This is a genomic window from Gimesia benthica (assembly GCF_009720525.1).
GTDB classification, from domain to species: Bacteria; Planctomycetota; Planctomycetia; order Planctomycetales; family Planctomycetaceae; genus Gimesia; species Gimesia benthica.
In genome coordinates, this window is the sequence record NZ_CP043930.1 from 807,400 (window position 1) to 922,742 (window position 115,343).

111 protein-coding genes and 1 pseudogene (2 of these 112 only partly in view) are annotated in these 115,343 nt (G+C 54.4%); 33 read left to right on the forward strand and 79 right to left on the reverse strand.

The window, feature by feature from the left end:
- The 5 genes and pseudogenes from F1728_RS03210 to F1728_RS03230 all read right to left on the reverse strand — a co-directional run.
- Window positions 1-769: pseudogene (locus tag F1728_RS03210) on the reverse strand (DNA-methyltransferase) (it extends 211 nt beyond the left edge of the window).
- 444 nt (window positions 770-1,213) lie between these two features.
- On the reverse strand, window positions 1,214-1,597 hold the full coding sequence (locus F1728_RS03215) for a hypothetical protein (RefSeq protein WP_155362870.1): 384 nt from the start codon (window positions 1,595-1,597) through the stop codon (window positions 1,214-1,216).
- A 3-nt stretch (window positions 1,598-1,600) separates the two neighbouring features.
- The gene (locus tag F1728_RS03220) at window positions 1,601-2,251 is read right to left on the reverse strand and encodes a type II secretion system protein GspG (protein WP_155362871.1); all 651 of its coding nucleotides are present in this window, start codon (window positions 2,249-2,251) and stop codon (window positions 1,601-1,603) included.
- Window positions 2,252-2,317: 66 nt separating this feature from the next.
- Window positions 2,318-2,725: a hypothetical protein gene (locus tag F1728_RS03225; protein ID WP_155362872.1), complete on the reverse strand. Its 408-nt coding sequence runs from the start codon at window positions 2,723-2,725 to the stop codon at window positions 2,318-2,320.
- Window positions 2,726-2,817: 92 nt separating this feature from the next.
- Window positions 2,818-3,510, reverse strand: coding sequence for a DarT1-associated NADAR antitoxin family protein (locus tag F1728_RS03230; protein ID WP_155362873.1), 693 nt, complete (start codon window positions 3,508-3,510; stop codon window positions 2,818-2,820).
- Window positions 3,511-4,356: 846 nt separating this feature from the next.
- Here F1728_RS03230 and F1728_RS03235 point away from each other — a divergent pair.
- Entirely contained in the window at window positions 4,357-4,830 is a 474-nt protein-coding gene (locus F1728_RS03235; protein WP_155362874.1) for a VOC family protein, read from the forward strand.
- A 114-nt stretch (window positions 4,831-4,944) separates the two neighbouring features.
- On the opposite strand, the gene F1728_RS03240 is transcribed toward F1728_RS03235, so the two are convergent.
- Window positions 4,945-5,253, reverse strand: a complete 309-nt coding sequence (locus F1728_RS03240; RefSeq protein WP_145440536.1) for a cyclic-phosphate processing receiver domain-containing protein — start codon at window positions 5,251-5,253, stop codon at window positions 4,945-4,947.
- A 450-nt stretch (window positions 5,254-5,703) separates the two neighbouring features.
- Between F1728_RS03240 and F1728_RS03245 the strand changes: the two genes are divergently transcribed.
- The 3 genes from F1728_RS03245 to F1728_RS03255 all read left to right on the forward strand — a co-directional run bounded on the left by F1728_RS03245 (window position 5,704) and on the right by F1728_RS03255 (window position 8,431).
- Entirely contained in the window at window positions 5,704-6,648 is a 945-nt protein-coding gene (locus F1728_RS03245) for a DUF1559 domain-containing protein (protein ID WP_155362875.1), read from the forward strand.
- Between the two features lie 124 nt (window positions 6,649-6,772).
- Window positions 6,773-7,228, forward strand: a complete 456-nt coding sequence (locus tag F1728_RS03250) for a transthyretin-like family protein (RefSeq protein WP_155362876.1) — start codon at window positions 6,773-6,775, stop codon at window positions 7,226-7,228.
- Window positions 7,229-7,486: 258 nt separating this feature from the next.
- Window positions 7,487-8,431, forward strand: coding sequence for a DUF1559 domain-containing protein (locus F1728_RS03255; RefSeq protein WP_155362877.1), 945 nt, complete (start codon window positions 7,487-7,489; stop codon window positions 8,429-8,431).
- A gap of 218 nt (window positions 8,432-8,649) precedes the next feature.
- Here the strand turns inward: F1728_RS03255 and F1728_RS03260 are convergent, their stop codons facing one another.
- Together F1728_RS03260 and F1728_RS03265 are read right to left on the reverse strand one after the other, a co-directional pair.
- The gene (locus tag F1728_RS03260; protein WP_155362878.1) at window positions 8,650-9,216 is read right to left on the reverse strand and encodes a type 1 glutamine amidotransferase domain-containing protein; all 567 of its coding nucleotides are present in this window, start codon (window positions 9,214-9,216) and stop codon (window positions 8,650-8,652) included.
- A 419-nt stretch (window positions 9,217-9,635) separates the two neighbouring features.
- Window positions 9,636-10,343 carry a GntR family transcriptional regulator gene (locus tag F1728_RS03265; RefSeq protein WP_155362879.1) on the reverse strand — a complete coding sequence of 236 codons (708 nt, stop codon included), beginning with the start codon at window positions 10,341-10,343 and terminating at the stop codon, window positions 9,636-9,638.
- A 181-nt stretch (window positions 10,344-10,524) separates the two neighbouring features.
- Between F1728_RS03265 and F1728_RS03270 the strand changes: the two genes are divergently transcribed.
- Entirely contained in the window at window positions 10,525-11,649 is a 1,125-nt protein-coding gene (locus F1728_RS03270) for a sialidase family protein (RefSeq protein ID WP_155362880.1), read from the forward strand.
- Between the two features lie 54 nt (window positions 11,650-11,703).
- On the opposite strand, the gene F1728_RS03275 is transcribed toward F1728_RS03270, so the two are convergent.
- The 6 genes from F1728_RS03275 to F1728_RS03300 all read right to left on the reverse strand — a co-directional run bounded on the left by F1728_RS03275 (window position 11,704) and on the right by F1728_RS03300 (window position 16,594).
- Entirely contained in the window at window positions 11,704-12,303 is a 600-nt protein-coding gene (locus F1728_RS03275; protein ID WP_155362881.1) for a hypothetical protein, read from the reverse strand.
- Between the two features lie 45 nt (window positions 12,304-12,348).
- Window positions 12,349-12,744, reverse strand: a complete 396-nt coding sequence (locus F1728_RS03280) for a hypothetical protein (protein WP_155362882.1) — start codon at window positions 12,742-12,744, stop codon at window positions 12,349-12,351.
- 320 nt (window positions 12,745-13,064) lie between these two features.
- Entirely contained in the window at window positions 13,065-13,508 is a 444-nt protein-coding gene (locus F1728_RS03285; RefSeq protein ID WP_155362883.1) for a hypothetical protein, read from the reverse strand.
- Between the two features lie 43 nt (window positions 13,509-13,551).
- Window positions 13,552-14,220: a pyroglutamyl-peptidase I gene (gene pcp / locus F1728_RS03290; RefSeq protein WP_155362884.1), complete on the reverse strand. Its 669-nt coding sequence runs from the start codon at window positions 14,218-14,220 to the stop codon at window positions 13,552-13,554.
- Window positions 14,221-14,325: 105 nt separating this feature from the next.
- Window positions 14,326-15,825 carry an SDR family oxidoreductase gene (locus F1728_RS03295; protein WP_155362885.1) on the reverse strand — a complete coding sequence of 500 codons (1,500 nt, stop codon included), beginning with the start codon at window positions 15,823-15,825 and terminating at the stop codon, window positions 14,326-14,328.
- 139 nt (window positions 15,826-15,964) lie between these two features.
- On the reverse strand, window positions 15,965-16,594 hold the full coding sequence (locus F1728_RS03300; protein WP_155362886.1) for a macro domain-containing protein: 630 nt from the start codon (window positions 16,592-16,594) through the stop codon (window positions 15,965-15,967).
- Between the two features lie 193 nt (window positions 16,595-16,787).
- Here F1728_RS03300 and F1728_RS03305 point away from each other — a divergent pair, with 193 nt between their 5' ends.
- Window positions 16,788-18,467 carry a right-handed parallel beta-helix repeat-containing protein gene (locus F1728_RS03305; RefSeq protein WP_155362887.1) on the forward strand — a complete coding sequence of 560 codons (1,680 nt, stop codon included), beginning with the start codon at window positions 16,788-16,790 and terminating at the stop codon, window positions 18,465-18,467.
- Between the two features lie 35 nt (window positions 18,468-18,502).
- Here F1728_RS03305 and F1728_RS03310 read toward each other — a convergent pair whose 3' ends face one another.
- The 13 genes from F1728_RS03310 to F1728_RS03370 form a co-directional block, all read right to left on the reverse strand.
- Complete coding sequence (locus tag F1728_RS03310; protein ID WP_155362888.1) at window positions 18,503-18,955, reverse strand: hypothetical protein; 453 nt, start codon at window positions 18,953-18,955, stop codon at window positions 18,503-18,505.
- Between the two features lie 527 nt (window positions 18,956-19,482).
- Window positions 19,483-19,989 (reverse strand): hypothetical protein, encoded by a 507-nt coding sequence (locus tag F1728_RS03315; protein ID WP_155362889.1) that lies wholly within the window; start codon window positions 19,987-19,989, stop codon window positions 19,483-19,485.
- A gap of 80 nt (window positions 19,990-20,069) precedes the next feature.
- Complete coding sequence (locus F1728_RS03320; protein ID WP_155362890.1) at window positions 20,070-20,312, reverse strand: DUF6868 family protein; 243 nt, start codon at window positions 20,310-20,312, stop codon at window positions 20,070-20,072.
- Between the two features lie 5 nt (window positions 20,313-20,317).
- Window positions 20,318-20,842, reverse strand: a complete 525-nt coding sequence (locus F1728_RS03325) for a hypothetical protein (protein WP_155362891.1) — start codon at window positions 20,840-20,842, stop codon at window positions 20,318-20,320.
- A 12-nt stretch (window positions 20,843-20,854) separates the two neighbouring features.
- Entirely contained in the window at window positions 20,855-21,322 is a 468-nt protein-coding gene (locus F1728_RS03330; RefSeq protein WP_155362892.1) for a hypothetical protein, read from the reverse strand.
- Between the two features lie 168 nt (window positions 21,323-21,490).
- Entirely contained in the window at window positions 21,491-22,216 is a 726-nt protein-coding gene (locus F1728_RS03335; protein WP_155362893.1) for a hypothetical protein, read from the reverse strand.
- Window positions 22,213-23,052, reverse strand: coding sequence for an alpha/beta fold hydrolase (locus tag F1728_RS03340; RefSeq protein ID WP_194242663.1), 840 nt, complete (start codon window positions 23,050-23,052; stop codon window positions 22,213-22,215). Before F1728_RS03340 ends, F1728_RS03335 begins: the two co-directional genes overlap by 4 nt.
- Before the next feature lie 67 nt (window positions 23,053-23,119).
- Window positions 23,120-23,713 carry a DUF4291 domain-containing protein gene (locus tag F1728_RS03345; protein WP_155362895.1) on the reverse strand — a complete coding sequence of 198 codons (594 nt, stop codon included), beginning with the start codon at window positions 23,711-23,713 and terminating at the stop codon, window positions 23,120-23,122.
- A 30-nt stretch (window positions 23,714-23,743) separates the two neighbouring features.
- A complete protein-coding gene (locus F1728_RS03350) occupies window positions 23,744-24,082 on the reverse strand; it encodes a VOC family protein (protein ID WP_155362896.1) in 339 nt (112 codons plus the stop codon).
- A 74-nt stretch (window positions 24,083-24,156) separates the two neighbouring features.
- Window positions 24,157-24,663 (reverse strand): hypothetical protein, encoded by a 507-nt coding sequence (locus F1728_RS03355; protein ID WP_155362897.1) that lies wholly within the window; start codon window positions 24,661-24,663, stop codon window positions 24,157-24,159.
- A gap of 73 nt (window positions 24,664-24,736) precedes the next feature.
- A complete protein-coding gene (locus F1728_RS03360; RefSeq protein ID WP_155362898.1) occupies window positions 24,737-25,048 on the reverse strand; it encodes a hypothetical protein in 312 nt (103 codons plus the stop codon).
- Between the two features lie 55 nt (window positions 25,049-25,103).
- Window positions 25,104-25,424 (reverse strand): hypothetical protein, encoded by a 321-nt coding sequence (locus tag F1728_RS03365; protein WP_155362899.1) that lies wholly within the window; start codon window positions 25,422-25,424, stop codon window positions 25,104-25,106.
- 35 nt (window positions 25,425-25,459) lie between these two features.
- Window positions 25,460-25,912 (reverse strand): DUF3592 domain-containing protein, encoded by a 453-nt coding sequence (locus tag F1728_RS03370; protein WP_155362900.1) that lies wholly within the window; start codon window positions 25,910-25,912, stop codon window positions 25,460-25,462.
- Window positions 25,913-26,335: 423 nt separating this feature from the next.
- On the opposite strand from F1728_RS03370, the gene F1728_RS03375 reads away from it, so the two are divergent.
- Entirely contained in the window at window positions 26,336-26,890 is a 555-nt protein-coding gene (locus F1728_RS03375; protein ID WP_155362901.1) for a hypothetical protein, read from the forward strand.
- Window positions 26,891-26,915: 25 nt separating this feature from the next.
- Here the strand turns inward: F1728_RS03375 and F1728_RS03380 are convergent, their stop codons facing one another.
- The 15 genes from F1728_RS03380 to F1728_RS31490 form a co-directional block, all read right to left on the reverse strand.
- Entirely contained in the window at window positions 26,916-27,662 is a 747-nt protein-coding gene (locus F1728_RS03380) for an MATE family efflux transporter (RefSeq protein WP_155362902.1), read from the reverse strand.
- A 72-nt stretch (window positions 27,663-27,734) separates the two neighbouring features.
- Complete coding sequence (locus F1728_RS03385; RefSeq protein WP_155362903.1) at window positions 27,735-27,980, reverse strand: hypothetical protein; 246 nt, start codon at window positions 27,978-27,980, stop codon at window positions 27,735-27,737.
- A 2-nt stretch (window positions 27,981-27,982) separates the two neighbouring features.
- Window positions 27,983-28,348: a hypothetical protein gene (locus F1728_RS03390; protein WP_155362904.1), complete on the reverse strand. Its 366-nt coding sequence runs from the start codon at window positions 28,346-28,348 to the stop codon at window positions 27,983-27,985.
- Between the two features lie 24 nt (window positions 28,349-28,372).
- A complete protein-coding gene (locus tag F1728_RS03395; protein ID WP_155362905.1) occupies window positions 28,373-28,696 on the reverse strand; it encodes a hypothetical protein in 324 nt (107 codons plus the stop codon).
- Between the two features lie 94 nt (window positions 28,697-28,790).
- A complete protein-coding gene (locus F1728_RS03400) occupies window positions 28,791-29,345 on the reverse strand; it encodes a hypothetical protein (protein WP_155362906.1) in 555 nt (184 codons plus the stop codon).
- A 2-nt stretch (window positions 29,346-29,347) separates the two neighbouring features.
- Window positions 29,348-29,923 carry a hypothetical protein gene (locus F1728_RS03405; protein ID WP_155362907.1) on the reverse strand — a complete coding sequence of 192 codons (576 nt, stop codon included), beginning with the start codon at window positions 29,921-29,923 and terminating at the stop codon, window positions 29,348-29,350.
- A gap of 11 nt (window positions 29,924-29,934) precedes the next feature.
- Window positions 29,935-30,414 (reverse strand): SRPBCC family protein, encoded by a 480-nt coding sequence (locus F1728_RS03410; protein ID WP_194242664.1) that lies wholly within the window; start codon window positions 30,412-30,414, stop codon window positions 29,935-29,937.
- A gap of 284 nt (window positions 30,415-30,698) precedes the next feature.
- Window positions 30,699-31,397 carry a class I SAM-dependent methyltransferase gene (locus F1728_RS03415; RefSeq protein ID WP_155362909.1) on the reverse strand — a complete coding sequence of 233 codons (699 nt, stop codon included), beginning with the start codon at window positions 31,395-31,397 and terminating at the stop codon, window positions 30,699-30,701.
- A 133-nt stretch (window positions 31,398-31,530) separates the two neighbouring features.
- Window positions 31,531-32,715, reverse strand: coding sequence for a serine hydrolase domain-containing protein (locus F1728_RS03420; RefSeq protein ID WP_155362910.1), 1,185 nt, complete (start codon window positions 32,713-32,715; stop codon window positions 31,531-31,533).
- A 156-nt stretch (window positions 32,716-32,871) separates the two neighbouring features.
- On the reverse strand, window positions 32,872-33,867 hold the full coding sequence (locus F1728_RS03425) for a hypothetical protein (RefSeq protein WP_155362911.1): 996 nt from the start codon (window positions 33,865-33,867) through the stop codon (window positions 32,872-32,874).
- 116 nt (window positions 33,868-33,983) lie between these two features.
- Entirely contained in the window at window positions 33,984-34,841 is an 858-nt protein-coding gene (locus F1728_RS03430; protein ID WP_155362912.1) for a hypothetical protein, read from the reverse strand.
- Between the two features lie 42 nt (window positions 34,842-34,883).
- Window positions 34,884-35,429 (reverse strand): cysteine hydrolase family protein, encoded by a 546-nt coding sequence (locus F1728_RS03435; RefSeq protein ID WP_155362913.1) that lies wholly within the window; start codon window positions 35,427-35,429, stop codon window positions 34,884-34,886.
- Window positions 35,430-35,556: 127 nt separating this feature from the next.
- Window positions 35,557-36,399 carry a tetratricopeptide repeat protein gene (locus F1728_RS03440; RefSeq protein WP_155362914.1) on the reverse strand — a complete coding sequence of 281 codons (843 nt, stop codon included), beginning with the start codon at window positions 36,397-36,399 and terminating at the stop codon, window positions 35,557-35,559.
- Between the two features lie 456 nt (window positions 36,400-36,855).
- Window positions 36,856-37,548 carry a TIGR02452 family protein gene (locus F1728_RS03445; RefSeq protein ID WP_228030901.1) on the reverse strand — a complete coding sequence of 231 codons (693 nt, stop codon included), beginning with the start codon at window positions 37,546-37,548 and terminating at the stop codon, window positions 36,856-36,858.
- On the reverse strand, window positions 37,467-37,727 hold the full coding sequence (locus F1728_RS31490) for a hypothetical protein (protein WP_228030490.1): 261 nt from the start codon (window positions 37,725-37,727) through the stop codon (window positions 37,467-37,469). Before F1728_RS31490 ends, F1728_RS03445 begins: the two co-directional genes overlap by 82 nt.
- 257 nt (window positions 37,728-37,984) lie before the next feature.
- Between F1728_RS31490 and F1728_RS03450 the strand changes: the two genes are divergently transcribed.
- Window positions 37,985-39,553, forward strand: coding sequence for a glycoside hydrolase family protein (locus F1728_RS03450; RefSeq protein WP_155362916.1), 1,569 nt, complete (start codon window positions 37,985-37,987; stop codon window positions 39,551-39,553).
- 78 nt (window positions 39,554-39,631) lie between these two features.
- A complete protein-coding gene (locus tag F1728_RS03455) occupies window positions 39,632-39,886 on the forward strand; it encodes a hypothetical protein (protein ID WP_155362917.1) in 255 nt (84 codons plus the stop codon).
- Window positions 39,887-39,991: 105 nt separating this feature from the next.
- Here the strand turns inward: F1728_RS03455 and F1728_RS03460 are convergent, their stop codons facing one another.
- From F1728_RS03460 to F1728_RS03495, 8 genes are all read right to left on the reverse strand, one after another.
- Window positions 39,992-40,984, reverse strand: coding sequence for an ABC transporter permease (locus F1728_RS03460; protein ID WP_155362918.1), 993 nt, complete (start codon window positions 40,982-40,984; stop codon window positions 39,992-39,994).
- Window positions 40,984-42,531, reverse strand: coding sequence for a sugar ABC transporter ATP-binding protein (locus F1728_RS03465; RefSeq protein ID WP_155362919.1), 1,548 nt, complete (start codon window positions 42,529-42,531; stop codon window positions 40,984-40,986). Before F1728_RS03465 ends, F1728_RS03460 begins: the two co-directional genes overlap by 1 nt.
- Window positions 42,528-43,511 carry a sugar ABC transporter substrate-binding protein gene (locus F1728_RS03470; protein ID WP_155362920.1) on the reverse strand — a complete coding sequence of 328 codons (984 nt, stop codon included), beginning with the start codon at window positions 43,509-43,511 and terminating at the stop codon, window positions 42,528-42,530. Before F1728_RS03470 ends, F1728_RS03465 begins: the two co-directional genes overlap by 4 nt.
- A 15-nt stretch (window positions 43,512-43,526) precedes the next feature.
- Window positions 43,527-44,456: a ribokinase gene (gene rbsK, locus F1728_RS03475; protein WP_155362921.1), complete on the reverse strand. Its 930-nt coding sequence runs from the start codon at window positions 44,454-44,456 to the stop codon at window positions 43,527-43,529.
- An 18-nt stretch (window positions 44,457-44,474) separates the two neighbouring features.
- A complete protein-coding gene (locus F1728_RS03480) occupies window positions 44,475-45,527 on the reverse strand; it encodes a nucleoside hydrolase (protein WP_228030491.1) in 1,053 nt (350 codons plus the stop codon).
- A 39-nt stretch (window positions 45,528-45,566) separates the two neighbouring features.
- Window positions 45,567-46,601 (reverse strand): LacI family DNA-binding transcriptional regulator, encoded by a 1,035-nt coding sequence (locus F1728_RS03485; RefSeq protein ID WP_155362922.1) that lies wholly within the window; start codon window positions 46,599-46,601, stop codon window positions 45,567-45,569.
- Between the two features lie 419 nt (window positions 46,602-47,020).
- Window positions 47,021-48,199 (reverse strand): glycoside hydrolase family 71/99-like protein, encoded by a 1,179-nt coding sequence (locus F1728_RS03490; protein WP_194242665.1) that lies wholly within the window; start codon window positions 48,197-48,199, stop codon window positions 47,021-47,023.
- Between the two features lie 71 nt (window positions 48,200-48,270).
- Window positions 48,271-49,770, reverse strand: coding sequence for an outer membrane protein assembly factor BamB family protein (locus F1728_RS03495; RefSeq protein ID WP_155362924.1), 1,500 nt, complete (start codon window positions 49,768-49,770; stop codon window positions 48,271-48,273).
- Window positions 49,771-50,071: 301 nt separating this feature from the next.
- Between F1728_RS03495 and F1728_RS03500 the strand changes: the two genes are divergently transcribed.
- The gene (locus F1728_RS03500; RefSeq protein WP_145440588.1) at window positions 50,072-51,511 is read left to right on the forward strand and encodes a DUF1501 domain-containing protein; all 1,440 of its coding nucleotides are present in this window, start codon (window positions 50,072-50,074) and stop codon (window positions 51,509-51,511) included.
- A 785-nt stretch (window positions 51,512-52,296) separates the two neighbouring features.
- Window positions 52,297-53,463 (forward strand): FG-GAP repeat domain-containing protein, encoded by a 1,167-nt coding sequence (locus F1728_RS03505; protein ID WP_155362925.1) that lies wholly within the window; start codon window positions 52,297-52,299, stop codon window positions 53,461-53,463.
- A gap of 9 nt (window positions 53,464-53,472) precedes the next feature.
- Here the strand turns inward: F1728_RS03505 and F1728_RS03510 are convergent, their stop codons facing one another.
- Together F1728_RS03510 and F1728_RS03515 are read right to left on the reverse strand one after the other, a co-directional pair.
- Window positions 53,473-54,219, reverse strand: coding sequence for an SDR family NAD(P)-dependent oxidoreductase (locus F1728_RS03510; protein WP_145039560.1), 747 nt, complete (start codon window positions 54,217-54,219; stop codon window positions 53,473-53,475).
- A gap of 53 nt (window positions 54,220-54,272) precedes the next feature.
- Window positions 54,273-55,391 (reverse strand): mandelate racemase/muconate lactonizing enzyme family protein, encoded by a 1,119-nt coding sequence (locus tag F1728_RS03515; RefSeq protein WP_155362926.1) that lies wholly within the window; start codon window positions 55,389-55,391, stop codon window positions 54,273-54,275.
- A gap of 442 nt (window positions 55,392-55,833) precedes the next feature.
- On the opposite strand from F1728_RS03515, the gene F1728_RS03520 reads away from it, so the two are divergent.
- Complete coding sequence (locus F1728_RS03520; RefSeq protein WP_155362927.1) at window positions 55,834-56,928, forward strand: serine hydrolase domain-containing protein; 1,095 nt, start codon at window positions 55,834-55,836, stop codon at window positions 56,926-56,928.
- A 234-nt stretch (window positions 56,929-57,162) separates the two neighbouring features.
- Here the strand turns inward: F1728_RS03520 and F1728_RS03525 are convergent, their stop codons facing one another.
- Window positions 57,163-60,030, reverse strand: coding sequence for a serine/threonine protein kinase (locus F1728_RS03525; protein ID WP_155362928.1), 2,868 nt, complete (start codon window positions 60,028-60,030; stop codon window positions 57,163-57,165).
- 383 nt (window positions 60,031-60,413) lie between these two features.
- Between F1728_RS03525 and F1728_RS03530 the strand changes: the two genes are divergently transcribed.
- The 8 genes from F1728_RS03530 (at window position 60,414) to F1728_RS03565 (ending at window position 69,359) form a co-directional block, all read left to right on the forward strand.
- The gene (locus F1728_RS03530) at window positions 60,414-61,076 is read left to right on the forward strand and encodes a glutaredoxin family protein (RefSeq protein ID WP_155362929.1); all 663 of its coding nucleotides are present in this window, start codon (window positions 60,414-60,416) and stop codon (window positions 61,074-61,076) included.
- A 171-nt stretch (window positions 61,077-61,247) separates the two neighbouring features.
- On the forward strand, window positions 61,248-61,721 hold the full coding sequence (locus F1728_RS03535) for a response regulator (protein ID WP_155362930.1): 474 nt from the start codon (window positions 61,248-61,250) through the stop codon (window positions 61,719-61,721).
- A 153-nt stretch (window positions 61,722-61,874) separates the two neighbouring features.
- Window positions 61,875-63,125: a class I SAM-dependent rRNA methyltransferase gene (locus F1728_RS03540; RefSeq protein WP_155362931.1), complete on the forward strand. Its 1,251-nt coding sequence runs from the start codon at window positions 61,875-61,877 to the stop codon at window positions 63,123-63,125.
- Between the two features lie 74 nt (window positions 63,126-63,199).
- Window positions 63,200-64,300, forward strand: coding sequence for a methyltransferase (locus F1728_RS03545; RefSeq protein WP_155362932.1), 1,101 nt, complete (start codon window positions 63,200-63,202; stop codon window positions 64,298-64,300).
- A gap of 268 nt (window positions 64,301-64,568) precedes the next feature.
- Window positions 64,569-65,297, forward strand: a complete 729-nt coding sequence (locus F1728_RS03550; RefSeq protein WP_155362933.1) for a YiiX/YebB-like N1pC/P60 family cysteine hydrolase — start codon at window positions 64,569-64,571, stop codon at window positions 65,295-65,297.
- Between the two features lie 114 nt (window positions 65,298-65,411).
- Window positions 65,412-66,563 carry an efflux RND transporter periplasmic adaptor subunit gene (locus tag F1728_RS03555; RefSeq protein ID WP_155362934.1) on the forward strand — a complete coding sequence of 384 codons (1,152 nt, stop codon included), beginning with the start codon at window positions 65,412-65,414 and terminating at the stop codon, window positions 66,561-66,563.
- A gap of 192 nt (window positions 66,564-66,755) precedes the next feature.
- On the forward strand, window positions 66,756-68,294 hold the full coding sequence (locus F1728_RS03560; protein WP_155362935.1) for a serine/threonine protein kinase: 1,539 nt from the start codon (window positions 66,756-66,758) through the stop codon (window positions 68,292-68,294).
- Between the two features lie 93 nt (window positions 68,295-68,387).
- A complete protein-coding gene (locus F1728_RS03565; protein WP_155362936.1) occupies window positions 68,388-69,359 on the forward strand; it encodes an acetyl-CoA carboxylase carboxyltransferase subunit alpha in 972 nt (323 codons plus the stop codon).
- A gap of 264 nt (window positions 69,360-69,623) precedes the next feature.
- On the opposite strand, the gene F1728_RS03570 is transcribed toward F1728_RS03565, so the two are convergent.
- From F1728_RS03570 to F1728_RS03585, 4 genes are all read right to left on the reverse strand, one after another.
- A complete protein-coding gene (locus tag F1728_RS03570; RefSeq protein WP_194242666.1) occupies window positions 69,624-70,823 on the reverse strand; it encodes a CvpA family protein in 1,200 nt (399 codons plus the stop codon).
- 548 nt (window positions 70,824-71,371) lie between these two features.
- Window positions 71,372-71,821, reverse strand: a complete 450-nt coding sequence (dtd, locus tag F1728_RS03575) for a D-aminoacyl-tRNA deacylase (protein WP_145039510.1) — start codon at window positions 71,819-71,821, stop codon at window positions 71,372-71,374.
- Between the two features lie 31 nt (window positions 71,822-71,852).
- The gene (gene thiO / locus F1728_RS03580) at window positions 71,853-72,959 is read right to left on the reverse strand and encodes a glycine oxidase ThiO (RefSeq protein ID WP_155362938.1); all 1,107 of its coding nucleotides are present in this window, start codon (window positions 72,957-72,959) and stop codon (window positions 71,853-71,855) included.
- A gap of 143 nt (window positions 72,960-73,102) precedes the next feature.
- Entirely contained in the window at window positions 73,103-75,004 is a 1,902-nt protein-coding gene (locus tag F1728_RS03585) for a c-type cytochrome domain-containing protein (RefSeq protein ID WP_155362939.1), read from the reverse strand.
- A 402-nt stretch (window positions 75,005-75,406) separates the two neighbouring features.
- On the opposite strand from F1728_RS03585, the gene larE reads away from it, so the two are divergent.
- The 4 genes from larE (at window position 75,407) to F1728_RS03605 (ending at window position 78,813) form a co-directional block, all read left to right on the forward strand.
- Complete coding sequence (gene larE / locus F1728_RS03590; RefSeq protein ID WP_155362940.1) at window positions 75,407-76,270, forward strand: ATP-dependent sacrificial sulfur transferase LarE; 864 nt, start codon at window positions 75,407-75,409, stop codon at window positions 76,268-76,270.
- A gap of 82 nt (window positions 76,271-76,352) precedes the next feature.
- A complete protein-coding gene (locus tag F1728_RS03595; protein WP_228030492.1) occupies window positions 76,353-77,450 on the forward strand; it encodes a threonine aldolase family protein in 1,098 nt (365 codons plus the stop codon).
- A gap of 520 nt (window positions 77,451-77,970) precedes the next feature.
- Window positions 77,971-78,267 (forward strand): flagellar biosynthesis anti-sigma factor FlgM, encoded by a 297-nt coding sequence (locus tag F1728_RS03600; RefSeq protein WP_187782242.1) that lies wholly within the window; start codon window positions 77,971-77,973, stop codon window positions 78,265-78,267.
- A gap of 48 nt (window positions 78,268-78,315) precedes the next feature.
- Window positions 78,316-78,813, forward strand: a complete 498-nt coding sequence (locus F1728_RS03605) for a Fur family transcriptional regulator (RefSeq protein WP_145039493.1) — start codon at window positions 78,316-78,318, stop codon at window positions 78,811-78,813.
- Window positions 78,814-78,864: 51 nt separating this feature from the next.
- On the opposite strand, the gene F1728_RS03610 is transcribed toward F1728_RS03605, so the two are convergent.
- Window positions 78,865-79,962, reverse strand: a complete 1,098-nt coding sequence (locus F1728_RS03610) for a prepilin peptidase (protein ID WP_228030493.1) — start codon at window positions 79,960-79,962, stop codon at window positions 78,865-78,867.
- Window positions 79,963-80,259: 297 nt separating this feature from the next.
- On the opposite strand from F1728_RS03610, the gene F1728_RS03615 reads away from it, so the two are divergent.
- The 4 genes from F1728_RS03615 to glnD all read left to right on the forward strand — a co-directional run bounded on the left by F1728_RS03615 (window position 80,260) and on the right by glnD (window position 85,467).
- Complete coding sequence (locus F1728_RS03615) at window positions 80,260-81,684, forward strand: ammonium transporter (RefSeq protein WP_228030494.1); 1,425 nt, start codon at window positions 80,260-80,262, stop codon at window positions 81,682-81,684.
- Window positions 81,685-81,915: 231 nt separating this feature from the next.
- On the forward strand, window positions 81,916-82,254 hold the full coding sequence (locus F1728_RS03620; RefSeq protein ID WP_145039491.1) for a P-II family nitrogen regulator: 339 nt from the start codon (window positions 81,916-81,918) through the stop codon (window positions 82,252-82,254).
- Window positions 82,255-82,348: 94 nt separating this feature from the next.
- A complete protein-coding gene (locus F1728_RS03625) occupies window positions 82,349-82,687 on the forward strand; it encodes a P-II family nitrogen regulator (RefSeq protein WP_155362942.1) in 339 nt (112 codons plus the stop codon).
- An 83-nt stretch (window positions 82,688-82,770) separates the two neighbouring features.
- Window positions 82,771-85,467 carry a [protein-PII] uridylyltransferase gene (gene glnD / locus F1728_RS03630; protein WP_155362943.1) on the forward strand — a complete coding sequence of 899 codons (2,697 nt, stop codon included), beginning with the start codon at window positions 82,771-82,773 and terminating at the stop codon, window positions 85,465-85,467.
- A gap of 7 nt (window positions 85,468-85,474) precedes the next feature.
- Here the strand turns inward: glnD and F1728_RS03635 are convergent, their stop codons facing one another.
- Window positions 85,475-86,416 carry a type I phosphomannose isomerase catalytic subunit gene (locus F1728_RS03635; protein ID WP_194242667.1) on the reverse strand — a complete coding sequence of 314 codons (942 nt, stop codon included), beginning with the start codon at window positions 86,414-86,416 and terminating at the stop codon, window positions 85,475-85,477.
- A gap of 388 nt (window positions 86,417-86,804) precedes the next feature.
- Between F1728_RS03635 and F1728_RS03640 the strand changes: the two genes are divergently transcribed.
- Window positions 86,805-86,987 (forward strand): hypothetical protein, encoded by a 183-nt coding sequence (locus tag F1728_RS03640; RefSeq protein WP_155362945.1) that lies wholly within the window; start codon window positions 86,805-86,807, stop codon window positions 86,985-86,987.
- 42 nt (window positions 86,988-87,029) lie between these two features.
- Here F1728_RS03640 and F1728_RS03645 read toward each other — a convergent pair whose 3' ends face one another.
- Window positions 87,030-88,652, reverse strand: a complete 1,623-nt coding sequence (locus F1728_RS03645) for a hypothetical protein (protein WP_155362946.1) — start codon at window positions 88,650-88,652, stop codon at window positions 87,030-87,032.
- Between the two features lie 136 nt (window positions 88,653-88,788).
- On the reverse strand, window positions 88,789-89,328 hold the full coding sequence (locus tag F1728_RS03650) for a hypothetical protein (protein ID WP_155362947.1): 540 nt from the start codon (window positions 89,326-89,328) through the stop codon (window positions 88,789-88,791).
- Between the two features lie 520 nt (window positions 89,329-89,848).
- Between F1728_RS03650 and F1728_RS03655 the strand changes: the two genes are divergently transcribed.
- The 3 genes from F1728_RS03655 (at window position 89,849) to F1728_RS03665 (ending at window position 93,641) form a co-directional block, all read left to right on the forward strand.
- Entirely contained in the window at window positions 89,849-91,528 is a 1,680-nt protein-coding gene (locus F1728_RS03655; RefSeq protein ID WP_155362948.1) for a type II and III secretion system protein family protein, read from the forward strand.
- A gap of 93 nt (window positions 91,529-91,621) precedes the next feature.
- Window positions 91,622-92,215 (forward strand): hypothetical protein, encoded by a 594-nt coding sequence (locus F1728_RS31185; protein WP_194242668.1) that lies wholly within the window; start codon window positions 91,622-91,624, stop codon window positions 92,213-92,215.
- A gap of 259 nt (window positions 92,216-92,474) precedes the next feature.
- Complete coding sequence (locus tag F1728_RS03665) at window positions 92,475-93,641, forward strand: tetratricopeptide repeat protein (protein WP_194242669.1); 1,167 nt, start codon at window positions 92,475-92,477, stop codon at window positions 93,639-93,641.
- Window positions 93,642-93,650: 9 nt separating this feature from the next.
- Here F1728_RS03665 and F1728_RS03670 read toward each other — a convergent pair whose 3' ends face one another.
- From F1728_RS03670 to F1728_RS03685, 4 genes are all read right to left on the reverse strand, one after another.
- The gene (locus F1728_RS03670) at window positions 93,651-95,189 is read right to left on the reverse strand and encodes a HEAT repeat domain-containing protein (RefSeq protein WP_155362950.1); all 1,539 of its coding nucleotides are present in this window, start codon (window positions 95,187-95,189) and stop codon (window positions 93,651-93,653) included.
- A 134-nt stretch (window positions 95,190-95,323) separates the two neighbouring features.
- Window positions 95,324-97,555, reverse strand: a complete 2,232-nt coding sequence (locus F1728_RS03675; protein WP_155362951.1) for an alpha/beta hydrolase family protein — start codon at window positions 97,553-97,555, stop codon at window positions 95,324-95,326.
- Between the two features lie 152 nt (window positions 97,556-97,707).
- On the reverse strand, window positions 97,708-98,553 hold the full coding sequence (locus F1728_RS03680; RefSeq protein ID WP_155362952.1) for a DUF1583 domain-containing protein: 846 nt from the start codon (window positions 98,551-98,553) through the stop codon (window positions 97,708-97,710).
- The gene (locus F1728_RS03685; protein ID WP_228030495.1) at window positions 98,550-99,578 is read right to left on the reverse strand and encodes a DUF1559 domain-containing protein; all 1,029 of its coding nucleotides are present in this window, start codon (window positions 99,576-99,578) and stop codon (window positions 98,550-98,552) included. The genes F1728_RS03680 and F1728_RS03685 overlap by 4 nt, the downstream gene beginning before the upstream one ends.
- A gap of 736 nt (window positions 99,579-100,314) precedes the next feature.
- On the opposite strand from F1728_RS03685, the gene lexA reads away from it, so the two are divergent.
- A complete protein-coding gene (gene lexA / locus F1728_RS03690; RefSeq protein ID WP_145039453.1) occupies window positions 100,315-100,917 on the forward strand; it encodes a transcriptional repressor LexA in 603 nt (200 codons plus the stop codon).
- Between the two features lie 123 nt (window positions 100,918-101,040).
- On the opposite strand, the gene F1728_RS03695 is transcribed toward lexA, so the two are convergent.
- From F1728_RS03695 to F1728_RS03760, 14 genes are all read right to left on the reverse strand, one after another.
- The gene (locus F1728_RS03695; RefSeq protein ID WP_145183171.1) at window positions 101,041-102,435 is read right to left on the reverse strand and encodes a sigma-54-dependent transcriptional regulator; all 1,395 of its coding nucleotides are present in this window, start codon (window positions 102,433-102,435) and stop codon (window positions 101,041-101,043) included.
- 390 nt (window positions 102,436-102,825) lie between these two features.
- Complete coding sequence (locus F1728_RS03700) at window positions 102,826-104,388, reverse strand: sensor histidine kinase (RefSeq protein ID WP_155362954.1); 1,563 nt, start codon at window positions 104,386-104,388, stop codon at window positions 102,826-102,828.
- A gap of 144 nt (window positions 104,389-104,532) precedes the next feature.
- Window positions 104,533-105,870 carry a PP2C family protein-serine/threonine phosphatase gene (locus F1728_RS03705; protein ID WP_155362955.1) on the reverse strand — a complete coding sequence of 446 codons (1,338 nt, stop codon included), beginning with the start codon at window positions 105,868-105,870 and terminating at the stop codon, window positions 104,533-104,535.
- A 203-nt stretch (window positions 105,871-106,073) separates the two neighbouring features.
- Window positions 106,074-107,153, reverse strand: coding sequence for a flagellar biosynthesis protein FlhB (gene flhB / locus F1728_RS03710; RefSeq protein ID WP_155362956.1), 1,080 nt, complete (start codon window positions 107,151-107,153; stop codon window positions 106,074-106,076).
- Window positions 107,154-107,175: 22 nt separating this feature from the next.
- The gene (locus F1728_RS03715) at window positions 107,176-108,165 is read right to left on the reverse strand and encodes a flagellar biosynthetic protein FliR (RefSeq protein WP_149345532.1); all 990 of its coding nucleotides are present in this window, start codon (window positions 108,163-108,165) and stop codon (window positions 107,176-107,178) included.
- Between the two features lie 37 nt (window positions 108,166-108,202).
- Window positions 108,203-108,469, reverse strand: a complete 267-nt coding sequence (gene fliQ, locus F1728_RS03720) for a flagellar biosynthesis protein FliQ (protein ID WP_145039433.1) — start codon at window positions 108,467-108,469, stop codon at window positions 108,203-108,205.
- Between the two features lie 53 nt (window positions 108,470-108,522).
- Window positions 108,523-109,464 carry a flagellar type III secretion system pore protein FliP gene (fliP, locus tag F1728_RS03725; protein ID WP_228030496.1) on the reverse strand — a complete coding sequence of 314 codons (942 nt, stop codon included), beginning with the start codon at window positions 109,462-109,464 and terminating at the stop codon, window positions 108,523-108,525.
- Window positions 109,457-110,356, reverse strand: a complete 900-nt coding sequence (locus F1728_RS03730; RefSeq protein ID WP_155362958.1) for a FliO/MopB family protein — start codon at window positions 110,354-110,356, stop codon at window positions 109,457-109,459. Before F1728_RS03730 ends, fliP begins: the two co-directional genes overlap by 8 nt.
- A 72-nt stretch (window positions 110,357-110,428) precedes the next feature.
- Entirely contained in the window at window positions 110,429-111,121 is a 693-nt protein-coding gene (gene fliN / locus F1728_RS03735; RefSeq protein ID WP_228030497.1) for a flagellar motor switch protein FliN, read from the reverse strand.
- Between the two features lie 28 nt (window positions 111,122-111,149).
- On the reverse strand, window positions 111,150-111,707 hold the full coding sequence (locus F1728_RS03740; protein WP_155362959.1) for a hypothetical protein: 558 nt from the start codon (window positions 111,705-111,707) through the stop codon (window positions 111,150-111,152).
- A gap of 156 nt (window positions 111,708-111,863) precedes the next feature.
- Window positions 111,864-112,592 (reverse strand): OmpA/MotB family protein, encoded by a 729-nt coding sequence (locus tag F1728_RS03745; protein ID WP_155362960.1) that lies wholly within the window; start codon window positions 112,590-112,592, stop codon window positions 111,864-111,866.
- Window positions 112,593-112,628: 36 nt separating this feature from the next.
- Entirely contained in the window at window positions 112,629-113,408 is a 780-nt protein-coding gene (locus F1728_RS03750; RefSeq protein ID WP_145440625.1) for a motility protein A, read from the reverse strand.
- 113 nt (window positions 113,409-113,521) lie between these two features.
- Complete coding sequence (locus F1728_RS03755) at window positions 113,522-113,716, reverse strand: flagellar FlbD family protein (RefSeq protein ID WP_145039414.1); 195 nt, start codon at window positions 113,714-113,716, stop codon at window positions 113,522-113,524.
- 66 nt (window positions 113,717-113,782) lie between these two features.
- A protein-coding gene (locus F1728_RS03760) for a flagellar hook-basal body complex protein (protein WP_155362961.1) crosses the window boundary here: on the reverse strand, window positions 113,783-115,343 show its 3' portion. 131 nt of this gene lie beyond the right edge of the window; only the last 1,561 of its 1,692 coding nucleotides appear in the window; its start codon lies off the right edge, out of view; the stop codon is at window positions 113,783-113,785.

Below are 115,343 nucleotides of genomic sequence, written 5' to 3' on the forward strand. Positions count from 1 at the left end.
TGCATTCGAGCAGGATGCGGCGTCACCTTCTTTTTTCTACATCGCTCTAAATAATATTCAGACGAATTTGTATTCGAGAAACTGAGAACATTATGTGGAAGTCGAACCTCGCGATCTTCTTCTAATGATTCCATCTCAAAAAGATTATGCGCGATACTTCCCCCATTATTCTTTGCAAAAGCGGTAGGGCTAATGTCGTGCTCTGAAGGACGCTTACCAGAATTATATTTTTTGATTTAATAAGCCTCTGCATACTTTTGGAATATGCTCGAAGTACTTTTGAATTATCAGCTTTTGGGTAGTCATCTTTTGCTATCCACCAAACGTGGGTATAACTATCGACTGTTCGCAGCCTATTAACAGTGACCCATTGTGCTGGAGATGGAAGCTTTGAAGGGTTGTAACAAATAAATTCTTGGATCAAACGTAAGCCAGCATCAGGATTATTAACTAGCTGAAAGAGAGACTCTAAATGTAATAGAGACTGAACCGGGCGACCTGGCTCCCATGCATTTCCAAGCTCGATTACTAATGATCCATCTTCTGCCAGTAGATCAGAAAATATGGGAGCCAAGTTAGCGAACCATTCAAGATACTTGTCTCCCTGAAAGTTCCCATATTTCTTTTTCTTGTTCAGCGGGAATGGAGGAGAAGTGATAATCAAATTTATTTTGTTCTTGTAATATCTTCGTAGGTAATTTTCCGATATCTCAATCGAATCGCCGATAAATAACCGACCATTTCTTGTCCTGTATAACTCAGTTTTCATTATTCATTTACTCGTCTTAGATGTTTCGCAATACGTCAAATGATTTTTTATCGTAAGCCCTGAGTCATTCTCACCTCAAATAATGCGGTATTAGTTTTCTATAAATTTCTGTTTTATATTGATCTCTTGTGAGCAATTTCTTTCATCCGATCGATCAGATCCATCATTCTCTCCATTTTCAGCGCACAAAAAGAACCGGGATAACCTGCCTGCAGAAAGGGGGGCACTCCGGCCCGAAATCGAACCGGAGTACCAGAAGAGGGGTTACTCGTGCGTGCCGGGAGTGCTCGCACCTAATCACTTACACGAACACTCCCGGGCAGGCCCGCACGTCTAAACATTATGTCATATATGATCAATACGTCAACGATATTCATGCAAACAGTCCTGCTTTTCGACTGAACAGACCACAAAACCCAGGCAAAACCGAGGGCAGGGCGTCTCTCAGGCAGGCTGACGTTGATAATAAAACCGCCACCACAGGGCGCTGATGCAGGCGCCGACACTGTACCAGAGAATATCCAGCGGATCGCCGGTGACTCCCGGTGATGTGGAGGCGAACTGCGGGAACAGGATTTCGTACTGGATCGACCAGACCAGCAGCGGCAGCAGAATCTCATACAGTTCCGGCGGCCCGTTATGCGGACGGGCTCTGCAGAAACGGGCGACCAACACCACAATCGGCACCAGCAGCGGCACGCAGAGCAGGTCATTGAAATGATTGTGCACGAACCCGCCCGTCACCAGCGGCTTGAGCAACCAGCGGTTCACCAGAAACAGCACCAGGGCCGTCAGAAATAACGGATCACGCAAATACAGAAACCGCATCCGTCAGTGCCCATTCGGAATATGTAACGGCAGCAGCATCAGTCCCATGCCGGTCGCAATCACCAGCACCACCAGGGTAAACCAGACATACCGCCACGCCGTCATCGGGTGTCCGGTTCTCGTCGTCCCCTTTATCGTCATCAGAGTGAAACAGAACACGAGAAAGGCTGCTTCCACACCAGCAACCAGGAACCCGTCCCGCGCCACCTCGTCTTTGTCGTTCGTCAGAAAGAACTGCCGGAACGTGGGGAGCGCCCGTTCCCGGTTCCGCCCGTCAACATACAGATCCGCATCGAGGCCCACGCCCCCCGGCTGCCCGTCGCGACCATAAGAGAACAGCTCGTAAGTCTCCCCCTCCCGCCGATATTGAAACGGGTTCCCCCAACTGTCCAGCAGCGGCTCACCTGGCTGCTGCAGAATGGTATGCACGTCGGGAATCTCCGCCAGAGTATCGGGCAGCACGCCGTGCTTTTCCCGATAGTCGGCAATCTGCATCCCTAAAACCCGTAGCCCATAAAAACGCGTGAAGTCCTGATTGCGACACATATTTCGCTGACCGCGCAAATTATACCAGGCAGCCACATTCAGAATCACAAAGATCAACGCGCCGCAGAGCAGGGCAATCAGCACGTGGCGTATCAGTCGTCGAATCATGGGCAGGACTCACAGCGAAGAAAAGAATCAGCGGCCCCAAAACACAAGCGCCATGACAGAAGATGATTACTCCACCGGCTTCGGCCGGGATGTTCCTTCGGCGTCAACGCGATCGGAGAAATCCGGTTTCGAACTGAGCTGGACCGGCAGGTTGTTTTCCACGACCAGTTCGATGACCCGCATCGCATTCTCGTGTGGTTCGGCAGCCGGGGCGTCTCGACCGTAGTAGACGACTCCCTGCTGCTTCTGCAGTTCGGCGAAGCGGGTGCCCACCGCTTCCAGTCCCGCGGGCTCCCCATCCATCTCGATGGTGCCATCCTCGAAGACCCAGATCTTCACAACCGGTCCCTCCGCCGCGACCGGCGCGGTCTGTTGGGGTGCACTCGCGGCTTCCTCTGTGGGTGCTGCTTCCTGCTGACAGCCGGCCAGCCCCATTCCCAGGCTGCTCACCAGCAGCAGTATGACTGATCTCATTGTTTCTCACTTTCTGATTCGAATTTCAGGCCCGCGTTCATTTCACTATCGTACCTGGCCACGCCGCTGTCCAGTCACCCGACGGCCAAGGCTCAGTCGAGCCCATGCTGCCGGGCCAGTAACTCATCCCGGGCCGTGTATTCGTCCTGTAGCGATTCCAGAAAACTCTCGGGCGAGTAGAGGATCGTGTCACTCTGACCGGATTCCAGGATCGATACATACAGTGCCGCGGAGTACGCCTGGCAGTTGATCGACTTCCTCGGGTTGAACTCGATGTCCGTAAACCCCCGGTAGCCAACCAGCGTCTCCTGTAGTCCCGACTGCTGCTCCAGGGCACTCAGGTAGAGCCAGTCATAGAAGTAAGTGCGGGGCTTCAAGGGCCAGGCAGTTCCCTGAAACTCGAAGCGGAGCAGGCGTCCCGAACTTTTCAACCGGTCGTCTTTCTTGGCCTCCCGTGAGGTTCCATTGAGCAGGTCGATAAACGGGCCGGCCCGCTCAAAGACTTTGCTCCCCTGGAAGGCAGTCTCCACGGAGCAGGACCTGCCACCCTCCGCGTCGGCCAACGAAAGGTGAAAGGCACTCAACGACACTCCCAGTTCCTCGGGGGACTTGCTGGAGATCTCCAGCACCGGTTCGATACCTGCCTCCCCGGCGGCGGCATGCAGAGACTGAATCGAGCGCTGCTTCTGTGCCGTCGAGAAGCCGGGGAACCACTCGAAGTCGAGCGAACGTACCACGACTCCCGGACGGTCATCGCGGGGAACATAGACGGGGCGGACTGCCATTCAACATGTCTCCATTCAAGAAGAGCAGGGGGCGACTTCAGGAAAGCCATCATAGACCACAGTCCCCGACACCGCCACAAACAGTCTGTTTTCAGGCACTTTTCGTACTTGTCAGCAACAAACGGGTGCCACAGTCGGCTCGTCCGACAGCGTCTGGGAACAGACCACACCAGGCAGGTGCGCTCACCTCAAGAACCGTAAAGCGCAAGCGAAAGGACACACCTCAGGCAACGCGCAAGAACGCTGCGACAACCAGTTGGCGCGGTCTTCAGAAGCGCGTCGCGACACCTTCCACGACGCGCGCGAACCATCGCCGAAAATTATTTCCTCAGAAAATTTCAAAATTGTGAACTCTGATATTTCAAATTTCCCAAAGATTGGTAATTTACGCGTCGATATGAATATCTTAGTTCATATCTGTTTCTTTAACTCCTTTTTCTGGAGATACCGAGATGGCCAAATCTACTTCTAAGATTGGGCAAACTGCCAAAAAACAAACTGGCAAAACCACAGCTGCTGCTCCTAAAACTGCCAAAGGCAAAACCAGCAAGAAGAAATAATCTTCTCGCCTGATTCTGGCAGATTGACAGCCCCCTGTTCGAAGAGTTCCTGGAACTCGAAAAACAGGGGGATTTATTTTTTGGTAGACAGAGAAGTTTCAAGTACCGCACTTTCAACCGTCATCCATTCTAAGGCCAACCCAGGTCTCTCCGGGATGACGCCAGGGCTGTCAGCCCTCCACTACCGTGCTCCCCGGGAAACGAATTTTTCCCAATACACGCGGGCCTCTGCTGAGTATACTGAGGGAAACAGGATTTCCCCCGACCGGTAACAGGAGCTCAGACGATGACCGATAAACAGCCCCACCAGATCACTGACGTCTTCCCCTACCTCCGCACCCGGGATGCCAGTGCCGCCATCGATTTCTATCAGCGGGCGTTCGGAGCCGTCGAGGACTTTCGGCTGACCGAACCCGGCGGGCGGATTGGTCACGCGGAACTCAAGCTCGGGGCAACGACGATCATGGTCTCCGACGAGTATCCCGAGTACGGCATTCACGCGCCCCGGGAATCCACGCCGACCGGATCGGCAATCCATCTGTATGTGCAGGATGTCGACGCCATGACACAACAGGCCGTCGACGCAGGTGCCACGTTGATCATGGAACCGGCTGACCAGTTCTACGGCGAACGGGCCGCGAAGGTTCAGGATCCCTTCGGTCACGAATGGCTGCTCGGCAGTCAGATCGAAGAGGTGTCTCCCGAGGAAATGCAGCGTCGTTTTAACGCGATGTTCGAGACAGGCGAAGAGGAGTGCTGAAGCGCCCGGTACTCGCGAACTCTCTCACCTGGATCAGAAAAGGAGCAGGGGCCTCCCGAGAGAATTTTTCATTTCCCGGCAGCCAGCGGGAGCCCCTGGTTTAAGAATCGTCTTTCAGTCTGCGCCGCAGCAACACTCGGTCAGACGCTGAATGGAACCGACAGCCGCAAGCATTCGATTACGGGCAGGCGGGTTCGCGGTGTGTACTTTGATCTCTGGTGGATCGAAGTCCCGCGTTGCGACGGCTTCTTCAATCCAGAGCAGCACGTCATAGCCGGTGCCGCGTTCGTCATCGCCCAGATCGTGGTCGAGACTGATCGAGCGGACTTCACCCGTTTTTAAAAATTGAATTGCTTCATCCGGCCAGCGAACCTGTCGCCAGCCCGGCGGTGCCGGTCGTTCGTCATCCAGATAGACATTCATGAATTTTCCTTGTATTCCACATTAAGAACAAATGAATTCACAGAAAAACGATGTGAGGCCTGTATCACAGACCTTCTGCGTAACGTGACACAAAAAATGCCTCACAGGTTCGCTGTTTTCGAGGATCACATCAGCAAACGTGAATAAAAAAAGGCGGATTATTCACAAAAATTTAACTTGCAAAATCCAGCCGTGATCATCTCGTGTTTTATGAAGCTAACACGTTCTTCACACACCCTTCACAAATGCGGACTAGACTGCCCGCAACTTCAGCAGAGACTATTTTCCATTCACAACACCTCTGACTGTTTCATTCAAGCTGAATTCATCAGCAGCAGATAAGTTCAATTCCGCCAGTCTGCTTCCCACAGGGAAGACGAATAAACCAGTCAGATTTAATTCATTCTCAGTTGTTACTGGTCCTGCTCTCAGACTCAAAAAGGAAAAGTGATGAAGAATCGAAAAGCGTTTACCCTCATCGAGCTACTGGTGGTGATTGCCATTATCGCAATCCTCATCGCCCTGTTACTGCCGGCGGTACAACAGGCACGCGAAGCTGCACGACGTAACAGCTGCAAAAACAATCTGAAACAGATCGGACTGGCTTTGCACAACTATCATGAAACATTCAGCGCGCTGCCCCCGGGTAGTATCGTCTACTTCAATGGTACTAAATACTACGGACACGGCTGGACCTGGCACGCCAGCATCCTGCCTTATCTGGATCAGGTTCCCTTGTACAACCAGATCCAGGGACCAGACTCCAGCGGCATGGGAGCCGAATCAGGTGGCACAACCAGTCCCAAACAGCAACTGGCCGGACAGACTGTGCTTTCCGTATTCTGGTGCCCCTCTCAGCCCGACGTAACGCAGGGTGTGCAGAAAGGGGGCTATTCGCCTTCCAACTATAACGGCAACATGGGCACGCTGATCGGTAACTCGGGCGACAACTGCTACGGCGGTTCGATTACGACTCCCGCTCAGATGGCAGCCACCGGTGGTTGCATGGGAGCCGACGGTATCTTCTTCATCAGCAGCAGCGTCCGTTTCCGGGATGTCACCGACGGCCTGTCAAACACCATCTTCGTCAGTGAAGTCATCGATTCCGGCGGAGACGCCAACATGCTGGGCGGCGGGGGCAGTGACCGCAAACACTGTTTCTCCGGGGGTGCAGACAGCAATCCCCCTACCGAAATGTCGGAATACCTGATCGCCGCCGAGAGCAATGACCCGATCAACGGTTATGCCGAAGAAGCAGCCGGCAGCTACCACACCGGCGGAGCCCAGTTCGTCTTCGGTGATGGTCGTGTCCGCTTCCTCTCGGAAAACATCGACATGACTCTATACCGTGCCATCAGTACTCGCGCCAAACGGGAAACCCTCAGCGACTTCTAAAGCACTATTACGAATTAATAACGCCCTTCCAGTCACGTCGACGGGAAGGGCGTCAGTTAAAAATGAATCAGAGGATCGTATCCTCGCTACTAAGAAATCCAACGTATCAAAGTGAGTTTCAACAATGACCAGTTTTAAACAGAACAAAACCCAAAACATCTTCAAAGCAACTCTGCTGACCCTGTCCCTGGCAATCACCGGCTGCGGTGGGGGAGCCGGCGATCAACCTGATCTCGGCCTGGTCAAAGGGACCGTCACCTTCGAAGGCTCGCCCCTGGCTGGTGCCTCAGTCACCTTCATGCCCGACAGCGGACGTCCTGCCAGCGCCACTACCGATGCCTCCGGAAACTACGAACTGGTTTACATTCGTGATACCAAAGGCTGCAAAATCGGTCACAACAAAGTCATGATCACCTCCGTTGTCGAAGGCGGAAACGAAATGGAATCCGAAGGCGACGATGCCGCTCCGGCTGAAGCCACCAAAGAAAAACTGCCCGCGAAATACAACACGGACACCCAACTGGAAGCTGACGTTAAAGCCGGCGAAAACACCTTCGACTTTGAACTGAAAAAATCCTGATTCCACAGTCCACGCTGGAGCAACCGCTCCAGCGTGACATGTTGATCCATAACCACAAGAGTTTCAAATTTGAGTTAAACCAGGGATAGATTATTTCATCTGATTACCGAGCGTTTGTATTTTTCGGAACTCGCAACAACTGATATCGCGCTGAACTCAACAGCCTCTCAGCCTGGATAATCGGCGATCCTCTTTCGCCATTGCCAGAATCCGTACTTTTTATTGTCCTTTCATCCCTCTAACCCACAAGGAAAACTCATGCAGAATCGAAAAGCCTTTACACTGATCGAACTACTTGTGGTGATCGCGATTATCGCTATCCTGATTGCCCTGTTGCTCCCTGCTGTCCAGCAGGCACGCGAAGCAGCACGCCGCTCGCAGTGCAAGAACAACATGAAACAAATTGGATTGTCTCTGCACAACTACCACGAAGCCCACAGCGTACTTCCGCCAGGCAGTGTGGTTTACTACAACGGTTCGAAATATAACGGACACGGCTGGACATGGCACGCCAGCATCCTGCCATACCTCGACCAGGCGCCCCTCTATGATCAGATCCAGGGACCTTCTTCCAGCGGACTGGGTGCTGAATCCGGTGGTGTCAACAGCCCTAAACAGCAACTCTGTGGTCAGGCCCGACTCTCTGTCTTCTGGTGTCCCTCCCAGCCGGATGTGACCAAGGGCGTTCAGAAAAACGGTTATGCCCCTTCCAACTACAACGGCAACATGGGCACCCTGATCGGCAGCTCTGGTGACAACTGCTACAGTGGTCCGATCACGACTCCTGCCCAGATGGCTGCCACCGGTGGTTGCATGGGTGCAGATGGCATCTTCTATATCAGCAGTTCCGTCGCTTTCCGTGACATCACCGACGGCCTCTCCAACACCATCATGGTCAGTGAAGTGATTGATTCCGGCGGAGACGCCGACATGCTGGGTGGGGGCGGCAGTGACCGCAAGCACTGTTTCTCCAACGGAGCAGACAGCAATCCCCCCACCGAAATGACCGAGTACCTGATCGCTGCCGAAAACAACGATCCGATCAACTCCTACGGAGAAGAAGCAGCCGGCAGTTATCACACCGGCGGTGCCCACTTTGTACTCTGTGACGGTAGCGTGCGATTCCTCTCTGAGAATATCGCAATGACGCTCTACCGGGCACTCAGCACCCGTGCAAAACGGGAAACGATTGGCGAGTTCTAAGCCTTCGCATGACATCGATACGTCGAAAAGGCGTTGCTCTCCAGCGACGCCTTTTTGCGTTGAATCGTATTTCGACTATAATGTTCTGTAGCGAATCCACTGAACGCAGAGCTTCCCGCAATCGTGCGTGAGCTACTCTACGACTGCGGGGATGCTCTGACATTCAGTTAATTAACTGAGTAGACGCAGCCGATATCAGCTGTTGCCTCTACTCAGCTTCAGACAGTTTGTCCGGAATGGATTCCTTCCGCAAACTCCTCGACCATCTTCGCGCAGAACGCGGGCAGGTCATCTGGCTTGCGACTGGTCACCAGTCCGTTGTCACATACGCACTCCTGGTTAACCCAGTTAGCGCCGGCATTGACCAGATCTGTTTTCACACTGGGCCACGACGTCACCATTCGCTCGTCGACCACATCAGCTTCTATCAGCATCCAGGGACCATGACAGATCGCCGCGACCGGAATTCCTTCCTTAAAGAAATCACGGACAAAATTAACGGCGTTCACACTGAGCCGCAGGGCATCGGGATTGAATACGCCCCCGGGCAGCACCAGTCCCTGGAAGTCGGTCGCATTCACTTCATCGACCGTCTGGTCAACGCTGAACTTATCACCTTTTTGATCGTGGTGCACACCCTGTATTTTGCCGCTCTCCAATGAGATCAGCCGGGGCTCGCCCCCCGCGGTCTGCACCGCCTGCCAGGGTTCCGTCAGTTCGACCTGCTCGAATCCATCGGTCGCCAGAAATGCAATTGTTTTTCCCTCAAGCTGTTTCCCTGACATTCCATTCTCCTTCCATTTTTCCTGTTCGACTGCACTCACTAACGGTCTCAGAACTTCAGGTTGAGTTGCTGACACGCTTGATTGATATTCGTTATTCGTTCCTGAAAACAACCACCGGGGACGACACTTAGGTCGTCCCCGGTGGAAATGGCGTTTCAGTCCGGATTCGTCCGAGGGCCTTACAGACGAATTTCTGAACTGGTTTTGCTGTCCTACGCAAGCAACATGCCAGTCGGTACAAAAATGAGAGACTCTAAAAAACAGCCTGATTTTCTGCTCCTCAGAATCGAGCTGTCAGCCTGTCATACCACAACCGCTGGTCGCTCAACAGACACCCTGATCGCTGGCAGGTCAGACCCCGGAACGCAGATCGCTCAAAACACGATCGGGCAGGGGAGAAGAATTAACGCAAAATCGAATCAGCTGCGACGTTCCTGCTGTCGAAGGAACGCCAGCACATCCCGGCAACCGCGCTGGATCTGGGCGCTCATCACTTCGCGGGCCAGGGGGCCATCGCCGGCCCGCAGCGCGGCCAGCAGTTTTTCTTTGTCGCTGCAGGTCCGCTCGGCCAGTTCCACGGTCAGCAGTCGAGAGCTGTTCCGCTGCGATTCAAACACCAGGGTGACCGCACTGTGCTCGCGAATCACTTTCGCGATCAAACGGTTGCGAGAAGCCTCGATTACAATCTGGTGAAACACCGCTTCACAATCCAGCCAGCGATGAAACTGCGCCGGGGTCGCGAAACCTTCATTCCGCTGCTGAACCAGATCGCGGATCTCATGGAACTCAACCATCAGGGCATCCAGATCATCCAGCTGATGCGGCGTAATGTAGCGGGCCGCTTCCGCAGCCGCACAACTCTCCAGCGCATCCCGCAGAACATAGAGCTCTTCCAGATCTTCCCGATTCGGGTTCCGCACAAAGGCACCCGCGCCAGGCACATGCTCTACCAGACCTTCCGAGACCAGCCGGTGAATCGCCTCACGCACGGGAATCACACTCACGCCAATCCGCTCGGCCAGCTTACGATTGACCAGCTGCGTACCGGGAGTCAGATTCCCCTCCTGCAGTTCCTGCCTGATGTAACGATAAGCACGATCGGCCAGCTTTTCGGTGGCTTCATACATAACTGGCTTTCCGGTTGACATTTTGCTCCTCGCTAACCACAATTAAACTAATGTTATAACATGTTATTACACAGTGTCAAGAATTCAAATCGCGGTCGGTAAAATGCAGAGCCTCGATCTCGACACCGTGCAGAACGGGAATGTTTCACTGACTCCAGACCTATCAGCAGAGGCGCTCACTATGAAAATCTCCTTGAAGCTCATTCCACTGATCCTGCTCATCTTAAACGTCAAACTGCACGCCGCCGATCAGTTGCCGCTCATCGATCTTTCCAAACAGACCGAGCGTCAGACCGTCATCGCCGCTGGTACTCCCGATGTCTACCAGGGACACCCGACCACACTGCTGATGCCCGATCAGAAAACCATCTACGCTGTCTGGTGCATCAATCACGGCGGTTCCGCCGGTCCCATGGCCCGCAGCGCTGATGGAGGCAAAACCTGGGAGCGAATCGATGAACGACTGCCCGCCGGTTACTCCACCCATCAGAACTGTCCCAGCATTTATCGGATGATCGGCCCCGATGGCACCGCACGCCTCTGGGTCTTCTCAGCTGCACTCGGAAAACGGGGCGGCCCGGGCATGCCCAGCATCATGAGTGAAGACGACGGGAAAACCTGGAAAGAAATGCCGCCCCTCGGTTTCCCCTGTGTCATGACCTTCAGCAGCATGGTCCGCCTCAAAGATGGCCGTTACCTCGGTCTCTACCATCGCGGTCCGGACGGTAAGGACCGGGCGCCGCTGGTCGTCCTACAGACCATCTCCGCAGACGGCGGCTTCACATGGTCCAAGCCGCAGATCGTCGCCGAAGTCGAAGGTAAAAATCCCTGTGAGCCCTGTGTCTTCCGCAGTCCCGACGGCAAACAGCTCTGCTGCCTGATGCGGGAAAATACACACAAAGGCCGCAGCCTGATGATGTTCAGCAACGATGATGGCCAGACCTGGACGCAGCCCGTCGATACCCCCTGGGGCCTGACGGGCGACCGTCATAAAGAAGTCTTCACGAAAGACGGACAGCTGGTGATCTGCTTCCGCGATCAGGCCCCCGGCAGTTCGAGTCGCGGCGACTTTGTTGCCTGGGTTGGCACTTACGACGATATCGTCAAGGGACGGGATGGAAAGTACCGCATCAAGCTGCTGCATCAGTATGGACGCAAAGGCGATTGTGGCTACCCCGGTGTCGAACTCCTGCCCGATGGCACCATCGTCGCGACGACCTACGTCAAATACCGTGACAACGCCAATCAGAACTCAGTGGTCTCCGTTCGTTTCAAATTGGATGAACTTCCTAAAGCGAAGGAATAGTTCATCTTCGTTGCGCAGTAATGGTAAAGCAGGGGGGGCTGGCTTTCAAACGCCTCAATAGCGAGGCGTCTCCACGAAACCTTCCCCCACCTTTTCCATTACGAAGCCCAGGCCCAACGCACCGGCTTCCAGTACGGCAAACAGAATAATCAGCCACAGCCGTTCTGAGAACGTGAAGGCGATCACCGCCAGGCAGTTGGGAAGCTGTTTAAACGCGTTACCGATGAAATCCATCAAGGCACGTGCCGCGGTTTTGATCATCGCACTGCGGGCAGCCGCTCGCCTGGTCGAACGGAAGTCTGACTCCAGTTCGTCGCCATGCTCCTCAGCAAAACGTTCCACTTCATTGGACCGCCAGCCCTCTTTCGCATGCGCATAAGCGGCGGCAGCACAAGCCCAGCCAAACATCGCAATGCCGATCATCACCAGCATGATCACCTGTTTGGTCGACCAGCCCTCATCGTGGTCTTTCCGTTTTTTTTTCTTCTTGCGACCCGATTTCGTCGCCTTTTTTTTCCGTACCGGCGGCGCATCCTCTTCAACACGTGCGACTTTGCGGCTGGCGGGCCGGCGTCTGGGTTTTCGACTGACAGAGTCTCCCGCACTCTCGGGAGGACGTCTGCGCTTTCGACGGGGACGGGGGTCTTCGGTCATCTTCTCAGAGTTCCTTACGTCAGCAGATATCTTATGGAAATCACATCAGTCAATTTTGCTCATCGCATAGCCCAGCCCCAATGCGCCTACTTCCAGGCAGGCAATCAGAATGACCAGCCACAACCGGTGCTGAAATGAAAACGCCAGTACTCCAAACAGATTGGGAAGCTGGCGGAATGCATTGCCGATAAAGTCCCACAGTGAAGAACCGGACTGCTGGCGAATGCCTCCCCCATCTTCAAATCGCTGATCATACTGAATTCCATCAGCATCAGGCTCCGTCAGATTGGTCGACTCCTGTCGCCAGCCCTCTTTTTCATGAGCATAAGCGGCCGCCATAAATGCCCAGCCAAATCCCGCGATCGCCAGCATCAACATCCCGACGACTTTTGTAGTGGAAGCCTCGTCTCCGTGGCTCCCGCCTCTTCTCGTTGCAGACATCCCTGTAATTACCTTTCGCTGAATTTTCTCAAGTCCACATTTACTGGACTCTCAGTTCAAATTACGTTTGTGCCTGCAATTCGATTCGTCACATTATGACAGCATGTATCCCCCTGTCAACCAGCCACAAATTTTCACAAAGCGTTTTCATCTCTGCTGCATATCACACTATCCCTAAAAAATGGGGACAGCCCACGATGGACTGCCCCCGGCGGAAAATGAGTTCTTCAATGCCAGAAGAGGCATCACTCTGTCGAACATGGTTGCAATTCAGGTGAGAGGATTGCGGCAATCTTCTTGTTTTCACGAAAGCGACAACGCTATTGAGGCGGTTCCCGAATGGCTTCCCTTTCAGCTTCGGCTTCCGATCGCAAGTCATCTTTGACCGTTACATAACCCAGCCACAACAGGCCGACTTCAATCAGAAAGAAGAAGATCACGACGACCGGGTGATTATCATAGAATTCAATCAAAAAGAACCGGACATCGGGCAGAAAGCGGATGGAGTTCACAATCACTTCTCCCACCGAGGATCGGAATCGCGGACTGTGAAACAGGTCCCCCTGTTCCCGACGGAGTTCATCCTCAATACCTCCGGAACCGCGGGGAATCATGATTCGCTCATCCCAATAGCGGTCGTGTTGAATCACCGACTCCACCGCGATTCCCCAGCCCAGCACCAGGACCGCCAGCATAATACCACCAAACACGATTTTCGTTCTGGTACTCTGTTTCATCTTCTGAGGTGGACTGGTTTCCGACACGCCAGACTCCCGTTCTTTGATCACATCGGTCAAGAAAATTACTTCAGATCTGCAGCCGGGAAGGGCTCGCTGCGTCAATATCCTCTGGATGAGTCAACGCTGCTTCAATGCCCATCCGGACTCCTGCAGTCGATGTCTCGACCGACATACTGGGTTCGCCCAGGTTCTCTACCCGTGCCGCTACCTCGGGGAGATAGGGGAGATGAATCCAGCCCGCCCGGATCGGCGAGTCACTCTGGAACAGATAATGCAGAATCCCATACATCAGATGATTACAGCAGAACGTTCCCGCGGCATCCGAAATGTCAGCCGGGATTCCCGCATCCCGCATTGCCTGGACCATCGCCCGGATCGGCAGCGTCGTATAATACGCGGCCGGACCGTCGGCAGCCGTCAGTCCTCCCTGCAGGGAACGGCCCGCATTATCCACCAGACCATAGCGTGTCCCGTCATTCAGGTTCTGTGCGATCCGCTCGACGGTAATCATCGACCGGCCTCCGTACTCGCCCATCATCACCACGAGTTCCGGCTGGATCTGCTCGATCTCTGCCTTCACGAAATCGATACACTTGAAAAACGTATTCGGCACAATCCGCGAGACAATCTCAGCCCCCCCCACGACGGCCCCGTCCAGTGCCCGCGCCACCGATTCCGCAGGATTGACCGGAGTATAACCATAGGCTTCAAAACCGGTGAGTAAGACTTTCGTCATCGCAGGCTCCCTTATTCGTTACAGACTGACGGACACAACCGTAGACAGACCTATCTTAAAACAGAACGGCCGTACAATGCCATAACGAAAATCAGAGCAGGGGGTCTACCGGGAAAGAGAAGTCGCGGAGGAAGATTCAGCCCCCTGGATCCCTTCCGCCGCCCGGGCGATATTCTTCAGCATCCCCGCAAACACGAAATAATGCAGCGGACAGACCGCATACCAGTACAGCCGCCCCCACAGCCCCACCGGATCAAACATCGCTGTCTGCGAGATCGTTGAACCCTGCGCATCTTCTTTAACTTCGAACTCCAGCCAGGCGCGGCCCGGCAGTTTCATCTCGGCCGCCAGTCGCAGGCGACGGTTCGGCTCAAATGCTTCCACCCGCCAGAAATCGATTGTATCTCCCACGCGTAACCGCACCGGATGCGCACGACCGCGCCGCACACCAATGCCGCCCACCAGCAGATCCATCCAGCCCCGCAAATGCCAGAGCCAGTTACAGGCATACCAGCCCGTCTTACCCCCGATCCGCTGAATCGGCTGAAAAGCAATCTCAGGAGGACACGCCACCGTGGTACTCCGAGCGTCGACCAGCCGGTTGCCAAATCGCACACCACTCCACGTCCGCACTTGTCCCGAAGACGAAACCGCATCTGACCAGCGTGTCTCCGCGAATTCGCGTTCCTCGTTATTCAACGCCCGCTGAATCGCGGATTCGATTCCCATCGGCTCGATCGAAAAGGTATCCCGCGCACGCTCATCCTGGACCACCGTGGAATGCACAATACTCTCAATCAGCTTGCGACCAATGCGTGCATACAGGGGTGTCACCAGTCCCAGCCACAGACTCGACAGATAAGGTGTCAGCACGGGCACCGGAATCATTCGCAACCGCATCCCCCGGCATCGGGCATACACCCGCATGATCTCCGCATAAGAAACCTGGTCGGCACCGCCAATCTCAAACGTCCGACTTTCAGGCAAGGGTATTTCCAGAGCCTCAGTCAGATAGGCGATCAAGTCTTCAATCGCGATAGGCTGTGCGGCCCGCATTACCCACTTCGGCGTCACCATCACTGGCAGCCGTTCCACCAGCGACCGAATCATTTCAAACGAAAGACTCCCCGAGCCGATCACAATCGACGCCCGGAATTCAATCACCGGCACTCCTGACGACCGTAGAATTTGCCCCACTTCCTGTCGACTCCGCAGGTGAGGGGAGAGCGTCTCCATTTCATCGCCCAGGCCTCCCAGGTAGATGATCCGCTCCACGCCCGCTTCCCGGGCAGCCCGCGCGAAATGTTCCGCAGCCCGCCGGTCGTTCTCCTCAAACGAACCGGCCTCACCCATCGAGTGAATCAGGTAATACGCCACCTTCACTCCGGTCAATGCCGGCAGCAGTGTCTCCGGTTCCAGCACATCCCCGTAAACCACCTCCGTGGTCTCTGAGACCCGCTCCCGCAGTACCTCAGGTCGCCGTGCCAGGCAACGCAGACGGGCGCCCCGCGATTCCAGCACCTGCAGCAACCGTCCCCCCACATATCCGGTGGCTCCGGTCAACAGGATCAACTCAGATGCGTCAGCAGCAGACAGTTCAGGCATGAAATCAGCATTTCTTAAGCATAGAATAGAACACGATCAGAGCTTCCAGCAGCTCCATTTAGTTTTATAGTCCTGCCCGCACTGATGTTGAGGGCCGAAAATCGATTTTTCGCTTAAAACAACTCCTGTATTGAAATTCTCAACGAACCACCTGCTGTCCCTCATCGTAGGCAATCGCCTGCTGACGGCGAATCACCGCCTGCCAGTCCATCCGATGCGGCGGATCTAGGTAATGCTGATACGCCACCGCCATCTGCCGAGCCACTTCCCGATAGGGTACGCATCCAAAGCCAGCTCCCATCGCAGGAAAGGCTACCGTTTTAATTTTGGTAGCTTCGTCTTCCTGGCTGATGTTGTGCTGATACACGGCCAGCAGGGACGCCCAGGTTGCGGCATACACTTTATCCGTCCCGGAGATCGAACCGGGGACGCGCATCGTCGGGCTGTGTGCCACATAGGGATAATCGGGATTGCCCGTCGGCTCAATAAACGACGTTCCCAGCGGCTGTTCTCCCAGATACAGATCCAGAATCCGATGCTGAATCCGTTTCATCAGGTCATAACCATGAAAATTGACCACCGCGGCATCAATGCCTGCATTCATGATGCCAAATGAATTCGCCGCCGTTACAAAACAGTCGTGCGGGGGCAGGTCTTCAAAACGGCATTCCATGACACTCACATGAGGGAGTTCCTGAAAACGATCCCGAAACGCGTCACACATTTCTGCTTCGGGATGAATCAGCCAGAGATCAAGGGGTAAAGACATAAAGAGAAGAGGTCCTTTCTTGAATAGAGTGGTATTTTACTAGAGACAGCCCTTACTGGTCAATCGACTACCTGTAACCATGTCGTGGCACAGTGTTCCTGAACGGACAGGAAACAGCTTGATCCCCCCGTTCAATCTGGTAGCTTGGAAGTTGAAAAACAAACCCCACCTGCCGCGTTGAGGAGTAACTACCATGTGCTCGCGCCATCATCTTCCCACCCCGCTCCCGCGTCTCTCTCTACTGTCCCTGGCCTGTCTGCTGACATTCTGCGCAGATCCCAGAACACTACCAGCAGACACACTGTCCGTTCCCGAAAAGTATCAGACGATTCAATCCGCCATCGCTGCCGCCCAACCGGGAGATACCGTACTGGTCGCGGCTGGAACCTATTATGAACGCCTGCGGCTGAAACCGGGCATCACACTCAAAAGCGCCGGCGATGAGAGCAGGGGAGAACGGGGCCTGAAAAGAGCCGAAATCACAATCATTGATGGCAGCAGACAGAAACAGGGTGCCGGAGTCCTGCTGGCAGAGAACGCCGTGCTGGATGGCTTCACCGTCACGGGCATCGGCGTCTACGACGAACAGAAATGGAACCACCATCACGCCACGCGGGGCGAACAACAGTCACACGAACACATCGGTGCTCCCGGCACCCCGGGCATCGCCATCATGGGCGTCACCTGCACGGTTCAGAACAACATCGTCCATCACATCGGCTATACCGGCATCGCTGCCCAGGCGACCGAGGGTAAACGCTGCACTCCTCATATTTATCGCAATGTCTGTTACCGCAACATGGGTGGCGGCATCGGCTCCATGCACGACTCACAGGCGGTCATCGAAGAGAATACCTGCTTCGAAAACTTCTACGCCGGCATCGGACACGACGACGCCAGCCCGACCGTCATCAATAATACCTGCTTTGAAAACATCCGCGCCGGAATCGGCATCAGTGAAGGTTCCTGCCCCCTCGTGCGTGGCAACAAATGCTATCGCAACCGTCGCGCCGGCATTGGCTCACGCACCGGCGCCAATACGCGTCCCCTGATTGAAGACAACGACTGCTATGACAACGGCATGGCCGGAATCGGCGCCAGCGAGTCTGCCGCACCGCTGATCCGCAATAATCGCTGCTACCAGAACCGTCTGGCGGGCATCGGCTCTCAGTCTCACGCCTCTCCTACCATCATCGGCAATGAATGCTATCAGAATGGACAGTCCGGCATCGGTCAGCAGGGCGACGCTGTCACCACACTCATCAACAATTATTGTCATCACAACAAAACCGCAGGTCTCGGCTTCGCTGATTGCAAATCGGGTCGATCCACAGTAGTCAACAACCGCATCATCGACAACGCGCAGGTCGCCGCCGGGGTCCACTCAGGCTGGACCGTCCAGTTCCTGGGAAATGAATTCGCTCGCCAGGGAGGTCTGCCTCCCATTCTCATGGTCTTCGCAGGCGCTGATGTCACCCTCACTGGAAATACCATTCGCGGCGGGGGAGTCGCCGGCATTCGCGTCGCCGGGAAACTGCGGGCGGAAAACAATGAATTCGCGGGGACATCCCTCCGCAAAGTCGGTCCCCCCAACTTCGGGGTCTGGGCACTGCCCGGAGCGGAAGTCACGCTTACAGGCAATCGCTTCCATCACTGGCGCCACGCGCTCAGTGCCAGTGAAGCGACCGTGATGGCCTCTCACAACAACATCACAGACTTCCACCGCACGGCACTGATGATTCAGAATTCTAAAGCCCCGGCCCACGTCTTCAACAATGTAGCAGTCTCCAGCGATCCCAAAGTAGGAGTCCTCACACTGACAGGCCAGGCAGGTAACGTGAAAGGAAATGCACTACGTCAGCCGAAAGACTAAGCCACATAGCCCTTGACTGGGCATGTTCCTCTGCCTTACTGCAAATGGGTCACGTCCACTCGTTTAACCAGTGCAATGGGCTGCTGATTCTTCCAGTCGTACTGTTTGCCATCCACCGTCAGGCTGTTCAACATCAGATCAAAGTGATGTCCTTCCCATTCAAACGTCACGCGTCCGGGCAGAATGGTCGTGTCTTCAAACGTCAGTTTGTTACCTCGCATCTGTTCCGCCTGTTCGGGGAGTGTAAACGTTCCCGCGGGATGAGCGTTTGCTGCCTGATCAGAAAACACCACCTGCCGACGCAGCATGCGGTCTTCGCGGCCCGCCAGTCTGAGTGTCAGCGCAAGTTGCTGCTCCGCCTGACCAATCTCGGCCTCCCAGTGCCCCTGCGCGCCGTTGAACGAGTCCAGCGACCAGAATAACAGAATCACACAGCAGAGCGCCCCGCCACAATACAACACGACGTTTTTCAGAATGTCTTTTTTCATGGGAATGCCTCATTTAAAAATAATGCCGAACTGATCGACAGGTGATGACAGATACCAGTCAGGAAAAACAAATGGAATCCACAGTCATCGCATCCGCTGTATGCCAGTTTCCGCTCCCGTTGACCTGTGGATCATAAATCAATCTCTCATCTCTGAGAAAGGCAATTTTGAATCGTCAAATCAACGAATTCCATTTCTGCAGAATGTCACCGGCTGACACTGCAGCATCCTGCACAACTCATGCAAAACCTTTCCGCACCGGCCTGATTCTGCATTCTGCTCAAGATGTCATGCAGGAAACACACAGTCGAGAAGAACCAACAGTCAATCCAGACTGCAACTCTCTGTTTCCGTTTCAGCATTCCATACGAGATGAGCATGCCGGAGAGGAGTTGCAAGATTCATGCCGATCACGAACAGCAACATTTTTGAACGTCGTTCCCACGCCTTGCCTGTCGCTTGCGTAGAATCAGTGTGTGACTTTGTCTCGATCCTGGGAACAGGAGAGACTGCGCACCCTCAAGCGCTCATTTATTCTGGAACTGCTGCAGATGGGTTTCCAGTTCATTCCATTCGCGGATGACATGCTGCTGCATTTCCGGATCGGAGTAATAAGGGTGTCCGCTGTCGACATAGGCTTCGATCGACTCTTTGACCTGCGCGACCAGGGGTAACACGCGGGGCACCAGCTCTCGCACTTCCGGCAGACAGTCATCGGAAAACTGAAACTGGATCGCGGCTCCCAGTCCATACACCTGGCACCACTCGGCTTCCTCATCTGCTCCCCAGACCGGCGTAACCAGCAGATAACGCTCCAGTACCGGGAAATAATAAGCAAACGCTTTCCCCCCCATCCACATGAAATCTTCCTGGTAGACAAAGGGATTTTCCTGAAATCTCTGATAGGCTTCCTTCAACGTCAACCCACCAAAATTCTCCCAGGCCACCAGTGCGTCCAGATCGCCTTCGTGCGGATCAAAATCCCGCTCGACGGGCAGAGGACCATTAACATCCCTGAATGGTTTTCCTGTCATACGTGTTCACACTTCTATTCAACACACACTCACTCTGACCTTCCAAGCGCCAGCCAGAGTTTTCGTCACCAATCTCGACATCACTCGATCATCAACAGCGCCAGATAAGGCACCAGATTGAATACCAGAAACAGCAGCTTGAACGCGCCTACGAAAACATACATTACCACATCAAAGGTCTCTCTGGGGAGAGGAAACCAGCGTTTCTGGGTCCGGTACACCAGATCCGGCATCAACAGAAAACAGAGCGTCCACAATATCAGCAGACCGCCGTTGAAAATGGAACACCACATGAAGAAGCTGGTCAACGTCGTCAGATCCATCTCGCTCACCTCTGATGTTTGAGTTTCTGCTTGAGAATATTTCGTACCCGCGCCTTGATCGACGCCGCCTCGTCTTCCAGTGCCCGCTCCAGCAGACGATCAACCTCCGCCTGGAACTGCGCATGTTGCAGCGCCAGTTCATGAAACCCGTGATAGGCCCAGGCACGCACAAACTTGTTCTCACTCTCCAGGCAATCTCTTAAGAAGGCCTCCAGCGGTTTGACCTCCCGCTTTCCGATCGGCAGGTAAGACAGACTCTGCAACACCTGCAGGCGCGTCTCCCAGTCCTGCAATCCCGACAGAGCCCGAAACAGCGGCTTCGCCTGGGAGACACTCAATGTGTGTCCCGCTTCCAGATGCCGCCTCAACATCCAGCTGGCCGGCTTCTGCAATTGAGGATCAGCCAGCAACGAGACCAGCTCTGTTCCCAGCGGCGGCTCTTCCGAACGTCGATCATAGACCGCCTGCAGGTCAGCAACCGGTTGACCTGCGACTGCTTCCAGATCCCTTTTCAGATCTTCCAGCGCCATACACAAGTTCCTCTAATGCTGTTCCAGATACAGAAATATCCACCAGAGCACTCCCGCCACGATCAACATGACCAGCATGATATTTAACGCCACATGGTCAATCAGTTCTGAAAGTGTATCGTACCAGGCCAGAATATGTTGAATCACCATCGCCACGCCCGCAAACAGAAATAACCCCATACCCAGCGGTACAAACGAGGCATAAGGTCTAAACCCCGTCACCGGATACCATAAAACAGTCAACCCGAGCAGAAAAGCAGAGAAGACCATGGGCGCATCGGCTAAAGTCAACCACGCCAGCTTGATCTGAATCTTCCGCTTTCTTTCTTCTTTCTGTGGATCATTTTCTGGAATGTCAGCAATTCTCTGTCTTGCATATAAGCGGATCCCGGACAGATAGGCCGACAATGCAATCGCAATACCCAGAATCGCCAGCAGGTCATCTGGGGTGCTACGTAAACCGACAGCGAACAGACTCATCAGACACCTCTCACCAGTCAAAGGTTTCGACAACTGCCTGCCTAATGGCCCGCATACCGTTGTCAGATTCATCAGAGAATCGGCGGGAGATTCTCCTCAAGTGTGCCTGCTGCGCATGAGTCTAGCAGATTTAGAATTCGATCGCAGTTATTAATTGTTAGATCGATGTCAGAAAAACAATTCTCGCGGCGGTTCGGAATCGGACGAATCCGTCTCAGTCGAATCGTCTTTCTGTATTGTTGAATCTTCCGACGGGGGTTCCTCCGGAGAGACCAGCTTCCAGATACCGTGGCGCCACCATCCGGGAAGCGTGGTACTGCCGCAGACCAGAGCCACAAAGCCCGCACAGAACGAAATAAAACCAAAGACCACGACAGGTATCTGCTCCAGTCCGCACAATTCGTAGCGCGCATAGATTGTCTGACGGGAATGGGGGGATGCGATCCCGTGTGTATCTACGGTGATCGTCGCCCTGTAGTCTCCCTCCGCAAAAGTGGGCAGATCGGCCAGCCTGACCTCGCCTTTCATCTCAGAAGCCTGAGAGGTAGATAGCCCGCGATTCAAGATTTCATTACCGGCAAGATCATGAATTACAATGGAACCAGAGAATCGTCCCAGAATCTCCGCACGTTCTTTGTCTGTTTCCGCATCATTCAGGTCGAGATAGATGCCTTCCCCATGCGAGAAAGAACAGGTCTGTTCAAAGGGAACCGTCACCGTCCCCGGGTGTGAAAGATCAAGCACCGCCTCCATCGGTCGGGCTGTGATCGCCTGCTCAAACCGGGCGTTCGCATCCCAGGATAATTTCAACGCAAACAGACAGATAGTGAGTGAAGTCACTGCCAGCAGCATCCCGATTATCCTGCCGATTGCCAGTTTCCGCATGCTGGTCATTCACTTTCTGTCAGTTGATTAACAAAGTCTCTGACAACACTGTTGAACGTCTCCGGATTCTCCAGGTACATGAAGTGACTGCCTCCCGCATCCGCAGCGATCATCTCGACCTGGCCACGGGGAATCTGCTCCGCAATCCAGGGCATGACCTCAGGTCCCAGATGGCTGGCTGCGCCGCCGATACAGAGGGTTGGCAGCAAAATCCGGGGCAGCAGATCACGATAGTCGGCGGCACTCACACTCAGCAGCAGTTCCGCAGCATACGGGCGGGGAAACTTCAGGCTCTCCTGAATCACCTGCAACAGATCCGCTTCAGAGAAACTCTCGGTAAACATGCTCGCTAGGAATTCGCCCGTCTTGGCCGGCCCCTCTTTGCTGCCGATCAGCTCTGCCTGCGCGAGGACTTCATCGCCGCCTATCTCGGCCCCATACTGGCGGCATTCGGTTTCCGACCATTCCGGCCGACGGATGCGGGCAATCATCTGATCGCAAAGAATAAGGCCACTCAAACCCACCTCGCCGAACAGATCCAGGTAATTCCAGATTACAGCACAACCCGCGGAATGACCGAGCAGAATCACATCCTGCAGATCCAACGCCTGCAGTAACTCGCGCAAATCCATTGCCAGGCGGGAGACGCGATATCCATAATCCGGTTTGGACGATTCCCCATGCCCGCGCTGATCCAGCACCAGGCAACGGCACCTGTCACTCAAGTCATCCAGCTGCCTCTGAAACAGCGCCGCTGACTGCGACCAGCCGGGCAGGATCACCAGCGGCGGCCCCGCACCGGCAGTCAGGTAATGCAGATTCACCCCGTCCGAGGTTGTGAACATTCCGGATTCGCTTCTCGCCATTGCTTAACCTGCCTTCCGTTCTGGTTTCCTCCACTTGTAAACCATCTCAGTCGGAAATCAACAGCTTTCGAGTTAATTCCCCAGGCACCGGATAAACTTTTTCGCCCGGCAGTTCCCGTTTCAGACTGCGGCTGCTCCCGACACGAATCGCATTCCACTTACGAACCCGTGGCGTCAGATCTTCAATGCCGACAATCCACTCCTCGACATATTCGCGAATGATGTGACGACTGAGGCCCACCTGAATGCTGAAGCAGGGGAGAGCCGCACCGCGGGAACTCCGTTCCGTGTCCCATTGAATATGCACGGGCGCGGTCTGGAATTTCCGTTCCCACTCGGCTGCAGAGCGATAGACACCCCGTTCGGGAGATGTCAGCTCACCCAGTGAAAGCGCACGTTCCCAGCCGGCATGGGTGATGCGGACCGCCAGAATTCGCGTCTGTCCCGCTTTCTGTCCCCAGTGACTGCGATGCATCAGCCATAAAAACGAAGGCTTGATCCACGTCATCCGCTTAAACGAAAACGGACGCACAAACGTCTGTGCCTCAAGCGCCGCATCCGCAATCGGGTCCGCATAGGCCTGGTACACAACGATCGTCTCGCGATCATAGTCTGCTCGTATTTCATAAAGACGGGCCATCTGGTTTCTCACACCTACTTCAGACCAGGATCAGGAGAGCACCACCTTCCTGCCATCCGGGTCTTGTACGACGTACACCGAATACTTGGGATGATGAGTGAAATCACAAATTTCGATCCCGGCCCGATCCAGTCTCTCCTTCAAATCTCCCTCTAGCGACAATCGGAACCCTAACCGTGTCTGATCAACGGCTGCTCCCGGCTTGAGTGGATACAGTTCAAACACCATCTCTTCCAGCTGCGCAGCATAGTGTACCGGTCCGGTCCGATGCTGCTCTTTGTGGAATTGAAATCCCAGTTGCTCATAAAACTTTTTTGAGGCAGACAGATCCTGGCAGCGCAGCACCAGCAGATTCAGTTTGGCAGACATGGTCACTCCAGTGAGGCACAAGGTAGAGTAGACGCCAGTTGAGACACCACCATCCGTCAGACGTTCGCCCGAATTCAGTTTTCCGAGCAAAGCCGCTCGTACAAAGCCAGCTGGCTCTGCAGCGACTGACCGGAGTTCGGGCCCACTTCATCGGGGTCGACAGTCAAGTTTCCCACACGCTGTGCCTGCAACCGTGTCAGTACCCAGCCCACCTCATCGCCAAACGGTCCCGAATCAGATTCACTCCCATCAATTTCGGGCGACAGTGAAGGGGCTTGCTGATGTTGCACCATCAACCAGGCCCCCGCTGGGACAATCGAGATCCCCGTCGGTTGCCGAATCAACTCCAGCACCACTGGCGCCAGCAACCATTCTCTGAGCAACGCCCCTACCGCCAGCCCCAGCAGACGAGTCCGCCAGTTATTTTCCTGGATGAGGGTGAGTGCCAGTCCTCGATCCAGTTCTACTCGCAGCCCACGGAAGGCATCCAGTTCTCGTTGAAAATCAACATCGCTTAGATCCGGGTGAATCAAACATTGATAGAAATCAGAGGTTTGCTGAAACAGAATTTCCGGTGTCATATTGAGAAATCCCCTGGGGAATCCTGAAGCTGCGGTACTTGAACTACTGAGAAGACGTCTGTCGCCATGCTGTTCAGAAGAAATAGGGGATGCTGGTAATGAGAATAATCAGCATCAGAATTGAAAGACAAACGAGTGCCACCAGTCCGGCGGGCCTTCCCAAAGTTCCTCCGAACCGGATGCCCCCAATCGAGAATCCGAATCCCAGTGCCATCGTGATAAAAAGTTGCCAGGGAATTTCACCTCTAGAGATATATCCTGGACGAAAGAGCCAGATCAGGCAGAAAAGCGCCAGGACCCCTTCGCAGTTGCCCACCCAGTGTTTCCAGCGAGAGCGGGGCACAGCAGCCGTCGCTTCAGCCTGGTCAGACTCTGTTTCAGCCATCAAGGTAACTCGTTTTCTGTTAGTATCACTCTTTAACAACAGGAGGACAGTCAGCTCACACGAAATTGGTATACAGCACTAGCAGAGCCAGGATCAGCAGCTGAATCACCAGCGATAATATCCCGATCAGATAACCCGGCAGGCTCCCAAAGCGAATGCCTCCCACGCTCAGCCCGATCCCCAGCCCCAGAATCACGAACAACATCCAGGGGATCTGTGATTCCCGGGTCAGATGGCCGGGTGGGGAGCAGAACAGAAAGAGCGAAACCAGGCAGACCAGTGACAGGACCGCTTCACCATTGCCGACCCACTGCTTGCGGATCGGGGGGAGTCCTGCCCATCTCCAGGCATTTTCATTCGGCTTCAAATCATTCATCGCTACCACACTTCCCGATCCGCTCATGGATCACGCTATCGTCGTCTCCTGCGGGGCGGGCCATCGACGGCTTCGCTGGCCATCTGGTACAGCTTGAAGCAGCCAAACGCCATCAATCCGCAACATATCAGAAAGACCCAGACAGCAGTGCTGCTGGAATGTCCTTCCAGTCGCGATGAGTCCTCCACGCCCGAAAGATACTGCACCGTCACCTTCGGCCCCGGTTTCGGCCAGCTGCGTGGCACATCGTCACGCTCACTGTGATGCTGACCTTCCTCATCCGTAAATGTATACTCGACCGCCAGCAGTGGTTTTCGCCGCTCAGATGTCTCAAATACATTCGTTACCGTGGCCTCTGCAGTCTGGCCCCAGATCATGAATTTGAGTTCCTGAAACGCATAATAACCGGAGGAAATAAAGACCACTAAACCAATCAAAGCCCATTTCGCCAGTGATTTCAACTGGCGCATCTCTTCATCGGTATCCATTATCTCGGGCAGCTTTCTTCTGGAGGTGTTATCTGAAGTTGTTAATCCATAAGCAGGCTCAGAATAAACAACCACACAACACCTGTACAGAAGCAGTCAAGCAATTATCCCGGTTTCAGGGAAATTAAGCATACTCTTGAACAGATCCAGGCGGCGATGGCCTACCGGGGAGGAATCGGTAACGTAAAACACCTGCCTTCAACGAGTTGACTCTCACTATGTAAATCGAGGTTCATCGGCCGTGGATCTTGTACAGAAGAGAACCGACATCAATCGATCTTTCTGGCGAAAGCAACACAGCAGTTGAATCCCGTTATCAACCGGCAACACATCCGGGAAGCCGCACTCACCCCAGACCGAATTTTAGTCTGCCCCCCTGAATTACCGATACTACTACTATTCCGCATCGAAAAGGAAAAAGAGATGACTACGCTCACCAGTTTTATCAATGACATGTTCTCAACACCGAATCCGGCTTCTGCGTCAGACCGGCAGTATCGGATCGACCGCGCACACGCTTTGGAAATCAGTGCAGCCCGCGAATTGAACGATTCGATCCACCTCTGGTCGGCCCGGGAAGCCTCTCAGGTGGAAATCCACCGCTACGCCTCGACTGAAGAACTGGCCACGATCCTGCATCGTTTTGACAAAGCGAACGGGCAGGGGATCGCGGATGTCGTCCTGCTCCTGGATGAATCGCTGCCCGTTCAACTCGAAGACCTGCTGCACCGCCAGAACCCGGGCCGTCGCCTGACGCTGATTCCCCGCCAGGCTGCTGCCACGGATGTCTGCAACCCACTGGGGATGGCTGGCTCCCACTTCCGTCTCGACTGGGAAGCCGTCGAAGTCAGCTACTACCTGAAAGACGTCCTGACCAGCGGCGTGATCCGCCTCAACAGCAGCGAAAAACTGGCCGTCCTGCTACCGGCGAGTGAAGTCTGCACCGAACTGCTGCGAAACGAAGAACGCCTGATGTAACGCTCCGCAGATCAGACACAGTCAGTCACTCATGCACGTAGGCCCAATCGCCCACGCGTTCCAGTCTGCCTCCATAGCCGTGCTCCGGGTAATTCTCAAGCGGGAAATACAGCATCTGATCCCAGTTGGGGCCTCCGCTTCCGGTTGGAACAACCAGAGCCCATGCATTGCCCTGATACCGTTCCCGGGATTGAGCACCCGCATAATAGTGGTATGTTGGATAAGCCATCATGCCCGTCCCGGGAACATGCGGCAGATAATCGGGCACCAGTTGCTCCAGCGTTTCAGGAGGCGTTCCGTGATCGTCCCTGTAACGTGCAATCGCCTGAACTAGTGGCTTACTCCGTTCTGCAAATGTCGCCATCCGCTGCATTCGCACCTGCCAGCCCAATGGAATCGCAGCGAATGTTAAGGGAAGATAAATCAGTGACAGAATCAGCACCCACAGGGCATCTCGTCGCGTTCTTCTGAAACAGAGCGCCACGAGGGACACAGGTATCGCCAGCACCGCTACCGGTATTGCCAGCCCATAGAAGATGAGCAGCCAGAGAAACAGCGTTGTACCCACTGGTGTCGTCGAAACCCAATGGGCAAACGGAAAATAGACGATCACCGACAGGACAAACAGCGTTAAGGAGATTTTCTGTTTCGTCTCCAGGTTCCAATGCTTTCTGTAAAGTATGCCGGGAATGTGCTGCATCACTTTCTTCATACGCGTTCGAATTAATGGTGCTGAGTATCCATCGGATAACCAGAAAACTAAAGACCACATACCAATGACTCCCCAGACCGCCTCTGAAGCATTTTTACCGTCAATGGAAGAGATAACCTGTTATGACATCCCTTACTCTCCGCCGACTCCCTGTTCCTCCTGTTCGACTTCCTTCGCTTCTTCCACATGTGCCCCCGCAGGATTCACGATCCGGTCCAGCACGCCCAGCGCGCCGATGACGCCGCCTCCCGATCCGGAGCCCGAATCCTTCCTCTGGGAAGGATTCGCCAGATCTTTCACAAAACTGACCAGCAGCACGATCACTAAGCAGAGAAACAAAATAATTCCCGCCAGCACAATCCAATCAATCTGCTGCATCATTAACCTCCAGGTCCCGCTCCAGCCAGCATCGGGGACACCTTTGATCGCAGGCCGGCACGTAGCTGAAACACCGCAACCACGAATAAAATTTTCCCCAGCAATGACAGGCCCCCAAGGACGAATGAGGCCTGCCAGAGGTACTGATAATCATCCGGCCCCATGATCATCTCCGGTCCAAACTGCCGCATCATCAGTTGCACCACAATTGAGCCCAGTTCTGCCGACAGGGTCACCAGCAGTGCCCCCACCAGCCAGCCTTTGCCTCTGATTCCGGGCCAGCTCAGCACTCCACAGAGTGCAATCACCATCACCAGCACGATCCCATACTGGTAAAGGTCGGCGAAAATTTTTGTCAGTTGTTCCACGCACTCACTCCTGCCCGTTGATTTCTACTCGTTACGATGCGCATGTGGTACAGGCGATTCCTCTGCAGAAATCGCCTGTTGCCTCCGGTTACAATAATGAATGGCTGTCAGCAAGCCGATCCCGTAAGGAATCCAGATCAGTCGATTCCACGGTTCAGATAGAAAATACAACAACAGAAGAAACAGCGAAATACTCACCCACATGACCACCGCCGTTCGAACCATAAACGCTTTCTCACGTGGGCCATTCGTATTTTTGATACTCATCCAGGTGCCGATTCCGCCTCCCAGGATCCCCAACAGGCATCCTACAATACTTCCAATCCAAATGAGACTATTCTGCCCCATATCTGGCTTCCCCCGCGCAAGTAAAAAATCGATGTGGCTGGCTTTACTACAAATAGAAACGCAGCTGCAGGCTCTCTGGTTCAGACATTGTGCCTTAAAAATTTGGAAAAATCCGCGTCGACCAGTCTTTGATCAACAGCTCCACTTCCGGTTCCAGATTCTGGTTCGTACACTGGATCTGAAACATTTTGTTTTCTGTATGACTGCACCAGCTCAAAAGGGGTAAGGACAACAGCCAGGTCCCCAGCACGATCAAACCCTGAAGGAATTCTTTCTCGATGAAAATCCCCAGCCCCGTCCCCAGTGAGTTTCCCGTCATGAGCAAAGCGAGTATGCCGAGATACATGTGAGTCCGTAAGATCGGCTTCAGGCGTTCCATACCCTCACGATCTCCCAGAAACGGATATTCCCGTAAAAACTGATCCATGCGCTGTTCGTTATATAGCATGCAGAACAGCATCCCACCCATATTCAGGCAAAATACGATAAACAGATTCTGCCTGAGAACAGCAAACGGCCCCCACCGGCTTTGATGCAGGAAATACAGAAAGACAATCGTGTAAGCCAGGAGCACGACCTGTACCATCAACACCCTGATGACATGATTCTTCCGCCGGCGTTTAGTTTTGATGATGCCCGTCGAACTCATCCTCAACGTCCTCTCGATTGCAACCGCTGGTCTTTCTCTGTTAATAAGGTTGCCCGCTCAGGAATATTATAGAGCCGCCACGCCGCCATCGCATCCTGTATTCCGGAAATCAGCACCAGAACCGCCATTACAACCAGAACGCCACGTAACAGAGCGGGCACGTCAGCCGGCTGATAGTAAAAGCGGCTTGGCAGGGATCGCCAGGCTCCCGCTTCCAGGCAGACCGCAGTCACCAGCGCCCCAAACAGCATCGCCAGCATGATATGCAGCACATACTCACCGCTGGGCAGTCCCCCCAGCAGCCTGCGGCTCTCCCGCTCCAGCGCAAAGTCCACAATCGAGATCAATACGTCAACCACAAACAACAGCAGCAGACACCAGAAGAAAGCTCCCTGCATCACAAAATTAGGAATCACAACAAACAGCATTGCATAAGTCGGGCCGCGCAGGCTGTGTACGATCAGCTCCGCCCGTGAATCGGGATGCTGGCGGATCCCATGCGAAAAGCTGTGGTACAGAGCGATATCGGTCGCCCCCAGACAGCCCAATACAAACAGGATGTAAGTCGCCACCGCCATTTCCACTTCCTTCACTCAGGCCTCGAAACAGAATCCGGTACTATCCTATTCGACACCAGTTCCTGCAATGAACGCTGGCGAAAAACAAACGCAGAGTGGAGCGCATTCGCAACCAGATGCTGCGTCGCGAAACGACCACCATACTGCCAAGACAGCTGCACCTCCAGTATGTCCCGCACCACGGTTCCCTCTTCCGTCTCCTCGAATTCATGCAGATGCGTAAACCGGTCAAACGGTCCATGAATCAGCGTCTCACCAAAACGACAGTCGGGCTCATAAACCGTATGGCGAAATCCCAAGACCACCGGCAGAAAACCTCCGACCCGCTGCTCAAACCAGGTTTCCGCTCCAGGCTGAATATGACCGGCATGACGCAGCAGTCGAAATCCAGGCCACTCCGCCAGCAACAGCCCGAGATGCGCAGGATCCTCATGAAACCGAAACAGTACGTCCCTGGAAACGGGTAGGGTCTGTTCAAAACAAAATTCCATACCAGGTGTATTCCGTTGCTGAACGACCGCAAACATGCAGTCGCGTCAGGTTACGTTGAACTCGCGAGCTCCACCTCAACCAGCTCCTCAGTTTCCCGCGGGAGTACGACACAGGGATAGAAATAGAGAAACGACATCCCCTAGGGAACGATCACGTGAGACTCCCGCCATGCTGCACGATTCCTGGCTGTGGCAGAGAAAGAAAACGGCCTGACCACCAGACTGCCATCAGACCTGTATTCTACAAGCCAGCAGCCACATGTGCAAACATTCAGTCACGCCAGTCAGCCAACCTGACATTTCACAAACAGAAATCCGGGGGACGTCGACAATCTCTGATAACTGTCCGGATCGCTCTGACGCATCCGCTCGTCCGGTTGTCCTTCGCTCAAAGCGGTGATCTGAAAGCCGGCATCAATCAACGGCTGGATGATCTCTGACAACGGTCGCCGGTAATACTCCACGCGCACCGGCTGTCCCACCGTATTCCACTCGTCGATGATTTTCTCCGTCAGAAAATAATTCCCGCTCGGGGAAAACCCGTAATCGACGAACGGATGATGGGTGGAAAAGACAAACAGCCCACCCGGTTTGAGCACGCGGCGGATCTCCGCGAGCAGGGGGGAGAAATCTTCCAGGTAATGCAGCATCAGCGGGCAGATCACGACATCATAAGTCGCGTCCGCTTCCCTCGGGAGTCCCTGTGCCAGATCCTGGGAGTAACATTGGACCGCGTCCCCCAGGCTCTGTTCGACCAGGGCTACCATCTCCGCCGATTGATCGACGGCAGTCACTTCCGCACCGCGACTGAGCAGAATTTCCGCATACACGCCCGGACCGCAGCCCAGATCGAGTACTTTCATTCCATTGAGCTCCGGCAGTAGTGCCAGCAGAGAAGGGCGGTCGTAACTCGCGTTATAGCTGTTATCGCGAATCGCCTGAGCATAGGCGGCGGCATGTTCAGAATACATCGGATTGGACATCAGACAGGACTCCCTGCAGAAGTGAGCTGAATCACCGGGCACACGTCAATGCTGTCTTATAACAAGGCTCCGCCCCCGCGACAATCATCGCAGGGACGGAGTCCGTACCAGTCCCGAATCCGGAAGCATTTTTTTAATAAGTGGCGACAGCGTTCAGATACAGCTCTTTGGCCAGTTCCCGCAGCGCCTCATCCGCCTGGACACCGCCGATGTTCGTCATCATCACAATCGCGATGTCTTTCTCTTTATCGATCCAGATCTGGGCCAGGTTCTTGCCATTCGAACCGGCATGATAGAGCAGGGGATAGGGAGCCCAGTCCACCGTCAGCCAGCCCCAGCCGTGCGCGTACTTTCCATTGGGTGGCGTTCCCGGACGCGCCGGTTTATCCCCTTTGATCGTAAAGACAGGAGTGTGAATTTTCTCGACCGTTTCCGGCTTCACAATATTACAGGGGGGCCGCATCCCGTTCCCGGCATTCCAGCCAGCCCAGTTCGCCAGATCCAGAATCGACAGATGCAGACAGCCCGCAGGCGCGAGGATCAGCGAGTTATCCGCATTCGGTCCCGCCATGTACGCTTTGACTTTACCGTCTTTCTGAATCACATGTCCCAGCGGTGCATCGATTTTGCCCAGGGTCGACTGTGTTCCCAGACCGGCGGTCGTCAGCTGAAATGGCTCAAAAATGCGTTCGACGATCAGCTCGTCCCAGGCTTTGCCGCTCACGCGTTCAATCATCGCACCGGCGATCGTATACCCGCGGTTATTGTATTTCCATGCAGTGGAAGGCTTTGTTTCCAGGGGCAGTTTGACCGATTCTTTCAGCAGCCAGTACCGCATATCATTCAGATCGCCATCCACATCGAATGAATCTTTCAGCAGCTGCATCAGATTTTCATCGTCGGCACGCATCCCACTGGTATGGGAAAGCAGTTCTTCCAGTGTCACTTTGCCCACGCCGGGCGCCATTGAGTCTTTCAGTTCGGGAAAGACCTCTTCCAGCGTCGAATCCCACTTGAGCTTCCCTTCTTCGATCATCATCGCAGCAATCGTGGCGGTCATCGCTTTGCCGTCAGAACCCAGGTGAAACTTATCATGAATCGTGACTGGAATGTCCGCTCCCATCTTCCGCGTGCCGACCACTCCGAATTCCGTCACGGTGCCTCGCACGACAACCGCTGCAGACAATGCCGGCAGATTCCCGGACTTCAAATACGGCTCCAGCTTGTGATTGATATTCTGCGCCTTAACGGGCGTCTGCATAATCAGCAGAGTCGCTGCTACCAGCAGTAATCCCGTCCGGCCATGTCCTAATCTCATTGTGTGCTCCCGATTCGCGTCTACAAAACTTGTTCCGTCAGTCCAACTCAATCATGCCCGCCTACTCTTTATCGTGCATCGGTGCAGAGAGCTGTGGAAGCATCGGTTAAAAAATGCAGACATCAGTCAATCAGCATGCGTCGATCCGCCCAGGCTTTATAACTGCTCCGCCGCGTCCGCAACCCGATAACCCTCATAACCTGTGCCTGCTTCACTCTGCTCCTGCACAAGTCGCTCCGGATTCGTCAAACTCCACATATCAGGACGTTCAAAGGGCGTTGATTTCAAATGCAGGGCCCGCGTCGCCAGTTGCACACTCATTAAGGCATCCGCCAGATTCGCCGTCACATACAAGATGATTCCCGCCAGATACTTGCCTTCAAAGAAAGCAGCGATAGTAAATCCGATGATAAACGTAAAACCGAGCAGTTCCATCAATGCCAGGGTGGTGTGCTTCATCACGAAATCGCCCCATGAAGGGAAGATGAAGCTCCGCATCCCGACCTCGATCGGCCTCCAGTACTGCGCGCCACAACTGTCACATTCATAGACTCCCGGGGGAATCACATCGAAGCAGTGACCGCACACCTGCTCCCGTGACTGTGAAACCGAAGGCTCAAAGCCCTGCTTTCGGAATGTCTTACAGTTTTCCCAGACGATGAACTGCAACCGCCGCTGATCTTCCGGCACGATCCCGGAATACTTCAACTTGCGGCCATCTTTCAGATAAAACAGCGTGTCACCAAACAGCGACTGGTCCACCTCTTTGATCTGACTGTAATAGATCTGCCAGAACGACTGCTGAGGCACGCCGGTATCGTTGACACGAATGCAATAGATCCGCAGGTTGGTCAACACCAGCACGGCACAGGTTGAGGTTCCAACCCACAGTGACCCCATCAGAAAGACATCGGAAAGCGTCGACTGGTTACACGGCAAAACGAGTTGCACCTCTTCGCGATCCAGCAGAATTTCTGTCAGCAGAGGTTCCAGCCGCTTGAGCAGTTTGAATTGATCCTTGATCTTTCCTTTGACAAACCAGCCCTCGATCCGCGGAAACAGCGTTTCCAGTCGATAGGGAATCTCCGGGGACAATTCGAGATTTAACTCCCACAGCTTGGCGGCCACTTCATCATGGGTCAGGTTCTGCATGGCTCATCCTTCCTTAACTCGAGCATCAAAGAAGATGAACTTATTTTACCTGAAGATCGAAAGCGGTTCTAAGAAAATCTGGCCGACTCATCAGGAATTCATGATCCGGCAAAATGTCAATTGACAGCCTGTTTCTCGAGCGGGATCTCTTTCAGCAACAGCCCCCGCTTAGCCTGCTTATACATCCAATCTCCACAGCTCGCGTTTGTCAGCACGAAAGTAAAGATTGCAAACATCGTATTTCCCTTTGCCTGCCAAAACACAACAAAGAATAGCAGAAACAGATAGATCAGTACTTCTCTGATGGCAACACGAGTTCGCCGCATCGCAAAAATCCCAATTGGAAGCCAGATAAAACTGCGAATTGCCAGATCAAAAGGCATCCAGAAGGTCGCTCCACAGGCTTCACATTCGTAAGTCTCTTTCGGCAACGTGGCGAAGCAGTTGGAACACAGATTTTCCCGCGACTGCGAGACAGGCGGATCCAGGCCTTCTTCCTCAATCTTCTTGGCTGCTTCCGAGTAGATGGGCTGGAAGTTCTGGCGATCCTGCCAGGGAAAATAATTGAACTTCAGCTTGCTGCCATCTTTCAGCAAGATTTTGTACTGTTCCATAAACACCGGCTGCAGTTCCGAAATCTGGCTGTAATAGATCGCCCAGTAAGGCTGCCAGGGAACCTGCTTCCGGTCAGTCGAAAACAGCAGCATCCGCAGATTGGTGAGTACGACAATTGTTTTCTGAAAACGTAGTTCCCCCAGGCAGACAAACAGAACCTGCTCCCGTTCGAATAACGCTTTCAACAGAACCGGTTCACACGCTTTGACGAGGGGATACTTCTGACTGATTGCCTGCTCGAGACTCATCGAGTCTGTGCGAGAAAAAACTGTTCCCAGTCGGTAATGTATCTCAGGCGACAGCGCCAGATTCAGCTCTGCCAGCTTTTCGGTAATCGGTTCAGCAGCCACCTCGGTCATCGTCTGTCTCCCGACAGGGCAGGGGATCGATCTAAACGAAACTCACAAGCGTCCCTTCCAGGCTTCCACATCCAGGACTTCACTCAGCAGCATCTGTTGTGCACACAGGATCGACCGCTGCAACTCTTCCGCGGTCACTTCACCGGCACTGTTCGACAGCGGCAGTGTTCCCGTGGCGTCATTCAGGAATTCGACGGTGAACCCGCGATGCACGGCTTCGCGGGCCGTCGTGTCACAGCACATATGCGTCATATAACCGGCGATGGTCACGGTATCGATATCGCGTTCCCGCAGCCACGCTTCCAGTTGCGTCCCCGTAAAGCTGCCCGGCATTGTTTTCTCCAGCAGCAGATCGTGTGGACGACAGGCGACTTCGGGATGCAGTTCCCAGCCGGGAGTCCCTTTCTGAAAGAACGGCTTCTCCGGATCTTCAAAATGATGTTGCACCACAACCACAGGCACTTTCTGTTCCGCAGCGGCATCCATCGCCTCCAGAATCCGTTCCAGGTGCCCCGCCGGATGCGTGATCGGCAGTGCCCCCGTGAAATACTCATTCTGCACATCAATCACCAGCAATGCCCGACTCATGGAACGCTCCTTAAAACGATATTTCAATTAGTAAGAGCCTGTATCATTTCAGACATACGACGCATCGGCAAGCAAAGAACATGCGTGTGTCTTTCCTGCCTCTGTCCTTTCCTGGTCACCCACGGTTTTAAGTCGCATCCATGTCGGCCAGTTTTCGAGGCTGGGGAACCACGCCCGCGCACACCTCGGCAATCCGCTGCTGCAGATTCACATTGATCGGATCATCGGGCGCGCCGTTCACTGCAATCTCAATCACCTCGGCTGCTTCTTCGAGTTCGCCGCCGATCAACAAAGCCAGCGCCAGATTCGCCACCAGCCCCATATCGTCCGGCTTGAGTTCTCTCGCATGCCGTGCCGCTGAGATCGCCTGTGCCGCCCGTCCCAGTTTCAGGCACTCGTACATATATTCTCGCGCGGTGTCAGCATTCTCGCTTTTCAACCGATACGCGTGCCCGAATGCATCGCAGGCCACCTCCGTATTGTCCAGCGCCTGTTCTGCCTTGCCAATGATCCACCACGCCGATCCATTACCGGGATTGATATCCAGCACCCACTTGAGCAGTTCGATACCCCGTTTCAGTTCTTCCTGTGCTGTTTCCGTATCCGCAGGTTGCGTCTCGCGACCCACAATCTGCATGTAAGGATTGATCAGATCCAGGCCCGCCCGATACAGGCGATCGTGTTCCTGGGAAGCGGGCGTCTCTCCAACTCCCGAAACATCCATAATTACCTGGATATCACAGCCGGTCAGGGCCAGATTCTTGTGCTGTGCCTCATCGTTGGGATCAAGCTTACGAAAGGTGGCACCACCTCCCTGCAGAGAAACAATACGCCCCCCCAGGTTGACCAGGCCATTCACCACTTCCATGCCGATCGACTGCAGTCCCTCTTCGGGATCAACCCGCACCCCGATACGAAACTCGCGCAGATCTGACTCACCCTGTTCCTGATTCTCATCCTCAACAGACATCCGTACTCACATCCTTTCATAGTATTTTCAGACTTCGTGTCTTTTTTAACTCATGATAGTCGAATCAGGCGGTCATTACTATCAACGAATTCCCGATCCTCCAGAGAAGAACTTTCCTTTTCTCTGGAGGGAATCGACCAGCAGGATGAAAGGCATCAGCACAGGTGCGAGCATAAGCATAAATGACATGGAGATCCATTTGCGATATTTCAACAGACGATGGCGTCTTTGTAAATCACTGAGAACTGATCTGTGTCATCTTCGCAGAAATTTTGACCAGTTGCGGTGCACCATTGTGAAAAGAAAAATCCCTGTTGCATTTCACAATGGTGCCAACACAAGGATCAAGGAACATATCAGGCCACCACTAATTTCGTGTATTTCGTGGTAGGAACCGGAGACTGTGCTCTCCAGAATTCACCACAGAATGCGATGCGTCCAGCATCTCTGTCACGATCACAGTTTCGCTGCTTTCGCAGACCCGAAGCATTCCGTGAACGCACCATAGATCGGCTGTCCTTCCGCACGATCCAGTACCGAGAACCTTACCAGTTCAAACCGTCCGTGGTAGGGACCGCCGGGCTTGAGGAACTCCGCAAAACTCGCAGCGACCATCTCGGGGCAGTTGCGGAACACACCACAGCCCCAGGCCCCCAGAACCAGGGTAGAACAGCCTTTGCTGGCGAACAATGCGAGCACCTTATCCATCCGTGCCTGCAGGGTTCCGGGAATCTCCGCGACCATCAACGGACGATTTTTCTGAATCGCTCCCGCATTCGGTGCCGGACTCGTCAGAAAGTCCACCTGGTAACTCGCGTCCAGAAACACCCCCGCATCGTCCCGAAAGACAGGACAGTCGGGCGAGTAAATCATCCGGTCCGAATAAAACGCATCTTTCTGGTTCCGATGAGCCTCGTAGTATTCGCTGTGAAACCGGGTCAGTGAGCCATACAGGGCGGAACTCCGGGCCAGGCTCTCTTCCTGCGCCTGGCTCCCTCCCAGAAAACCACCGCCCGGATTCTTCGCGGACGCAAAATTCAATACACCGATCCGGCCTGCATTGCCTCTCAATGCCAGCGCATGCGCGCCTTCCAGGGTCGTCTCATTCTCCAGCTCAAACCGGGTCTCAGTATAAGGGCAGGGGCAGATACCACTTCTTCCCGCAACCGCTCCAGTTCCCCGGAAGCAAAATATTCAGAAGCCGCGTTACAGGCCTCCATCGCCTCGGCGATCGATACCGATTCACCCTGCGGATTCACATACCGTCCTACATCCATCACCTGCAATGTCGTCTTCGCCAGATTGGCACGTCCAGTTCGACTACTCATAGTCACAACCCTTTCTCATTATTGTTTTCATTCTTTTATTCGTCACTCCCACCTTACCTTAGTGTATATTATACGACAAGGCATTCTCCAACAGGTTCACACCTTTTTAACCAAAAGACATTTCGTGTCGTTTCTGTTCGTGGGCTAAGTAAAAATATTCGCACAATTTCATGGTCTCCTGCCACAGACTTTCATTCCCGTAGAAATTCTGGTTAGAATGAGAGAGCTCATACACACTCCAGCACAGGATCAACATCATGCCTCGCACCGCCCGCCTCGTCTTCCTCGTCTGTATCACTCTGAGTCTGCTCACCACGGCCGCCAGTTTCGCAGCAGAGCCCATCAACATCGGCTCCCGGCTTGAACTGCTCGTCGACGACACCCTGATCGACTCCCGCAGCGAAGACGCCCGTTTCGAACTGCATCATCCCACACCCCGCGAAGTCGTCTTCACTTACGACAAACCCTGGGAGGGAAGTGGCTGCGGTTATCAGAGCATTTTCAAGGATGGCGACAAATACCGCATGTACTACAAAGCCTGGCACCTCAACGTTCAGGAGAAGAAATTCGGTCCCGCCAACAGTAACTTCACCTGTTACGCAGAGAGCGACGACGGCATTCACTGGAAACGCCCCGATCTGGGACTCTTTTCCTTCCCACCGGGCAGCGGCAATAAGGATAACAACATCGTCATCGGCAAAGCTCACCGCGACTGGATGAAGTCCGCCAAGCCCGATCCCGTGCACCCCGCCGTCTTCAAAGACGAAAACCCCGCCTGTCCCCCCGATGCAAAATATAAAGCCATCCTCCGCTCCCGTGGACCGCACGGACTGCTGGCCCTCAAATCGCCCGACGGCATTCACTGGTCGCTGATGTCGGATAAGCCGGTCATCACCAAGGGGGCCTTTGATTCCGAGAACCTCGCCTTCTGGGACCCGGCCACAAAACAATACCGGGCCTACTGGCGTTACTTCACCAAGGGCACCACCAATGAAAAGAACTGGAAACCCTCCGGTCTCCGCGATATCCGCACCGCCACATCAGACGACTTCATCCACTGGAGCGAACCCCAGGACCTGAAATACGGCGACGCGCCTCCCGAGCAGCTCTACACCAACCAGATCAAACCCTACTACCGCGCACCACACATCCTCGTCGGCTTTCCCACCCGCTATGTGGAACGGGGCTGGTCGAAATCGATGGAACAACTGCCCGAATATAAACACCGCAAAATGCGCTCTTCCATCTCCAACCGTTACGGTATGGCGATCACCGAAGGCCTGTTCATGACCAGCCGTGACGGCGTCAATTTCAAACGCTGGCCCGAAGCCTTCCTGCGTCCCGGCATCGAACGTAAAGACACCTGGAACTACGGGCATCAGTACATCGCCTGGCAGCTGGTCGAAACCAGGTCCGACATTGAAGGCGCCCCCGATGAACTCTCCCTCTACGCCACCGAAGGTTACTGGACCGGCGAGGGCAGCAAGCTCCGCCGCTACACCATGCGGATCGACGGCTTCGTCTCCCTCAACGCCCCACTTAAAGGGGGAGAGATCACCACCAAACCAATCACCTTCACAGGCAAAGAGCTCAAGCTCAACTTCTCCACCTCCGCCGCCGGCGGCATCACGGTCGAACTCCAGACCCCCGCAGGCAAACCAATCGAGGGTTTCACAGCAGCCGACTGCATCGAACTCTTCGGCGACACCATTGCCCGCCCGGTCAGCTGGAAAAAAGGAAACGACGTCAGCAGCCTCGCCGGCAAACCCGTAAGATTAAAAATCAAACTCAAAGACGCGGATCTGTATTCGTTCAAGTTTGAATAGCATTTTGAGGTGAGAGCAGGGTAGCCCCGAATGTAATTCGGGGTTGTCGCAGACAACAGGAAACTGGCAGAGAACTCAATGAAGACAGAACCTCTCACCAAAATCAGAGTTCTGTTTGCTTACTACTTTGAGCCCAGAGATGATCTGATCATGGCCGGAGAACTGTTACAGGGGTTTGGCGCCCATCCCGGCATGAAACTGAAACTCAAAGAGGGAGAGGGAAGCTGGCGCGTAACAGGAATCTGCCACCTTCCTCCGGAAGTAATAATGGCTGAACCACACCGTATTGGTCTGGGCCTGCACAACTCCGACAACCCACAGCAATCCCTTTAAGCAGGCCAGCACCTGATCGAAGTTCGGGATTAAATACTACCCGTCAGTATCTCATTTTCGTGTATTTCGGGCCTTTCGTGGTAACAAAATTTCGTCCCGTCCTGGTCAACCACCACGCTTCCACCGCTGCCGCGCCGCATCCAGCAGCACTGCCACGATAATCACCGCCCCGGTGATCACCCGCTTAAGAGGATCGGTCGCCCCAATCTGTGCCAGCCCTGTCTGCAGCACCGCGATGATCAGCACACCGAAGAACGTATTAATCACCGAACCCCGGCCGCCCATCAGACTCGTCCCGCCAATCACGCAAGCCGCAATCGCTGAGAGCTCCAGTCCCACCGCGGCGTTCGGATCCGCCGTTGAGAGTCGCGAAGTCTGCATCACACCCGCCAGGCCACACAACAGACCACTGATCGCAAACACCACGATCGAGCAGGGGGCCGTCCGAATCCCCGACATCCGCACCGCCTCCGCATTCGTTCCGATCGCCACACAATAGCGACCAAAGACTGTCCGCGTCAGCAGATATTGTCCCACCGCCACAATCACCAGTGCCAGCAGAAACGCGGGCGAGAACAGCAGCCCCTTCACAGGCACACCGATCCATTCAATCGACGAGCCGATGTACTTCGTCTGCGAATCGGTCAGCAGGTACGCACCGCCACGTGCCATCTCCAGCATACCCAGCGTCACGATAAACGAAGGAATCCCCGCCTTCACACTGATTACACCATTCAGCATCCCGCACAGCGCACCGGTCCCCAGGCAGACAGGTACCGCCGCCCACAATGGCCAGCCCCAGTCGACCATGCACACGCCCAGCACTGCCGACGAGAGCGCCAGCAGCGAACCGACCGACAAATCGATCCCGCCAATAATCAATACCAGCGTCATCCCCACCGAAATCACCAGCAGGTCCGGAATGTTATTCGCCACCGTAGCCAGCGTCTGCCGCGTCAGAAAGTGATCGCTCATCTGGTGGAAAATCAATACCAGCAGCACCAGCACTCCCAGGAGGCCCGCATATTGAAACAGTGAATACGTCAGCCCGCCGTGCGACGATTGGTTTTCCGGGAGTGGAGCAGGGGAGTCAGTCATCACGTCGTTCCTCCGGTTTTCGTTTTCTCTTGTGATGCATACCCTGCAAAACTGTCCTGCATAATCGCGTCATACGACCACTCCTCCCTTCCATATTCGCTCACCAGCCGACCTGCCGACATCACACCAATCCGGTCGCAGGTCTCGAACAGTTCTTCCAGGTCACTGCTGACGATCACCAGGGCTTTCCCTTGCCGGGCCAGTTCATCAAACAGCTGATGAATTTTCCGCCGCGCCGCCACATCAATGCCCCGCGTCGGTTCGTCAAACAGAAACACATCCGCATCCTTGAGCAGCCACTTCGCCACCGCGACCTTCTGCTGATTCCCTCCGCTGAGCGTGCCCACGCTCTGTTCCATGTCCCGGGCACGAATCCCCAGTCGCTCCCATTCGGTCCGTACAACTGTCGCTTCCCGCTGACGGTCGATCACACCTGCAGTCCCCGCCAGTCGATCCAGACTGGGCAGTGTCGTATTCACACGAATGGACTGCGAGAGCAGCAATCCGTTCTGCTTGCGGTCCTCCGTCACCATCGCCATTTTCTCCGCCACCGCTTCATGCGGATGTCCGAATCGACGGGCCATACTCTCGCCCCGCAGAAAAACGTCGCCCCGCGTCGCGCGATCCGCTCCGAAAATCAGCCGCAACAGTTCCGTCCGTCCCGCTCCCACCAGCCCCGCGATCCCATACCGTTCCCCCGCCTGCACGGAAAAGCTGACCTCCTGAACCGGTCCCCCCGTCATGCCGTTAACGCGTAACAGCGTCTGTTCCCGGGAGTGGCTCGTGTGCTCCTGCAGCGCATGCTCTACCGCCTGTGTCTCTCCGGTCATCAGGTCCACCACCCGTTCGATCGGCTGAAACTCGCTGACCGCATGCGTGCTGACATACTTCCCGTCCCGCAACACGGTCAGCCGGTCCGCTATCCGGGCGATCTCATCCAGGCGATGGCTGATATAAATGATCCCCACGCCCTGGGTACGCAACTCATCCAGCCGCGCAAACAGACGCTCCGTTTCCCCCGCACTCAGCGCCGCCGTCGGCTCATCCAGAATCAGCAGTTCACACTTCCGATCCAGCGCTGCCGCGATCTCCAGCATCTGCTGCTGGCCCACTCCCAAACTCCCGGCACTCTGATCTGTTGAGATATCCGTGAGCCCAAACCGGTCCAGCGCCGCACGGGCCCGAAGTTGCAGCTCCCAACGATCGATCACGCCCCACCGCTGTGGATAGCGTCCCAGCAGCAGATTCTCAGCCACGGAGAGCGTCGGAATCAGGTTCAGTTCCTGCTGCACAATCTGTACGCCCAGGGACTCCGCCGACCGCTTGTCGCCGGGAGAGTAGGGAACGCCGTTCAACAACATCTGACCTTCCGTCGGCGGGACCAGGCCGGAAATGATTTTGCACAGCGTGCTCTTCCCGGCTCCGTTGGCGCCCACCAGCGCGTGAATCTCGCCCCCGCGCAACTCAAACGAAACACCGTCGAGCACACGCACCACGTAGTCCTTCGAAAGCCCTTCTGCCGAAAACCGCAGTGTCGTGCCCGTCATTTCAGAACCTCAGCCGTCACCAGATCGACGGGCGTCTCCCGATCTTCCAGTTTCACCTGTGGATCCTTGAGCAGGTTCAGGGCATACTCGATTCCATACACGGCCAGTTGATCGCCATGCTGATCCGCGGTCGCCAGAATCTGTCCGTCTTTAATCGCCTGCTGCACCGCAGCGATGTTATCAAAACCGATAATCAGCACATCGCCCGCTTTGCCGTTGTTCTTCACCGCCGCCAGGGCTCCCAGTGCCATGCTGTCATTCGCCGCCAGGATCGCTTTGACCTTGGGATGTTCGCTCAGCATCGACAGCGCCAGCGTATTCGCCATACTCATTTCCCACTGGGCCGACTGGCTGTCCGCAATCTTGATATCTGCGGCCTTCATCGCCTCTTCAAAACCGAGCCGCCGCTGCGTCCCGTTGAACGAAGTCCGAATCCCTTCCAGCACGATCACCTCATCCCCGGCTTTCAACTGTCTGGCCAGATAGTCGCCCACCTTTTTCGCCCCCGCTTTGTTGTCGGGACCGACAAACGGGATCTCGATCTTCTCCGCTTCCAGAATTTCCTGATCCAGCTTGTTGTCGATGTTGATCACGACCACGCCCGCTTCACGGGCCCTTCTCAGAGCCGGCACCAGTGCTTTCGAATCCGCGGGGGCAATCACAATCGCATCCACGCCGCTGGCGACCATCTCTTCGACCAGCGCTACCTGGCGGCTCAAATCGCGTTCATCCTTGATGCCATTCACGACCAACTCGTATTCGTCGCCATGCTCCTGCTGATGCGTCTCGGCCCCTTTGGCCATCGTCGAAAAGAAATCATTCGCCAGCGATTTCATAATCAACGCAATCTTTGGCTTCGGATTCTCTGATTTCTCCCCCGTCGATTTTGCTGCTTTATCCGCAGGCTCTGCACAACTCAGCAACAGACCACAGATTGTCATCGCCAGGGCCAGCCTGGTCCCTTTCCTGAACTGATTCATCGAAGCGCTCCTGTCTTATTTGGTTAAAAGTGTTTCAATCTGTTCCCGCGTCGGCATCGCCGACTGGGCGCCCACCCCGGATGCCGCCAGGGCCCCCGCCGCTGAAGCAAACCGGACGGCTTCCTTCAAATCGGCCTGTTCCGCCAGTCGGACTGCCAGTCCCGCCGCAAACGCATCTCCTGCTGCCGTCGAGTCGACCGCATCGACTTCAAACGCGGCTACCGTTTCCACGTACTCACCATCGAAGAGCACCGCCCCCTGATCGGCCAGTGTAATAATCGCCCGTCGCGGCCCCAACTGTGCCAGTTCAGGAAAGAGAGCCGCCGCCTCCTCCACCAAACCGACAGATTGCCCCAGCAGTGCCGCCGCCTCCGACTGATTCGGACAGATCAGATCCACGTCCAGCAGTTCCATCGGGAAGTGAGCCGGGGCAGGGGCCGGATCCAGGATCACGGATACCCCCGCCTCCCGCGCGATCTTCGCAGCTGCGATCACCGTCTCCACCGAGACTTCGAGCTGCATCAGCAGTACATCGCTGTCACAGATCACCTGCCGCGCCTGTTCCAGTTCCGCCGGTCCCACCAGACCGTTGGCACCGGGGACGACCAGAATCGCGTTTTCGCCGCTCGTCTCCACCATCACTACCGCAACACCGCTGGTAGTCTCTCGCTTGCGTGAGACGAGTTGCGTCTGCACGCCTTCGATCTCCAGGTTCTGCAGCAGTTCCTCTGCGAAACTGTCATCCCCCACGCAGCCGATCATGGTCACTTCCGCTCCCATCCGCGCTGCGGCGACCGCCTGGTTGGCGCCTTTGCCTCCGGGGTTCTCAACTTTCGCCTCTGCGATCACCGTCTCGCCCGGCAGGGGTAACTTCGCCGACCGGATCATCAGATCCATGTTGATCGACCCCAGCACGGCGATGCGGGCACGTCGTGTCTCGCTCATCACGGCCTCCCGTTCTATTTACTTCTGAGGAGGCTGACTGGAGAGCTGCACGAGTGCTTCAATCAGGCGGGCCCGCTGCACATCATTCAGTTTCAGATAGCGATGCTTGCCGTCCGCTGATTTTTGAAAGGTCGTCAGGCCATCTTTCTCAACGGTCACGGTGCCTGCATCCGACAGATCGAAATACCCCCGGTGCGGAAAGACGCCGTACAGCACGCTGGTCAGATCCCACGTAGGACGATCGTGCGGCGGCGGAATATACAGAATATAGGCCTCCGCCAGCGGATGATGATCTACGTAGTTATAGTCCTCCAGGATGCTCACGTGCGGGTAGGGTACCGAGAGACCAATTTCAAAGCCGCTCCAGACAATCGGCGTCGGCCAGTCTTGCGCCAGCTTCTGCGCCGCCGGGATGTCTTTCACCACGTTGTACTCCCGATGATCGACCATCTTCCCCTTACTCGGAATCTTCTCAAACGCCCCCGCCATTATTGACAGCAGTTTCACTTTCTGTTTTGCCAGTTGCTCCCCGGTCAGCGGACTGATGTCATCCGCGGGCGACTTGAGCAGATTCGCCAGATTCGTCGAGAACCCGACCTGCGCGATCACCACCGAATGATCTTTCGCTCCCGCCAGTGCCTTCCGCAACACGGTCACGGCTGAGGGAGCCTGTTTTGGATCCGTCAGATCGTGTGGATAACGCAGCTGGCCGTTGTCCTTCTTTTCCGCCAGCACATTAAACTTGCCCGGCTGGGGAGTCACGCCACTCTTGCAGACACCGATCGGCACATCCCCCTTACCATAAAACGTATTCACGGCATCGGTGAACGACGCCGCCAGCGGATTGTCTTTCGTAATGGTCACCGCCAGCAGCTTGCAGTCGCCACGGGCTTCCAGCGCGTGAATCATGCCCAACGCGAGAACATCGTCCACATCGTTTCCGATATCCGTGTCAAAGATCAGGGGCACCGGGCGTTCTGGCTCGGCAGCAGAAATCCGGTTCAGCGGTACTGCACAGACGAGGCAGAGCACCGCTGCCGTCAGGGCGAGCATCTGAGGGAATCGTTTCATTGCAGGATGTCCTTCTTCTGGTTGATAAATCGTCCTCGCTCAGGCGGGCGGCTGTATGGAAGCCCGCTGAATGAGCTGGACGGGAATCTGATAATGTTTCTGTTCGGGTGGAGTGCCGGTCCGGATCTGCTCCAGCAGTAATCGGGCCGCCACGCGCCCCAGCTGGTTCACATCCTGGCTCACCGACGAAAGCGGCGCAGCCAGATAAGCGGCGAACGGGTGATCGTCGAACGCGATCAATGATAGATCATCGGGAATGGTACGCCCCAGTTCGCTGGCCGCCCGCAGTGCTCCCAGTGCATTCTGGTTACTGAAAGCAAACAACGCGGTGATCTCGGGACGTTCCGTGAGCAGAATTTTCGCGGCTGCATATCCGGAAGCTTCATCAAAATTGTGACCTGCGATCAGGCTCGGATCATACTTCAGTCCCTGGTCCTCCAGGGCGGCCTGCACGCCCGCCAGTCGTTCCCGGTTGGGCAGGGTTTTGGGTAATCCCTGTAACACGCCGATTGTCTTGTGTCCCGCTTCCAGGAGCTGCTGCATCCCCTCCCGGGCTCCCGCCCGATGATCGGACGTCACACTCACCAGCGCGGGATCGTCAAAACCACGATCGACCAGCACCAGGGGCAGCTTCTGTTTCGCCAGCGATTTCAAATGGCGGTTCTCGATCCCCACCGGGCAGACCACCAGCCCCTCAATCTGACGGGCCTGCAGCTGGTCCACCAGCCGGGCCTCGGTCTCACTGTTTTCCTGGCTGTCTGTCAGCAGCACCGAATATCCCTCTTCCTCGGCAGCAAGGGTGATCTCCCGCGCAATCGCCGCAAAGAATGGGTTCGCAACATTGGGTAGCACCACGCCCAGCAGTTTCGTCTGTTGAGATCGCAACGACCGCGCCAACAGGCTGGGGGAGAACTGCAGCTTTTCAGCCGCTTTCCGCACCGACTGCTCGGTCGCACTGCTGATGCGATACGCTTCCGCCTTCCCGGAGAGAGCCCGTGAAGCCGTCGAGACACTCACTCCGGCAGCAGCAGCGACCTCTTTCAACGTAATCGTTTTGTTTACAGACTTGCTCATAGAACCCCTTTGCACAATCGATTGTGCATATTACCAGATCAACAGCGAAGATCAAGCAAAACCGGGATTTTCAGATTTAGAAATCAAACCAGGTGCAACTTAGGGGCTGGCCTGTCTGCCTGCCCGCCTCGCGACAGACGAATCAGTTGACACTTCAAATGGGACCGGATACCAATCTCAAAAAACACGAAACAGGGTGCCCCCTCGATGTTTTTCGAAATCTCAATGCCGGGTGGTACCGGATGTAATCCGGTATTGCCGCAGGCAACAGGAGGTCACAGGGAGCACGCTGACTGCATAAAAAACGCGCCTCACCTTGGAGAAATCATACAGATCGGATCGGCCCGGAAAAGGTAAATATCCGCCACCAGATGATCTCTACCAAAAGACGACTGATCAACGTCAGCCCCATCCTCCACTCACTCATCCAGCCGAAACTCTTCCAGAATCCGACGGGCCGGCGCTATGTCTCCGGCCAGGAGCAGGGCGGCGGCTTCATCCAGTTTCGCCGTCACTGTTTGCTCACCCGCATACTGTTTCTTGAGTCGATACCACAACACCGGCAGCCGTAAATCGCGGGCCGTCCCTGACACCTTCCGGGGAGACCTGGCACCAACAAACGAGCGGATGATCTCCAGATTCCGATAGCCCCCCTGTGCCTGAGGTTCCACCACGGTCCCCTCACCATAATCGTTCCAGGTCGCGACCTGAATCAGCGGCGTCTTGCTTTCTGCTGCCAGTTGCAACGTTTCCTGTAAGGTCTTTCCATCCCGGGCGTCGATTGCCCCATAGCTCTCATGCAGTCCCGCCTGCTGATAGATGTCGTGAAAGCCGGGAAAGGCAACTGATATAACCGTCTCCTGTGGCGCTCGTGCGTAGTACTCAGTGAGCCGTTTCCGCCACATTTCAGGCGTGACCGTTTTCCCGCCGGAAACGGGAGGCCAGGCAAAGAGTCCATCCAGACCGGCGGGTTGAACCAGATGCGGCAATCCACAGATCAGCGGCGAATGCTTCAAGCCGGTTCTCAATGCTTTCCACTGTGATTGATTTAAATACTGAGGACCGAAAACCAGCAGCAGAGGCTTGCCGTCAACCTGTAGATAAGCGTCATCGCCAAACCAGTGCTCGTCCAGCCAGCCCATCACGGATTTCCCCTGAGCCATCACCTGAGAGGCCGGAATCTGTTTTCCCTCTACCAGATGTTTGAGTGTCTGGTCTTCGTAACAGATCGCGAACTTCAATCCGGCCCGTTTCACAAATTTGACCAGGTGCTGCGTGTTACGGTGCACAATTCCATAATCGCGAAAATCCGTGATCCCGTACCAGTCGATGATCACCCCCTCAATCCCCGCCAGCTTCATGAGCAAGACCTGACACTCCAGCACATCGGGATCATTCGAGTCATACAGCCCGATCACAGGGGGATCATGCGTGGCCGCTTCTCTGATCCCTTTTCCAGCCCGCTTGTCCGGATTGAAATGCCCCATCGTCCAGTGCCAGCCCCATTGTCCGCTGACCGGCTTTGACGCATACCAGGGCATGTAATGCACGAAGACCGGTTGCTCAGCTTGTACAGAGATCTGAGACAGCAGAAACACCAAAAGCATGCTGCCCGCAGACAGCATGCTTTTGACTCGAAATGGAAATCTGAAACGCAGCCAGTTCACAATTATTTTAATCCTACAGAATATAAGTGCTTGCGGGTCCGAATAAACAACCGCCCGTCAGCGATCGCCGGTGTCCCCAGAATCGAATCCCCCATGTCATTCTTGGCGATGATCTTCTGCTCGGGACCGTCTTCCAGCACGACAATCTTCCCGTTCTCGCCAGCGACATAAATCTTTCCGTCGCCATAAATCGGAGAGGCGAAGTATTCGCATTCGTTCTGAATCCGTTTCGGTCCCCAGACCTTCTTGCCTTTGTCGATTTCATAACAGGTTGAAATTCCGCCCCCTTTGACCAGGAACATCCGGTTCTCTGTCACCAGCGGCGAGACGATATGGTCAGTGTACTTGGTCTTATGCTTCCAGAGCAGATGTGATTTCGTTACGTCGCCGCGTCCGCCCCCTTTGACGGCCAGCACGAACTCCTGGGCCGGCTCTTCACCAAACTTGGCACCCGCTTCATTTCCGGGAGGCAGAAACGCGATGTCCAGTTCTTCCCCTTCCAGTGCGCCGTCTTTATTCAGATCGCCCCGGTCGAAGGTCTTCTTGTAAAACGCTTCAGGGACTTTGGTTTTACCGACGAATGCCTGGATCTCTTCCTTGGTTACCTTACCATCGCTGTTACCGGTCTCCCAGCGGTCGATCGAAGCCAGCCACTGATTGGCAATCCCGCCACTCTGCAGCGAGACATAGATGATCCCGTCCCGGCTGACCGGCGTGGTTTTGATATTTCGCAGCAGGGTACGTGCACTCCAGAGCCGCTTCCCGGTCTTCGGATCGTAGCCGATCAGCTTCCCGGTTCCCGCGACAACGATTTCATCTCCTTTATCCGTTTCACAGATCACCGGATGCGAATAGTTCACCGCCTGGTCGCTGCGATCATCTTTCCAGACGATTTTCCCGGTCTTTTTATCGAAGGCATAAAATGCCGGCGCCAGGTCGTCGTCCTGACAGAACAGCACCAGATCCTTATACAGAGTCGGGGACATCCCCGCGCCCCATTTGAAAACGAAGTAGGGAATCGGCAGCTCCTGTTTCCAGACATCCGCCCCCGTCTCCGCATCGACGGCCAGCATCCCCAGTGTGCTGAAGTAGAAGTAAACCCGCTCGTCATCCGCAGCCGGGGTCGTGGCGGCAAAGCTGTTCGTTTTGTGAATCTCTAAAAGCTCACCCGTATCCCAGGTCCGCTCCCACAGTTTCTTACCGGTCTCGGCGTCAAAGGCATACAGGCCGACCTTCTCCTTGTCGACCATTCCCGATGTAAATACGCGTCCGCCCGCAACCACCGGGCAGCCGATGCCGTCGCCCAGTTCTGCAGACCAGATCACATTTTTCTGATCGTCGAACTCAGCCGGCAGTTTATGTTTCTCAGTGGAAACCCCAGAGCAGTTCGGGCCGCGGAACTGGGGCCAGTCCTCCGCCTGTGCGGGACGCATCCCGTTGAACCCGGTGAAACATAAAACCTGTAAAGCCAGCAACAAACACTGATTCCGTAACGAAAGCATTCCCTGAATCTCCTGCGATCTGAAAGAGAGATAACGTAGCGCGATAAACTCGACTCTTCAATACCTGATTATCTGTTATCCAATGTAACTGCATGTCACCACAAAACCTACAACAGAAATCAACTTTTTTCAGACCCGGAAAAACACATAAAAAACCTCACATATCATAGAGACAGCCTGTCGATGAATTGTTAGAATATCGCGACAGAAGTTTCCGGCCGCCTCGCCGAGGCTTCTCACTGCTGGCACGAGCAGGAATCGAATTCACGTAACAGACTGAATGGAACGAAAGGTTCACCCCATGTTCTCGATTCTGAATCAGCCCCAGCGCGCCGCGGGAAAGATGTCCCGTCGCGATGTTCTCACCACCGGCGGAGCAGGGCTCCTCGGTCTCTCGCTCCCGAAAATGCTGCAGGCGGAACAGCAGCAGATCGTCAACCCGTTTCAGGGGGGGCGGGCGAAATCTGTCATCTTCCTGTTCCTCTTCGGCGGCCCGAGCCAGCTCGAAACCTTCGACATGAAGCCGGAAGCCCCCAGCGAAATTCGCGGCCCTTTCCAGCCCATCGACTGCCGTACCCCGGGGCTGCTCATCAGCGAACACCTGCCGCGACTGGCGAATGTCTCCGATAAATTCTCCGTCGTCCGCAGCATGACGCACACCTTCAACGATCACAGTGGCGGCGGACATTACATTCAGACGGGGCAACGCTGGCACCTTCCCATCGGCGGTGGTTTCGATGCGACTCCCAAAGACTGGCCTTCGATGGGATCGGTTGTCGAATACCTGACTCAGCACACACCCGGCGGACTCGAACGCGATCTCCCCAACTACACAGTGCTTCCCAATCGACTCGGTCGCCTGCAGGCCGGCGGTCGTTACATCCGCCCCGGCGAATATGCGGGCTGGCTGGGACGCGCCTACAATCCGCTCTCCACCACCGTGGACAGCCGCGACTCCACCGATAATCCCTACTGGCGCGACTGCTCCGATAAAGAACTCAGTTACCAGATTGAAGGGCTCGCCCCTGAAGTTCCCCTGTCGACGATTCAGCGTCGCATCGATCTGCTCAAGCACTTCGATCTGATGAAACGCAACTTCGACAAAGAGGACGCGCAGATCTTCGACCGCTTTCGACAACGGGCGCTCGCCCTTTTGACTTCCGACAACACCCGTAATGCACTCGACATCAAACAGGAACCGGATGCCCTCCGCGATCAGTACGGACGGCACCTGTTCGGTCAATCCTGTCTGATGGCCCGCCGCCTCGTGGAAGCCGGCGTGCGCTTCGTCACCGTGCATTATGACTGTGTCGACGGCTACAGCTGGGACTCGCATCGCAACAGTGACGATGTTAAACAGAACCTGCTGCCGACCTTCGACCAGGGCTGCGCCACACTGCTGGCCGACCTGGAACAGCGGGGCATGCTCGACGAAACTCTCGTCGTCGCCCTGGGTGAAATGGGTCGTACTCCCAAACCAAACAAGAGCTGGGGCCGTGGCCACTGGAGCCAGCTCTTCCCGGCACTGCTCGCCGGAGCCGGCATCCAGGGAGGTACCACCTACGGCAGTTCCGACCGTCAGGCCACTAAACCGATTGAGCATCCCACGACTCCTGAAGACCTCGCCGCCACCATCTACTGGGCGCTGGGAATCGACCCGGGCCTGATGCTCCCCGACTCCCTCGAACGCCCCATCCCCATAAACGACGGCGGCGAACCGCTCAAACAGCTCTTCGGCTGAAGATGAATTACTGTTCGATGCCGGGGTGGTCCCGAATGCAATTCGGGATTGCCGCAGGCAACAGGAGGTCGCAGAGCACACGCAGTCTGTTTCTATTTCGCACCTCAATCTCACTCCAGTGCTCATCAAGACATGATCATCCACCACATCTGTTCTCCCAAATTCCCACCTGCCCAAATTCCAGCCTGTCGTGTTCCTCACTGAACGTCCCTCTCATCGACCTGCTCAAATCGAACTTGATCGCCTCTTTCCGAATCGTATCTTGTTGCAATTGTGCTTCGCGCGCGAGGCGGACGATGCGTGCACTGGAACACGACGAACCAGTGACCCAGATGCACCTGAATCGACGTCGAATTTTCCCGTTTTTCACCGGAACAGTTTGAACCGGTTCTCAATGTCTCGTCCCATTTCAAATCATTTCGGAGCATACTCAACGCATTTCAAATGATTCTCACCTGAATTTCAGATGCACTCACAGTGACTTCAGAATACGAATTCCACTTAACGCCCTCGCGCCGTTCGGGAAGATGGCATCCGTTCGCAGCCGCGTATAAAAACAACGCCTGCCATCACCCACAAACATAACCATCGGCACCGACGGGAACAGACAAAAACCGTCAGTGCCCCCCGTAGGTACTGCGCAAATTGAACTGTGAAGCGGGATCAGCTCGCTTCCGTAACAGAACACAGAATCCAAAAATTCTTGCATTCTCGACCACAATCGGCTTCAATCATGGTTGTCAACATCATCCCGCCTGTCCCCGTGTATCGATAAAAGGTTTCCCATGTTGCGCTCAGCCTTGATCACCGCCTGCCTGTTCTCGACCTCTGTCTGTTTCGCCGCAGACGCAACTCCGAAATTCAAACCACAGACCATCGACGATACCGTCGAGATCGGCTACGGCACCGCCATCGGTGATGTCAACGGAGATGGAAAGCCGGACATCCTGCTGGCCGACAAGAAGGAATTCGTCTGGTACGAAAACCCGAGCTGGCAGCGACACGTCATCGCCGAGAACCTCACCGAACGCGACAACGTCTGCATCGCCGCCCGCGATATTGACGGCGACGGAAAAGTCGAAATCGCTGTCGGCGGAGAATGGAATCCCGGCGACACCCTGAATTCCGGTGCGGTCTTCTATCTCGTTCCCCCAACCGACCGCAGCCAACTCTGGGAACCGGTGAAGCTACCCCACCAGCCGGTCGTGCATCGTATGCGCTGGGTCAAACTGGACGATCAGAAGTTCGCACTCGTCGTTTCCCCTCTGCACGGAAAAGGCAACAAGCGGGGCGAAGGGGCCGGCGTCAAACTCATCGCTTACGAAAAGCCGGACAACCCCCGGGACGAGTGGCAGCAGACCATCATCGAAGATACGATGCATGTCACTCACAATCTCGATCCTGCCCAGTGGATTCCGTCCACACCGGCGGAAGAAATTCTCTATGCCGGCCGCGAAGGTGCGATGCTGCTCTCCTACCAGAACGGAAAATGGTCTACTCAGAAATTCCCCCTCATCGAAGGGAGTGGAGAAATCCGCATGGGCCAGCTGGCACCAGAGAATCAGTTCATCGCCACCATCGAACCCCTGCACGGCGACCGCCTGGTACTCTACCAGTCTACTGCCTCGAACAAGGGAATCGACCAGCGCCAGGTTCTGGACGACAACATCAAAGCCGGCCACGCGGTCGCCACGGCAGACCTGTTCGGTGATTCGCGACAGGAAATCGTCGCAGGCTGGCGTACGCCCAACAAAGATCAGAAGGTGGGCGTCAAAGTCTACTGGGCCACCGACGCTTCAGGAAAAACGTGGGAGTCAGCCTGGATCGACGACAACGGCATGGCCTGTGAAGACCTGCGTCTGGGCGACCTGAACGGCGACGGCAAAATTGACATCGTCGCCGCCGGTCGCAATTCCCATAATCTGAAGATCTACTGGAACGAATCGAAGTAGACCAACCGGCTACATCGTCCTGCCGCCATCGACGACCAGCAGCTGCCCGGTCGAGAGTGACGTTCCCAGCGCGAGATAGACCACGGTATCCGCGATATCTTCCGGCAGGGCAGGGCGGGGGATTGGGTACTCGGAGGTCATCTCCGCCAGCTGTTCGTCAGTCATCACCCGCTTCAGCCAGCGGCTGTCGATCGGACCGGGACAGACAGAATTCACGCGAATCTCCGGTCCGAGGGCACGGGCCAGTGATTTCGTCATCGTATTCAGCGCCCCCTTACTCGCACAGTAAGGCACACTCGAACCGCGTCCATCAACGCCTGCCGTCGAACTCACGTTCACCGCCGCGCCAATATCACTCTCGCGCAACAGCTTCGCGGCGGCACGAATACAGAAGAAGGGGCCCTTCAGATTCACACCCAGCAGGCGATCCCAGATCTCCTCGGTCACCGCGTCCAGGTCGGTGTGTTCGATGAATTCGGTAGTCCCCGCATTATTCACGAGTACATCCAGTCGCCCCCATTTCTCTTCAACCTCGCCCACCATCTTCTTGACGCCGGCATCATCGCTGACATCGCACTGAATCAACAGCGCCTGCACACCCAGTTCTTCCACCAGCGTTTTGGTTTCCTCGGCTTCTGCCTGGCTCTGCGAATAGTTGACGACGATGTCAAAGCCCTCTTCGGCCAGCCGCAGGGCACAGGCCCGGCCCACGCCTGTGGCAGAACCGGTAATCAGGGCGACGTAATTATCATTCATCTGGGTTGTTTCCATATAAAACTTGTGTTTGAGAAAGCACGAATCAGCAGAGCTTAACCGCAGGGGTTGGCTTCGACAATGCCCCAGTCAACTTCCACTCCCAGTCCGGGAGCCTCGGGCAATGTAATCACAGGGCCTTCGATCTGTAGCGGATTTTTGACGACCGAGATTTCATGGTATTCCGGTCCCAGAATATCCCCCGGGTACTCTTCGATGTTCATGTTGGGGCAGGCGATCACCGAATGACACATCGCGGCCGAGGCGATATCCAGCTCCAGGTTCGAACCGATACTGCAGGGGATTCCATGTTCGCCGGCGTATTTCACAATCTCGACCGTCTTGCTGATGCCTCCGTTCTTGCCGGGATACACGTTGATCACATCGCAGGCTTCGTTACGAATACACTCTTTGGCATCCGCCAGGTCAAAGCAGATGTCATCCGCCATGATCTCGGGCTTGATCGCCCGTCTCACTTCAGCCAGTGCGGCGAAATCGCCCCGGTGCGTGGGCTGTTCGAACAGGGCCACATTGAAGTCTTCCATGCGTTCCATCGCGGCAATCGCGGTCGCTGCATCCCAGCCCGCGTTCGCATCGATGGTCAGTTCCAGGTTCGGCCCCATCGTTTCCCGCACCATTTTGACGCGGGCCACATCGTCATCGGGATTCGTCCCCACCTTGACCTTAATCGTGCTAAAACCGGCTTCCACCAGTTCTTTTGTCCGCCGCTCCGCCCGTTCCAGCGAGTAAGCGCCCATGGAGAACCGGCACTTAATCGAACGGCTGCGGGCAGCGCCGCCCAGCAGTTCATATACGGGCTTACCCGCTTCTTTGCCTTTAATATCCCAGCAGGCCATCTCAATCGCCGACTTGGCAAACCAGTTCCCCTGCGCGATCTTGTCCATAATCAGATTCACGCCATCAATATCACACGGATCATGCCCCAGCAGCAGGGGAGTAAAAATGCGATCCACCAGTGCCTGGGCGCCCCAGACCGTCTCACCACTCCAGCGGGAGATGACCGTCGCCTCGCCGGCCCCTTCAATCCCGGCATCGGTCTCGACGCGCAACACCAGATATTGAGAAACATCATGTTTCCCCAGTGCGGAGATCATGCGGCGTTCCGGTTTGAGGGGAATGCGTACGGGAAAGGTCTTAATCGCGGTAATCTTCATGGCTGGTCGTCTCGCTTCCTTTCAGAGTGAGTAAGAACTCAAACATCAACCGGCGCGGGTTGGGGATGGTTGCTCTCATAATACCAGAACCCGTATCAATCAGAAATCATCAGCCCCACCGTGAACCCAAAAATCCTCGGTCCGGGGTGGGCCCGAATGCAATTCGGGCCGAGCGCAGCGAGCAGGAAACTGACAGGGAGAGAGACCAATCCAGAACCAGGAAACCAAGCTGAGCGAGTCGTAGGGGCGGTGTCCATGTGCCCGCCCGCCTGGTGACATCCAGATCAGATCACACTTCGAATGGGACCGGATACCACTTTCGAATAACACAACACAGAGTGGCCCCTACGTGTTACCCTCAGTTGAATTCCCCCCCGCATTCCGCTAAAAGCAACGTACACTTTATGCCTCAATCCCGAACCCTGAACTCAGCGAGTTTTCCGTGTCTACACTGTCAGATCGTCTCCCCACCACCGAACAACGCATCCTCGCAGGGATCGAAGCAGGACTGCATACCGGCGTACAGATCTACGTCTCTCACCAGGGAGAAACCATCGCGGATACCGGCGTCGGCGAAGCACGTCCCGGAGTGCCTATGACCGCCGAGACAATCAACCTCTGGCTCTCTGCAGGCAAACCACTGACAGCGATGGCCATCGCCCGGCTCTGGGAACAGGGACAACTGAGCCTCGACGACCGCGTCACCCGGTACATCCCCGAGTTCGGCACGCACGGTAAAGAACCGATCACGCTGCTGCACATCCTCAATCACACTGCCGGCTTCCGTAACGTCGATCCCGGCTGGCCGGAACTGAGCTGGGAAGAATCCCTGCAACGCATCTGTGACGCGCCCCTCGAAGAGAACTGGCAGATTGGTAAATCTGCAGGTTACCATGTGTCGTCCAGCTGGTTCATCCTCGGTGAAGTCCTGCAACGGATTACTGAAACCGCTTATCCCCAGGCCATGCGGGAACTGATTCTCGAACCGCTGGGTATGACCGGCAGCTGGCTCGGCATGCCTGCAGAAGTCTACGACCAGTCCCAGGAGAACATCGCGTACGTGTACCAGCGAGATAAAGGGGAGATGCTGCTTACCGACTGGCACGAGGCGCCGCGGTGTGTCAAAGCTTCGCCCGGCGGCAATGCCCGCGGCCCCATCCGTGAGCTGGGCTGGTTCTACGAATGCCTGCTCAATGCGGGAATGCCTCTGTTTGATCCACAGACAGTTGAAACCATGACCACCCGACATCGCGTCGATGAATTCGACCTGACCCTGCAGCACAAGGTCGACTATGGTCTGGGCTTCATCGTCAATTCAAATCGCTACGGCGCTCAAACCGTTCCCTACGGATTTGGTGAGGCCGCTTCCGAGCCGACCTTCGGACACGGCGGCTCTCAGTCTTCCATCGCTTTTGCAGATCCTGAGCGGGAACTGGTCGTCGCGGTTGTCGCGAATGGCAGACCAGGTGAACCCAAACACCAGCGCCGCGCAAAAGAAATCAACGACGCCATCTACGCCGACCTCGGACTGGCATAGAGAACTCACAGCGGGTGGTCCCGGATGCAATCCGGGATTGCCGCAGGCAACAGGAGGTCTCAGTTCTCACGTTGTCTGATAAGCAAACGCGCCTCACTCAAGTTGCTATTCAGCATCAAAAATGAGAACTGAAATCGCAAGTTCCCACCGCAACTTCCTGCTCGCTGCGCTCGGCCCGAATTTTATTCGGACCCACCCATCACTGATCTCTCAATCAGAGAATGAAAGGAATCCCTAAGGCGCCACCGCACCCACATAGGGTTTCATCCCACCAGGTGTCCCCGCAACCTTACGGGCCGGGTTGTCCGCGGCAGGGGCCAGGAACTTCTCATCGCCGGGCGTGGTGGAAACAAAATCGTTCAACTTCGCGTCACCCTGTTTGCCTTTGTTCTTGAACAGAGTCAGTTCGTTCGCAGGCACCGGGCTGGGCGCTGTCCGGGAGGAATAGTTCTCCTGGGCTTTCAGAATTTTGCCCCAGAGCTCGGGATTATTATTCTGTTCCACTTTGGCTTCCGCCCCTTCGACAGTCGAGAACAGGTTACGGGAAATTTCCACCAGTTCGCTGTCGGGTGTCGGCATCGCGGTGATCACAATCGCCGAGTTGGTGATAAAGAAAGTGTTGTTGGTCAGTTTGAGACTGCTGAAGGTATATCCCAGCGACTCGAACTGAATGCCCGTCATGCTTTCTGAGAATATACACTCCTTGATCTGCGTATCCCGCACACTGGAAGAGAACCGCGCACCAACCTGCATCGCTGTCAGGCAGCGGACATTCGCCAGAACCAGACCACGGTTCGTTTCGCCGGTGAAGTCCAGGCCGATGGCTTTCGGACTGCCTGACTTAAGGCTTACATTCTCCAGCAGGAACGGTTCATTTCCCAGGCCGGAAACCCCTTTCGCCAGGACTCCGGTCTGTTGGAAATCATTGACCTTCAGATTTTTCAGACTGGTTCCTACGAGGTACTCGGACAGCTCAATCGCCACCTTCTTCCCCTGGGCACGGATTAAGAATCCATCGATCGTCAGCCCTTCAATTCCCTTGAGATTCAGCACCGCTTCGGGCCCCTCGGGAGCCAGAATCACCGGCTTACCGCTCTCGGCCACGATGGTAATTCCCTTGGGATAACTCAGATCCGAATTATCGATCTGAATCCGCTCTTTGAGTTCCTGGCCGGCGGCCACCTTGATTGTGTACTGTTTACTGTCCACGCCAAAAGTTTTGCCAAAGACAATCTTGATATCTTTCAGAGCCGCGGCGATCGTTTTGTATTTCGCCTCCGGCCCCACCATGATTTCATCCGGCAGGCTGTCCGGTTCGGGCGGTGGCGCCGGTTCGGTCTTTTTATCAGCGACCACTTCCGGGGCGGGCTTCTCATCTTCGCCGCCGGAAAGGGCAAACATCACCACGCCGATAATCAACAGCACCCCAATCCCGCCGCCAATCACTGCAGGCATGATCCACTGACGTCCGCCGATGACAGCTTCTGCGGCAGCCGCCTCTTCTACGACCTCCGCTTCTTCCTCATCCACTTCTGCTTCGAGGATCACAGAATCATCGGGCAGGGCTTCGCTGACCGGAGCCGGTTTCTTAACGGGCTTCTGCGCCGCCTTGGCCACCGGTTTGGCAACCGGCTTCGCCGCTGGTTTCGCGACTGGCTTTGCGACCGGTTTGGCCACGGGTTTCGCTGCCTGTTTTTCCTGGGGTGGTTCCGGCTTGATTTCTGCTGCCGAAGATTGCACCGCAGAACTGCCGGCAATCCGTGTCGACGCCGAACTGATTTTATCATCGGGCAGAACCGAGGAGTCACGCACATTAGGACTGGAGGACGCTGGCTGCAGCAGTCCCGGATTCCGTTGTGGTTTGGGAGCCTCGGGTTTCGGGTTCTCTGGTTTGGTTTCGCGGGCGATGCCGGATTCTTCCTTCAGGTTCGACAGGAACGCTGCCAGCTCCGGATTCTGATTCCCTTTCTCCGCGCCGCTCCCTTCCCCCTGGGTCAGCCCCACGCCAGACCCGACGCCGCTACTCAAATTGTTCTGCCGCCATTCTTCATCGGTATGACTCTGCAGCCATTCATACAGGGCCGCTGCCGCTTCGTAGGCTGTCTGATACCGTTCTTCCTTATCCTTGGCCATCATCTTATTCAGAATCTGCACCAGATCCTCGGGGGTATCGGGACGGTCATCAGTCACCGGAGGCGGTTCCTTGGTCTGATGCGCCATCAGTCGCTGTGCCAGCGAACCTTCGGTGAAAGGGGGATGACCCGTCAGCAGGAAGTAGAGCGTACATCCCAGGCTGTAAATGTCGGCCCGGGAATCCACCTGGTGACTGTCAATCGCCTGCTCGGGCGCCAGGTAATCTGCAGTGCCCAGCACTTTTTCATCGTGAGCGATCGTCAGCGATTTGTCTTCTCCCTCATGGAAGAAACGCGCCAGCCCCAGATCGAGGATCTTGACGACCCCTTTCGAATCGACGAGCAGGTTGCCCGGCTTGACATCGCGGTGCACCATGTCTGCTTCGTGGGCGTGCGCCAGACCAATGGATGCCTGGCGGATGTAATTCACCGCGTCCCGGAAGTCGAGGATCCCGTTCTTGTTGACGATCTCCTGCAGATCTTTCCCGTCCACATATTCCATGACCAGGAAGTGGATCTCGGCGTCGTTCTCTTTTTCATGATCGACGTCATACGCGCGCACAATGTTTGGATGGTCCAGCGAGGCGACTGCCTGGGCTTCGCGATGGAATCGCGCCAGGTAAGAGGCGTCATTGACGCGTTTGGAAGGCAGCACCTTGATAGCACACCGGCGACGCATCAGCACGTGTTCCGCCAGGTAGACCGAACTCATGCCCCCTTTGCCGACCAGGTCCAGCAGTCGGTACTTTCCCAGGAAAAAACCCTTGTGTTTTCCCTGCAGCAGCTTGTTCGCCTGCCAGCGCGTGAGTAAAGCTCGCCCAATCAGTTCCTCGGCGATCTCACTGGGTTCTCCCAGTTTCCGGTCCTGCTCCTGGTATTCCGCCAGGAGCTTTTTCAGCTGATCGACCGATACCAGACCGCTCTGCTTCACCAGGTTCAGAAAACCCTCGGCCGTTTGTTTACCTGCCATTCTTTACCAATTCGTTCAACGTGTCCATCGATGAAACTCTCATCTGCGCGGGGCTATAGTAACACTCTAGCATCCGATTTAACGACTGACCAGTATTGGTTTAAGGAATATCCCGATTCCCCGTGAATGCAAAAATCCCCGCTGGGGGACTCCTGGTTTCCATAAAACAGCTCAGATAATTTGAACACTACCAGTGTGCCGCGGTAAATTCAGAACGTGCTCCCAGATCCCTCCTTTCTTATGGAAACAGGGATAAAACCGGGCAGAGATTTAAAAAGCAGGGCAATTGACTATAATATTTGGCGTCAGGATTCGATGATTAGTTATATAGTACAGATCAGGGACCGGTCTGGCTGCTCACAGGGACGGATCAGGAAAGACACATGAGTACGATTGCACATAAAGAGGAACTACCGCCGGGGCTCGCATTTCTGGGTAACTCCATGTTATTTCTAGGGTTATCCATCCTGGCCCTCTCATTTATTGGAACGGAATGGCTCCCCTTTGAGATGCCACGCTCCTGGTACTCCAGTCCTTCGATCTGGAAACTGCTCGCACTGGGGCTCTCTGGAGGAGGAGTGGCGGTTCTGCACCAGGTTTCCAAAGTCGAAATGAAAAAGCAGCTCAGGCAGCAGCCTATCGTACAAGACGCAGACTGGATGCCCGAAGAACCGGGCCAGCGGTTTGAAAGCCTGACCGTCTACACCAAACACGATTGTCCGCTCTGTGAAGAGGCAATCGACATCCTGGAAGACTACGCTGCCTACCTGCCAGCCTGGGAAATGATCGATATCTTCAGTGATCCCGCCCTGGTGGAAAAATTTGGAACCTGTGTCCCTGTTGTGCTCATCGATGGCAAAATCCGCTTTCGAGGCCGTATCAACGAAGTTCTGCTTCGGCGGATGATCGTCGCCTCTCCGGTAACCCAGGCCGTCAAAAAGAAATGCGGCTGTAACAAGCAGGGTTGTGGCTGCCAGCGGAAGAATCAGGATGCCGCTGCGACGGGTGAATCATCCGGCTGTGGTGGTCAATGCCGTTGTGCATAGCGGCGGTAACGGCCTGATTCGGCTCGAAAAACGGGGCAGGGGCCCTAAAATCGGACTGGCAGTTATTGTGATTCGACTTTAAATGAGATAAATTACAGAAATCAAAGTCAGCTATCTCGGGAGTAACAGGCCCGGTATTCATAAACTTTCATCACATTAGGCTTATAGACCATGTCGTCTGAAATCTCATTGAAGAATTCAAAAATCCTCATCGCAGATGATAATCATCAGAACTGTGAACTGCTCGATGCCTACCTGCTGGATGAAGGCTACGAAACGTTCATGGCCTACGATGGGAAAGAGACGCTGGATAAAGTCGCTGAAATCGAACCCGACCTGATTCTGCTCGACATCATGATGCCCAAGCTCAGCGGTTATGAAGTCTGCGCCCAGCTCAAACAAAGCGAAGAGACCCGCGACATTCCGATCCTCGTGATCACCGCGCTCAGTGAAATGGGCGACATCGAAAAATCGGTCCAGGCCGGCTGTGATGACTTTTTAACCAAGCCCGTCAACCGCATCGAACTGACGACCCGCGTCCGTTCACTGCTCCGCGTACGTCACCTGACCAATGAACGCGATCGACTGCTGGCCTACCTGGCTGAGGTGGAAGGTTCAACCAATTCCGCTTCCAGTGATTCATAACCCCTCGGTGCAGGCAACCGGGACCCGCTGCAAGTCCGCCTGTATTGATCCTATATAAATAAGCTCCACTCCCACTCTGTGGGGATGCTGGACCTCGCTGATCTTTTCGAGCGTCCCCGATATTCGTTCGATCTTTTTAATTAGAAAACTCTCATGAGTGATTCTTCGCCCTCCGTCTCGGAAACGAACGGGGAAACCGACACACCACCGTTACCGCGCGTCCTGCTCAAGCCGCGCCGCGCTCTTCCGTTCTTCGGTCGACACCCCTGGGTCTTCGCCGGTGCCATCTCGCGCATCGAGGGCCATCCCCAGCCGGGAGAGGAAGTCCTGCTGCAGACCGACCGGGGTGAATTCATTGCGCGAGGCCTGTTCAACCCAAACAGCAACATTCGCGTGCGACTCTACTCGTGGGACGCAGAGCAGCCCCTGAATGACGAACTCTGGATCGAGCGCCTCACGCAGGCCGTCGCACTCCGCGAAGAGACCGGGCTCCTGGAAGACTTCGAAACCTCCGGCTGCCGACTCGTGTTCAGTGAAGCCGACCAGCTCTCGGGACTCACCATCGACCGTTACGGTTCCTGGTTCCTGGTCCAGTTCTCCAGCCTGGCCCTCTCGCAGAAACAGGATCTGGTCATTCGCTTCCTCAAGGATCGCTTCCCCTGCAAAGGCATCTGGCTCCGCACGGAGAAGGGCATGCGCGAAGCTGAGGGCCTGGAAATTTCCGATCAGCTGCTGTTCGGCGAAACTCCGCCGCCGCACTTCTTCCTCGAAGAGAACGGCATTCGCTACGGCATGAACATGGTGACCGGACAGAAGACCGGGTTCTATCTCGATCAGCGCGACAACCGCCTGGCAGCCGCCCGCTATCTCAAGAATCATCGCGTCCTGGAAATGCACTGCTACACCGGTGCCTTCGCGCTGAATGCCATCATTCATGGACAGGCACAATCAGTGCAGGCCTTCGACGCGTCCCAGGGGGCCATCGAACAGGCGACCGCCAACGCCGAACTGAATGGCGTCGGCAACCGGATCCGTTTTCAGTCGGGCAAAGCTTATGCTGTGCTCGAACAGTTCAAAGAGCAGGGGGAACAGTTCGATTCCGTAATCCTGGATCCCCCCAAGATGGCCAGGCACCGCAGTGGGGTCAAGCAGGCTCTCAAAGGTTACTTCAGTCTGAACCGGCTCGCCCTGGATGTGCTCAAGCCGGGTGGCATCCTGGTGACCTGCAGCTGCTCCGGACTCGTCACGCAACAGGACTTTCAGCAGATGCTGGCCTCGGTCGCACAGCAGACCGGTCGCCACATCCAGATCCTCGAACAGCGAGGCCAACCGGCCGACCATCCGGTTTCCCCCAGTTGTCTCGAGAACCATTACCTGAAATGTTTTATCTGTCGCGTCGCCTGATGATTGACGACCGGCAACGGACTGCTTAAGAAAGAATTTTCCGTTTTTTAAACCCAACCTGAAGACCAGAACCGATGTCGCGACGTTCGAAAAAGAAACAACGCTCACAGAAACTGCAGCCGCCCCCCGAACAACTGCTCCTCGATTTCCTCGAGGCAGACTGGCAGCCGGCGCGGGCACTCTGTTTTCAAACCAACCTGCAGCCGTTCACAATCGAACTCCTGCAGCGTCCCGGCCTGGAAACGCAGCTCGACTGTTTCAGCTTTAACAAATCGGTCAGCACGCAGATTGCAGAACAGGTTTCGGAACTCAAGTCCGACGAGACCATCACCATCAGTGCCGGATTTCAATCCCTCTGCGACAGCGAGTTCCCGGAAAACGATTACGATGCCGTCCTGCTGCCACTCTCGCAACAGTTTTCCGATGAATACGTTCGCGATCTGACACTCTCAGCCGTCCGCAGCCTGGGGCAGGGGGGCACGCTGACCATCGCTTCGCCGCGCGACAAAGATTACGAATACCACAAGTTCCTGCAGTCGCTCTTTTCCAAAGTCACCCGCGTCGTCTCGGACGCAGGCATTGTTTACCAGGGCAAGAAACAGCAGGACGCGCCGGAGAAGAAAACATTCGAAGATGAGACAGCCATCCGCGAAGGCGAGCGACTGCTTTACGCATACACGCTGCCCGGCGTCTTCAGTCATCGACGTCCCAACCAGAGTGCCCGTACGCTGATCAAACTGATGGAACTCACCGATGAATCCCGGATTTTGAATTACGACTGCGGTTCAGGCATCGTTGCCTTCGCCGCTGCCGCCCGTTGTCCCCATGCCGACGTGCACGCCGTCGACACCAACGCGCGGGCCATCCTCTGTGCAGAACAGGGGATCGCGAAGAACGAACTCACCACGGTGCGTACGGAACTGATCACCGGCGAAGCAGACATCCCTGAAGAAGCCTACGACTACCTGCTCACGAATAAATCTTATTTCACCAGCGAAGAGCAGGGGGAACAGTTTCTGCAACTCTGCCTGCGGTCGCTCAAACCGGGTGGACTCCTGCAGTTCTCTACCAAGCAGTATCAATGGTACGCCCATCGTCTGCTGGATCTCTTCACCGATGTCGCCATTGATGGGGCAGTACACCACTTCATGCTCGCCGCTCGCAAGCCGGAATAACTACAAAGGACCTCTTTCACTTAAAACAGCTTTGATATATTTGATATAACAGACTTAAATCGAGTCATTTTCTGGCAATCACCTCAGGCTTGCTGTCATTGATTTCCCGTTTTTGCGGATATTTTTCTGATCTTTTTCCAGGATCAACCCGTTGACAGCGAACTGCGAATGTGAAAATATCGCTTTAAGTAACTGAGAAAACCGTCTGCGACGCAATGGAGCGCTGATATAAAGCATTTCAGATTGCTCTATCCAGAAGGAGCCCGTTATGTCATTATTCCTGTCAATTGCTGTCCTCGCTTCCACGCCACAGGATACTCAAAGGAATGAACAGCCAGTCGAGGCTGCAAGACCACAGATGACGATGAATTTTACGACCTTCGACCAACTGGCCGATTCACTTTCCACACGCGTTGAGACAGGCACACTGCTGTTCAGTAAAGGGGACTGTCTCGCCGTTCGCATATTCACCCAGAGCCCATACACGCATGTCGCCATGATTGTCATGCGAAATGGGGAACCGGTTGTCTATGACAGCATGAACGGGGCAGGAGCCCGCTGTCTGACGCTGAAAAACTACCTGAATACACAGCGTCCCGCTTCGATCCATGTCTTCCACCCACGGTCCGCTTTCACTGCAGAGATGACCGAGGAATACGAACGACTGCTCGATCAGAAACTGGGCACCCCTTATTCCATCAGGCATCACCTCACGGGCAAACGCGCGAATGGCATTCACTGTGCAGAATACGCCATGGACGCCCTCTCTGCCTGTCACCTGATGCAGGCCAAATCGCCTCCCAAGGTTTCCCCGGCTTCGCTGCTGAAGGGGATCGTCCAGGCAAAACGCTATGTGCCCGCAGTTACCTTCGAACTGGAAAAGCCACCTGCGATCGTCGAGAAGCCGCGCAACTGGTGTCACCAGATCTGGATCGACACCAAAAACTGCACCTCAGCCTGCTGTGTGAAACTGCGTGGCTGGGTTCTCTGTCAGTAATCTCCGCCTGATCACAGCCAGACATCTTCGGCGAAATCTGGAAAGAAGCGGAAACACTGCTTGAAACTGCGCAACCCGTCAGCGAAAATCGGCACAAGAGACTTTTGTACCTTAGTGACCATCTTCGTTCATGAAAGCGCCGAAGCAATGCAGACCCGTCTGGCTCAGTTTTTTACATACACTCGTTTGTCCGTTCTGTCCTCCATTCTTCTGATTACGCTCTGCGTCTCAATCCAGCCGGGCAGGGCACAGCAGCCTGCAGGCGACAAACCCGAGACGGCCTTCATCGAACGCGAAGCCATCACACTCAGACATCCGCGTGACTATTATGTTCCCCTCAACTTGAAGCCGATCCGGCAACTCTCGATCGCCTCTCCCATTGAAGGGGTCGTTCATACCGTAGATGTGCAGCCGGGAGACAAGCCGGCATCAAAGGCAGTGCTGGTTCGCCTGGAAGCAGCCATTCCGCAGGCCGAAGTCGCCCGGGCCCAGGCCGCCCTCGATCTCGCACGGGAAGAACAGAAAAATGCCACCGGTAAAGCAGCAGCCGTTGCCAAAGCCAGCGTGGCACTCGCGGAAGCCGAACTGAAAATCGCCAACATCCGCCTGGAACAGACCACGATCCGAGCCCCCTTCGAAGGGGAAGTCTTCCGCATTTTGGTCTCCCCCGGCACCTATGTCAGAGCAGGGCAGCCCCTGCTCGAACTGGGGGACACCTCGCAGCTCAAAGTCGAAATCCCCCTCGCACGGGACCAGGCGCTGGTAGGCAACAAAATCAACCTGAGCGTTGAAGAACAGGCCACCCAGGGAACCGTCAACCAGGTGCTGCCCCTTGATCCCCGCTTTGAAAAACTCAGGGACCTCGCCAACTCGATCACTTCAGCCGTCGTTGTCATGGACAACAAACAGAATCAGCACAGGCCGGGGCAGGCGGTCAGCGTCAGCCTGATTCCGCGCTACCCGATCGCAGAAATTCCCACGGTCGCCGTCCAGAACAGCCCGCAGGGGGAACGCAAAATTCAGGTCATTCGTGAAAATGTGATCAGAGAGCTCACCCCCCAGATTCTGGGTCAGGTCGGCCCCGAACGCCTGTACGTTTCTGCGGCGTTCGACAAGGACGATGAGATCGTGGTGAGCAGTACCCAGCCCCTGGCCGATGGCGCCAGTCTGCAGCCGGCGACCACCGTTGGTAAATCAAGCACATCACCCGGCACAACCCCAGGCAGCTCACCCTCAAAACCACCTGAAAAAAAGGTCAGTTTTTAAATCATATGTTTCGTTGAGCTGACAGCCACGTTACACTATAAAACTGCAGAGCAAAGTCCTGTCTCACAGAAATTTCGCAAAGCTCCCTTCACGTTCCCCTGAGAACTCGGGTTTTAGCACCGCACTGTCATCCGTTACAATAATAAGTCTGGAATGATTCAGTCGGATCACTAACAAGCAAGAGGTTGCGCAGTGGCTGAAAAAGAAACTACTGAAACAGAAAACGATAAACTCGTTGATGAGTATGAGCTCGTCAGCATGATCGCAGACGGCACATCGACTCAGATCTGGGAAGTGAAAGAACAGGGGGGCTCCAACACATTCGCCATGAAGCGGATGCTCCCGGAAGCGATGAAAAAACCGGAAGTGGTCGCCACGATGAAGCTCGAAGCCAAAGTGGGCGCCGCCGTCGATCATCCCAATCTGATTCAACTTCATAAGTTCATCAAGAACAAAAAAAACTGCTACCTGGTGATGGACTATTTCCGCGCACCGAACCTGCGGTCACAAATTTCATCCGATCGCCGCGGTGTGCAGAACCGACTCCGCAAACTGATTGAATCTGCCGCGATGGCATTGGGCCACATGCACGAGAAGGGCTGGGTCCACAAGGATATCAAACCGGAAAACATTCTGATCAGCAAAAGTTCGGAAGTGAAAATCGTCGACTTCGGTCTCGCCGTTCCCGTCGCCAAGGGGATCGGCAAACTGTTCGGGAAAGCCAAGTCGGTTCAGGGAACCCGCTCGTACATCGCTCCGGAAACAATCAAGAAACAGGCACTCGGACCGGGAGCCGATATCTACAGCCTGGGCATCACCATCTTCGAAATCCTGACGGGCAAAACTCCGTTCCACGGCGAAAACCCCAAGGAAGTTCTGCTGAAGCACATTTCCGAACGTCCCGTGCCCCCCTCCAGCATCAATCCGAACGTCACGCCGGAAATGGATGAGTTCGTGCTGAAGATGCTGGCCAAGAAACCGGAAAACCGATTTCTCTCCATGGAAGAAGTCGTCTCATCCATTCGCAATCTGAAAATATTCAAACAGGAAATTGCCGAACTGATTGAGCAGGAAAAAGCGGAAGCCGAACAGGCCGAAAAAGATTCGATGCAGGAAAAACGGCTCGACAGCCGCGCCGATGCCAAACTCTCTCAGCTGATGAAAGATGATCCTGAGCTGGCCAAGCAGTTGATTGCCCAGCGAAACGCCAACAAGAAATCCAAGCCCAAACCGGAACCACCGCCACAGAAAAAACCGCAACAGCAGCAGCAACCACCACAACCGATGCCTGGCGGGTATCCACCACAGTATCAGCAGCCCATGTATCCGCCTCAGCCGATGCCTGGACAGCCGATGCCGTATCCGCCGCAGTACCAGGGGCAGCCTATGCCTCCCGGAGGCTATCCGCCACCCGGATATCCACAGCAGCCTTATCCACCGCAACAGCAGCCCTATCCGCAGCAGCCACAGCAACCGGGACAGCAGCCACCGGGGCCGCCTCAGCAACAACAGCCTCCTCAACAACCGCCACAGCCCCCGGCGCAACAGCAACCCGCTCCCGCAGGCCAGCAACCGCCGCCACCGGCTCAAAAACCACCTCAGGCAGCTCCGCCTCAGCAGCAACCACCGGAGTCACAACAGCCCGCTGCGAAAAAAGAGGTCGAAAAAGAGCAGAAAAGCCAAAATGATGATGATCTTCCTTTCATGGAAGAATTGCCGGATGTGATCTGAAAATATAAAATCTTGCAAGAATCGCTTGCATCCGCCAAAATGCCTGACATGTTTAAATAATCAACTTCTATCTCTAACGTGGTCCCATAGATTATGTCCGTACTTACCCAGCTTCCATTCGAACGTCCCATCTACGAACTGGAAGAGCAGCTCAAGAAAATCGAGCAGGAACCCAATCCCACCGCCAACACCAAAGATGCCATTCGCAACATGCGCCTGGAAATCACGCGGATGAAGCGCGAGATCTTTGAGAATCTCGATGCCTGGGATACCGTCAAGGTCGCCCGTCATCCGGAGCGGCCACAGACCCTGGATTACCTCGAACTCGTCTTCGATGAATTCGTTGAGCTGCACGGCGACAAAGCCATGGGGGACGACCGGGCCATTCTGACCGGCTTCGCCAAACTCGACGGACAGAAGGTCATGTTTGTCGGTCAGCAGAAAGGACGCACGCTGCAGGAACGCACTGAATGCTATTACGGCTGTGCTCATCCTGAAGGCTATCGCAAGGCTCTCTCCAAGATGAAGATGGCTGAGAAATTCGGCATCCCGATCATCTGTCTGATTGATACTCCGGGCGCCTATCCGGGCATCAAAGCCGAAGAGCACGGACAGGCCTACAACATCGCCATCAACCTCCGTGAAATGGCACTGCTCAAGACCCCCATTATCTGCGTCGTGATCGGCGAAGGGGGCTCTGGCGGAGCACTCGGCATCGGCATCGGCGACCACATCTCCGTACTGCAGTTTGCCTACTATTCGGTAATCACTCCAGAGGGCTGTGCGGGCATCTTATGGAAGAACGCGAAGTTCGCCAACGAGGCTGCCAAGGCACTCAAATTCACCAGCCAGAATCTGCTCGACCTGGGCATCATTGATGAAGTGATTCCGGAGCCGCTGGGGGGCGCACATCGCGATCATCGCCAGATGGCAACCGCACTCAAGGCGTCGCTCTCGAGCAATCTCAAGAGCCTGTCAGGCATCCCCAAAGACCAGCTGGTCGACCAGCGTTACGAGAAGTTTCGCAAGATCGGCATGTTCCACGAAGCGGGGGAACCCGTCTAACACAGCGGGTGCGTTTCAGGCCTTTCCATCACCTGTGAATCACAGGGATCCAGAACCACAAACACCTGAAATGCACCCCACCACGAACGTCCGATAATGTCCGTTATGTTAAGTTCGGGGCTGTTTTGGGCCTGTTTTTACAGGGTTTTGAAATTACCCTGTTTCAGCCCCGCTGAATCAACATTACGGCAACTCAGTCACTCGCGACACCAGCTCAGAGGCTCTCAGATCAACGCTGCTGGCCTCTGATTCTGATCGCAAGCTTTATCTGCGTTGCACGCTCTGCATTCGCTGCTGGAGCGCTGCACCAAGCGAGTTCACAGGCACCCGCTGCAGCTGCAATTGACGCAACACACGCGCGTCTAAAGGCGTAGTCACATCGGTCTGTGGATCGGGGTCTCCCCCGTTCAGCAGCAGGTCCGCTTTCCAGTCTTTCAACACGGCTATCACGATCTGATCCGGCAGTCCGGACAGGTCGAGTTCAAACTCCTCGATCATCGATTTCTGGGCATCAGGATAGTCCGAATAGACGGCCGCAATCTGCTTCAGCAGCTGTGTGCGTTCGCTGGTAATCTGCTGCGCCCCATTCGCCCCGAAAGTCGAATTATCCGTGGGTACGGAGACCTGGGGCTGACCTTCTCCCCAGTTGTCCGTCACGGTCCGCAGCACACCCGGAATCTTGGATGATAATTCACTGGCAAACTGCTCCCGGTCCTTGGGATCAGTCGCGTTGTAAGCTTCAATAATCTTGTCTTCCAGCTCGCCCCTGAGGTAGCTGGGAATTCGTTTCAGAATGTCCTTCAGCAGCGAATCCTGGTTGGTCGTCCGTACGTCCGATCCACTCCCTCCCGGCTTTTCAAAAAACGGGCTGGGCAGATCACTGGAGCCCGGTGGAAACGGATCGTCGTCCCCGTGCTGATGATCATGATCGAAGGGACCATCATGGTCGTGGTGCATCGGCACGTCCGGATGATCCAGCTTGGCCAGACAGTCATCCAGTACCTCGTGCAGCTCCGCAGGCATCACGGGAGCCATTTCGTTAAGAATCACCGCAGCCGCGTACCCGCTGTGCGATTTGATCACAGTAGCCCGCGCGGTTTCTGAAATCGTAATCAGAAAGAATGTCAGGAACAGACAGAATACCACTCCCTTGAGCAGTCCCAGCAAGGCTCCCAGATGGCGGTCGAATTCATTGAACTTCAACGAATCGATGGCCGTCTTCAGGCTGCGTGCCAGCGTAAAGGAGATAAACGAGAAGCCGATGTAGATCGCCAGCATCGCAATCCAGCGATTGAGTGGCGGTTTCACATTGATCATCGGCGCCAACTGGATCGAAAGTGATTCGGCGAACGCGAAGCACAGCACCAGCGCGGCAATCGCAGCCAGCTGCCAGACCACACCTTTGGAGGCGCCTTTCCAGACTGCGTAAATCAGAATTCCAACAATCAACAGATCAAACCACATCGCGACATCCTGTCTCGTAGTATTGCACATCCATGAACAATGATCGGGGTGGCCCTCCCCCCTGCCGGTACTCCCCCGATTTTTCAGAAATTCGAGAGAAGGGGATTATAGGTAAAAATCAGGGTCAGCGCAAAGCCCAGATTTTTGCCCGGTAATTACAGGCCCACCGCGTCATGTCTCCCCATTTTGGCATCTGAGCAAAGCAGGGGTCTGTCAGCAAAATTATCTTCAGTGACACGAATTCACCGGTTCCGGTAACGATCAAAATAATACATGATCACCCGGCTCAACGAAATTACTAGGACCGCAGTTAGAATGACAAATACGATTAGACTGAAGATGGCGAAAAGCACAAAGGGAGCACTCCCGATTGGCCCAGTTTCACGAATTCCATCAGTGCGTACCGATTCGAACTCTCGAAACAGATAATTCAGTAACACAGGAGGAACGCCGCATATAAAAATCACGAGTGGCAGACTGACCACGATCACCAGGATTCTCTGATACAGTTTCATCCCACAGTCCTCGCTTCGAGGAAATGAATGCGTTTAAAACTGTTTGCGACTGTCCAGGAGCAGGGTGATCGGCCCGTCATTTACCAGTTCCACATCCATATGCTCCTGGAAGCGACCGGTTTCGACTTCGATCCCCTGTCCTTTCACCTCGGCCACAAAGCTCTGATATAATTCGTTCGCCTGTTCGGGACGTGCTGCATTCACAAAACTGGGACGACGCCCCTTGCGACAGTCGCCCAGCAACGTGAACTGGCTCACGACCAGCATTTTCCCGTTCACATCCGCAAGCGCCAGGTTCATTTTCCCGTCCGCATCTTCAAAGACGCGCAGGCCCACGGCTTTCTGTGCCAGGTAAATCACATCGTCCTGCGTATCGCTCTGTTCGACTCCCAGCAAGACCAGGAATCCCTGCTCGATCTGTCCGGTAATTTCACCATCGACGGTAACACTCGCACGGGACACGCGCTGCACAACGGCTCTCAAGTTGTCTCTCCTCGTCAGTCCACTTTTCAGATCAGTCCGTCATCCCGCGCGAACAGGAAAACGCATCCAGGGGCACATCGGTCGGCTCTTCACAGATCAACTGTCTGATCAACCGCGCCGTGATCGGCGAAAGCTGTAAACCATCCCGGTAATGCCCCGCCGCCATGAGCAGGTTTTCAAAACCGTCAACAAAACCCAGGTAAGGCAGCCCGTCAATCGACCGGGGACGCAGCCCTGCCCACGCACGTTCGAAGCGTGCCTCTTTCAAGGCCGGCACCAGCGCCTGAGCGAACTCTATCAGGCCCGCCACTCCTTCTGCAGTATTCTGTTTATTGAATCCGATGTCTCGTTCGGTCGAACCGATCAGCAGTCGACCATCGCTGCGCGGCACCAGGTAGCGTTTCCCCGATTCAATCACCGCCTGGAACGGCAAAAGATCCATCGATAACAATACGATCTGCCCCTGGATCGGCACCAGCTCACACTTGAGTCCCAGTTGAGTCAGGATCTCGGGAGACCACGCTCCCCCGGCAATGATGGTCCGCCCTGCTCTTTGAATCCCCGCATACGTTCGTACGCCGGTGACCTTTGTGCCTTCGCGTTCGAAGCCTACAATCGGCGTCCCTGGCTCGAGCTTCACACCCCGCCTGACGCACGCGGCCAGCAGCGCCTGCATGTGTCGAGGATTGCGTACCTGTGCCATGTCCGGCAGATAGAAGCCCGAGGTGATCTGCTCTCCAATATATGGAGCACGTTCCCTCAAGGCACATTCATCGAGCGTCTCCAGTCGCACACCTGCCTGTTGCCATTCGGTGAGATATTCATCCCAGTTCGGCGTGTCCGTCGTATAAGACACGTGCAGGCCGCCACAGTTGAGGTAGCCGTTATCGACGCCCGATTCTTCTTTCAGCTGTTGTGACCAGTCCGGCCAGAGAGGCTGACTGGCGGCTCTGAGCATGAGGCGAGCCGTGGTGGCAGATTCTCGATCTGCGGGAGGCAACATCCCTGCCCCCGCCCAGGACGCTTCTTTCCCGAACTGCTGACGATCGAAGACGGTCACCGACAGTCCCCGAATCGCCAACTCATAGGCGATCGACAGTCCGATCACCCCGCCACCAACTATATTGACATCCTGCATAAGAATCACGCGCCCTGGTCACACTCAAAATAAACGAAACACGCAGCGCGTCGATTATAGCGGACCGCGCCCAGATTCACAGGGCAGCGCTCACTCCCGGCAGACCGGAAATGAGCAATTCATCACACCAGAGACACGCCTGTCTAGTTCGACACGCGGCCGGGACGCAATGTTCGGGCATACGCGGTCGCCAGGGCCCGGATGTTGGTGCCGTACACTTTCGTGACCGCATTCACCGGCGTGGTTCCGCTTTTGAGTTCCTTCAACAGCGCCGCCATCTTGGGCAGGCCCCCGTTATTGATCAGAAACTCAACCAGCGTGAACCCGACTGCCGTCGTCTCGGATGGTGAGAACGTCCCTTCCGCCACGAGTGCTTCCGGACGCTGCACCTTGGGAGCCGCTTCAAGAGCCTGCTGCCGCAACGATTCGAAATAAGCCTGGCTGGTCGTCGATTTGGATGCCAGCAGCATCCCCAATCCGCGGGATGCCCACATGGGGACCTCCCCTGCTCCACGCTGAATCGCTGCATTAGTCAATCCGGCCATCAGGTTTGTCTGCAATCCGGGAGAGCTCGCATCCGCCTGATCCCCCACGTCCTGCATTACGAGGTAGGCATCCAGAGAATTCGGTGTCACCTTGGTATGCCACGTCGTATCGTTGCCCACACGCCGGTCTTCAATCGTCTGGTTGAACTCAGAATAGCCGAAGCGATCCTTGAAGACATAAACGGCCAGCTTACCCTTCCAGAACGGTTTCTGTTTTTCATTGAACAGTTTTCGCAGATCTTCCACCTGCGTCGTTGCCCAGCCGCTGACCTCCTTCAGACGATCTGCACTCACATTACCATAGAAGATGAAGTCGTCAGTCTCGAGCATTTCCGCCGGGTCATTATTCACGACCCGCTTCCAGGTCGGCTCCAGAGTATCACGACGCAGCTTGGCAAACTCATCAGGCGACATGTTCGCCAGTTCCGCCATCCGCTTTTCTTCATCGGTCGGCACCATTTCCCGCAGATTGCCCTTCGCGTCTTTACCGTCGAACTTGGCCCCTTCGGCAATCCAGGTTTTGAGGTCTTCTGCATTCTTGCGTTTCAGCAGCGCCTGTCCCTGGGGCATTTTGATCGGATCCTGCAGCCCCACCAGGTGCCAGAGCCGACTGTCGTCCGGCTTGCCGGGCACGATCACTTCCCCGGTATCGCCACCACGCAGAATATCTTCGAACGTGACCACGGAAAAACCACTGCGGGGATTGTTGCCACTGTGACATCGCATGCAGAAATCGAGCATCCACGGCGCGATATCATTCATAAACGAGACTTTTTCATCACCGGTCGCCATCACAACCTTCACCGGATTCTTCTTCGCTTTCACCGAGGCACCGATCGGATCGGTCTCTTTGGTACCATCGAAGCGTGCCCCCTCTGCAATCCAGCGGGCAATCAGCTGAATCTGGTCCCGGTCCAGTGCGGGCTCGTTCTTGGGCATCCGCTGATTATCGTCAGGAGTAATCAGCTTGCGAACAATCAGACTCGCATTCGGATTTTGAGGCACCAGCAACAGACCATTGCGGCCCCCTTTTCGCATATTCGCGAAGGTATCCAGTCTCAGATTGGCACTCCCCCGCTGCTCGCCATGACAGCTCACACACTTTTCATTTAAGATCGGTGCAATCTGTTCTTCGAAGCTGACGCCTTTATTCGCAGCGCCCGGCTTGTTGCCGCCGGTGCCCATCGCCTTTTCCAGGAATGTCCGCCGCAATGCGATCAGTTTCTTGGTGCTGACCGACAGCGGGTCCGTTTCGGGGATCATCGCGTCCTGAACCAGCTTGTCAAACTTGCCTTCCTCTTCGTCGATCGCCGCCTTTGCTTCATCAAACTTTTTCTGGCGAATCAGCAGCGAGACCTTCGTCAGATTTTTCTTGATGGAGGCCAGCTCTTTACGCTGCTCGCTGGTCAGCTTAGCTGCGGATACTGAGACCAGGTTCATTCCCAGGACCAGCATGACGACGCAAACCAGACGCACGAAACGGACAGACCAGAATGACATAACTATCCCCGTTGTATTTGAATTCAGATTTTGAGTGAGTGATGAGATCACAGCGGGCGAAGACTCCCCTGCTCCGTCATTCGACGAATTCGATCCTCGTCGGTCTCACGCGACGGGTCCCGCAGGTAGCAGACAGCCCAAGTCTATTGTTTTCAGTATAATAGGGCAGCAGGTGAGTTAAAAGATCTGAATCAACCGAATCAGAAATCTTAACCGCTTCGCTCCCCTGCTCACTTAAACAAAACCTCCACTTGTCTCCGGGGATTCGCGGCTATTTCGCTGTGCAATCCAGAATCCGGGGATTTTTTCCGGCGATGTTCCAAGACAATCCTCCCCCCGGTTGTCTATAATCAATCCAGCGGAAACATCTCGATAACCTGTTAAACTACCATTACTTTGACTATGTCACTCTCTGCCGAATTATCCCGGAAAACAGATCACCTGCAGCAGATTCTCGCGGACATGGACCGGATTATCGTCGCCTTTTCCGCGGGAGTGGACAGCACGGTTGTCGCCAAAGCCGCGTTTCTCGCACGCGGAGATCAGGCACAGGCGGTCACCGCCGTCAGTCCCAGCCTGGCTTCAGGAGAGAAAGAAGAAGCGATTAAGCTCGCAGAACTGATCGGAATTCCGCATCAGCTCGTTTCGACTTCCGAATTCGCAACCCCTGAATACCGGGCCAACGCTTCAAATCGCTGTTTCTACTGCAAAACCGAACTCTACCAGATCCTGAACCAGGCCATCGCCCGTCACGACTGGCAGGACGCGACGGTCGTCAATGGCGCCAACCTGGACGACCGCGGCGATCATCGCCCCGGCATGCAGGCGGCCGCGGACTTCGAAGTCCGCAGTCCACTGATCGAAGCCGGCCTGACCAAAACCGATGTCCGCGACCTGGCCCGGCACTGGGATCTCCCCATCTGGAACAAACCGGCCCACCCCTGCCTTTCCAGTCGGATTGCCTACGGCGTGGAAGTCACCGAGGAACGGGTCGGCAGAATTGACGCCGCCGAGCGATACCTGCGGGAAGAATTCGACATCCCGGAACTGCGGGTCCGCCTGGAACCCCAGGAGCTGGCGCGTATCGAAGTCCCCCTCGACCAGATCAATCGCCTGACAACCCCCACTACCCTGCCCCGGGTCACCCAGAAATTTCTTGAGCTCGGCTTTCAGAATGTCACCCTCGATCTGCAGGGATTCCGTTCCGGAAGCATGAACTCATTTCTTTCCCTTGAGGAACTACAGATAGCCGCTCATAAATCTTAAGTCACCGTAGAGAACAACACGACCAACCAACCGGTGATGCACTCCGTGATCTCCACAGCAATACATGACAAGGAATAACCCAGTGGCCCCGCTTGATCCCGCATTTATCGATCTTCGCAGTGATACGAAAACCAAACCCACGCCTGACATGCTGCAGGCCATGATGACCGCGGAGCTCGGCGACGATATGAACGCCGAAGACCCGACCGTAAATCGTCTGGAAGCCATGATCTGCGAAATGCTCGGCATGGAAGCGGCCGTCTTCGCCTGCTCGGGAACCCAGTCCAATCAGATGGGTGTTCGCGCTCACTGCCTGCCGGGCGACGAACTTCTGATTCACGAACTGGGACACATCGCGATGTTTGAAGGCGGCGGTCCAGCCATCTTGAGTGGTGTCTCCTGTCGCACCCTCTCCGGTGAGAAAGGCATGCTCGCCCTGGAAAACGTACGAGGTAAAATTCGTGCAGACGACCAGCACCTCTGTCGCACCCGCCTGCTCTGCGTCGAAAACACCACCAATGCCGGCGGTGGCCACTACTACCCTCTCGACCAGCTGACCGAAATCTGTGACTGGGCACACGAGAACGGCCTGAAAACCCACATGGACGGTGCCCGCGTCTTCAATGCAACGGTCGCCGGCGGATACTCGATTGCGGAGGTCTGCAAACCGCTGGATACGATTTCGATCTGCTTCTCCAAGGGACTGGGCTGTCCGATGGGCTCAATCCTTGCCGGCCCCAAAGAGGAAATCGCCAAAGCCCGTCGCTCCCGGAAAGTCTTTGGCGGTGCCCTGCGTCAGGCCGGTATCGTCGCCGCCGCCTGCATCTATGCCCTCGAAAATAATATCGAACGGTTGCAGGAAGACCATGACAACGCCCGCTTCCTGGCAGAACAACTCGCTGGAATCGACGGGATCTCAATCAATCCCGCGGAGACCGAAACCAACCTGGTCTTCTTCGATATCGCCCCTGAGCATGGAAATGCAATGCAGCTTTCAGCCGCTCTGAAAGAGCTGGGAGTCGGCATCGGTGCGATGGGTGAAACTCGTCTGCGGGCCTGCACCCACCTCGACATCACCCGCGAGCAGATCGAACAGGTCGCTCCCACAGTCCAGAAAGCCCTGCAGCAGGGACTGGAAAAATACGCCGGAATCGCCACCGGCCCCTATGCCCGCGGCTGAGAACCATAAAGCCTTTCATAAATAGACCTTACCACAGGTAAGGCCGGCAGAACTGAATCTGCCGGTCTGCCTGCGCATCACAACCGGCATAATCGCTACAGGCAGCCGAGTCCTGTGTCCAAACGCTGATTTCTGAATGGGAAGTTAAACTTTTCCCTGAGCAGTCGTCGATGGAATTAAGGTTCAAACTCCCCTCAAAGAATGAGGCTGTAACGACATAAGAATATGTCTTACCTATAAGCCCTGTCTTATTTTACATCATTGAGCTGGAGGATGTGCAGGAAGCCATTCTACATTCAATATTGAATTATCAAACTGCTGAAAACAGGTGTTCTTTTGCTTCACTAAGACGCAAAACCACTTGAAATCAGCGAATTCAATGAAAGAATTGGCTATGACTGCAGACTACCAGTTGAATCGATCCCCCTTCTTACGATATCATGAGCCTCATACAGTAACTAATGGTCGGGAACTTTCGATCCCGTCTGGTTCAGGATCACGTGACAGGGGGAACGCCGCCATGGATGTTAACGGCACCAGTTCTATTTCCGGATCGCTGCCTATCAGTAAGCAAGCTGGTCCGAGCAACACCAACATCAATAAGACGCCTGGTACGAAGCCGATCTCCTCACCGCAGGATCAGCTGGAGATTTCTTCCGCGGGGCGTATGCTGGATGAAATGACGAACAACTCCGATATGCGTGCAGAGCGGTTGGCACAAATCAAGGCAGCCATTGATGACGGAACTTACGAAACGGATGAGAAACTGGAAGCAGCCTTAGGGCGACTTCTGGATCAGTTCAACGATTCCGAGTAATCCGCACCGGCGCTGTAGTAGAGACTTTTGACGAGGAAGAGATTTACCGTGCTCAATTTTGAAAGCCTGGAAATCGCTGTTTCTCCTACCGAGAAATTCAGAGAGTACTTGGCCACAAAAGGGATGAGATTAACTCAGGAACGCGAATTAATCGTCGCGGAAGTTTTCTCGTCCCACGAACATTTCGACGCCGATCAGCTGGTCGAGCGGATGGCCCTCCAGAAAACCGGACGCCGGGTCAGCCGTTCCACCGTCTATCGCACCTTAGGCTCGCTCGAAGAAGCTGGCCTGTTGCGAAAGGTAGCACGGACCAATGATCGCGATGTGTACGAGCACGACTATGGCTATCCCCAGCATGATCACTTCATCTGCAAAAGCTGTGGGGAACTCTTCGAATTCCACAATGAGGAAATTGCGAATCTGCTTGAGAAACTGGCCGAGCAGATCAATTTCCGCATGAGCGAACATCGTCTGGAAGTCTATGGCATCTGCGATGAATGCTCACGGCCTCCTCAGCGCCGCCACAAGAAGCTGGACCTGATCTAAACCCAATCAGGTCATTTCGTCTTGTATTTCCAGCGTGTCAGAAGTCAAAGCTTACTGACGCTTAATCGGAATCGACCGGTAAACCCGCAGCATCAGCAGCAGCCCGATAAACGCTCCCAGGGCAATGCCGCCAATGATGGCCAGCCCGCCGATATCGCCAAACAGTCTGCGAATCGAGAATTCCGGCGGCGCGCCGGGCACCGCAGAGGGCCATTCCGCCAGCCAGATCCACTGCCAGCCCATCAACACGATCAGCGTTGCCGCACATAGATAAGGGCCATAAGGCAGATAAGTCTTGCCGGTGGTCATCCGCGTCGCAAAGCCGATCAGCAATCCGCACAAGGGGGCGAGCAACAGAATAGGCACGATCGGCTGCCAGCCCAGAAAACTGCCCACCATCGCCATTAAGGTGACATCCCCCAGACCGAGTGCTTCCTGTCCCAGCAGCACCGAGGAAATCAGGCGTACGCCCCACGTCAGTCCGCCTCCTGCCAGCAACCCCGCCATGCTCCAAGCCAGGCCGTGCCAGTGCGAATGGTCTTTAATCCACTCAGGAATGTAAGGCCCCGCCAGTCCTGGAATCGCCTGGTTCCAGTCCACCCAGAAATGGATGATTTGTAACTGCCCCGCGACCGTAGCCCCGATCACTCCCACCAGCATTCCGGTCACGGTGATCTGATCTGGAATCAGGTATTCACGAAAGTCGATACTGGTCGCGGCCACCAGCAGAGTCAGCAGAACATAATGATAAAGCAGCCGCCACTCGAACATCCCCTCGGGAGGCACCACCGAAGGCACATCCAGACAACGAAAGTGGACCGTCATCAGATAATAGCCGGCAAACAGGATTCCGGTTCCCAGTTCGAGTAAAAATTCGGAGCGAGGCAGCCGCCTGGAACAGGCCGGACAACGGTTCCCCAGGGGGATCCAGCGGAGCAGCGGAATCAGTTTCCAGCGCAAAATGCGCGCACCACATGCCTCACAGCGCGACAGTGGCTGCGGTTTTGACTGCAGTGACATCCGCCGAACCCAGGAATTTACCCCCTGCCCGACCAGCGCTCCCAGTACAAACAGGACGCCACAAGGCACCAGTAATGCCAGTTCCGGGGGCAATAATGTATTCAAATGTTTAATCTGCAGGTTCATCATATCTTAAACAAACCGGAATAAAACCTGTGATTTGACAGGTGATTTTAGTGCACGCCTTTGGTAGACTGACGCGTTAACTGGTTTGACCGCATGGTCATGCTGAATGTGAATATGGTGAAGTCTGTAAGCAGCATTGGCAATTGCCGATGCTCAAAAAACATCAAATTAGAGGAAACTGCTGACAGAAGTTTCTCTCCTGGATTGATGAATTCATAAGCAGACCATCAGCTCAAACCAGTGAGAAAAGCGCTCGCTCACTGCTTTTTACAATTCTTTGCGCTCAGAAAGGCCCCTGTAATGAGGAGAGTCTACAGACTTCGTACGTACTGCACAATTTTTACACTCTGTCTTAGTTTATTAGCAAGCGGTCCGCTATTTGCAGATGAAACAACCAGTGCCCCGCCGCTCGGATCGAGTGCAGAAGCGCCGGCCCAGGAAGCTGCTGCTGTCGAATTCAGCAATGCAGACATCGCCTGGATGATGGTTGCTTCAGCACTGGTGCTGATGATGACGGCACCCGGGCTGGCTCTGTTTTATGGTGGACTCGTTAGAAAAAAGAACATTCTGGGCGTGATGATGCAATGCGTCTTCCTGATGGGACTGATGTCCGTCATCTGGGCACTCTGGGGTTACAGCCTGGCCTTTGGATCCGACATTCTCGGTGGATTCGTGGGTGGCTTTGATCACGTCCTGCTCAAAGGGGTCATCCCCAGCTGGAAAGATGGTGCCGTAGACATTCCGGCCAACGGCAGTATTCCCAAAGCCCTGTTCATGGTCTTCCAGATGATGTTCTTCATCATCACACCAGCCCTGATCTGTGGTGCGTTTGCTGAACGTATGAAATTCAGCTCAATGGTAGTCTTCTCCGTCCTCTGGGGCACCTTTATTTATTGTCCCATCGCTCACTGGGTCTGGTCTGATACAGGCTGGCTCTGCGAATGGAACGAGAACGCCCTCTACCCCGCCTTTGACTTTGCCGGCGGAACCGTCGTGCATATCAGTTCCGGCTTCTCGGCTCTGGTCTGTGCCATTCTGCTCGGGAAACGACTGGGTTACGGTCAGGAACCGATGCCTCCGCATAACTTAACTTACACATTTATCGGTGCGACCATGCTCTGGGTTGGCTGGTTCGGCTTCAATGCCGGTAGTGCTGTTTCGGCAAACCCGGCTGCCGTGAATGCCTTTGTTGCCACTCACCTGGCAGCTGCCGCAGGTGTCCTTGCCTGGTCAATTGCTGAATGGATCTCGCTTGGGAAACCCAGCATTCTGGGTGCCTGTTCCGGTGCGGTCGCCGGTCTGGTCTGCATCACACCGGCCTGTGGTACGGTGACGCCTCTCTCGGGAATCATCCTGGGGCTGATCGCCGGCTTTGCCTGCTACTTCGCCTGTACCACACTCAAATCCAAATTTAAATATGACGATTCACTCGATGCATTCGGCGTGCACGGCGTGGGGGGAATGGTTGGGGCTATCCTGACCGGTGTCTTCGCCACCCGGGCCATTACCGGCAACGCGGAAGGATCGGGGTTACTGGAAGGAAATACACAGCAGTTCATTAACCAGCTCGTCAGTGTCGGGGCTGCGGTCGTGATCTCCGTGATCGGCACGATCATCATCCTCAAACTGATCGATCTGACAATGGGTCTGCGAGTCAGTAAAGATGGCGAAATTCAGGGTCTCGACCTGAGTCAGCATGGCGAAGAGGGATACATTTTCCTGTAAGCATCTCGGTGATCAGAGCCGGCTGGTGCTGGCTCTGATCACCTGTTTCAGGAAAGTCATCCGGATTGGCCCTGCGTGTCAGTTCGAATACTTCTGAGAGTTTTCAGGGGAAATGAAATTGAGGTATCGAGATTTTCCCCTGGTTTCGATATAATAGGTAAGTGTGATAGTCGCTTGGGTTTCTGAAAGCGCTGTAGGAAAACCTGGCATTTTTCTGGGAGTATGATTCCGATGAAAAAAGTGGAAGCTGTCATCAGACATTTCAAATTGGAAGAAGTCAAAGATGCCCTCACCGAAATCGGTGTACAGGGTATGACTGTGTCTGAAGTACGGGGTTTTGGACGTCAAAAAGGACACAAGGAACAGTATCGTGGAGCTGAATACACGGTCGATTTCCTGCCCAAGGCCAAAATGGAAGTGATCGTTCCCGATGATCAGGTTAAAGCTGTTGTCGACACGATTCTTGAATCAGCCCGCACCGGTCAGATCGGTGACGGAAAGATTTTTGTTCTTCCCGTGGAAGACATCATCCGTATTCGTACGGGAGAAGCTGGAGAGACCGCTCTCTAAAATAGACGTAAAGCGAGGGGCCGATTTCCTGCCCCTTTTGCTTTACATCTTTTACAGAGCTGAGTCGCGTTACCCCTTGATAAAGAAGTCTTAGATGAAAAAAATTCAGGCAATCATACGCCATTACAAACTTGAAGAAGTCAAAAATGCCATTTCGGAGCTTGGCATCAGTGGTATGACTGTCAGTGAAGTCCGGGGGTTTGGTCGCCAGCGCGGTCACAAAGAAACCTACCGCGGCAATGAGTACATCGTCGACTTCTTACCCAAGGTGAAAATTGAAATCGTTGTCCAGGATGACGTGGTCTCCCAGACCGTCGAAACCATTACACAGGTTGCACGGACAGGCCAGATTGGTGACGGGAAAATTTTTATCACGAATCTCGATGAAGTTATCCGAATCCGTACGGGAGAAACCGGCCCGGAAGCGGTCTGATTTGCTGACAGCTTCCTTACGCGATTCGCTGTCATCAGGCCAGGCAGTCCTGTTTCGTTTTTCGTTTCAGCCTGGAACAGACCATGTCACGCACTGCGAACTCTAGTTCTGCACAGCAACCTTTTGTTGTCTATCGCGCACAGCTGGAGCAGGCCAGACAACGAGGACGCGATCTGCTGCGCCAAGGAGCAGGCGGACTGCAGATCGCTACCGCCATCGCCGAGTCCATCGAACAGCTGCTGCTCCAGATCATCCAGGATCAGTTCCAGGAACTTTCCGCAGCAGAGCAGAAACTGATTCAGCAGAACTGCTCAATCCTGGTCATCGGCGGTTCCGGCAGAGGTTTGATGGCCCCCTTCTCCGATGTGGACATGCTGTTCCTCTATCGCAATCAGGTTGTTGATGAATTCTCAAACTTCATCGGCAACGTAGTCCGCAACTGCTGGGACGCTGGCCTCAAACTGGGCCACAGTGTCCGCACGATTGCAGATTCCATCAAGATGGCCCGCACCGAACCCGAGTTTGCCACCGCGATGATCGAAGCCCGCTCCATCTGGGGGGATGAGCATCTGGCTGAGCAGTTGATTCGGTCCTACTATCGCCACGTCATCCTGTTTCGCCGACGCATCTTTTTCGAACAGTGTGTTGCCGCCCGCTGGGAAGAACGCAAACAACACGGCGGTGCGGTCATGCAGCTGGAACCCGATATCAAGCGTTCGCCCGGCGGTCTGCGCGACATCCACCTCTTACGCTGGACCGGTTACGCCCGTTACGGCACTTCCAACCTGGATATGCTGAGGCTCGATGGCCGCATCAACAGCCGTGATGTGCGAACCCTCAAAAATGCTCGAGACTATCTGCTCAAAGTCCGCATTCAACTGCATTACGAAGCCGGCAAACAGCAGGATCTGTTTACCAAAGATTCGCAGCTCTGGATGGCCGAACAACGACAGATTGAAGGCACCAACGGACAGCGTCCTGTCGAAATCCTGATGCAGGAATACTTCAGGCACAGTAAAGCCGTCGCGGAAATCACCGAACGCTTCATTAAAGCGCATCGCCCCCTGCCCTTCCTGTCGCGGGCTTATGATTTCCTGATGACACATCGTTCAGACGGAATCCTCAAAATCGCTCCCGATCACCTGGATGTCGTCCCGAAATACAGAAGCGAAGTCTGCAACAACCTGGAAGAAATTCTCAAACTGTTCGATACTGCTTCTCTGTACGGCATCTCCATCGCCCCCGATCTGCTGGATGCCATTCGCGAAGCGGCACTCAAGCTGCCGCCCACAATTACCAATCGCTCGATCGATCTGTTCCGCGCGATTATGGGTCGCAGCACCCAGTTGGGTCCCACGTTGAGGATCATGTCGGAAACCGGCATTCTTAATCTGCTGATCCCGTACATGCAACACGCTTACTGTCTGCTACAGTTCAATCAGTATCACAGCTACACCGTCGACGAACACACTTTCCGCGCCATCGAAGCAGCGGAATTGTTCGCCGATGACGACTCCGCCCTGGGCAGTTCCTATCGCAATATCGAGGATAAGGATCTGCTCAACCTCGCGATTCTGCTGCATGACATCGGGAAAGGCTACGGCGAAGACCACAGTAAAATGGGGGCCATGATCGCAACAGACACCGCGGTCCGCCTGGGGCTCAGAGAGGACGAACAGAAACTGCTCGTCTTCCTGGTCTTAGAACACCTCACGATGGCCCACCTGGCATTTCGGCGGGATATCTCTGATCCGGACATCCTCTTCGAATTCAGTCAGAAGGTCGGCAGCCCGGAAAAACTCCGTATGTTATACGTGTTGACTGCGGCAGACATCACTGCGGTAGGCCCCGGCGTGTTTACTGACTGGAAATCGGAACTGCTCGCGGATTTATACGAACGCACCATGCTCCTACTGGGTGGAAAGCATTCCCGCTATCATCGTGACCAGCGTCTGGCCCGTGTGAAACAGCTGGTCAGAAACCACCTCGACCTCCCCCAGATCCCCGAGTACGAAGAAGATCCCGACTCCTGGTTTACCGAGTTGTTTAACTCGTTCTCGCCACACTATCTGCTGGTCAATTCTTCAGAACGGATTGCCGCCGACATCAAAATCCTCCGCGATCTCCCCCCGGATCAGATCGTGGTGGAGGGGGAATTCGAACCGGACACAGGTACGGTCAATTACCACGTGATCGCTCCTGCCATGTACTCACAGGCCTGCTTCCATCGCATGGTCAGCGTATTCACTTCACGACGCATGGAAATCATTTCCGCTCAGATTACGACCAGCGCCTCCGGCGGTGTCGTCGACAGTTTCCATGTCATTGATCATGACTTTGTGGATGAAGTTCCCTTAAGTCAGATCGAAAAAATCGAAGAGGAAATCCGCAAGGCCGTCAAAGGAGAAAGCGATGCCCGCACCATGTTCCTCTCCAATCAGCGGTTTCACGAATCAACTGAGCTGAGCGGAGAGTACGAACTGGGACGCGTGGAAATTGACAATCACTCTTCCAAACGCTGCACGATCATCGACGTCATTTCCAACGACCGCACCGGGCTGCTCTATATTATTTCCCGGGCCATCAGCCGCATGGGGCTGTCCGTCGTCATGGCGAAAATTTCGACGCACCTCGACCAGGTCGTCGATGTCTTCTATGTGATCGATGAGCACGAGCAGAAAATCGTTGATGAGGAGCGGCTGCAGCAGATCAGACAAAAACTCGAATCAACACTGCATGACTTCGAACTCGAAGGCTACAAACGTTACCAGCGGGTCTGATTCCGGGTTAGCCGGGAATCACTTCCAGGAATGTCATTTCGTGCTCGACCACAATTTGGCAATCCGAGGCGGCCGCCGGCACCAGTAGCGTCTTACCCTGGAACAGCTCATAGCTTTCGGCACTGCACTGAAGCTGTCCCGTCCCTTCCAGCACGATCAGAATCTGTGCCCGGTTCACTGAAGATAACCGGAGCGGACTCGCACTCTGATGGCGACGGATAGAAAAACAGGAAGATTCCAGCAGCGTCTCAACTCTGTGGTCGGCGTCCTGACGCAATCGAGGCTCGAGCAGATCAACGGGCCCCCGCTGGAAATTGATGCTGTTGAATGCCTGCTCAACATGCAGGGGGCGTGGCTGGCCCGACTGATCCAGTCGGTTCCAGTCAAATAATCGGTAAGTGATATCGCTGGTCTGTTGAACTTCCGCCAGCAGGATCCCTTCGCCAATTGCATGCAGAGTTCCCGCAGGAATAAACACACAATCTCCCGGACGAACCGGATAACTGTGCAGACAGGCTTCGACATTACCCTGTTCCAGGTGGGCTCCAAGTTCATCGGCATCAACGCCCGCTTTCAAACCGGCATAAATCCGGCTGTCGGGGGCGGCATCCAGAATCACCCAGGCTTCCGATTTCCCTGCTTTACGGGCATCGAAGTCGGCCAGGTGTGAATCATCGGGATGGACCTGCAGGGAAAGTCGATCGGTAGCGTCGATGAATTTGATCAGCAGCGGAAATGTCGAATAGCAGGTTCCCGCACCGTACATTGCCTGGGGATTTTGACCGATCACTTCGGAAAGTGTCGATCCCGCATACTCACCACTGGCAATCAGGGTCGGTGCTTCCGGATGATCTGACAGTTCCCAGCTTTCACCGAAATCTCCCTCCAGACCGATCGGCTTCTGCAAGATTGTGCCCAGACGCTCTCCGCCCCACCGGGCACGCTTCAAGAGAGGCGTGAACTCCAGTGGCAATAACGTGGCCGTCGATTGGACTTCTTGCAAAGACATAACAGTTGGAAAGTAACACCAGATAACAAGATAGAAAAACTGGAAAGGATAGAAACCTTGACTATCCTAAACCACCAAACCTGCTGGTTGCAACTATAATCATACGAATTGGGCGTACCCGAGTCTCTGTTTTTTCAATCGTTTTCGGCGAATTACTGATCTTGCCGAGTTCCAATTGCCATAAACGGGATCTCCTGCTAATCTCTCCCCCCCTGACCCCATGAGCGAGCCCCACAAACGACACTTATGTACACTTCCTGCCGTTGAATTTCTCCTGACGACACAAAACAACGGCAAGGAACACTGCTTCCCTACGAAAGGTGCTTACGTGGCAGACCTGGTAACCCAAACCTGCGAACTCGAACTTTCTATTGGTGATACTATTCAGGTTGGCGATCAGTTTTTAACGGTCGTAGATATTGAGGGAGACGAAATTCTGTTTCAACTGGATGCGGATAACCCGGCTGAACGCGATGCGACTGCCGGCTCAGCTCCTCGCTCCTGTCGCTGATCAAAACTGATTCCACAAAATGACATTTCGCTTTCCTGCCGCTCAGGTCGACCGTCCCGTTTGCAGAGATGCTTCTCCCGGTTTCTGCCGGGGAGGATCCCCGGGAAACAGGATCCAGAGTGGAATCTCAGGTACCGGGAGCAATTTCTGCTTTGCTCTACTGATAATCGGTTGAAAACGAGGCAAATCCTTAAGCCAGATCGTGGACTGCGCATCAGCATAGACCTGTTTCCAGTCAGACCGTTGCTTCAGATATCCCTGGACCGGCTGAGCTGCAGGGAGCAACAGGATTTCTGTTGGATACGCATCCAGCAAAGGTGTTGGTCCCATAGAATCCGCATTTAACTGCTGAAACTCAACCAGTTCCTGTTCCAGCTGCGCGGAATAGACGGTCCGATAGCGCCCGTCAAATGCAATTCGAGACTCGGGAAAGGTCTGCCAGATGACATATTGCGCCCAGCCATAGTCGGTAAGAATGTTCCCCCGCAGATCCGCCTGCTGCAATATTTCGATTGCAGCCACAGGCATACCCGGGGCCCGACTCTGTGTTTCCACTCCGATCTGCCAGGGTGCTACCTGCTGCTGCCAGAGTTTTACAATCGTATGCATGGATAGTCCATAGATCCCCAGCAGGAGTCCCCCTACCAGTAACATTCGCGAGCCGGTACGCTGCGGGCCCGCCCAGCGCTGATGCAGACGGGGTAACAGTTTGTGAAGCCCTTCCGACAAAGGTGCCGGCAGCAGGATCAGCACAGCGATCGCGAGCAGAGACACATGCCTGATATGGCTGAGTGCCTGATAGGCAACAACGATTATCAGCAGCACGTCGATCCATTCCCACTTACGTGATCCGAAAAACGCCAGGCCGATCAGCAGAAACGGAATGTAATACAGGAGTGCCTGACGCGCCTCCCATAAAGGCTGCCACTCCCGCACAATCTGTTTTGTTACCAGGTGATCCCAGAGCATCTGATGCAGACCGACCCCGTAGGGATTGATCAGCGTCACAGCCCAGGCAAAGACGATTACAAATGCCAGTCGCCAGAAATCTGCAGGCCGATACATTCCCTGGATCGTTTTCCAGCCCATCCAGCAGACAACCAGCCCCTGCACTCCCACTCCCGCCAGAAACCCGCCGTGCGAATTAGCCCAGAACAACATCAGGACCGGCAGATACCAGATCGCTTTACGTTGCGGATCAGCCAGATAGCCACGCAGCAGCAGGAGTGTCCAGGCAAAACAGCCAAAGGTCACCAGTTGAGGTCGGACAAAGACCACGAACTGTGACAGGCAAAACGCGGTATAAACCAGCAGCAACAGACCACCGGCCAGGCTGGCCCGCTGCGATCGCAATGCCAGCCAGCCCGGAATCATAATCATCAGCAACCAGAAATTGCGCCAGAGCCAGAGACCGGTATTCCCGAATCGCAACCAGAGCCAGCCGAAGGAATCTTCGGAAAACCATTCATGATTGATCCAGGTTGCCCCCGGTTCGGTATAGCAGAACGGATCGGTGTGCTCTACCAGCACATCTGCTTCCAGAGCACGAATCCCATACAGTGTATGTCCCCACAAATCAGGATCCGCGATCGTTACGGTTGATATCAGAAACAGGCATGCGCACCAGATCAGTCCCAGGGAGATCAGCCATTCCCGCTGACTCATGGCCCACGCTCCAGTTGCAATTGGTGAATCAGATTCGCCCACTCCAGTTCCCCAAACGAAAAAAAGATCTGCACACAAAGGCACAGATCTTTTTTGTTTCAATTTCTTATCAGTCCGTCAGGTATCCGTCAGCAGCTTACTTGCTTTTCAGAATGTCTTCCAGACTGGGAAGTTCGTTATGAATGGGTTCCAGCCCCGGGACACCGTCGCCGTCTGCAGGAGCTTCTTCATATGCCGTCAGATCAATCTGCTCATAGATCCGGTCGAACATCTTGTGTGCATAAGGAGCTTTTGGATTTCCCCCCAGGGCAATGATCTCACCCCTCTGACGCAAAATGTTAGTGTAGTTGTATGGCCGGAAGTAATAATAGCCATGGTATGCTGGAGCATAAGGATAATGGGGATACATATCACCCGTCGTTTTCCAGTCACACAAGCAACGTTTCTTCAGTTTACAGTGGCCATCACAGTAACTGCTGCCACACATACCACAGTATCCATTCCCGCTTCCTGACTGACAGTACCCGTCCGACATGCACTCATGAGAAGCCGGGTAATTACATTCGTAAGAAACAGGAGAAATGGTTGCGGGAGCACTGACCGTGTTGGCTGGCGTGACTTGACCGTCAGACTGCCATACACTCAGACCAATGAGCAATGCAATACTCGCATTCATGAGACCACCTTTTGATATTTTATGTTGTATCTACAACTTAACTGGTAAGGTTAACTGGTGGATCACCACTGAATTCGCTCTGGGTGGTACGCAATCAGACACCAGAGCAGGAGTTCTCCCACCATAGTTCAGTTTCGTCTCAACCTGCATCAGTTATAAAGTAGAAAACTGCTGAAATCGCCAGAATCTCTAATTTTGTACATTCTTGAACTACCACCCAAAAAAAACATCAACATTCCGTAATGGTTGTTCCGATAGAACTGATGCTGTGGGATTTGTCTTTGCGAATCTCCGCGTTGCAGGCACTATGATATCTGCAACAGTTTTTCTGGACCTGATGTGCACGACTATAACGGGAACTGCACCATCCGACCCAATACAACGACACCGCAGACATTGAGTGACACCCCGGAATAAATAACTGAAAATCCACAGTCCCAGGTAAGACTGTTTCTCGGGGCTGGTTCAAACCAATATACCTTTAAATCCACACTGACGACCAAAGGATTGGGAGACGAGTATGTCTATAAACGCCTTATGGAAAAGACGCACAATGCTGGCACTCGCCTGCGGTGTCGCTCTGACGGCTTCGCCCCTTGCTGCACAGGTCCCGCCAGCTCCTCCCGTTCCGGGAAAAATCAAAACAAATGGCTTCAAGTCTGGCGCAGCAAAGAAGAACACACCAGTCGCTAGCACCAAAGTCAAAGAAAAGGTGCATCAGCTCGTTGATCAGATCTACGAATCTGAAGTCGAGCTGAGTGTCCAGCAGCGGCATTCCAAAATTCTGAAAATGAAAATGGACGTCTTCCGCGTCGCGATCGCCGATCCGACCAAGATTGAAGTCGTCGCATTCGGGTCACAGGAAGTCGAAGTGATCGGTAAAGAAACCGGCACTACGACCATGACCCTCTGGCTGGGAGAAGAAGCCAATCCACAAATCCTGAGCGTTCAGGTGAAGGTGGAAGGCGACAACTCCATCGATGACCTGCGTCGGATGGAATACAGTGAATTCCAGAAGATGATCAATGAATTCTTTCCCAACAGCAAAGTTCAGCTGATTCCTTTTGCTGACAAGCTGATTGTGCGTGGCCAGGCTCGCGATGAGCAGGAAGCCGTGCAGATCATCACAATCATTCGTGCCCGTTCCGGCGGATCAGGAGCTGGCGGTGGTGCCAACGGTGCTGGAGGAGGTTCACTCTTCGCTGATGGTCAGGCTGCAGACCCCTTCCCAGGGGGAGCCGTGCTGCCGGAAGCCACTGTCATCGACATGCTGAAAGTTCCTGGTGAAAAACAGATCATGCTCAAAGTGCGAATCGCACAGCTGGACCGATCTGCTGCCCGGACTGCCAGCACCGACCTGATCGTTCAGGCGGGAGAATTCGGCTGGAGCCAGATCTTCACCGGTGTTGCTCAGAACCTGGCCAATGGCGGTTCCGGGCTGGTCACCGCATCACTCAACAGTAAACACGTCGACCTGTTCATCTCGGCTCTGGCCCAGAACGGATATGCCAAGATCCTGGCAGAACCAAACCTGGTGACAATCAGTGGCCGTCCTGCAAACTTCATCTCTGGTGGTGAGTTTGCTGTACCAACCGTTGTTGGTGTAGGTGGGGCTCAGGCAGCAACCACTACCTTCAAAGGCTTTGGTACCCAGTTGACCTTCCTGCCGACCGTACTCGATAAAGACCGGATTCGTCTCCAGGTAACTCCGACTTTCAGCCAGGTCAACCCTGCCCTGTCGGTCAACGGAATCCTGGGTCTGGATACTCAGTCTGTCAGCACGACCGTCGATCTGCGTGAAGGTCAGGTACTGGCAATCGCCGGTCTGATTCAGGAACAGCAGCGTGGTGACTTGAACCGTGTGCCCTTCATCGGAGACATTCCGCTGGTCGGACCGCTGTTCTCTAACAAATCAGTACAACGGGATGAAACCGAGCTGATCGTGCTCGTCAGTCCTGAACTGGTCCATCCGCTGGAACCGGAAGATGCTCCGACAATTCTGCCGGGCATGGAAGTCACTGAACCAGGTGACATCGACTTCTACTTCATGAACAACATTGAAGGCAAGCCGGATGTGCACCACAGAAGCACTGTCTGGTACATGCAGAAAAAACGGATTCACCAGCAACAGAAAGATTACATCCATCAGACAAAATCTGATAAGTACTACATCAACGGTGACTACGGTTTCTCTGAATAATCATCTTTAACTTCGCCTGATAAGAGACTATTAAAATATCAATCACATCGCTTCTCCTCGAACATGTGAAAGAAATAAACAAGGGATTTAACGATGTCAATACAACCCAAAATTGCAAGTTTGCCTGCTATTGCTTTAGCAGCACTGCTGGTCAGCGGTTGCCACCACAAAGGTTACCAGGCTCAGATCCCTCACGATTCTGTAGCCCCGCTGGGAACCATCAGTGATGATATCTGGCAGAAGCAGGAAGAAAATGGTGAAGCCTCCGACTTCGTAATCGTTGAAAGCGAATTCGTTGGTTCCACTGCCAAGTTGAATGCTGCAGGCGAAGACCACATCAAACAGATTGCGGTCCGCATGGCTTCCACCCCGTTCCCCGTGGTGATCGAGCCCAGCTCCATGTCTGTCGCGGAAAAATCTGAATACAAGTACCCGATTCATGGCAACGACGATCTGGACATGCATCGTCGCAACGTCATCGTCAAAATGCTGCAGGCGATGAACGTGCAGGATGCTGACGAACGGGTGGTTGTTGCTCCGGCCTTCACACCAGGCTTTGAAGGGTTTGAAGCATATCGTGCCTACAATAACGGTTTCCGTAACAATGGTAACGGAGGCGGATATGGTGGCTTCGGTGGCTTTGGCTCCGGCTTCGGTGGCGGCGGTGGTGGAATCGGCTTCTTCTAAGCCGGAAGTTTCCTGCTGAGCGACCTCAACTACAGTGGACGGATTCTTCGGGGGATCCGTCCACTTTTTATAACGGTTTAATCAAATCGTACCAGTATCGTTTTCCTGAGAGCGTCTGTTTCAATCCGGCGCGCTCACCACGGTTTCAATCGAAACCGAATTCAGTCTGAAAAAACGCCAGGACACAATTATGAACAGCAATGGATTGTTTTGTTCAACTTTGATCCTCTGCACGCTCACTTTCCAGGGATGCACGCAGTTGAATACACAGGTTTCCAAAGTGAAGTCTGTGCTTCCCGGTGGGAAAGAAAAAGACGAGAACGCTCTCGCTGCCGCTCGCTCAATGGAGAGACAGAAAGAGTGGATCGGCGCCAGGGAGAAATATGAATCTTACCTGAAAAAGAACCCGCACAGCGTGAAGGCCTGCCATCGCCTGGGGATTGTCTGTTCGCACCTGGGCGATACCGTTGCAGCCACCCGTTATTTCACTCAGGCCAAACAGCTTGACCCGAACAACTCAGAAGTGCTGAACGACTTCGGCTATGCCCTCTATCAGCGGGGCCAGTACGAAGCCGCTGAAAAAGCACTCGCCGCTGCTTTACAGAACGATGCTAAAAACCCGCGGATCATGAATAACCTCGCGCTGGTCGTCGGGCACCAGGGACGCTTCAAAGAGAGCTATACCATGTTCCGCAACATCATGTCGGAAGCAGAGGCGCATGCCAACGTCGCCTACATTCATACTCAGCGCGGCGAAGGGGAACTGGCTCTCAAGGAATATGACCTCGCCCTCTCGGCAGACCCGGATCTGACTTCCGCTGGACAGGGAGCAGCTGAACTGGCATTGCTCAAAGATCGCATGCTCGCCCACAAGACTGCAGAAGCGGAAGCACAACTGGCAGCAGCGTCCGCTGAAAAACAGCCCCAGGACAGTGCGAAAGCAGCTGCACCGCAGAAGACCCGGTCACTGGATAAACCCACACAACTGGTCAGCCTGAAAGCTTCTGCAGAAACCCGCACTGAAAAACGTGAAACACTGACACAAAGCAAACCAGCTTCTGAAAAAACAAAGCTGATCAGCCAGGTCTCACTGAAAAAGGAAATGGAATCGGCAGCGCCGGTTAAGGTTCAACCCTTCCGGAAAATCCCTGAGAATCCGGCACCGGTTAAAACCGCTACCCGAACGGTATCGGTTCAATCCAAGCCCGTTGTGACCCGGACTATCCCTCAGCCCAAGGTGGAAGCAAAGCCTGAACCACACTTGGAAGAGGCACCCCTGGAAATCAACCCCTTCCGATCACTCGATGAAATCGAGGAAGAAGCACCAGTTATCATTCGGATTTCGAATGAAGTTCCTGCTCAAGAAAAAACCGCTGATCCGGAAGAATCCCAGTTCCGTGCACCGGGTGAATTCGCACAGCCGTAATGTCACTAACTACTTGACGCGCGCCTCGATGGCCCTGACCGTCGAGGCAGCCTGAAAACGGAAACTTTTATTCTCCGTGGTGCGTATTACTTCGTCGATTTTCTTGAGACTCTTTTCTGTGCCAATCTCTTTCAACACACGCATCACGTTCACCGTTGTCAGAAAATCTTCAGGGGCAAGCTGTTCCAGTACCGCATCCTCTGCATCGCTGCCGTACTTAATCAGCTGATTCCCCGCCTGATGAGCTCTGGACCGATCACACAACAGCCCGGCAACCGCCTCGGTCCCCTCATCAGTCTGAAGTTGCAAAATGGCCTGCATTACGTTTTCCTGTCCCAGAATATTAACTTCTGGCAACAGTTTAATCATGGCGGGTACATTCTCTTTTGTTGACCAGACCACCAGAGCTTCAGATGCATCCTTAACAATGGTGATATCTTTACTCTCCAGGAGTCCAATCAGGATCCGGGCCACTTCCGGATTTTTCTTCGTCGGTTTCGCCTGACTCAGTTTTTTCAGAGCCGCTTTACGCTGCAGCAGATTCGTCGTCGACAGATCCTGCAAAATCCCTGTCAGCTCTGCATCCAGGTTTTTCGGGACCTCAAATTTCGCTGCCGCTTCCCGCTTTTGCATTTCAGCTTCATGCTTCTTGCGCAACTCGGCCTGCGCAGCCTGCTGTTGTGCCAGCTCTTCCGCGGTCAGCTGATGCGATGTGATCGTAATCGGGATCCGATGGGTCGACGACTCGCTGCGTCGCACCATTTTATAATTTAATTTGAGCTCTTTGACCGCGCCCTGCTGTTTGTCAAACTGAATCTGTCCCGAGCCCGTCAGTTCCACCTCAGGTCCGTCTTCGACCATTGCAATCGTGCGATAGCTGTGCTGAACCTTGATCGTCACAAGATTCCCCTGCTCACCCTCGATCACATATTCGGTCGACTTTTTGGCTTCCAGCGTTTTCTCAACATTCGGCCCACGGAATGGAAGTATCATCCGGTCCGATGAGATTACGGAAATCTTCGCTTTGTCCTGCTCAGACCATTCCGCTTTACCAGCGGGAGAAAGCGGGATCAGATTGATCTGAGACAAATGCCCGATCAGATACGGCAGCAGTGATGACCCTTTAACCGTCTCGATTTCCCCAAACCGGTTCATGACGATCTCATGAGGATTCATCACGCCGGCCATGCTGCCAGTCAGTCCCGCAAAGGGATTCGAATGAGGCATCCGCGGCGCAGGCGGGATGATCAACCGTCGTCCCTTGTCGCGTTTGATTTTACGCGTCGAGTTCAGGCTACCATTGCAGCGGATCATCAGGCTGTCGTCTGTCGCTTCTGTCACACGATATTGCTCAATTCCGCTGAGCACTTCTGTGGAATCTTCCAGATCCACTTCAATCTCAATCCGATAAGCCAGTTCCTGCCCCTGCTTCCATTGATACTTTAAAGCGACCGGATCGGCAGCAGACAACAACGCAGGCAAACCTGCGGTCAGGAACAGAACCAGACCGAAGAAACGTCGTAACTCCCGGAATGTATTTGAGTGCATCGAACTCTCCCCTGCTCATTTCCTGCCGAAACTCCGGCGACCAAAGCGTACAGACACTGTATCCATCAGTATACAGCCACTGATGGAAAATGCACCTGCTTTCTTGCGGGAAAGCGAAATCAATCTATGGTAACTCAGCCTTTCAGCAGCCAGTCGACCGCCGCGTTCTGGGAGTTCGCTTTTCCCTGAAAGAGTTCCACCTTATTCAACAAGCCTGCTGAATTATAAGTAGACTGTACCAGTTTCGGGACAGCGGCCGAGCTGCTGGCCAGCCAGAGTGCGGCGGGTTCACAAAGCGAGAGCAGGCCCGGCACATCACCATATTTCTCGGCACCAGGCCAGAGACGCAGATCACGAATGTTCGTAATCTCTGCAAAGCGGAAGCCACCGGGATCCACGGCCAGTTGTTTGACCAGTTCCGGTGAATGCGCACAGGCAGCAGCCGCTCTCACTCCGGAAAACCCAAAGCCTGCCACAGCGATCGACTGCGGCTGACTCTCGTGATGCTTACAATACGCCAGGGCATTCAGAATATCGTGCACCTGTCTGGCAAAGACTGGATGATTATAGCCCAGCGTATAGCCGGCAAATTCCCGTGGATTCTTGACGACAGGCATCTCGTTAGGGGCAGGTTGAATCTGATTGAATTCGCCCTGGTACAAAACATCAATCCCGGCGACAGCAGTCCCTGCATCGACCAGCTTCTGCACAGGATCGACCAGTTTTCCATCTGCTTTGAGTAAACCGGACTTTCCAGCATCGGTCAGCCAGAGTACTACTTTCCGATTCCATTGGTCGGGCAGACAGAACAGCGCCGGCGTCACTTCACCGAATCGTTGATTCTTAATCAGTGTGTGGTACTGCTTATAACCTGTCAGCTGATCTTCAGAAATGGTTTCGGTTTCCAGATCTTCAGCCGCAGGCAGCGTACGCCCAATCATCACCTCAATCGCTCCACCCACCACGCGACGATATTCCGCCAGCGATGTCTGATCGTGGGGTGTCAGTGCTTCGATCTGGCGGGCGTTGTTGCGTGCCAGCGTATGTAGAATTTTAACTTCAGACTGCTCATCCCCCGGCGGCGCTGGATACTCCTTACTCCAGACGGTCATTTCCTCTTTCGTCAGCGGTTTAAAGTCAGCCTCGACAATCGGTGACTCCAGCCCCAGCTTGAAGTGCTTGTTGAAAAACTCGTACATCATTGCCCGGCTGACATAGTTGTAATTGTGAGGGAAGGAATAATATTTCCCCTCAACATCCTCCGGTGCTCCCATCATTTTGAAATGCTGCTTTAGTTCGGGCAGCCCCTTGGTTTCAATTTCTTTGGTCCAGTCATTCGCTGCCGTCATCCCCAGCGGCCGTGGCGCCACCAGTGCGGCGAACTCTACATTCCCCGTTTCGATCCGCAGATAGGTCGCGTTCTCGCAGGTACAGCCCCCCTGCATCGCAGTCGAAACCATCACCGCCGGAAAAGCCGCCTTGATACGGTCATCGATCGCAGCCAGGATGAATGTCTGCGTCCCCCCGCCACTGGCACCGGTAATTCCAATCCGGGATTGATCCACTTCGGGCAACGAACAGACCCAGTCCAGGGCCTTGATGGAGTTCAGTGTCTGCAGCCCCAGTGCGCTGATCAGCCGCAGTTCCGATTGCGCGCTGAACAGTCCCCAGTTTTTAGCGCTCGACATCTCCGGACGCTGCTTCGCAAAACGATGAATCAGATCGTAGCTCAGGCAGAACCCATCCGCGTAGCCCAGCATGTCATAATGGAAAACCATGCACCCCATACGTGCCAGTTCCACACAGCGGGCCTGCAGTGGATATCGACCGCCAACTTCGTATTTCTCCGCTCCTGCTTCGATATCCGCTTTGACCCGTGTTTCACCACTGTCGTAAAACCGGCCGTTCTGAAAATGACCATGCGGCGAGAGCACCATCGGCAGCGGTCCCTGCTTGCCTTTGGGGCGATACAGATTCCCCGTCACATACAGACCGGGGGAGCTTTCGAAAAAGACCTTCTCGACTGTATATTCATCCCGATCCACTTTGCCATGTACGGTGGCGTTAATCTTTGTGTTTTCAGGCTCAGGCCAGACGCCGGCTGCGACTTTAATCTGCCGCCGCACATATTCAGCACGCTCCTCCCAGGCTTCAGGAGATTCACTCGGGGTGAAGGGGAAATAACCATTCAGATCTTTCAGTTCTCCCAGCCGACTGTCTTTGAAACCGGGGCCCTGCTCTGCCGCAAACACACTTCCCGCCGGGGACCCCGCCTGCAGCAATCCTGCTGACAATAAAGCCCAGCCGATATTCTGTAATGCTTCTCTGCGCTCGATTGAGAACTGATCGTCTTTCTGCAACATCATCGCCCCGCTTTCCTGGATGGATTAACGTATCAGAGTCGTCTTGCTGAACCCTCAGCAGGTAAGGAATACATCCAGTCTAACCGGAAAACAGCAGGCCATGCCAGCCTGAGCAGACTTTTTAACGACAGTGATCACTCTCGTCCCGGAGAGGCTCAACCGCGCTTTCGCACCCAGACCACGCCGCCGATCACCACGACCAGGCCAATCCCTGCTGCCAGGCTCCAATATAAGGAAAAGGATTCGGGTTGAGGTGCCGGATGATAGCTGGGGACATGCAGCTGTTTCCCCTTCGCGAGGGAATCGGGATGGTTCGGAAACCCGGTGGCTTTGATACTCAAATCTTTCCAGAGCACCTGGACCGGCGTTTCCGGATCACTCTGCTGAGCTCCCAGACGCAGCAACTCCACGTCGGCGGTTCCCAGTTCCACCTGCCGCAACTCACGAAACTCATTCGAGGAATCCTCCGTGACCAGGAACTTCAAGAATCCCCCAGTCCGAACCAGTTTTAATTTCCCGGAATTGACGCTGGTGTCATACAGTTTCACATCATAGTTGCGTTTCTCATCCACCGTACTTGAGAGCATGGTACTGAAGACATGCTTCTTTTCCGGACGCAGCAGACGTCCCAGCGCGACTGCTGACCCAGCCTCGTCATTCAGTTTCAGGTAGAGACTCGGTCCCATCCCATAGCCGGCTTTCGGATCCTTCCAGACGGGCACTTCGTAAGCAGCAGTGATTTCAAAATCCCCCTCAATCTGGAAACGGGGGCTGATCCCCAGCGCGGGAAGCTTATGTCCTGCAGGAAGTCGGAACAGCAAACCTTCGGGACGGGGCTGAAACAATCGCACTGTCCCCCTGCCAAGGGGAACGAGCAGCTTATTATCGAACTCTTCCCCACGAAAGCTGAAATAGGCTTCGCGCGTCTCGGATTGCGCCAGCACCGGCGCAGGAACGCCTCCCAGAATCAGGATCAACACAGCAGTGAAAGAACACTTCATATGCCTGCCCCTGAGGTCGCTTCGCCTCCGGCTCGGGTTCCCAGGGCACGCCAGAGTTCATCATTGATATTTTCATTGACGAAACGCACGCTCCCATCTCCCATCAATACATTGACCCCTCCTGTGTGCCAACTGGTCGCATTCAGGATCACTCCGTCCCAGGTAAAACCATTTTTGCAGTTCGTACGATTGGGGGTCCGTACATGGTTATAGCGGGTCCAGTTCATATTCCCCGCCAGCCAGGTCTGTCCCGACTCCACATCGTACTGATAAGCCCCCGCGGTCTGCGGAGTCAGGCGGCCGCAGGCATCACTGAACTGGCTCTCGGTCCAGACTCCCTGCAGATTATACAGGTCGGAAAGTGGATCGATGAGCGTATCATCCCAGCTTCCTTTAACATGTTCGCTGAACATCGCCGTGTTGGTGAGCCCGTCTTTGACATCGTCCAGTTTCACACTGCTGATCTGTCCGAACATGCCATTCCCGTCCCGCCCGGACCAGGAACTTCCGTTGCACGTGCGATAATTATTGGGCCCCCAGCGACTCTGCAGACGATCCAGATCACTGGGACAGAGAAAGACTTCCAGTCGGGCCGCAGCAGCGGGGCCGTTAATGACCTCATCAAATCGACGGGCCAGTTCCTGCTGATCGTCGTTGGCCGCATTCACAAACGGATCGAATGGGGCCACATTGAAATTGAGCTGGTTATAAACCACTGACTGATCCAGGTAAGGCAGCAGCATGGCATGCGCGGAATAGCGACGGTCTTCGAGAGTCCCCAGTGAAGAGACAGGGCCGTCATAGTCGAGGCCAACCCCAAACGGGAGTACCGAGTGCGCTTCATGATAAGACTGAACGGCAATCCCCAGCTGATGCAGATTATTGGAGCACTGCATTTTACGTGCAGCTTCACGCACGGCCAGAACCGCGGGGATCAACAGTGCAATCAGCAGACCGATAATGGTGATTGTCACCAGAATTTCAATCAGGGTGAATCCGCACCTTTTTGAGTGGTTAGTAGACAACGGGGCGATCCCCTTTCTCTTTAACGCCAGAACTCAGCTGAGCCTGTCTGGCGACAGATCATGAATTGAATGCCTGCACTCAGTAAGACCTTCCCTGCACTTACTTTTCTTCACCTAATCTAAAATTTACATAAATTTACCAGAAAATTTTGATTTTCACGGGTAGGAAAACATGCTCAGTATACAACTAATTAGTGGCAACCTGATATTGGTCAGACTTTCAGAGATAGACAACTATCAAACAACTACTGGTTGTTATCCGTGTATCTACCTATCTCTCTCTGGTTCCGATTCGCTCGTTAACAGGGTTTCTTGAGTTTTCAGAGCCTGTTTTTGAATCTGCCGGCCTGATCTATGAACATTTTATCAAATATTCAGAAAAACATCAGTCAGCCCGTTTTAATTAGACAAATTATAAAGCGTTGTTATTTAGCCACTTATAAATAGTTTTTTTGACTTTCTCCACAAAACCCGTTGAGGGGCTGTTGAAACGCGATTGTTTTTAGGGCCCCATACTTGTCCTGTACACGCTAGTATACTAGAATAAGGGCACATACAAAATTCAGGACTTTTTAGTTTTTCACAATAACACCCTCTTCTGTTATTTTCCTGAATCCGTATGCGGCTTTTTTCTTAACTCAGGTCCGGTGTGGCCTGAGGCAACAATGAGAATTCCTGGCCGTCTCAGGAATCAATGATTAGTTCACCTTAGAATTCAGAAACGAGGTACTTTGTTATGGCAGGCACCAAAGCAAACCTTACCCAACGACAGCAGGAGATCTACGATTTCCTGAAAGACAAAATTATCAATCGTGGCTACGGCCCCACCGTGCGTGAAATCGGAGCCAACTTTGGCATCCGCTCTCCCAATGGTGTGATGTGTCACCTCAAAGCCCTTGAGAAAAAAGGGTTGATCACCCGCGAGTCTCACATGTCTCGTGCGATTCAGCTCTGTGACCACTCCCAGAAGCGGACTCGTCTGCCTCTGGCTGGTCAAATCGCTGCCGGCAGTCCCGTACTCGCCGTACAGGATGATGAGCACATCGACTTCGGACCACTGTTCGACCCAGATGATCAGTTCTGCCTGAAAGTCAAAGGGGTCTCCATGATCGAAGATCAGATCGCTGACGGAGATTACGTCATCGTCCACAAACAGAACACCTGCAAAGAAGGTGACATTGTGGTTGCTCTGGTCGATGGTCAGGAAGCGACTCTGAAACGCTACTACTCAGAAGGCGACCGGATCCGTCTCGAACCTGCTAACTCCAGCATGCAGCCCATTTACTCCAAAAATGTGGACATCCTGGGAGTCGTTACCGGCGTCATCCGTAAATACTAAGCTGCGAATTCAGCCCCTGGCTCATTGAGTCACAGGCTGGCAAAGCTCAAATAAAAATGCTCTGGTAATTCACCAGAGCATTTTTTTTTCACTGTATCACAAACAGCCAGCGATCCCTGCACTTCAGCCGGCAGCGCGGGTCTGGTACTGATTCAGCTTGTTATACAGTGTCTTTAAGGCAATTCCCAACTCGGCAGCACACTTGGGTTTGTCTCCATCGTGCTTATCCAGAACGTGATAAATCACTTCCATCTCGATATCACGTAATGTCTTACCTTCCATCCCTTCGGTCCAGTTCACACTGGTAGAACCCGACATCGGAACGGAAGAATTTCGTGTCAGATTGGAAGGCAGATCCGCAGGCTGGATCTGCACGCCATCCCACAGAATCACGGCATGCTCCAACGCATTTGCCAGTTCCCGCACGTTCCCTTTCCAGTCGTATTCCTGAAGAATTTCGACGGTCTCAGGAGCCAGAATATCCTGGGGAATGGAATCTTTTTTCAGATGCCGCTTGAGCAGTACCCGGGAAATTTCCGGGATATCACCTTTCCGCTCCCGCAACGCAGGCAGATTGATCTCGAACGTATTCACCCGGAAATAGAGGTCTTCACGGAAGGTTCCCTCACCGACCATTTCCTGCAGATCCCGGTTGGTTGCACAGACGATTCGCACATCAACGTGGAAGGTCTCGCTGTCACCCACACGACGGACTTCGCCGGACTCCAGAAACCGCAGCAATTTGACCTGCATGGTTTTATCAAGCTCACCCAGTTCGTCCAGGAACAGGGTTCCGCCGTTTGCAATTTCAATCAACCCTTTACGGGGAGTATCTGCACCGGTGAATGCACCTTTACGATGACCGAACAGTTCGCTCTCTACCAGGTTTTCGGGCAGGGCACCACAGTTCACAGGCACAAACGGCATTGAGGCACGGGCACTCAAATCGTGAACACGACGTGCCACCAGTTCTTTACCGGTCCCGGTTTCACCCAGAATCAACGCGGTCGAGTCGGTCGGTGCAATCTTCTCGATCAGCTTTTTCACTCGCAGCATCGGTGGAGTTTCGCCCACGATCTGACACGGGCCTTCCACACTTTTCAACCGTGACTCGAGTGCGAAGTTCTTGTTCTGCAGCGAGCGTTTGTCAGCCACTTTCTGCAGAACGGTCGCAATATCAATCAGCTTACAGGGCTTAGGCAGGAAGTCATACGCGCCGCGGCGGATCGCCTGGATCGCTTCGTCAATACTCCCGTGACCGGTGCTGATAATCACTTCGGTTTCAGGAGAGACTTTATTGATATGATCAATCACATCCCAGCCACTTAAGCCAGGCATCCGCAAGTCGACAATCGCTGCGTCAAATGTGATTTTATCCAGTGCCGTCAATGCCGACTGACCGTCCTCGCAGATGGTAACATCATGTCCCATCCGGGGCAGTTCGATGCGCATCACCTCGCGAATGGCTGCTTCATCATCGACAAACAAGACCCGTAATTTATTAACCGAATTACTCAACTTGTGCTCCTTCTTCCTGCTTTGACATCCTGTCAAAGAGAAAGCCATTTAACAAATTTCTTAACCGAATGGTATTCTGGAAGGAATCGGGGAAAGGCTCTGAAAAGCAGTTGTTCCTGAAAGGAGGCCCCGACTGCTTTTCGAGGATCAACGTTCACACTGACCTCTCCGGAACCGGAAGATCAGCCACGACCTTTCTCTGCACGAGTTGCATCAGATCGGGATAGGAATTATCGAGAGCAATCTGCTGTACAGAGAACATCCATTTTCTCCTGTATCGTTAACTTTGTGTGAATCATTAGTGGGGAGAGACGTGTAATATCAGATTTTGAAAATCGTGGCAATCGGAGAATCAGAGAAAAACGGTTCTCCAGCAGGCTTTCTAAATCTTTATGCAGCCTTGTTTTGCAGCTTGGCTTTTTTAGGAAGCTCCACAAAAAATGTACTCCCTCTTCCCGGCCCTGCGCTTTCGACTTCGATCTCACCACCGTGGTCCTTCACGATCCGATGCGTGATCGACATGCCCAGTCCGGTGCCAGTTCCATCGGTCCGCTGAGTAAAGAAGGGATCGAACAGACTATCCATGACTTCCGGCGACATACCACAGCCGTCGTCTTTGAAAATGAGCGTCACAGAATCGACATGCTCACGAACCTGGATCTCCAGACTGCCCCCTATCTCCATGGATTCCAGGGCATTGGTCATGATATTGAGCACAACCTGTTTGATCTCGGCTGGATTGAACTCGGCCCAACAGGCTCCCGGCGGGGAAAACTGGATATTCCGTCCTTTGAGACGTTTGATCAGGCTGACCATCGAACAGACCTCTTCAATGACGGCCACCAGATCATTTTCGCTGCGAACCGAATTCTGACCGCGGGAGAAGTCGAGCAGTTTGGAGGTAATGTCCCGACAGCGCATTGCTTCGCGTTGAATCAGCCCCAGATACTGCTCTACAACATCCAGATCATCCTCCGGGCAGTGTGGCTTCAAATCTCCCATCCGGCCCTGCAGGGATTCGGAAGCCATGGAAATCGCAGAGAGCGGATTATTGATCTCGTGGGCCACCCCGGCAGCCAGCACACCGATTCCCGCCAGTCGCTCAGACCGCACCAGTTGCCTGCTGCGCTCATCCACTTTGTGATTCAATTCATCCCGTTTTTCCTTGAATCGCTGCGTCATTTTATTAAAGGCTTCGGCCAGTTCGGCCATTTCATCTCGTGATTTGATTTCGAAATGATGGTCAAAATGACCCTGGGCCACAATGCGAGCTCCGGAGTGCAGTTCCTGGATGGGAGCCAGGACGGTTTTGTAGCCATACCAGATCAGACAGCCAAAGGTAATAAACACGATCAGACATGTGACCCAGACCAGGTTATAGCGGGAACGATAGACCCGCGATGCCCGCTCAATCACCGATTTCATGCTGGAAGGGACTTCTTTGACTTCCAGAATCAGGCTTTCCAGATGGGCCACTTCCAGGATCATCTGCTCAGCAACCTTCAGCCTCTGCTTGGGATCTTCCAGCTGCTCCGACATCAGGGAGAGGTGGTCCAGGCGTTTCATAACAGCACTGTGTTGACTGAACTGGGAGTTAACAAATCCGCGCCACGTCGACAGGGAAGGATCCGGCAGGCGATCGACCTTCTGCAGAAAGCCTGGAATTTCGTTATCTTTCACATCCTGCAGCTGTTCTTTAAATTTCTGCTGATAATGGGCACTGGCAGCGGGACGGGAATGACGGATCTTCTGCAGCGGTTCATTCAGGGAGACGACGGATACGATCAGTCGATCGCGATCGGGCAGGTTGTCCAGCGAGTATTTAAAGTCTGCCACCGTATTTTGATAGGAAAGCAGACCGGAAACGGCACCATAGGCCAGCAGGATCAGCATGAAGAAGATAATCCCCAGTCCGACCCCCAGTTTCCGCCTGATTGTTTGTGTAAAGAACACACTGACCTCCGTGTCACAAGTCCTTCAGAGCCTCTGAAATAAGTGCCAGATCATACCGGATTCACTGCAGAAGTCCAATGTTAAATCGGCAATATCCTGCAGGTGTACAAAAAGGACAGACGGGGCATCCATACCGACTGACGTTTACTCACCCTGCTGAGACGTGGGGGGATTTTTCTTCCAGCGTGCCTGATGCACCATTTCTTTCCGATAGGAATGCAGACCGGTCATCAGAATATCGATGGCCCGTGAAAAATCGCGAAAGGCTTTGAGGTACTTCTTCTGCTCGAGTTCTTCCTTAGCCTCATAATAAATTTTATTATGATTCGACCACTCGATCGTCCACTCTTCTTCCATCGCGGCCCGCTGTAACTCCGATTCCATGGTGGTCAGGTACTGCAGAAAATCAGTATTGAACTTCAGTCGCTCTGATCGATAAGGCCGCCACTCAACGGTTTTATTATCCAGGTAGTCTTTATTTTTACCGAATTCCCGTTGGGCGAATACTTTTCTGACAAGCAGCATCACCAGAAGTGACATGCCTCCAAAAGCCAGAAACTCCCCTTTGTCAAACTGGGTCAGCAGCCACATCACGATGCCGGTCGCCACCATCAGCGAAGCCCCCCAGACGCCCGCCAGCCACAACCATTCCCGATAGTCTTTCTCCAGTTCAAGCTCTGGTTCAGCATCAGGCTCCTGCTGCTGTGGAAGATTCCCATCAGGCAAATCGCCCACCCGCACAATGATCACCGAGATATTATCGGAACCGCCACGGAGGTTCGCCAGATTCACCATCAGCCGACAGGCATCACTCGGATCAAGATACTTGGAGATCATCCCAATCTCATCATCCTTGAGATGACTGGTCAGCCCGTCACTGCAAAGAATATAGCGATCCCCTTCCAGCACCGGGTAGGGTCCTTCGATATCGACTTTGACCACCGGCTCCGGTCCCAGAGAACGCGTAATCACATTGCGTGGCTCATTCAGGTAAACCTCTTCCGGCTTCATACGTCCCTGGCGAATCAGCTCCCACTGCAGACTGTGATCGAAGGTCAGCTGATCGATCCGATTCTCGCGGACGCGATAGACCCGGCTGTCGCCGACATGACCGATCACGGCCCCTTCGGGACAGAGGCAGAGCGTGCTGCAGGTCGTTCCCATCCGCATGAATTCGCGGTTGGCCATCCCCCGTTCATGAATTGCCTGATTGGCAATTTCGACGGCGGTTTTCAGAGATTTGGCAACAGGGCCCGGCTTGTTTTTGAAGAAGGTATGCGGAACGGTTTCAGAGGCAATCTTGCTGGCCAGTTCGCCAACAGCATGCCCCCCCATTCCATCGGCGACCAGAAAGAAATGCCCATGGTCCCGCCAGCTTTCCTGATCTTTACAGATCCGGACGGAAATGGAGTCTTCATTATTCCGTCGTCGAAAGCCAACATCACTCTGCGATGCGAACTGAACCGGATGTTCCCAACGCATTGAACCCCCTCAAAACAAGCCACTACGGTGCAAAGATACTTTACTATTCCATATCTTGGTGAGAATGCAAATCAAACACCAGTGCACACTTTGCGAATTCTAAGTTTTTACTGAAAACCCGCATAATTGTCCTGATTTCCCGACAGAATTCAGCTTGCCACTCTCTGCATATCTTTGTCTGGAAATCAGCTTGCTGCCGCTGATCAGCGGGCGTCCGGCATCGTTTTTCCGGTCAGATTATAAACGTAGGCCATGATCTCGACAAAGACCTCGTACAGCTCGAAAGGAATTTCCTCGCCGGCTTTCACATCGCGATACATCTGTCGCGCCAGCGGCTTCCGTTCGATGATCGGAATCCCATGTTCATTGGCGATCTTCCGGATCTGCAAAGCGATCTCCCCTGCCCCTTTGGCCACAACAACCGGTGCCGGCATTTTCTCCGGATCGTACTTGATGGCAATCGAAATATGGGTCGGGTTGGTGATCACGACATCGGAAGTCGCGACCTGGGAGAGTTCCTGCGAGAGAGCCAGTTTGCGATGTGCTTCGCGGCGTCTCTGGCGGATCAGCGGATCCCCGTCCATCGACTTCATCTCTTCGCGGACTTCCTGCTTGCTCATCATCAGGTCTTTTTCATGCTTCCATTTCTGAAAGGCAAAATCCAGACCTCCCAGGATAATCAGCGCCAGTGCCAGCAGGATGCCCAGCTCGATCGAGGAATTAAAAATGTCGCGCATGATGGTCTCGGGAGGTGCCCCCATCAACGCGAGAAAATTCGGGAACACCAGGTAGCTGAACCAGACCGCGATCAGCACCAGCAGTGTAATTTTTCCCAGGCTGACTCCCAGCTTGACCAGTCCGCGAATCGAAACAATCCGCTTGGCCCCTTCAATCGGGTTCAAACGTTCCCATTTGATCTGCAGGACATCCGGGGTCATCATGAATCCGACCTGCACGATATTCAGGATGACGGCAGCAATAAACAGAATCAGCATCGTCAAAGCAGATCCCTGCAGAAACTGTTTAATGATCGCCTGCACGCGTTCCATGATGACCGCGGTATCGACGCGCAGCCAGACCGGGCTGGTCAGCGTCGCTTCCATCAGATTCTTCATGTCGTGGCTCAGACTGACCGCAAAGAAGTAGAGCACACCCGCGGTCGCCAGCATCATCCCCGCCGCATTCAGGTCGGTACTTTTCGCAATGTTCCCCTTCTCGCGGGCCTCATTGCGCCGGCGATCCGTCGGGTCTTCTGTTTTTTCTCCGGTATCATTCTCTGCCATGCTGAATGAATCTCAATTCGAACTACATCACGGTACTGCGGCTGATCTGATCGATGGCACTGGGGATCGATTCGACCACAATGTCAGCGGCTCCAGACAGGGTGAAGATCAGGACGACCAGACTGACAATCGCACGAATCGGAAAGCCGATCACCAGCACATTGATCTGGGGAACCGTATGTCCCAGGTATCCCATCGCCAGCGAAATCAGGGCACTGATCGCCAGCAGGGGCGCGGCGACTTTTATCGAAAGCACCAGCGACTGATGCATCAGGGACTGCAACAGATCCAGCGTATTGGTTGAGACAATCCCCTCGCCGACGGGAAAGATCTGGAACGTATCGATCAACGCCGAAAGCATCAGCAGATGACCATTGATCGGCTCCATCAGCAGAAAGACCGCGATCCCCACATAATACAGGTACTGGCCACTCAACGACGCGTTCATGTCGAAGCCGGGATTGAAGACTTCCCCCAACGCCATCCCCGCCTGCTGATCAATCATCTGACCGGCCATCTGCAGACTTAACAGAATCAGAAACACTCCCAGCCCCAAGGCAAACCCCAGCGTCAACTCGCCCAGAATCGACCAGGCATAATCCAACAGAGACGCCGGCATATGCGTGACGAAGCGGTAATCGTTGACTGTCAGCTCCCGTTCTCCCTGGCGACCACTGCTGACGAGCAGCTCCTCAAAGCGTTTCTGCAGATGCGCGGGGACTTCATCCTGACTGAGGCGGTGATCCTGATTGGCGTCCAGCTGATAGAAACCAACGGTAACCTGTTCGTGCAGTGTCGGCGTGATCAGAATCGACAGGCACACTATTAACAGTACCCGGATATTTGTTGGAAAAATCGGCTGGCCGAAGACCGGGCCGATAATCATCAGGCCGCTGATTCGAACCAGTACCAGTGTGAAGGCGTAGAACTGCAGCATCGCCCATTGCAGAATCTGACCAGGCGCCAGCTGCAGAATGGGATTCAACAGATATTGATCGAGCAGTGCGCTCACGGCCTTCTCTTTACTACTTCAGGTTTCGAGGTCGGCTTCAGAGCCGCGACGGAATATTGGTGATCAGACTGGTGCTATACTCCATCATCAGGGCAGTGATCCAGGGCAATGTATACAGAATCGCCAGCACCATCATGATGATTTTAGGCACGAAACTGATGGTCTGATCCTGAATCTGGGTCACCGCCTGGCCAATACTGATCACCAGACCGACCACGACTGCAGTCAGCATGACCGGGCCGCTGACTTCCAGCATGATCAGCAGTCCTTCTCGCCCCAGATCCACAACGGTTGACGTATCCATAAACTCACACCTGTGTTTTCACGCAATTCCGGGCGCAACGGGAGCGCCGGGATTTATCCTACGGCCCTGATACTCTCCAGCAGCATGCCTACTGTCAGCAACCAGCCATCAATCAAGACAAATAACAGAATTTTAAACGGTAACGAGATCAACACCGGGGGCAACATCATCATCCCCATGCTGATCAGAATCGAACTGATCACCATGTCGATCACAATAAAAGGCAGATACAGCTGGAAGCCGATCAGAAACGCGGTTTTGACTTCGCTCAACATGTAGGCTGGCAGCAGCACACTCAATGGGACTTCGTCGTAGTCGCTGGGTGCTTTATATTCCGCGGCGCCGGGAGAACCGGGCAACGGTCGCTGGTAGTCGAGAAACATCCAGACCGTATCACTGTTACCCGTGAGTTCGATCTGATCGCTCATGAACTTTCGCAGGGGAGCAACCGTCTTTTCAAATGCGTCTTCCAGCGATACAGGAGCCTGTTGCGTCTGGTTCGTATAGGGGACGATTCCCTCCTCATAGGCTTTCTCCCAGATGGGAGCCATCACCATGAAGGTCAGAAACAGACTCAGGGAAGTCAGCACCTGGTTCGGCGGTAATTGCTGCGTTCCCAGTGCCTGACGTAACAATCCGAATACGATCACGAACCGGATAAAACAGGTCGTCATGATCAGAATCGAGGGAGCCAGACTCAAAACGGTCAGTAACAGAAACAGCTTGAGGGTCGAATTCAAACCTTCCGGCGACGTCATCTGTTCCACGTCCAGCAGCTCGGGAACTCCTGATTTCTCAGCAGATGCAGGCTGCACGTTGGGATCAGCCTGCGCCGGGAAATTCTGCAGACTCTGACTGCCGACTCCCTGGTTAGAGAGTGCCTGATTCTGGGCTGTGGTCTGTGCCTGCAGAGTGTCTGTTCCTGTCAGTAACCAGCACAGACACAACCAGGCTCCCAGATTTCGGAGCTGCCCCCCCCCGCTCCGCTTAAACATGATCGCGGTCCCCGGTTTCATTCAGGGAATGACGGGAGGGCTGTAACAGTTTCTGCTGCAACCGGGACATGGCAGAATCAAATTCGGGATATTCGTCCTGAGTTGTTTCAGGCTCCGCTTCAGAACGTACCGGAGGTTGCACACGTTCCGGCTTTCGCTCAGTTCGCGCTGGTGGCGTTTTTTGCTGAGTAGATTGAAACAGGTTCAGGAACGACTGATTTGCACGAGACGAGTCTGCCTGCTCGCGACACATACCCGTAATCAGATCGACTTCGACCGGATCCAGCACTTCGCTCAAGGTCTCCAGACCCGCGGGCGATGATCCCAGAATCAGGATCCGATTACCGCATCTCACAAAGTGAATGGTCTGGCGGGCATCCAGCGGCCGTTTTCCCAGAACCTCGAGCACTTCGCGAGGCAGCGTTTTCGCAGACAAAAGATTATGTTTTTTCATCACTTTAGCAGCGATCAGGATAATACCGATCACCAGTGCCAGCGCACCGAATGTCCCCCAGATGGAAGGCACGCGTCGCGGAGATGCCTGATCTTCCGCTGTTGAGTTCGCCTGTTTCTGTCGATCCAGGGGAGTAATCGGATTCGCAGCTGACTTTGCTTCTGAGGGCATTCTCTGTTGAGGCAGACTGCGCGTCTGAGAGGGAGCGATTCCGGAATTAACCGGCTGCGGCCGATTCAGACTCTCCCGACCAATGGTAGTCGGAGTCACTCCCCGTTGTGCCGTCCGGGAATACGTATTGGGATTACCGGACATTTCACGAGGCTGGCGAAATTCAGATGGCCGCGACTGATACGCAGGTTCGGCTGCCTGGCTTCGCACCGCTGAGATCAGCAGGCAGAGCAACGTCAGTACGGCAAGAATGCAAAGACGAATCATGGAATCCTTTACGTCGCCTCTTACGGGATTGGGGCTCACTCAGCCGGGAAACTCCCTTCCCCGGCATCACTCTTAAAGTTCGGGAGAAATAATCTCGGCAACACGGACACAAAAATTATCGTTCAGCACCAGGACTTCACCCCGGGCTATAATGCGGCCATTCACCAGAATATCGACCGGGTCCCCTGCCAGCTTGTCCAGAGGAACAACCACTCCCTCTTTCATTTTCAGGACCTCTTCGATCAGCAGTTCCGTGCGTCCCAGTTCGATGCACAGATCCAGTTCGACATTCTGCAGAGATGACAGAGCCATCGCCTCTTCCGGGCTGCCTGCCATCGATTCAAAATTCGGAAACTCAAATGCCTTCGTTCCTCCCAGATCTCCGGGGATACCATGGCCGGGCCCCAGGTTGGGAGAAATTGCCGCCGCCAGATTGGCTTCCGCCTGATTCAATAGCGCTTCGGTGTCTGCATGCGATGCGGAAAACGGGCTACCGGACTGATCTGATGACGTACCATGCTGGCTGAACAGTCCATCGATATCATCATTGTTGACGACATTTCCGGAACCCGATGGCTTCGTTCCCTCGCTCGAACCTGCATTCTGCAGCAGCTTCTCGATATCGGAGGGATCCAGCAGATCGTCCCCTGCACTTTCAGAGGCGCTTTCACCAGAGGGAGGTTCTGCAGGCGCATTCTGTCCCTGCGAGTTTAAGAGCTTCTCAATTTCGGAAGGATCCAGAAGATCGTCATTATCTTCAGCCACAATCGTATCCTGTTCTGCCGGGGAGGCACTATTGCGTCATTGTGCGGTATTCACTGATGACCGTCTCAATAACATAGCTCTTCTTGAGAACTTTATTTATCGACTCTTTCATCATCCGTTTCATCGTACTCAACTGGGGATCATTCAGATCTGCCAGGCTCGACTTACGGACAACTTCAATCACAGCCTGCTTGACACGGGCTTTATTCGTCTCTTTAACCATGCTTTCAAAATCGCCGGCTGCGCCCTGCTCGACCAGCGCCACCAGGTTGAAGGTCACGTGGATAGTTGCTCCGGGTTCGGCAATATTGTTCGTCACGCTGAAGTTTTCAATGTTCACTTCAGCCGTGGTAACCTGCAGATTTTCGCTTTCCCTGGAAAGAGATTCTTCCGCGACTTCCGCCGGTTTATCAGGTGTCAACAGCCAGTAGGAGATCCCGACCTGCAGCATGATGACCAGCAGCAACAGGCCACCAATCTTGAGTAACCTGGCCTTGGACTGGCCGGAAGCGACCGCACTCTCTTCGGGGGATGCCACTGCCTCTGTTGCGACACCTGCCTCTTCTGTTTCGGTGTCTGTTGCCACGAGTCTCCTCCTTGAACTCTCGCACTCTGTTGGCGCAGGGGCACATCATGTACCCCTCTGCATCCACTTCGGCGGTTTTGATTAGACCAATCAGGCTCTGTATTTGATTACAAAGCGATTTCCGGAACGCCGATCAGGCAGAATTGATTGTAGAACTCAACGCTTACCTGTCTGCGGAGTGTCTATATACGCATCAATCAAAAATACGTCAACCCGACGATTCAAGTATTGCTCTTGCGGGTCGCGTGTGATGGTCCGTGGCTCAGCATCTCCCACTGAACTGACAATCAGTCGTTCGGGTGCAATTCCCTTGTCCTTAAGGTACTCCGCCACATTTTTGGCCCGATAGAAAGAGAGTTCCTGGGAATCCAGGAACTTTGAGCCCTTTGGTAAAGGCTCTGGCGAGGCATGCCCCCGTACGATCAGCCGATTGGGAGTGGGCAGCAGCACCTCTGCAATCACATCCAGTTTTTTCTTCAGCGCAGGAGTCAGCTCCGCAGAAAACCGATCAAAACAGGCAGCCCCCCCCAGAGTCACCTCGGTTCCCGAATTAATTCGTTCTACCGTATTGAAGGGACCGCCACCTCCCGATGAGTCCGCTTTACCCATTTTAGTCCCCCCGTCGGAGCTGGTTCCTTTGGAGGCGGGCTTACTGCGGTTACTGGTAGGATCCAGCGATTTTCCCGGCACGGCGGCTGTACCGTGATGCGTTCCGAAACGCTCTCGCAGTGAGTCCAGCATGGCACGCACGGATCCTTCGTCGTTACGGATCTCACTCATGGACACCAGCATGATGAAGAAGGTCAGCAGCAGCGACATCATGTCACCATAGGTGACAACCCATTCCGGAACGCCAGGAGGTCCCTCTTCTTCAGGCATCGCCATCTGAATCGCCTCCTTTCCTTCGACCGATTGAGAACATCAGGCAGCCTGACCGTCTTTGCTGACACGCTGGTCTGCCGGCAGGAAAGTATTCAGCTTCTGCTCAATCACTCGGGGATTATCCCCTTCCTGAATTGCAATCAGCCCTTTAATGATGACTTCCCGTACCTGGAATTCCTGTTTACTGTAATAAGCCAGCTTGTCGGCAAAAGGGAGGAAAAACAGGTTCGATACCAGCGCCCCGTACAGGGTCGTGATCAACGCCACCGCCATACCCGGGCCGATGGCTTCAGGGTCATCCATGTTCCCCAGCATGATGATCAGTCCCATCAGGGTTCCGATCATCCCGAATGCTGGTGCGTATCGACCAACAGTATCCATCAGTGATTTGCCGTTTTTATGACGGCCAGCCACAGCTTCCATCTCTGTACGGAGAATCTGTTCCATCAGATCCACGTCGGTCCCGTCCACCGCCATCTGGACGCCGAGCAGAATGAAAGGGTCCTCGATTTCTTCCGTTTTGGCTTCCAGAGCCAGGATACCGTCGCGACGAGCGATTTCAGCAAACTCAACGATCTGAGAAATCACGGGAGCCAGTTCTGGCTGCTTGGGAAAGAAGACTTTTTTCAGTACCTTCGGAAACAGCAGCATCGCTGCCCCCGGAAAGGCAATGAAACAGGCTGCGATCGCCCCACCGACCACCACCGCAGCTGAGGGAATATCGATAAAGGCACTGAAGCTTGACCCTGGCGCAATGAAGATCGCCAGCAGCAGCAAAATGATGCCTGAAACGAGTCCGCCGGCGGTTGCCTTATCCATTTCTATCAAGGTCCCTGATGTCAGTGGACTCACTCAAATCCGGTTCGCAGCAAACCGGAGAGCAGGCCCCTCACCATCACAAGTTATAATTGCTCAATCACTCAGAATCTGTCTCACAGCCCGGGCGCCAGTCGAATCGCACGCGAATAAGCGATCGCACGTTTCACCACTTCTTCCACGCTTTCCCGCACAATCAGGCGATCATCCGAAGTCAAAGTAATAAACGTGTCGGGTCTGCTCTCAATACTCTGAATCAGTTCCGCGTTGACAACAAACTCTTCACCATTCAGTCGGGTCAATTTGATCATGCCACCAGTCTCCCGGGGGCGGTGGTCATACCAGCCCCTCTGCCGGAACCCTGCTTAACCATCCGATTAACGTCCCAGCACCAGCAGTTCGTCAACCAGCTGCTGCACGGAACTGATCACACGTGCGTTCCCTCGATAGTTCGTGGAAGCCACGATCAGGTCAACTAGGTTTCGACCGACGTCGGTGTTGGAAAGTTCAATTGAACCGGCACGAATCGTACCGGCACCAAAGTTACCAGGTGTCACCAGGAACGGAGGACCGGAACTGACCCCTTCCTGGAACGTGGAGTTACCACTTTCCAGTAAACCCTGTGGGTTAGAGAACCGGGCCAGTGTCACCTGTCCCAGCGTCCGGATAATACCGTTGTCAAACACGCCGTTAATAATCCCCGTTTCGTCAATCACGAAACTGGACAGCGTTCCCGGATCCGAACCATCCTGCAGGTCCAGTTTCAGAGTACTCCCCGCCGACGCAGACGAAATACCGGAGATGTTTGAAAGGTCTATGGACACATCCATTTCATCAGCAGCGGTATTGACCCGGCTGATCCCGAATGTAGAAGGGGTGAAGTTAGTCACATTCCCTTTACTGTCGAACGTAATCGTTCCATTGGAAACCGCGATATCACCATCATTGTCATCTGCACTCTCGAGGAAGTAGCGGAAGACAGTATTGTTGGATGATCGTGATTCCAGCGCGCTGGTCATCTTCATCGTCACCGGTTCACCCAGCGAGTCAAAAATCACGAAGTCAGTAATAGCACTTTCACCATTCGCAGACTCACTTTTCGTGAACGTCATCGGTACAGTTGAGCCATCAGAAGTAATATTACCAATGGTTACCGAGATATCATTCACGCTCCCGGAATTCCCCACGATCTGAAAAGCACCACCGGCAGTTACCGTCACTCCTGGTTGAGCGCCTGTGGTCGCATCGTTGGGAATGCCACCCCCATTCTGAATCCCCAGAGTTCGGTCCATAAAGCTGGCAAAATCAGCGGCAGTCGTGGTTCCCGTCACCTGCATGGTCAATGGTTCCAGAGTTCGTCCCCCTTTGCTGGGAGTAAATGACAGTGTTTCTCCCAGGGTAAACAGCGGTGTACCAATCGTTTCTTCAATGTCGGTCAGCAGTGTCGCACCAGTAATGGCTGCGTTCGCGTTTCCGGCATCGGTCAAGTTCCCTGTTGTCAAGATCGAGCCTTGGGTTCCAATTTCCCCGGTCGGCAGTAATGCACCACCAATCTCAACATTCTTGGTCGCCTGGGCCACGTTCAAGTCCCCGAGAGGAACTTTAATATCAGTCAGAGTAGTCTTAACCAGGTTGAAGTCTTCATCGACGCCATACCCCTGAACCAGATAACCGCTCTGGTTGGTCAACAGACTCGAGCTGTTCAATTCGAAGTTACCATTCCGGGAGTAAACCTGACCATCGGGGCTGTCCAGAATAAAGAAACCATCTCCCTGAATCGCGAGGTCGGAGGGGCTCGTACTATTGGTCACACTACCCTGAGTGAAGTCTTTACGAATCGAAGCACTCAAGGCCCCCAGACCGATCTGTCGGGGGTTCGTACCGCCATTTGAGGAGGAAGGACGTGAACCCACACTTAAGGTTCGAGCAAGCTGCGTC

Coding starts and splice junctions, on each gene's coding strand:
- F1728_RS03215 (WP_155362870.1), bottom strand. CDS start 1,597: ATGCGGTTTCTGTATTTGCGTGATCCGTTATTTCTGACGGCCCTGGTG.
- F1728_RS03220 (WP_155362871.1), bottom strand. CDS start 2,251: ATGATTCGACGACTGATACGCCACGTGCTGATTGCCCTGCTCTGCGGC.
- F1728_RS03225 (WP_155362872.1), bottom strand. CDS start 2,725: ATGAGATCAGTCATACTGCTGCTGGTGAGCAGCCTGGGAATGGGGCTG.
- F1728_RS03230 (WP_155362873.1), bottom strand. CDS start 3,510: ATGGCAGTCCGCCCCGTCTATGTTCCCCGCGATGACCGTCCGGGAGTC.
- F1728_RS03235 (WP_155362874.1), top strand. CDS start 4,357: ATGACCGATAAACAGCCCCACCAGATCACTGACGTCTTCCCCTACCTC.
- F1728_RS03240 (WP_145440536.1), bottom strand. CDS start 5,253: ATGAATGTCTATCTGGATGACGAACGACCGGCACCGCCGGGCTGGCGA.
- F1728_RS03245 (WP_155362875.1), top strand. CDS start 5,704: ATGAAGAATCGAAAAGCGTTTACCCTCATCGAGCTACTGGTGGTGATT.
- F1728_RS03250 (WP_155362876.1), top strand. CDS start 6,773: ATGACCAGTTTTAAACAGAACAAAACCCAAAACATCTTCAAAGCAACT.
- F1728_RS03255 (WP_155362877.1), top strand. CDS start 7,487: ATGCAGAATCGAAAAGCCTTTACACTGATCGAACTACTTGTGGTGATC.
- F1728_RS03260 (WP_155362878.1), bottom strand. CDS start 9,216: ATGTCAGGGAAACAGCTTGAGGGAAAAACAATTGCATTTCTGGCGACC.
- F1728_RS03265 (WP_155362879.1), bottom strand. CDS start 10,343: ATGTATGAAGCCACCGAAAAGCTGGCCGATCGTGCTTATCGTTACATC.
- F1728_RS03270 (WP_155362880.1), top strand. CDS start 10,525: ATGAAAATCTCCTTGAAGCTCATTCCACTGATCCTGCTCATCTTAAAC.
- F1728_RS03275 (WP_155362881.1), bottom strand. CDS start 12,303: ATGACCGAAGACCCCCGTCCCCGTCGAAAGCGCAGACGTCCTCCCGAG.
- F1728_RS03280 (WP_155362882.1), bottom strand. CDS start 12,744: ATGTCTGCAACGAGAAGAGGCGGGAGCCACGGAGACGAGGCTTCCACT.
- pcp (WP_155362884.1), bottom strand. CDS start 14,220: ATGACGAAAGTCTTACTCACCGGTTTTGAAGCCTATGGTTATACTCCG.
- F1728_RS03295 (WP_155362885.1), bottom strand. CDS start 15,825: ATGCCTGAACTGTCTGCTGCTGACGCATCTGAGTTGATCCTGTTGACC.
- F1728_RS03300 (WP_155362886.1), bottom strand. CDS start 16,594: ATGTCTTTACCCCTTGATCTCTGGCTGATTCATCCCGAAGCAGAAATG.
- F1728_RS03305 (WP_155362887.1), top strand. CDS start 16,788: ATGTGCTCGCGCCATCATCTTCCCACCCCGCTCCCGCGTCTCTCTCTA.
- F1728_RS03310 (WP_155362888.1), bottom strand. CDS start 18,955: ATGAAAAAAGACATTCTGAAAAACGTCGTGTTGTATTGTGGCGGGGCG.
- F1728_RS03315 (WP_155362889.1), bottom strand. CDS start 19,989: ATGACAGGAAAACCATTCAGGGATGTTAATGGTCCTCTGCCCGTCGAG.
- F1728_RS03320 (WP_155362890.1), bottom strand. CDS start 20,312: ATGGATCTGACGACGTTGACCAGCTTCTTCATGTGGTGTTCCATTTTC.
- F1728_RS03325 (WP_155362891.1), bottom strand. CDS start 20,842: ATGGCGCTGGAAGATCTGAAAAGGGATCTGGAAGCAGTCGCAGGTCAA.
- F1728_RS03330 (WP_155362892.1), bottom strand. CDS start 21,322: ATGAGTCTGTTCGCTGTCGGTTTACGTAGCACCCCAGATGACCTGCTG.
- F1728_RS03335 (WP_155362893.1), bottom strand. CDS start 22,216: ATGACCAGCATGCGGAAACTGGCAATCGGCAGGATAATCGGGATGCTG.
- F1728_RS03340 (WP_194242663.1), bottom strand. CDS start 23,052: ATGTTCACAACCTCGGACGGGGTGAATCTGCATTACCTGACTGCCGGT.
- F1728_RS03345 (WP_155362895.1), bottom strand. CDS start 23,713: ATGGCCCGTCTTTATGAAATACGAGCAGACTATGATCGCGAGACGATC.
- F1728_RS03350 (WP_155362896.1), bottom strand. CDS start 24,082: ATGTCTGCCAAACTGAATCTGCTGGTGCTGCGCTGCCAGGATCTGTCT.
- F1728_RS03355 (WP_155362897.1), bottom strand. CDS start 24,663: ATGACACCGGAAATTCTGTTTCAGCAAACCTCTGATTTCTATCAATGT.
- F1728_RS03360 (WP_155362898.1), bottom strand. CDS start 25,048: ATGGCTGAAACAGAGTCTGACCAGGCTGAAGCGACGGCTGCTGTGCCC.
- F1728_RS03365 (WP_155362899.1), bottom strand. CDS start 25,424: ATGAATGATTTGAAGCCGAATGAAAATGCCTGGAGATGGGCAGGACTC.
- F1728_RS03370 (WP_155362900.1), bottom strand. CDS start 25,912: ATGGATACCGATGAAGAGATGCGCCAGTTGAAATCACTGGCGAAATGG.
- F1728_RS03375 (WP_155362901.1), top strand. CDS start 26,336: ATGACTACGCTCACCAGTTTTATCAATGACATGTTCTCAACACCGAAT.
- F1728_RS03380 (WP_155362902.1), bottom strand. CDS start 27,662: ATGTGGTCTTTAGTTTTCTGGTTATCCGATGGATACTCAGCACCATTA.
- F1728_RS03385 (WP_155362903.1), bottom strand. CDS start 27,980: ATGCAGCAGATTGATTGGATTGTGCTGGCGGGAATTATTTTGTTTCTC.
- F1728_RS03395 (WP_155362905.1), bottom strand. CDS start 28,696: ATGGGGCAGAATAGTCTCATTTGGATTGGAAGTATTGTAGGATGCCTG.
- F1728_RS03400 (WP_155362906.1), bottom strand. CDS start 29,345: ATGAGTTCGACGGGCATCATCAAAACTAAACGCCGGCGGAAGAATCAT.
- F1728_RS03405 (WP_155362907.1), bottom strand. CDS start 29,923: ATGGCGGTGGCGACTTACATCCTGTTTGTATTGGGCTGTCTGGGGGCG.
- F1728_RS03410 (WP_194242664.1), bottom strand. CDS start 30,414: ATGGAATTTTGTTTTGAACAGACCCTACCCGTTTCCAGGGACGTACTG.
- F1728_RS03415 (WP_155362909.1), bottom strand. CDS start 31,397: ATGTCCAATCCGATGTATTCTGAACATGCCGCCGCCTATGCTCAGGCG.
- F1728_RS03420 (WP_155362910.1), bottom strand. CDS start 32,715: ATGAGATTAGGACATGGCCGGACGGGATTACTGCTGGTAGCAGCGACT.
- F1728_RS03425 (WP_155362911.1), bottom strand. CDS start 33,867: ATGCAGAACCTGACCCATGATGAAGTGGCCGCCAAGCTGTGGGAGTTA.
- F1728_RS03430 (WP_155362912.1), bottom strand. CDS start 34,841: ATGACCGAGGTGGCTGCTGAACCGATTACCGAAAAGCTGGCAGAGCTG.
- F1728_RS03435 (WP_155362913.1), bottom strand. CDS start 35,429: ATGAGTCGGGCATTGCTGGTGATTGATGTGCAGAATGAGTATTTCACG.
- F1728_RS03440 (WP_155362914.1), bottom strand. CDS start 36,399: ATGTCTGTTGAGGATGAGAATCAGGAACAGGGTGAGTCAGATCTGCGC.
- F1728_RS31490 (WP_228030490.1), bottom strand. CDS start 37,727: ATGAGTAGTCGAACTGGACGTGCCAATCTGGCGAAGACGACATTGCAG.
- F1728_RS03450 (WP_155362916.1), top strand. CDS start 37,985: ATGCCTCGCACCGCCCGCCTCGTCTTCCTCGTCTGTATCACTCTGAGT.
- F1728_RS03455 (WP_155362917.1), top strand. CDS start 39,632: ATGAAGACAGAACCTCTCACCAAAATCAGAGTTCTGTTTGCTTACTAC.
- F1728_RS03460 (WP_155362918.1), bottom strand. CDS start 40,984: ATGACTGACTCCCCTGCTCCACTCCCGGAAAACCAATCGTCGCACGGC.
- F1728_RS03465 (WP_155362919.1), bottom strand. CDS start 42,531: ATGACGGGCACGACACTGCGGTTTTCGGCAGAAGGGCTTTCGAAGGAC.
- F1728_RS03470 (WP_155362920.1), bottom strand. CDS start 43,511: ATGAATCAGTTCAGGAAAGGGACCAGGCTGGCCCTGGCGATGACAATC.
- rbsK (WP_155362921.1), bottom strand. CDS start 44,456: ATGAGCGAGACACGACGTGCCCGCATCGCCGTGCTGGGGTCGATCAAC.
- F1728_RS03480 (WP_228030491.1), bottom strand. CDS start 45,527: ATGAAACGATTCCCTCAGATGCTCGCCCTGACGGCAGCGGTGCTCTGC.
- F1728_RS03485 (WP_155362922.1), bottom strand. CDS start 46,601: ATGAGCAAGTCTGTAAACAAAACGATTACGTTGAAAGAGGTCGCTGCT.
- F1728_RS03495 (WP_155362924.1), bottom strand. CDS start 49,770: ATGCTTTCGTTACGGAATCAGTGTTTGTTGCTGGCTTTACAGGTTTTA.
- F1728_RS03500 (WP_145440588.1), top strand. CDS start 50,072: ATGTTCTCGATTCTGAATCAGCCCCAGCGCGCCGCGGGAAAGATGTCC.
- F1728_RS03505 (WP_155362925.1), top strand. CDS start 52,297: ATGTTGCGCTCAGCCTTGATCACCGCCTGCCTGTTCTCGACCTCTGTC.
- F1728_RS03510 (WP_145039560.1), bottom strand. CDS start 54,219: ATGAATGATAATTACGTCGCCCTGATTACCGGTTCTGCCACAGGCGTG.
- F1728_RS03515 (WP_155362926.1), bottom strand. CDS start 55,391: ATGAAGATTACCGCGATTAAGACCTTTCCCGTACGCATTCCCCTCAAA.
- F1728_RS03525 (WP_155362928.1), bottom strand. CDS start 60,030: ATGGCAGGTAAACAAACGGCCGAGGGTTTTCTGAACCTGGTGAAGCAG.
- F1728_RS03530 (WP_155362929.1), top strand. CDS start 60,414: ATGAGTACGATTGCACATAAAGAGGAACTACCGCCGGGGCTCGCATTT.
- F1728_RS03535 (WP_155362930.1), top strand. CDS start 61,248: ATGTCGTCTGAAATCTCATTGAAGAATTCAAAAATCCTCATCGCAGAT.
- F1728_RS03540 (WP_155362931.1), top strand. CDS start 61,875: ATGAGTGATTCTTCGCCCTCCGTCTCGGAAACGAACGGGGAAACCGAC.
- F1728_RS03545 (WP_155362932.1), top strand. CDS start 63,200: ATGTCGCGACGTTCGAAAAAGAAACAACGCTCACAGAAACTGCAGCCG.
- F1728_RS03550 (WP_155362933.1), top strand. CDS start 64,569: ATGTCATTATTCCTGTCAATTGCTGTCCTCGCTTCCACGCCACAGGAT.
- F1728_RS03565 (WP_155362936.1), top strand. CDS start 68,388: ATGTCCGTACTTACCCAGCTTCCATTCGAACGTCCCATCTACGAACTG.
- F1728_RS03570 (WP_194242666.1), bottom strand. CDS start 70,823: ATGTGGTTTGATCTGTTGATTGTTGGAATTCTGATTTACGCAGTCTGG.
- thiO (WP_155362938.1), bottom strand. CDS start 72,959: ATGCAGGATGTCAATATAGTTGGTGGCGGGGTGATCGGACTGTCGATC.
- F1728_RS03585 (WP_155362939.1), bottom strand. CDS start 75,004: ATGTCATTCTGGTCTGTCCGTTTCGTGCGTCTGGTTTGCGTCGTCATG.
- larE (WP_155362940.1), top strand. CDS start 75,407: ATGTCACTCTCTGCCGAATTATCCCGGAAAACAGATCACCTGCAGCAG.
- F1728_RS03600 (WP_187782242.1), top strand. CDS start 77,971: ATGGATGTTAACGGCACCAGTTCTATTTCCGGATCGCTGCCTATCAGT.
- F1728_RS03610 (WP_228030493.1), bottom strand. CDS start 79,962: ATGATGAACCTGCAGATTAAACATTTGAATACATTATTGCCCCCGGAA.
- F1728_RS03615 (WP_228030494.1), top strand. CDS start 80,260: ATGAGGAGAGTCTACAGACTTCGTACGTACTGCACAATTTTTACACTC.
- F1728_RS03620 (WP_145039491.1), top strand. CDS start 81,916: ATGAAAAAAGTGGAAGCTGTCATCAGACATTTCAAATTGGAAGAAGTC.
- F1728_RS03625 (WP_155362942.1), top strand. CDS start 82,349: ATGAAAAAAATTCAGGCAATCATACGCCATTACAAACTTGAAGAAGTC.
- glnD (WP_155362943.1), top strand. CDS start 82,771: ATGTCACGCACTGCGAACTCTAGTTCTGCACAGCAACCTTTTGTTGTC.
- F1728_RS03645 (WP_155362946.1), bottom strand. CDS start 88,652: ATGAGTCAGCGGGAATGGCTGATCTCCCTGGGACTGATCTGGTGCGCA.
- F1728_RS03650 (WP_155362947.1), bottom strand. CDS start 89,328: ATGAATGCGAGTATTGCATTGCTCATTGGTCTGAGTGTATGGCAGTCT.
- F1728_RS03655 (WP_155362948.1), top strand. CDS start 89,849: ATGTCTATAAACGCCTTATGGAAAAGACGCACAATGCTGGCACTCGCC.
- F1728_RS31185 (WP_194242668.1), top strand. CDS start 91,622: ATGTCAATACAACCCAAAATTGCAAGTTTGCCTGCTATTGCTTTAGCA.
- F1728_RS03670 (WP_155362950.1), bottom strand. CDS start 95,189: ATGCACTCAAATACATTCCGGGAGTTACGACGTTTCTTCGGTCTGGTT.
- F1728_RS03675 (WP_155362951.1), bottom strand. CDS start 97,555: ATGATGTTGCAGAAAGACGATCAGTTCTCAATCGAGCGCAGAGAAGCA.
- F1728_RS03680 (WP_155362952.1), bottom strand. CDS start 98,553: ATGAAGTGTTCTTTCACTGCTGTGTTGATCCTGATTCTGGGAGGCGTT.
- lexA (WP_145039453.1), top strand. CDS start 100,315: ATGGCAGGCACCAAAGCAAACCTTACCCAACGACAGCAGGAGATCTAC.
- F1728_RS03705 (WP_155362955.1), bottom strand. CDS start 105,870: ATGCGTTGGGAACATCCGGTTCAGTTCGCATCGCAGAGTGATGTTGGC.
- flhB (WP_155362956.1), bottom strand. CDS start 107,153: ATGGCAGAGAATGATACCGGAGAAAAAACAGAAGACCCGACGGATCGC.
- fliQ (WP_145039433.1), bottom strand. CDS start 108,469: ATGGATACGTCAACCGTTGTGGATCTGGGGCGAGAAGGACTGCTGATC.
- fliP (WP_228030496.1), bottom strand. CDS start 109,464: ATGTTTAAGCGGAGCGGGGGGGGGCAGCTCCGAAATCTGGGAGCCTGG.
- F1728_RS03730 (WP_155362958.1), bottom strand. CDS start 110,356: ATGATTCGTCTTTGCATTCTTGCCGTACTGACGTTGCTCTGCCTGCTG.
- F1728_RS03745 (WP_155362960.1), bottom strand. CDS start 112,592: ATGGCGATGCCTGAAGAAGAGGGACCTCCTGGCGTTCCGGAATGGGTT.
- F1728_RS03750 (WP_145440625.1), bottom strand. CDS start 113,408: ATGGATAAGGCAACCGCCGGCGGACTCGTTTCAGGCATCATTTTGCTG.
- F1728_RS03755 (WP_145039414.1), bottom strand. CDS start 113,716: ATGATCAAATTGACCCGACTGAATGGTGAAGAGTTTGTTGTCAACGCG.